General features: G+C 60.2%; 92 protein-coding genes, 1 tRNA gene and 1 pseudogene (1 of these 94 running past the window's edge). 45 read left to right on the top strand and 49 right to left on the bottom strand.

The window, feature by feature from the left end:
* The 9 genes from K8U03_04085 to corA form a co-directional block, all read left to right on the top strand.
* Positions 1-34: the end of a sigma-54 dependent transcriptional regulator gene (locus tag K8U03_04085; protein ID MCE9604063.1), read on the top strand. The gene continues 1,415 nt to the left of window position 1, outside the view; 34 of the gene's 1,449 nt are visible here — the last part of the coding sequence; its start codon lies off the left edge, out of view; the stop codon is at positions 32-34.
* A gap of 163 nt (positions 35-197) precedes the next feature.
* Complete coding sequence (gene mutL / locus K8U03_04080; GenBank protein MCE9604062.1) at positions 198-2,198, top strand: DNA mismatch repair endonuclease MutL; 2,001 nt, start codon at positions 198-200, stop codon at positions 2,196-2,198.
* A 16-nt stretch (positions 2,199-2,214) separates the two neighbouring features.
* Complete coding sequence (gene aroE, locus K8U03_04075) at positions 2,215-3,690, top strand: shikimate dehydrogenase (protein MCE9604061.1); 1,476 nt, start codon at positions 2,215-2,217, stop codon at positions 3,688-3,690.
* 22 nt (positions 3,691-3,712) lie between these two features.
* Positions 3,713-4,249, top strand: coding sequence for a shikimate kinase (locus K8U03_04070; GenBank protein MCE9604060.1), 537 nt, complete (start codon positions 3,713-3,715; stop codon positions 4,247-4,249).
* Entirely contained in the window at positions 4,246-5,535 is a 1,290-nt protein-coding gene (locus tag K8U03_04065) for an A24 family peptidase (GenBank protein ID MCE9604059.1), read from the top strand. Before K8U03_04070 ends, K8U03_04065 begins: the two co-directional genes overlap by 4 nt.
* A 78-nt stretch (positions 5,536-5,613) precedes the next feature.
* A complete protein-coding gene (locus tag K8U03_04060; protein ID MCE9604058.1) occupies positions 5,614-6,102 on the top strand; it encodes a hypothetical protein in 489 nt (162 codons plus the stop codon).
* A 34-nt stretch (positions 6,103-6,136) separates the two neighbouring features.
* Positions 6,137-8,002, top strand: coding sequence for a tetratricopeptide repeat protein (locus K8U03_04055; GenBank protein MCE9604057.1), 1,866 nt, complete (start codon positions 6,137-6,139; stop codon positions 8,000-8,002).
* A 209-nt stretch (positions 8,003-8,211) separates the two neighbouring features.
* Positions 8,212-11,733: a mechanosensitive ion channel gene (locus K8U03_04050; protein MCE9604056.1), complete on the top strand. Its 3,522-nt coding sequence runs from the start codon at positions 8,212-8,214 to the stop codon at positions 11,731-11,733.
* Positions 11,734-11,828: 95 nt separating this feature from the next.
* Complete coding sequence (gene corA, locus K8U03_04045) at positions 11,829-12,977, top strand: magnesium/cobalt transporter CorA (GenBank protein MCE9604055.1); 1,149 nt, start codon at positions 11,829-11,831, stop codon at positions 12,975-12,977.
* 18 nt (positions 12,978-12,995) lie between these two features.
* Here the strand turns inward: corA and K8U03_04040 are convergent, their stop codons facing one another.
* A complete protein-coding gene (locus K8U03_04040; protein ID MCE9604054.1) occupies positions 12,996-13,211 on the bottom strand; it encodes a winged helix-turn-helix domain-containing protein in 216 nt (71 codons plus the stop codon).
* Positions 13,212-13,419: 208 nt separating this feature from the next.
* Entirely contained in the window at positions 13,420-13,962 is a 543-nt protein-coding gene (locus K8U03_04035) for a hypothetical protein (protein MCE9604053.1), read from the bottom strand.
* 91 nt (positions 13,963-14,053) lie between these two features.
* On the opposite strand from K8U03_04035, the gene K8U03_04030 reads away from it, so the two are divergent.
* Positions 14,054-14,974: a tetratricopeptide repeat protein gene (locus tag K8U03_04030; GenBank protein MCE9604052.1), complete on the top strand. Its 921-nt coding sequence runs from the start codon at positions 14,054-14,056 to the stop codon at positions 14,972-14,974.
* A 251-nt stretch (positions 14,975-15,225) separates the two neighbouring features.
* Positions 15,226-15,459 carry a hypothetical protein gene (locus tag K8U03_04025; GenBank protein ID MCE9604051.1) on the top strand — a complete coding sequence of 78 codons (234 nt, stop codon included), beginning with the start codon at positions 15,226-15,228 and terminating at the stop codon, positions 15,457-15,459.
* A 61-nt stretch (positions 15,460-15,520) separates the two neighbouring features.
* On the opposite strand, the gene K8U03_04020 is transcribed toward K8U03_04025, so the two are convergent.
* The 3 genes from K8U03_04020 to pyk all read right to left on the bottom strand — a co-directional run bounded on the left by K8U03_04020 (position 15,521) and on the right by pyk (position 19,857).
* Positions 15,521-17,410 carry an ABC transporter permease subunit gene (locus tag K8U03_04020; protein ID MCE9604050.1) on the bottom strand — a complete coding sequence of 630 codons (1,890 nt, stop codon included), beginning with the start codon at positions 17,408-17,410 and terminating at the stop codon, positions 15,521-15,523.
* Positions 17,411-17,832: 422 nt separating this feature from the next.
* Entirely contained in the window at positions 17,833-18,192 is a 360-nt protein-coding gene (locus K8U03_04015) for a hypothetical protein (GenBank protein MCE9604049.1), read from the bottom strand.
* Positions 18,193-18,411: 219 nt separating this feature from the next.
* On the bottom strand, positions 18,412-19,857 hold the full coding sequence (gene pyk, locus K8U03_04010) for a pyruvate kinase (protein ID MCE9604048.1): 1,446 nt from the start codon (positions 19,855-19,857) through the stop codon (positions 18,412-18,414).
* 70 nt (positions 19,858-19,927) lie between these two features.
* Here pyk and K8U03_04005 point away from each other — a divergent pair, with 70 nt between their 5' ends.
* The 7 genes from K8U03_04005 to K8U03_03975 all read left to right on the top strand — a co-directional run bounded on the left by K8U03_04005 (position 19,928) and on the right by K8U03_03975 (position 28,083).
* A complete protein-coding gene (locus K8U03_04005) occupies positions 19,928-20,512 on the top strand; it encodes a DUF6174 domain-containing protein (GenBank protein ID MCE9604047.1) in 585 nt (194 codons plus the stop codon).
* A 37-nt stretch (positions 20,513-20,549) separates the two neighbouring features.
* On the top strand, positions 20,550-21,368 hold the full coding sequence (locus K8U03_04000) for an SDR family NAD(P)-dependent oxidoreductase (protein MCE9604046.1): 819 nt from the start codon (positions 20,550-20,552) through the stop codon (positions 21,366-21,368).
* A gap of 126 nt (positions 21,369-21,494) precedes the next feature.
* Positions 21,495-22,856 carry a hemolysin family protein gene (locus K8U03_03995; GenBank protein MCE9604045.1) on the top strand — a complete coding sequence of 454 codons (1,362 nt, stop codon included), beginning with the start codon at positions 21,495-21,497 and terminating at the stop codon, positions 22,854-22,856.
* A 117-nt stretch (positions 22,857-22,973) separates the two neighbouring features.
* Positions 22,974-25,955, top strand: coding sequence for a PQQ-dependent sugar dehydrogenase (locus K8U03_03990; protein MCE9604044.1), 2,982 nt, complete (start codon positions 22,974-22,976; stop codon positions 25,953-25,955).
* 120 nt (positions 25,956-26,075) lie between these two features.
* A complete protein-coding gene (gene xylA / locus K8U03_03985) occupies positions 26,076-27,386 on the top strand; it encodes a xylose isomerase (GenBank protein MCE9604043.1) in 1,311 nt (436 codons plus the stop codon).
* Positions 27,387-27,490: 104 nt separating this feature from the next.
* The gene (locus K8U03_03980; protein ID MCE9604042.1) at positions 27,491-27,733 is read left to right on the top strand and encodes a DUF433 domain-containing protein; all 243 of its coding nucleotides are present in this window, start codon (positions 27,491-27,493) and stop codon (positions 27,731-27,733) included.
* Complete coding sequence (locus K8U03_03975) at positions 27,730-28,083, top strand: DUF5615 family PIN-like protein (GenBank protein ID MCE9604041.1); 354 nt, start codon at positions 27,730-27,732, stop codon at positions 28,081-28,083. Before K8U03_03980 ends, K8U03_03975 begins: the two co-directional genes overlap by 4 nt.
* A gap of 1 nt (position 28,084) precedes the next feature.
* Here K8U03_03975 and K8U03_03970 read toward each other — a convergent pair whose 3' ends face one another.
* From K8U03_03970 to K8U03_03955, 4 genes and pseudogenes are all read right to left on the bottom strand, one after another.
* Positions 28,085-29,122 (bottom strand): saccharopine dehydrogenase NADP-binding domain-containing protein, encoded by a 1,038-nt coding sequence (locus K8U03_03970; GenBank protein ID MCE9604040.1) that lies wholly within the window; start codon positions 29,120-29,122, stop codon positions 28,085-28,087.
* Between the two features lie 28 nt (positions 29,123-29,150).
* A pseudogene (locus tag K8U03_03965) lies at positions 29,151-30,820 on the bottom strand (hypothetical protein).
* A 13-nt stretch (positions 30,821-30,833) separates the two neighbouring features.
* Positions 30,834-32,243 (bottom strand): magnesium chelatase, encoded by a 1,410-nt coding sequence (locus tag K8U03_03960; GenBank protein ID MCE9604039.1) that lies wholly within the window; start codon positions 32,241-32,243, stop codon positions 30,834-30,836.
* 56 nt (positions 32,244-32,299) lie between these two features.
* Positions 32,300-32,794 (bottom strand): DinB family protein, encoded by a 495-nt coding sequence (locus K8U03_03955; GenBank protein MCE9604038.1) that lies wholly within the window; start codon positions 32,792-32,794, stop codon positions 32,300-32,302.
* 181 nt (positions 32,795-32,975) lie between these two features.
* Between K8U03_03955 and K8U03_03950 the strand changes: the two genes are divergently transcribed.
* Together K8U03_03950 and K8U03_03945 are read left to right on the top strand one after the other, a co-directional pair.
* Positions 32,976-33,611: a DUF1080 domain-containing protein gene (locus K8U03_03950; GenBank protein MCE9604037.1), complete on the top strand. Its 636-nt coding sequence runs from the start codon at positions 32,976-32,978 to the stop codon at positions 33,609-33,611.
* Positions 33,612-33,651: 40 nt separating this feature from the next.
* Positions 33,652-34,281, top strand: coding sequence for an HAD family phosphatase (locus K8U03_03945; protein MCE9604036.1), 630 nt, complete (start codon positions 33,652-33,654; stop codon positions 34,279-34,281).
* Between the two features lie 56 nt (positions 34,282-34,337).
* On the opposite strand, the gene K8U03_03940 is transcribed toward K8U03_03945, so the two are convergent.
* Positions 34,338-34,568, bottom strand: coding sequence for a hypothetical protein (locus tag K8U03_03940; GenBank protein ID MCE9604035.1), 231 nt, complete (start codon positions 34,566-34,568; stop codon positions 34,338-34,340).
* A gap of 133 nt (positions 34,569-34,701) precedes the next feature.
* Between K8U03_03940 and K8U03_03935 the strand changes: the two genes are divergently transcribed.
* The 5 genes from K8U03_03935 (at position 34,702) to K8U03_03915 (ending at position 41,093) form a co-directional block, all read left to right on the top strand.
* Positions 34,702-37,146 carry a dienelactone hydrolase family protein gene (locus tag K8U03_03935; GenBank protein MCE9604034.1) on the top strand — a complete coding sequence of 815 codons (2,445 nt, stop codon included), beginning with the start codon at positions 34,702-34,704 and terminating at the stop codon, positions 37,144-37,146.
* Positions 37,147-37,150: 4 nt separating this feature from the next.
* Positions 37,151-37,864, top strand: a complete 714-nt coding sequence (locus K8U03_03930) for a hypothetical protein (protein ID MCE9604033.1) — start codon at positions 37,151-37,153, stop codon at positions 37,862-37,864.
* Between the two features lie 114 nt (positions 37,865-37,978).
* On the top strand, positions 37,979-39,406 hold the full coding sequence (locus K8U03_03925; protein MCE9604032.1) for a sulfatase: 1,428 nt from the start codon (positions 37,979-37,981) through the stop codon (positions 39,404-39,406).
* A gap of 76 nt (positions 39,407-39,482) precedes the next feature.
* Complete coding sequence (locus K8U03_03920) at positions 39,483-40,547, top strand: sugar kinase (GenBank protein MCE9604031.1); 1,065 nt, start codon at positions 39,483-39,485, stop codon at positions 40,545-40,547.
* Between the two features lie 3 nt (positions 40,548-40,550).
* Positions 40,551-41,093: a metallophosphoesterase gene (locus K8U03_03915; GenBank protein MCE9604030.1), complete on the top strand. Its 543-nt coding sequence runs from the start codon at positions 40,551-40,553 to the stop codon at positions 41,091-41,093.
* A 36-nt stretch (positions 41,094-41,129) separates the two neighbouring features.
* Here K8U03_03915 and K8U03_03910 read toward each other — a convergent pair whose 3' ends face one another.
* Positions 41,130-42,065 (bottom strand): ABC transporter ATP-binding protein, encoded by a 936-nt coding sequence (locus K8U03_03910; protein ID MCE9604029.1) that lies wholly within the window; start codon positions 42,063-42,065, stop codon positions 41,130-41,132.
* A 513-nt stretch (positions 42,066-42,578) separates the two neighbouring features.
* Positions 42,579-42,649, bottom strand: a tRNA-Gln gene (locus tag K8U03_03905).
* 314 nt (positions 42,650-42,963) lie between these two features.
* Between K8U03_03905 and K8U03_03900 the strand changes: the two genes are divergently transcribed.
* Positions 42,964-44,652, top strand: a complete 1,689-nt coding sequence (locus tag K8U03_03900; protein ID MCE9604028.1) for a SpoIIE family protein phosphatase — start codon at positions 42,964-42,966, stop codon at positions 44,650-44,652.
* Positions 44,653-44,695: 43 nt separating this feature from the next.
* Here the strand turns inward: K8U03_03900 and K8U03_03895 are convergent, their stop codons facing one another.
* Together K8U03_03895 and K8U03_03890 are read right to left on the bottom strand one after the other, a co-directional pair.
* Positions 44,696-46,189: a hypothetical protein gene (locus K8U03_03895; protein MCE9604027.1), complete on the bottom strand. Its 1,494-nt coding sequence runs from the start codon at positions 46,187-46,189 to the stop codon at positions 44,696-44,698.
* Between the two features lie 151 nt (positions 46,190-46,340).
* Positions 46,341-46,790 carry a DUF2892 domain-containing protein gene (locus K8U03_03890; GenBank protein ID MCE9604026.1) on the bottom strand — a complete coding sequence of 150 codons (450 nt, stop codon included), beginning with the start codon at positions 46,788-46,790 and terminating at the stop codon, positions 46,341-46,343.
* Positions 46,791-47,123: 333 nt separating this feature from the next.
* Between K8U03_03890 and K8U03_03885 the strand changes: the two genes are divergently transcribed.
* From K8U03_03885 to K8U03_03875, 3 genes are all read left to right on the top strand, one after another.
* Positions 47,124-48,026, top strand: coding sequence for a phosphoribosylaminoimidazolesuccinocarboxamide synthase (locus K8U03_03885; protein ID MCE9604025.1), 903 nt, complete (start codon positions 47,124-47,126; stop codon positions 48,024-48,026).
* A 152-nt stretch (positions 48,027-48,178) separates the two neighbouring features.
* On the top strand, positions 48,179-49,318 hold the full coding sequence (gene aroC, locus K8U03_03880; protein MCE9604024.1) for a chorismate synthase: 1,140 nt from the start codon (positions 48,179-48,181) through the stop codon (positions 49,316-49,318).
* Between the two features lie 84 nt (positions 49,319-49,402).
* Positions 49,403-50,722 carry a hypothetical protein gene (locus tag K8U03_03875; protein MCE9604023.1) on the top strand — a complete coding sequence of 440 codons (1,320 nt, stop codon included), beginning with the start codon at positions 49,403-49,405 and terminating at the stop codon, positions 50,720-50,722.
* Positions 50,723-50,758: 36 nt separating this feature from the next.
* Here the strand turns inward: K8U03_03875 and ccsA are convergent, their stop codons facing one another.
* From ccsA to K8U03_03850, 5 genes are all read right to left on the bottom strand, one after another.
* Complete coding sequence (gene ccsA, locus K8U03_03870; protein MCE9604022.1) at positions 50,759-53,194, bottom strand: cytochrome c biogenesis protein CcsA; 2,436 nt, start codon at positions 53,192-53,194, stop codon at positions 50,759-50,761.
* Between the two features lie 1,560 nt (positions 53,195-54,754).
* Positions 54,755-55,936: a hypothetical protein gene (locus K8U03_03865; protein ID MCE9604021.1), complete on the bottom strand. Its 1,182-nt coding sequence runs from the start codon at positions 55,934-55,936 to the stop codon at positions 54,755-54,757.
* A gap of 345 nt (positions 55,937-56,281) precedes the next feature.
* Positions 56,282-57,160, bottom strand: coding sequence for a hypothetical protein (locus K8U03_03860; GenBank protein MCE9604020.1), 879 nt, complete (start codon positions 57,158-57,160; stop codon positions 56,282-56,284).
* A 121-nt stretch (positions 57,161-57,281) separates the two neighbouring features.
* A complete protein-coding gene (locus K8U03_03855) occupies positions 57,282-58,442 on the bottom strand; it encodes a helix-turn-helix domain-containing protein (protein MCE9604019.1) in 1,161 nt (386 codons plus the stop codon).
* A gap of 83 nt (positions 58,443-58,525) precedes the next feature.
* Positions 58,526-58,873 (bottom strand): hypothetical protein, encoded by a 348-nt coding sequence (locus K8U03_03850; GenBank protein ID MCE9604018.1) that lies wholly within the window; start codon positions 58,871-58,873, stop codon positions 58,526-58,528.
* Between the two features lie 400 nt (positions 58,874-59,273).
* Between K8U03_03850 and K8U03_03845 the strand changes: the two genes are divergently transcribed.
* The 6 genes from K8U03_03845 to K8U03_03820 all read left to right on the top strand — a co-directional run bounded on the left by K8U03_03845 (position 59,274) and on the right by K8U03_03820 (position 66,310).
* Complete coding sequence (locus K8U03_03845) at positions 59,274-59,951, top strand: 7-cyano-7-deazaguanine synthase (protein MCE9604017.1); 678 nt, start codon at positions 59,274-59,276, stop codon at positions 59,949-59,951.
* 116 nt (positions 59,952-60,067) lie between these two features.
* Positions 60,068-60,475 (top strand): 6-carboxytetrahydropterin synthase, encoded by a 408-nt coding sequence (locus K8U03_03840; GenBank protein MCE9604016.1) that lies wholly within the window; start codon positions 60,068-60,070, stop codon positions 60,473-60,475.
* A gap of 303 nt (positions 60,476-60,778) precedes the next feature.
* Positions 60,779-61,102, top strand: a complete 324-nt coding sequence (locus K8U03_03835; GenBank protein ID MCE9604015.1) for a hypothetical protein — start codon at positions 60,779-60,781, stop codon at positions 61,100-61,102.
* Between the two features lie 529 nt (positions 61,103-61,631).
* Positions 61,632-62,945: a MotA/TolQ/ExbB proton channel family protein gene (locus K8U03_03830; protein MCE9604014.1), complete on the top strand. Its 1,314-nt coding sequence runs from the start codon at positions 61,632-61,634 to the stop codon at positions 62,943-62,945.
* A complete protein-coding gene (locus tag K8U03_03825) occupies positions 62,942-65,224 on the top strand; it encodes a hypothetical protein (protein ID MCE9604013.1) in 2,283 nt (760 codons plus the stop codon). The genes K8U03_03830 and K8U03_03825 overlap by 4 nt, the downstream gene beginning before the upstream one ends.
* Before the next feature lie 60 nt (positions 65,225-65,284).
* Entirely contained in the window at positions 65,285-66,310 is a 1,026-nt protein-coding gene (locus K8U03_03820; GenBank protein ID MCE9604012.1) for a hypothetical protein, read from the top strand.
* A 13-nt stretch (positions 66,311-66,323) separates the two neighbouring features.
* Here K8U03_03820 and K8U03_03815 read toward each other — a convergent pair whose 3' ends face one another.
* From K8U03_03815 to K8U03_03790, 6 genes are all read right to left on the bottom strand, one after another.
* Positions 66,324-66,992 carry an SGNH/GDSL hydrolase family protein gene (locus tag K8U03_03815; protein ID MCE9604011.1) on the bottom strand — a complete coding sequence of 223 codons (669 nt, stop codon included), beginning with the start codon at positions 66,990-66,992 and terminating at the stop codon, positions 66,324-66,326.
* Between the two features lie 216 nt (positions 66,993-67,208).
* Positions 67,209-68,588, bottom strand: coding sequence for an adenosylmethionine--8-amino-7-oxononanoate transaminase (gene bioA, locus K8U03_03810; GenBank protein MCE9604010.1), 1,380 nt, complete (start codon positions 68,586-68,588; stop codon positions 67,209-67,211).
* Positions 68,589-68,595: 7 nt separating this feature from the next.
* Complete coding sequence (locus tag K8U03_03805; GenBank protein MCE9604009.1) at positions 68,596-69,393, bottom strand: SAM-dependent chlorinase/fluorinase; 798 nt, start codon at positions 69,391-69,393, stop codon at positions 68,596-68,598.
* A 19-nt stretch (positions 69,394-69,412) separates the two neighbouring features.
* Positions 69,413-69,736: a type II toxin-antitoxin system RelE/ParE family toxin gene (locus tag K8U03_03800; protein MCE9604008.1), complete on the bottom strand. Its 324-nt coding sequence runs from the start codon at positions 69,734-69,736 to the stop codon at positions 69,413-69,415.
* Positions 69,733-69,987: a hypothetical protein gene (locus tag K8U03_03795; protein MCE9604007.1), complete on the bottom strand. Its 255-nt coding sequence runs from the start codon at positions 69,985-69,987 to the stop codon at positions 69,733-69,735. Before K8U03_03795 ends, K8U03_03800 begins: the two co-directional genes overlap by 4 nt.
* Before the next feature lie 145 nt (positions 69,988-70,132).
* A complete protein-coding gene (locus tag K8U03_03790) occupies positions 70,133-71,479 on the bottom strand; it encodes a sigma-70 family RNA polymerase sigma factor (protein MCE9604006.1) in 1,347 nt (448 codons plus the stop codon).
* Positions 71,480-72,638: 1,159 nt separating this feature from the next.
* Here K8U03_03790 and K8U03_03785 point away from each other — a divergent pair.
* A complete protein-coding gene (locus K8U03_03785; protein ID MCE9604005.1) occupies positions 72,639-73,109 on the top strand; it encodes a VOC family protein in 471 nt (156 codons plus the stop codon).
* A 73-nt stretch (positions 73,110-73,182) separates the two neighbouring features.
* Here the strand turns inward: K8U03_03785 and K8U03_03780 are convergent, their stop codons facing one another.
* Positions 73,183-74,370, bottom strand: a complete 1,188-nt coding sequence (locus K8U03_03780) for a protein-L-isoaspartate(D-aspartate) O-methyltransferase (GenBank protein ID MCE9604004.1) — start codon at positions 74,368-74,370, stop codon at positions 73,183-73,185.
* A gap of 259 nt (positions 74,371-74,629) precedes the next feature.
* On the opposite strand from K8U03_03780, the gene K8U03_03775 reads away from it, so the two are divergent.
* On the top strand, positions 74,630-76,462 hold the full coding sequence (locus K8U03_03775) for a TIGR03960 family B12-binding radical SAM protein (GenBank protein MCE9604003.1): 1,833 nt from the start codon (positions 74,630-74,632) through the stop codon (positions 76,460-76,462).
* A gap of 101 nt (positions 76,463-76,563) precedes the next feature.
* On the opposite strand, the gene K8U03_03770 is transcribed toward K8U03_03775, so the two are convergent.
* Positions 76,564-77,226 carry a hypothetical protein gene (locus K8U03_03770; protein MCE9604002.1) on the bottom strand — a complete coding sequence of 221 codons (663 nt, stop codon included), beginning with the start codon at positions 77,224-77,226 and terminating at the stop codon, positions 76,564-76,566.
* A gap of 279 nt (positions 77,227-77,505) precedes the next feature.
* Between K8U03_03770 and K8U03_03765 the strand changes: the two genes are divergently transcribed.
* The 5 genes from K8U03_03765 (at position 77,506) to K8U03_03745 (ending at position 84,921) form a co-directional block, all read left to right on the top strand.
* Complete coding sequence (locus tag K8U03_03765; GenBank protein MCE9604001.1) at positions 77,506-78,357, top strand: Cof-type HAD-IIB family hydrolase; 852 nt, start codon at positions 77,506-77,508, stop codon at positions 78,355-78,357.
* Between the two features lie 112 nt (positions 78,358-78,469).
* Entirely contained in the window at positions 78,470-81,367 is a 2,898-nt protein-coding gene (locus K8U03_03760) for a tetratricopeptide repeat protein (GenBank protein ID MCE9604000.1), read from the top strand.
* Between the two features lie 92 nt (positions 81,368-81,459).
* On the top strand, positions 81,460-81,723 hold the full coding sequence (locus K8U03_03755; GenBank protein MCE9603999.1) for a nucleotide pyrophosphohydrolase: 264 nt from the start codon (positions 81,460-81,462) through the stop codon (positions 81,721-81,723).
* Positions 81,723-83,960: a hypothetical protein gene (locus K8U03_03750; GenBank protein MCE9603998.1), complete on the top strand. Its 2,238-nt coding sequence runs from the start codon at positions 81,723-81,725 to the stop codon at positions 83,958-83,960. Before K8U03_03755 ends, K8U03_03750 begins: the two co-directional genes overlap by 1 nt.
* 31 nt (positions 83,961-83,991) lie before the next feature.
* Complete coding sequence (locus K8U03_03745) at positions 83,992-84,921, top strand: ABC transporter ATP-binding protein (GenBank protein ID MCE9603997.1); 930 nt, start codon at positions 83,992-83,994, stop codon at positions 84,919-84,921.
* Between the two features lie 98 nt (positions 84,922-85,019).
* Here the strand turns inward: K8U03_03745 and K8U03_03740 are convergent, their stop codons facing one another.
* A complete protein-coding gene (locus tag K8U03_03740; GenBank protein ID MCE9603996.1) occupies positions 85,020-85,817 on the bottom strand; it encodes a 2-dehydro-3-deoxyglucarate aldolase in 798 nt (265 codons plus the stop codon).
* 224 nt (positions 85,818-86,041) lie between these two features.
* Between K8U03_03740 and K8U03_03735 the strand changes: the two genes are divergently transcribed.
* Positions 86,042-86,371 carry a Rieske (2Fe-2S) protein gene (locus tag K8U03_03735; protein ID MCE9603995.1) on the top strand — a complete coding sequence of 110 codons (330 nt, stop codon included), beginning with the start codon at positions 86,042-86,044 and terminating at the stop codon, positions 86,369-86,371.
* 52 nt (positions 86,372-86,423) lie between these two features.
* On the opposite strand, the gene K8U03_03730 is transcribed toward K8U03_03735, so the two are convergent.
* A complete protein-coding gene (locus tag K8U03_03730; protein MCE9603994.1) occupies positions 86,424-87,620 on the bottom strand; it encodes a hypothetical protein in 1,197 nt (398 codons plus the stop codon).
* A gap of 250 nt (positions 87,621-87,870) precedes the next feature.
* Here K8U03_03730 and K8U03_03725 point away from each other — a divergent pair, with 250 nt between their 5' ends.
* Positions 87,871-89,076, top strand: a complete 1,206-nt coding sequence (locus tag K8U03_03725; GenBank protein MCE9603993.1) for a 2,3-bisphosphoglycerate-independent phosphoglycerate mutase — start codon at positions 87,871-87,873, stop codon at positions 89,074-89,076.
* A gap of 143 nt (positions 89,077-89,219) precedes the next feature.
* Here K8U03_03725 and K8U03_03720 read toward each other — a convergent pair whose 3' ends face one another.
* The 10 genes from K8U03_03720 to K8U03_03675 all read right to left on the bottom strand — a co-directional run bounded on the left by K8U03_03720 (position 89,220) and on the right by K8U03_03675 (position 106,002).
* Positions 89,220-90,479: an NPCBM/NEW2 domain-containing protein gene (locus tag K8U03_03720; GenBank protein MCE9603992.1), complete on the bottom strand. Its 1,260-nt coding sequence runs from the start codon at positions 90,477-90,479 to the stop codon at positions 89,220-89,222.
* 62 nt (positions 90,480-90,541) lie between these two features.
* The gene (locus K8U03_03715; GenBank protein MCE9603991.1) at positions 90,542-91,627 is read right to left on the bottom strand and encodes a terpene cyclase/mutase family protein; all 1,086 of its coding nucleotides are present in this window, start codon (positions 91,625-91,627) and stop codon (positions 90,542-90,544) included.
* 33 nt (positions 91,628-91,660) lie between these two features.
* Positions 91,661-92,626 carry a hypothetical protein gene (locus K8U03_03710; GenBank protein MCE9603990.1) on the bottom strand — a complete coding sequence of 322 codons (966 nt, stop codon included), beginning with the start codon at positions 92,624-92,626 and terminating at the stop codon, positions 91,661-91,663.
* Positions 92,623-96,414: a hypothetical protein gene (locus K8U03_03705; GenBank protein ID MCE9603989.1), complete on the bottom strand. Its 3,792-nt coding sequence runs from the start codon at positions 96,412-96,414 to the stop codon at positions 92,623-92,625. Before K8U03_03705 ends, K8U03_03710 begins: the two co-directional genes overlap by 4 nt.
* A 23-nt stretch (positions 96,415-96,437) precedes the next feature.
* Entirely contained in the window at positions 96,438-98,882 is a 2,445-nt protein-coding gene (locus K8U03_03700; protein ID MCE9603988.1) for a VWA domain-containing protein, read from the bottom strand.
* The gene (locus K8U03_03695) at positions 98,879-101,296 is read right to left on the bottom strand and encodes a BatA domain-containing protein (GenBank protein MCE9603987.1); all 2,418 of its coding nucleotides are present in this window, start codon (positions 101,294-101,296) and stop codon (positions 98,879-98,881) included. Before K8U03_03695 ends, K8U03_03700 begins: the two co-directional genes overlap by 4 nt.
* 13 nt (positions 101,297-101,309) lie before the next feature.
* Positions 101,310-102,212 (bottom strand): DUF58 domain-containing protein, encoded by a 903-nt coding sequence (locus K8U03_03690; protein MCE9603986.1) that lies wholly within the window; start codon positions 102,210-102,212, stop codon positions 101,310-101,312.
* Positions 102,169-103,227, bottom strand: coding sequence for a MoxR family ATPase (locus K8U03_03685; GenBank protein ID MCE9603985.1), 1,059 nt, complete (start codon positions 103,225-103,227; stop codon positions 102,169-102,171). Before K8U03_03685 ends, K8U03_03690 begins: the two co-directional genes overlap by 44 nt.
* Positions 103,224-105,593 carry a PQQ-like beta-propeller repeat protein gene (locus K8U03_03680; protein MCE9603984.1) on the bottom strand — a complete coding sequence of 790 codons (2,370 nt, stop codon included), beginning with the start codon at positions 105,591-105,593 and terminating at the stop codon, positions 103,224-103,226. Before K8U03_03680 ends, K8U03_03685 begins: the two co-directional genes overlap by 4 nt.
* Before the next feature lie 229 nt (positions 105,594-105,822).
* On the bottom strand, positions 105,823-106,002 hold the full coding sequence (locus K8U03_03675) for a hypothetical protein (GenBank protein ID MCE9603983.1): 180 nt from the start codon (positions 106,000-106,002) through the stop codon (positions 105,823-105,825).
* Between the two features lie 167 nt (positions 106,003-106,169).
* Here K8U03_03675 and K8U03_03670 point away from each other — a divergent pair, with 167 nt between their 5' ends.
* The gene (locus K8U03_03670) at positions 106,170-106,550 is read left to right on the top strand and encodes a DUF983 domain-containing protein (GenBank protein ID MCE9603982.1); all 381 of its coding nucleotides are present in this window, start codon (positions 106,170-106,172) and stop codon (positions 106,548-106,550) included.
* 29 nt (positions 106,551-106,579) lie between these two features.
* Here K8U03_03670 and K8U03_03665 read toward each other — a convergent pair whose 3' ends face one another.
* The 10 genes from K8U03_03665 to K8U03_03620 form a co-directional block, all read right to left on the bottom strand.
* Positions 106,580-106,900, bottom strand: a complete 321-nt coding sequence (locus tag K8U03_03665) for a hypothetical protein (protein MCE9603981.1) — start codon at positions 106,898-106,900, stop codon at positions 106,580-106,582.
* A gap of 82 nt (positions 106,901-106,982) precedes the next feature.
* Positions 106,983-107,447 carry a DUF420 domain-containing protein gene (locus K8U03_03660; protein ID MCE9603980.1) on the bottom strand — a complete coding sequence of 155 codons (465 nt, stop codon included), beginning with the start codon at positions 107,445-107,447 and terminating at the stop codon, positions 106,983-106,985.
* A 6-nt stretch (positions 107,448-107,453) separates the two neighbouring features.
* Positions 107,454-108,149, bottom strand: a complete 696-nt coding sequence (locus tag K8U03_03655) for an SCO family protein (GenBank protein ID MCE9603979.1) — start codon at positions 108,147-108,149, stop codon at positions 107,454-107,456.
* Entirely contained in the window at positions 108,146-109,015 is an 870-nt protein-coding gene (locus tag K8U03_03650; protein ID MCE9603978.1) for an ABC transporter permease, read from the bottom strand. Before K8U03_03650 ends, K8U03_03655 begins: the two co-directional genes overlap by 4 nt.
* Positions 109,012-110,004, bottom strand: a complete 993-nt coding sequence (locus tag K8U03_03645; protein ID MCE9603977.1) for an ABC transporter ATP-binding protein — start codon at positions 110,002-110,004, stop codon at positions 109,012-109,014. The genes K8U03_03650 and K8U03_03645 overlap by 4 nt, the downstream gene beginning before the upstream one ends.
* Before the next feature lie 27 nt (positions 110,005-110,031).
* Positions 110,032-110,544 carry a cytochrome C oxidase subunit IV family protein gene (locus K8U03_03640; protein ID MCE9603976.1) on the bottom strand — a complete coding sequence of 171 codons (513 nt, stop codon included), beginning with the start codon at positions 110,542-110,544 and terminating at the stop codon, positions 110,032-110,034.
* 76 nt (positions 110,545-110,620) lie between these two features.
* The gene (locus K8U03_03635) at positions 110,621-111,208 is read right to left on the bottom strand and encodes a cytochrome c oxidase subunit 3 (GenBank protein MCE9603975.1); all 588 of its coding nucleotides are present in this window, start codon (positions 111,206-111,208) and stop codon (positions 110,621-110,623) included.
* Between the two features lie 539 nt (positions 111,209-111,747).
* Positions 111,748-112,728: a heme o synthase gene (gene cyoE / locus K8U03_03630; protein ID MCE9603974.1), complete on the bottom strand. Its 981-nt coding sequence runs from the start codon at positions 112,726-112,728 to the stop codon at positions 111,748-111,750.
* On the bottom strand, positions 112,725-113,843 hold the full coding sequence (locus tag K8U03_03625; GenBank protein MCE9603973.1) for a COX15/CtaA family protein: 1,119 nt from the start codon (positions 113,841-113,843) through the stop codon (positions 112,725-112,727). Before K8U03_03625 ends, cyoE begins: the two co-directional genes overlap by 4 nt.
* Before the next feature lie 48 nt (positions 113,844-113,891).
* Positions 113,892-115,343, bottom strand: a 1,452-nt coding sequence (locus tag K8U03_03620; protein ID MCE9603972.1) for a cbb3-type cytochrome c oxidase subunit I, incomplete at its 5' end; no start/stop codon positions are given.

Genomic DNA, 115,343 nt, shown 5'->3' with positions numbered 1-115,343 from the left:
GCTGTATCGGAAGATCAAGGAATACGGGCTGTGACAGTGGTCGGTGGTCAGTGGTCGGTGGTCAGTTGAAAGACAGGAAACCAGAAGTCAGAAACCAGAAGAAAAGAAGCTAGTTCGCTCCTTCGTCATTAGAAATTCGACATTCGTCATTCCCTCTCTGACCCCCGATCTCCGACCCCCGACCCCTGCTCCGCCCTATGCCGATCCTCCGCCTCCCCACTTCCGTCGTCAATAAGATCGCTGCCGGCGAGGTGATCGAGCGGCCGGCGAGCGTCGTCAAGGAATTGGCGGAGAACTCGCTCGACGCCGGGGCGACGCGTGTCGAGATTTCGGTCGAGCAAGGGGGGATGGAACTGATTCGAGTCGCCGACGACGGCGGCGGGATTCCGCGCGAAGAACTGCCGCTCGCCGTAGCCAGCCATGCGACGAGCAAACTCGTCGATGCCGACGATCTGTTCCGCGTCCACACGTTCGGCTTTCGCGGCGAAGCGTTGGCGAGCGTCGCCGAGATCAGCCGGTTCCTGCTCAAGAGCCGGACGCCGACGAGCGACGAAGGTTGGGAACTCGAGGTCGTCGGCGGCGTGCATGGCGATCCGGCTCCGTGCGGCATGTCGCCCGGCACGACGATCGAGATTCGCAACCTGTTTTACAACACGCCGGTGCGGCGCAAATTCATGCGCTCCGCTCAGACCGAGATGGGGCATGTCACCGAAGCCTTCACCCGGCTCGCGCTCGCTTATCCGCAAGTTCGTTTCATGCTCCGGCACAACGAACGGGTCGTCTACGATCTCCCGTCAGGCCAAGACGTCGAATCGCGGATCGCGCTCTTCTTCGGCGACGATCTGGCGCGGGATCTTATTCAGGTCGACAACCGCGACGGCGACATTCGCTTGCACGGTCATGTCGCCCGACCAAGTCAGAGTCGTTCGCATCCGCGGATGCAATACTTGTTTCTCAACGGCCGCTTCATTCGCGATCGTTCGTTACAGCACGCGCTCACCGAATCGTATCGCGGCTTACTCCTGACGGGCAGATACCCGATCACGTTTCTCCGTTTCGAGATGCCGGCCGACGCCGTGGATGTGAACGTCCATCCGACGAAGCTGGAAGTCCGCTTTCAAGACGGCGGCCGGATCTACAGCCAATTGCTGAGCACGCTCCGCACGAAGTTCCTAGCGACCGATCTCACGCATCGACTCGAACCGGTTCCCGCGGCGAAATCGACGGCCGATGCTCTGCCGAGCCCTGCCGACGACGCGAACTCCGCGGCTCACGACCCGAGTCAAACGGCCCGCCTTCGGCAAGATTTCGTCCGTTGGGCGCAAGGGGGGCCCGCGACCGGCGATCGCCCGGCAGCGGGCATCGCCGCGAACGTCGCGCCGTGGGATCTCGACGACTCCGCTTCCGGTGCGACAGCCGGCGCGCTCCTCTCGGCCGCGCCGCCTGGGATGCCGCTCGGTTTGCACAAGGTCGCGCCGTTTCGACCGTATCCCGATTTCGGTAGTTCGACGATGGCCCGCAGCGCGACTCGTCCGGAAAGTCCGACGCAGACCGCGCCTGAGTCGAACGCCGCGAGCCGCGACGAATCGCTTGCCGTTGCGCAAGAGCCGGCCGCGCTTTATCGCGACCCGATGCGGGCCATTCAGGTTCACGATCGGTATCTATTGGCCGAGAGCGATGAAGGGGTGCTCGTGATCGATCAGCACGCCCTTCATGAACGGATTCTTTACGAACAACTGCGGGCGAAGATTAACGACGGCAAACTCGAAAGCCAAGCGTTGCTCGTCCCGGAGCCGGTCGATTTGCCGGCTTCCGAAGCGGCGATGGTGTTGGAGAAGAGTGACGTCTTGGCGCAACTCGGGATCAAGGTCGAACCGTTCGGCGGCGACACGATTCTCGTCTCCAGCTATCCGGCGATGCTCGCCAAGGTGCCGGCCGCGGAGATTTTGCGTTCCGTAGTCGATCAGCTCATCGTCGACGGCAAGGTGCCGCAACGCCGTGATTTGCTCGACGAGTTGTTGCACATGATCTCTTGCAAAGCGGCGATCAAAGCAGGCGACCCGTTGAAGCAGGAAGAGGTCGCGGCGCTGCTCGCGCAGCGGCACTTGGTGCGCGACACGCACCACTGTCCGCACGGCCGGCCGACCGCCTTGGTGTTTACCAAAGAAGAACTCGATAAGCAGTTCAAACGAACGTAGCTCTTAGCTCGAATCTATGTCGCTGATTTGCGTCACTTTGGCTTGCGACGATCCCGCGACCTTGCGGGCTCGCCATGCCGCGCTCGTTCACGAAGGCTGCGGGCTGGTCGAATACCGGCTCGATTTTCTGTCGCAACCGTTCGATGTCGCTCACATCGTCGCAGGCCGGCCCGGCCCGATCATCGTCACGGTTCGCCGGCCCGAGGATGGTGGACGCTGGACGGCTGCGGAAGAAACGCGGCGCGATATCTTGCGCGCAGCAGTCGCGGCCGGTGCCGAGTATGTCGACTTCGAGCCCGACGCCGCCCAGGCGATTCCGCGCTCGGGCACGACCCGCCGCATCGTGAGCATGCACGATTTCAAAACGATGCCGAGCGACCTCGCGGCGATCCATGCCAAGCTCGCCGCGTGCGATGCCGATGTCGTCAAACTCGCCGTGATGGCCGAGCGGGCGACCGACGTGTTTCGTGTGTTGCGCTTGATGCGCGACGTGAATGCGAACTCAAAGGCCGCTACCGTCGGGCTTTGCATGGGAGAACTCGGCCTGCCGTCGCGCGTGATGGGCGCAAGGTATGGCGCGCCGTTTTCTTATTCTGCGCCGTCGGCAGTGGAAGCGGTCGCACCGGGGCAGATCGGCTTCCTGCAAATGCGCGATCTCTATCGGTACGAATCGATCACGGCCGACACCCCGTTCTACGGCGTGATCGGCGACCCGATCGGCCATAGTCGTAGTCCGGCGATTCATAACGCAGCGTTGGCGGATGCCGACTTAGATGGCTGTTACGTGCCGTTTCGTGTTCCTCCGGCGGACCTCGCAGCGTTTCTCGCCGAAGCTCCGGAGTTCGGCGTGCGCGGCATCAGTGTGACGATTCCTCATAAGGAAGCAGCGCTTCGCCGCGCGACGAAGCTCGATCCGGCGACGGAAGCGATCGGCGCGGTGAACACGCTCGTGTTTGAGCCCGAGGGGGAAACGTTGGGCTATAACACCGACGAGCCGGGAGCGATGGAAAGCCTGGAAGCGGCAGCCGGCGCGGAGGGTTCGTTGGCCGGTAAGCGGGCGTTGGTTCTCGGTGCCGGAGGGGCTGCGAAAGGAATCGTGTACGGATTGTTGCGGCGCGGCGTCGTGACGACGGTGACCAATCGCAATCCCGAGCGTGCGGAAGAATTAGCGAAATCGCTCGGCTGCCGCACTGTCGACTGGGACGCACGGAGCGAAGTCGAGTACGACATCCTCGTGAACTGCACGCCGCTCGGGATGTATCCGAAGATCGACGATACGCCGCTCGCGAAAGATTATTTGCGGCCCGGCGCGATCGTGTTCGACACCGTCTATAATCCGGCCGAAACGCGACTTTTACGAGAGGCGAAAGAGCGCGGCTCGAAGATCGTCGTCGGAACCGAAATGTTTCTTCGACAAGCCGCGTGGCAGTTTCGCTACTTCACCGGAACGCACGCGCCGCTCGAAGTCATGCGCGCCGCTCTCAAAGATTAACGCCGGACTCTCGAAGCGAAATATGAATTTGCTGCTCATCGGATATCGAGGGACCGGAAAGACGACCGTCGCGCGGCATATCGCCGAGCGGCTCGGTTGGAGCTGGCTCGATGCCGATGTCGAGTTGGAGCGCCGCGCGGGGAAGACGATCGCCGCGATGTTCGCCGAAGACGGCGAAGAAGCGTTTCGGAACTTGGAATCGGAAGTCCTGGCCGATGTGCTGGAGCGGGAGCAGACCATCGTCGCACTCGGTGGCGGAGTCGTGGTACGCGAGCGGAATCGCGATCTGATCCGCGGACGCCCCGGCGTCGTGTGGCTGCAGGCAGGTCCGGAGACGTTGCATGCGCGGATCGAAGCCGATGCCGTGACCCTCGGGCGCCGGCCGAACCTCACGCTTCACGGCGGCTTGCCTGAGATCGCGATGTTGCTCGCGAAGCGCGAGCCTTGGTATCGCGAATGTGCGGCGCTCATCGTCGATACGGACGCCGCTCCTCCGGAAGTCGCCGCGGAAGAAATCATCGCTCGGTTGGGTCTTCGGCCCGTAAGGGAGCCGTCGTGAATTTGTTTCTCGGCTTTCTGTCGTTGCCGCTCGGCGTCCGATTGTCGCTCGCGGCCCTGGTCGGCATGTTGCTGGCTGCCGTCGTCAATTGGGCGACCTATTCGTTGGCCTACGAGCCCCGATTCCATAGCCCTTGGTCGCGCCGGCATCCGCGCGATACGGCGTTCGGGCCCTCGGATCGGCTGCCGATCTACGGCTGGTGGCGATTGCGGCGCATGGCGCCGACGCTGGGGCGAGGATTTTGGATTCGTCCCCTCTTGATCGAGATCGGCTGCGCGATCGGCATTCCTTGTTGGTATTGGTGGGAGACGGTGCAAGGAGGTTTGTTATCTCCGCCTGCCCAGCCGCCGGCGATCGCCGCGGACGTTGCTTTGAGTTTTATTTTGCACGTGCAATTCTTCGTGCATCTGGTGCTCGGCATGTTCATGCTCGCGGCTTCGCTGATCGACGCCGATGAACGCAACATTCCGGATGCGGTTACGGTACCAGGCACGCTGCTGGGGCTCGCGTTGTTGACGTTGCTTCCTTGGGGGCTGCTGCCGCACTTATTCGATCTGCGAACCGGACGCGTACTGCCGCTCGATGCCGCAGCTCCCGAGATTTGGCCTCAGGCGGTCTTCGGCGGCGGACGGACGATCGGGCTCATCGTCGGACTGGCGTGCTTTTGGCTCTGGTGTTGGGGCTTGATCTTCGGCGGACGCTTGCCGCCGCTCAAGTGGAACATCCTCCGAGTGCGTCGCACGGCGCGAGTGACGATGGCGCGCATCCGTCTCGATCCATCGATACCTTGGGTCGTCGGTACGGGCATCGTCGGCTCGGCGCTGATCGGCCTGGTTTGGAACTACGAAGCGCTTCGTTGGGGCTCGCTGTTGACTGCGCTGATCGGCTTAGCCGGCGGAGCGGCGATCGTCTGGATCGTGCGCATTCTCGGTGGATGGGCCTTTCAAAAGGAAGCGATGGGCTTCGGCGACGTCACGCTCATGGCGATGATCGGCGCGTATCTCGGTTGGCAGCCGGCCTTGATCGTGTTCTTCGCCGCTCCGATCGCCGCGCTCATCCTTTGTCTCCCGTCTTGGTTCTTCGGGACGCGCGAAATGCTCCCGTACGGCCCTTACCTCTGCTCCGCCGCAATGGCCGTAATCTTGGCTTGGAGCCCGGTGTGGGAATGGGCGTCGGACCGGTTCATGATGGCGTGGCTCGTGCCTGGGGTGCTCGTCGTCGGGTTTCTTCTCTTGGGTTGTAGTCTGGCATTATTGCGGGCGTTGCGCTCGTTCGGCAGCCGGTAGACGATTCGGCCGGCGTCGATATTCTCGGCTTATTTCGGAGCTAGACTTCACGGGAGAACTTCGGTCTCGAAGGCTCTCTTGCTGAATTTTCGCTGCCCGATCGAGCGTTTGCCGATGTTGCTCTACGAAACCATCACCGATCTTTCGTCGTCCGCCGAAGTCGTCGTGCGGCGGCGATACGGCGTGATCGAAACCATCGAGGGGCAACTGCTTCGCGTGACCTACCGCCCGTTTCCGAAGGTCTCGACGGAACTCGGCACACGATTCTTCGGACAACTGGCGCACCGTCTTCTCCGGGGCAACCGGTGTCGGCTATACTTCAATCAGCCCCGCAGCTGCCCGAAGTTCATTGCGTTGCAATACGTCGAAACGACGCGCGATGCCGACTACGCGACCTTCCGGCGCGCGCTGACGACGTTGGATGAAATCGCCCGCCTTAAGAATGCCGACGCCCTCGTATGCGACGCCTCGAATCTGAAACTTTCCGATCGCTTCCTGGCCCGGCTGGGTTGGGAGCCGCACGCTCCGATGCCGGGGCATCGCAACTTCATCAAGCGCTTCAGGTAGTAGAGCGAGCGACGCTTGCGCGCGAGGTCGCGGCATGAGCGTGAGCGGCGCCGCGGCGCCTAAGCAAGAGACGACGTCGTCACCGGACGCTTGCTTGTCGTCGCGCAGCGAGAGCTTTGCGCGGCGCTTCGGCTGGGTCGTGCTGATCCTCGCGCCTCTGATGGCGTACGGCAATTCGTTTCATGTTCCCTTCGTGTTCGATGGGTTCAACTACATCGTCGAGCAGGCGTGGATCGGAGATATCTGGAGCGGTGAGAAGTCGAAGGTCGAGCGATTTTTCATCGAGGCACGAACGCGACCGCTCGTTTACCTGTCGTTCGCTCTCGACTTTAAGACGTCGCAATTCGTGACGAAAACGTTCGGTATCGAGCCGACGTCGGGGCACTACTTGCCCGTGTGGCATGCTACGGGCATCGCGATTCATATCATCGCGGGTCTTGCGCTGTACGGCGTTGCGCGCCGCGGGTTCGCCGCCGCTTGTCTCGGAGGACGTTTTGCGAATTCGTCCGAGCGTGTCGCGTTGGTCGTGGCGCTCCTTTGGGTCGTTCATCCGTTGAACACGCAGAGCATTACTTATCTCTATCAGCGGCATGAATCGCTGATGGGGATGTTCTATTTGCTGACGCTCTACGCATTCACTCGCTTCGCCGACGGGAGCCGCTTACGGTGGGGCTGGGCGATTGCGTCGGTGTTCGCGTGTCTGTGCGGAATGGGCGCGAAAGAAGTGATGATCACTGCTCCGTTCGTCGTGCTCTGGTATGACCGGACGTTCGTCGCTTCCGCCTGGGGCGAGCTCCTGCGAAACCGCGGGCTTTATCATTTGGCGACTTTCGTTACGCTCGGGCTGTTGTTCTTCTTGATGGCCTTCACCTGGAAAGATTACCCCAATGCGGGAATTCTCGACACTTCGCGCGTGACGCCCCAGGAGTACGCGCTAACGCAATTGGGAGTCGTACGGCGCTACATGCAGCTTGCCGTCTTGCCGGTGGATCTGAACATCGACTACGCTTGGCGCATGCCGGTGACCTGGCCGGCGTCGGACCGGTTTCCGTATATCGCTCCGCGGCCGACCAAGTTCGAGTGGGAAAGAATCGTTTTTCCTGCGATCGTCGTCGGCGGATTCGGATTCTTGACGCTGATCGCGCTTTTTCGTTGTCCACCGCTCGGCTTCCTCGCCGGTTCTTTCTTCTTGATCTTAGCGCCTACGTCGAGCATCGCGCCGATCATCGATCTTTGCTTCGAACATCGAATGTACTTGCCGCTCGCGCCGATCGTTGCCTTGATCGTCGTCGTCGGAAATGCAGGCCTCAACGCGCTTGGCGGAAAGTTCGGCTTACGCGAGACGACCGGCTTGATCTTTAAGAGCGTCGTCGTCGCGCTTCTCGCGACGGCTTTGATTGGGTTGACGCTGCGCCGCAACTACGACTATCGGAGTCAGGTCGCGTTGTGGGAAGACGCGACACACAAGGCTCCCGGCAACGAGCGTGCGAAGTACAACTTCGGCGTGTACTTGCAAATCGAAGGTACGCCGGAGTCGATGGATCGAGCGATCGAGCAGTATTACTTAACATTGAAGATGGAACCGAACTACACCAGTGCCCATTTTAATCTTGCTAATATCTTTCTCTATCGCAGCAAGTGGGCCGATGCCGAGCGCCATTATTTGGAAGTTCTGCGGATCGAGCCTACCCATTCGGAGGCGCGATACTCGTTAGCGGACACCTACTATCGACAGCTGCGCTTAGACGAGGCACGCTATTATCTGGATCGACTCTTGATCGATGAACCGACCAACGCCAACGCGAGCGCGTTGTCGGCAAAGGTCATCGAACTGATCAATCGACCGGTTCCGACATCGACCCCTACCGGATCGCGTCCGCCGCCGCACCCGGCTCCCTGAGAGCACGGACTTTTCATGGTGCGGCTTACGACCGCCGGCACGCAGTTGAGACGATTCGCAACGTGAATGCCGGTAACGCCTTGCAACGCCGCTGATTGGCGTGGCCGACGTTCGTTGCGCGAGTTACAATCGCGACCCCTCACCGACCGGCATTTGCCGGCGGCGAGGAGTTATCAAAGTAGCTTGGGCCGCGAAAGGAATCGCAGGCAATGTCGCATCGAATCATGTCGCGGGTTTTCCGTTCGGCGGCGTCCGTCTACTTGCTGATGGTGAGCGGCGTTGGCATCGTCGCGGCACAATCGACGCCGGCTCCAACGACGCAGCCGACGGTCGATGTCTCGGCCGCGCAAATCGAAGCGGCGCTGCAGGCCGCCGAGCAAGATCCCGAATCGAACGGCGATGTGAAGAAAAGCATCGTCGAACTTTATCGGCAAGCACTCGACGAACTGCGCCAAGCGGATCAGTGGCGCGCGAAAGGAGCCGAGTTCGATGCTCAGCGCGGGCAAGCTCCCGCGGAAACAGAGAAGCTCAAGGCACTCGAAAGCGAAGCACCCGACGACGCGCCTCCGGAGAAGCCGAACTCCGAGAACCTCGATGAATTGAAACAACGGCTGGCGCTACTCGAAGCCGAACTGAAAACGTCGCGCGAAGGTCAAGTCGACTTGGAAGGTCAGCAGCGCCGTCGGACGACGCGCTTCGATGAAGTACGCACCCTCGACGAAGCCGCTCGTAAGCGGTTGGAAGAACTCTACCGGCAACTCGGCGCAGCGCCGGCAACCGGCGGCGAACGGAACGAGGCGGCGGAAAAAGCGCAGCGGGTCCTGCTCCTGACGCGTCGCGCGAACATCCTTGCCGAGCGAGCTTCTTATGCACAAGAGTTGCCGAGCTACGAAGCGACGCGAGAGTTGTTGCGTATGCGGTTAGACATCGCGATACGCACCACGAATGCTTTGGACAAACAAACGGCCGTGTGGAAGGAAGCGGTCGGGCGGCGGATGGAAGTCGTCGCGGAAGAGCAGGCCCGCGATGCGCGTTGGAAACTCATCACGACACGCCGCGAGTTGCTCCCTTGGGCGGAAGAAAACGAACGCTTGACGCAGCAGCGGAGCGCCGCCGACGGACCGGCCGCGAAATTGAAAGTCGTGCAGCGCAACGTCAAGGAAACGAAGCAACGGCTGGCGCGGCTCAAAAGCGAATTCTCCCACATGAGGCAAGTCGCCGATCTCACGGGTGATCTCGGGCAGTTGCTCGTGAAGCAACGCCGGCAGCTTCCCGATGTGCGCGTGCTCGGCGATTCCGTTCGTGATCGGCAGCAGGAAATCGCGAGCACGAAACTGCAACTCGTCGATCTCGAAGCACAGCGCTCGGAGCTTGCCGATATCGATGCGCAAACCCTTGCGGTGTTCGCTCCGTTGGAGGAAAAGCTCGACGATGAAGAGCGAAGAAAATTAGAGCCCGCTATTCGAGAATTGCTCACGGCGCGGCGCGGCTATCTCGATGCGTTGATCGCCGATTACAACGCCTACTTCAACGCGATGGTGCTGGAGCAAGATAAGACCGAACGCGAGCTGATGCAGACGGTGCGGCTCTATCAGACCTATATCGACGAACGAATTCTCTGGGTCGCGAGTTATCCGCCCCAAACAGGGCTCACGTCCGCCGACTTTACCGCTGCGACAAGTCAATTGGTGAGCCCGAGTAATTGGCTCGACGTCGGCTCGCGGCTCATCGCCGACGCTCGAGCGGCGCCGCTGGTCTGGTTCGTTGCGCTTGTCACGGCCGTGGCGTTCGTGCTGTGCCTGCATCGAAGTCGGTCCCGAATCGCGAAATTGGGGACCGACGCGGAGCAAGACGTCACGGTCGGCATTCGTCCGACGATTCAGGCTCTCGCTCTAACGATCGTCGTCGCCTCCCCTGCCCCGGCCGTGTTGTGGTTTCTCGGTTCGCGCCTGTCGGCGCAATCGAATGCCGATGGCTTCGTTCGCGCCTTGGCAACGGCCATGTTCGTGACGGCCCCGGTGTGGGCGACGATCGCCCTCGTACGGCAGTCGCTCCGCCGCAACGGTCTTGCCGTCGCGCATCTGAACATGCCGAGCGAGATCGCCGATCGAACGCGTCGACTGATGTGGCGTCTCGCCTCGATCGGCATTCCTGCTACGGCGATCGCGGCGGCGATGGAGTCTTTCGAAGTCGTCGCTTGGCAAGCTTCGCTCGGGCGGGCGGCGTTCGTCGTCGGCATGGCTTGCCTGTTGCGCGCCGCTCAATTTGCATTGCATCCGACCAAAGGAATTCTCGCTCGGCTTTCCGACGAAGATGTCGACGATTTCCGTCATCGTCTTCGGCGGTTGTGGTTCATCGGCGGTTGCCTGCCGCCGGCGGTTCTCATCGGGCTCTCGCTCGCGGGCTACCATTACGCTGCGTTGCAACTCGCTTATCGACTGCAAAGCACGCTGTGGTTGGTCCTCGGTTGCGTTCTGGTGCGCGGCTTGCTCCTCCGTTGGCTCTATGTCGCTCGCCGGAAATTGGCGCGGCAACAGATGGCGCAAACCTCGCCGACGCAACTCGAAACGACGACGGACGCCGCACGCTTCGCAAAACTAGGAACTAGTATTGCAGCGTCGATATCCACGACGAGCGGCATCGTTGCCCCACCGCGCCGTGCCGTGGCAGGGCTCAGTTTGAAAACGATCGATATCCAGAGTCGGCGAATTCTGAATAGTTTCGGGGCTTTGGTGCTCCTGATGGGCACCTGGTGGATCTGGACCGACATGCTTCCCGCCCTGCAATTCCTCGACCGGTGGCAGCTGTATTCTTATGCCGTCACGCAAGCCGAGTCGGTCGCGCGAACCGATGGTGCGGCGCAAGTCGTCGAGGTCGTCCGATTGCAATGGGTGACGGCTGCCGATGTCACCTGGGCCGCGATCATTCTCTTCATGACGATCGTCGCGGGTCGGAACCTGCCGGGCCTATTGGAAATCTCTTGCTTACGCTGGCTGCCGATCGATCAAGGAGTTCGCTACGCCGTGACGACGGCCGCACGTTACGTCATTCACATCGCAGGAGTCGTGGCGATGTGCAATGCGGTCGGCGTGCAATGGTCGAGCGTGCAATGGCTCGCCGCCGCGATGACCGTCGGGCTGGGTTTCGGCTTGCAGGAGATCTTCGCCAACTTCATCTCCGGACTCATCATTCTTTGCGAGCGCCCGATTCGCGTCGGCGATACCGTCACGATCGGCGACGTTACCGGCACGGTGAATCGAATCCGCGGCCGTGCGACCACGATCGTCGATTGGGATCGCAAGGAATTGATCGTTCCGAATAAGGAATTCATTACGGGAAAACTCGTCAACTGGACCCTCACCGACGATGTGCTACGAACCGTGATTCGCATCGGCGTCGGGCACGGTTCCGACGTTCGGTTGGTCGGAGAACTGTTGTTGCAGGCGGCCCGCGAGAATACTTTGGTGCTCGCCGATCCCTCGCCGAGCGTGGCGTTTACGCAGGTCGGCGAAGGACGTTTGGAGTTCGAGTTGCGCGTCTTTAGTTCCGGTTTGGAAGCGCTCACGCCGCTACGCCATCAACTCAACACGACGATTCTTCGCACGTTCGACGAAGCCGGCCTGGAGATCGCCTCCGGGCCGAAGGAAATGGTGCTTCGCACGACGCAGTCGTTGCTGGCCGGTTTGGAGGATCGAACGTCATTTCCTCTGACCGAGAAGAAGGTCGCCTAAATCGACGAGGGTCGACAGCGCCGGTTCGTTCGAGGATGATTCAACGTCGTTGCCGCAGGGCGTGTCGCGAAGTTTCCTCGCAAGGGGCGTAAGCCGTGAGCCGACAGAAGCCTGACAAACATCGTTTGCCGCATTTCCGGCGTCGCAAAGCGACGGCCGGCGCGCCGCCGGGTTCGATCATCATCGATCCGCAAGCGCCGTGTCCGGAGATGCATTTGATGGCTTACGACAAAGATAAGCTGATCGATCGCGACATCGCGGATGTCGCGGCGGTGAAGCCGTATCTGGCGACCGGACAGGTCGTATGGATCAATGTCGAAGGGCTCGGCAGCGAGAAGACGTTGCGCGACATCGCGGCGTTATTCCATCTTCATCCGTTGGCGATGGAAGACGTCGTCAACGTGCATCAACGGCCGAAGATCGATCGTTACGGCGAACTGCTGTTCATCACGATTCGCATGCACGCGCAGAAGGAGATCTTGCAGACGGAGCAAGTGAGCTTCTTCGTCGGGAAGCGGTTCGTCATCACGTTTTTAGAAGATCCGGGCGACTGCTTCGATGCGGTTCGCCGACGCTTGCGCGAAAGCGACGGTTTGATCCGGCAACGGGGTGCCGATTATCTGGCCTACGCCTTGCTGGACGGAGCGGTCGACGCCTTCTTTCCGTTGTTGGAAGAGTTCGGCGAACGGTTGGAAGAATTGGAAGACGAAGTGATTCTTACGCCGTCGCCTGCGGCAGCCGCGCGCATCCATGAAGCGAAATTCAATTTACGCGCGCTGCGGCGCGTCATCTGGCCGCTGCGCGAAGCGATGAACGAGTTGGCTCGAGATACTTCGTCGATCATCTGCGAGGAGACGCGTGTTTACCTGCGCGATCTCTACGATCACACGGTGCAGATCATCGACATCGTAGAAACCTATCGAGAAATGGGCTCCGATCTCACGGATCTCTACTTGTCGAGCCTGAGCAATCGGATGAACGAGATCATGCGCGTGCTGACCGTGATCGCGACGATCTTCATGCCGCTCAGCTTTATCGTCGGCGTCTACGGCATGAACTTCAACGCCGACTCACCTTGGAACATGCCGGAGTTGAACTGGAAGTATGGCTATCTGTTCGTCTGGATCATTATCTTGGCGACGGCGTGCGGGATGCTGGGGTTCTTCTACCGTCGCGGCTGGCTCGGCGCTCAGTCGAATTCCGCGTTGCTGAAGCGAGATCGAGAATCGAACGGAGCCGATTGATCCATCCGCGCCGGTCGGCTATTTCAAGCTGAATTTCTTCGTGCGGCCGTCTTCGACTTCGATCTTATCTTCGCGGGCCAGCCAGCCGAGCGCTTGCAGCACCGTGTCGCGCGGAGCTCCGGTCTCCTTAATCAGCTTCGTGAGCGAAGTGGGCCCCTGCACCGCAAGCGTCTTCCAGACGATGCCGGCAGTCTCGCCGATGCCGGTCGTGCCTGATGTCTCTAACGTCGCCATGAACCGATCCTCCGTGCGCTAAGATCTACTGAGGAAGCCCGTCGTCACGACTGCCTACGCACTCGCCCGAATGTTCTTGGCGGGTGATGGAAGCTACGACGAAGGCAACTAGGAGACTGAAATATAGCGATCCAAGCCGCGACGGCTCAAGCGCTTTGCCGCCGGCTTAACGCTCGGAAGTCGCTAGACAATCGACCGCGAGCGACTCTTACTTCGGGTTCGGTGCGGGCATGCCGGCAAGCAGGCTGATCGTCATCGCATGAAACACGGGACCAATCGCGTCGAAATCGCGATCGTCGGCTTGGCAGAATACGACGACGACGCAATTTGAAGATTCAAACACGCGAATCTGGGCGGTGTTGGTAAGGTCGAGGCAATAGAAATTGACATCCGCCCCGACGATCTCTCGCCCTTGGATCGATTCGTTGATCTCTTCTACGTCGAGGTCGCTGTAGGTTTCCTTTAGCGCCGCGATGGCCGATCGTATCAACGACTCCGCTTCCACATCTGCCGGGTGGAGCGACACACTCCAAAAGGATTCCGTCGGGCTGTAAACAGTGACCGATGCGGCCCCCTCTAAGGCCGAGGTCTCATCGACGGTCCAATTGTCGGGATAGGTAAACCGGATTCCCATCTTATTAAATACGGCAGGCATGGCTTTCGACGCGATAGAGGTAAATAGGGGGCAATGCTTTGCATTATAGGAAACGTTGCCGGCAAAAGAAGGCTCGCCGCCGCTCGATGCCGGCATCTCCGGACGTCTTGCTCCCGAGCGCGCGTTTCCACTACGATCTCGACCCACTGTTTCGTGCCGAAATTCCAGCCGAGCCCCCGACGTCGTGATGCTCTATCCGCGACCTATCGAGCGGTTATCTCTTCTCGCGCTGCTGTTGTTGCCGCTGCTGTTGCCTTGCGGTGGTTGCTGCCTCTGGCGAATGCAGAATCCGGTGAGCAAGTCGGTCGTCGAGAGTCGGCAATACGTGCAGCAAGGGGTTAACGCGCTGGAGCGTCGCGATCTCTCCGAAGCCGAGCGCTACTGCTCGCAAGCGATTCGGGCCTGCCCCGACGACCCGGAGGCGCGGCGGCATTACGCGGACGTGCTATGGGAACAAGGGCGTCCGAAAGAAGCGATCGCACAAATCGAAGCTGCGCTTAACCATGCAGCCGACGATACCGAGACACGCCTTCGCGCGGCGGAGATGCGCTTAATCACGCGCGACTACGAAGGCTCGCTCGCCGATGTACGCCGGGCCATCGACGTCGATCCGAAGTCGGCTGCGGCTTGGGCGATGAAAGGCCGGATCCTGCGCGAGCGGGGTGAGTTGCAACAAGCACTCGCCGACACTCAACGTTCGCTCACCTACGAGCCGCGAAACCGTGTAGTCTTGCGCCAATCGGCCGACCTCTACGCGGCGTTGCAGCAGCCGAACAAAGCGCTCTGCTCCTTGCAAGCTCTCGCCGATACCTATGGGCCCGGTGAAGAGCCGCAAGACTTATTCGTGGCCGAGGGGTTTGCCTACGCGGCCTTAGACCGGCGTTACGAAGCAGCGAAGTCGTTGCGGGCTGCGTGCGAGCGAGGTCCGGCGACGTCGGAGTTGTTGCTCGCGCTGGCGGAAGTAGAAACATCGGCAGGCCAGAGCTTGGAAGCGTACCGCACGGCACAACAAGCGATCGCGCTCGCTCCCGACGATCCCCGTTGTCGCGCGATGTTGCAGCAGACCGCAGCCGCGGCGACCGGGGCGCTCGGCAACTATCGCCGGTAGATGGTCGCGAGAACCGGCGACGACGGATAATCCGATCGTAACGCTTAGCGGAATTCTTCGGCGATGGATCTCATATCGCTGGTTGTGCGAAATGCCTTGTCTAGCGATGATTCCGCCTCGTCGGCTTCGGCTTCATTTGCTCCCCCGCTAAGGGCGATCTAAAGTTCCGCAGGACTGCTTTCGTTGCGCCCAGAAGATGCGGGATGCGTGGCCCGTTTCGCAACGTGGGGAGTCGTCGAGGAATACGATCGATGTCGCAAGAACTAGGCAGGACCGAGCCCAATTGGTCGGATCGTCGGCAACGCGAGGCCGCGAATCAACCGGCCGTCGAACGGCGTCAATTCGCCGATGCCCATTCGGAGCTCTCCGGCGAAGCGCGCGAGTTGGCGATGGCGATCGACAACTATAAGCGGATTCATCGTCGCCGCTTCATCACGCATGAAGAAATGATCAACGTGATCAAGTCGCTCGGATATCATCGCTAAACTAGAGAACAACGACGAGACGCAAGCGGTTCGCTGAGGCCCACCTTCGCCGACGCGGCTCTTAGGCTTCTTTCTCATCTACGGACGTCGTGCGCCCGGCGGCTACGTCGAACTCGAAGATCGCCGGCACCAGCAGCGCCGCCGACGCGAAGCAGTATGCGCCGACCACGGCTAAAAAGGTGGCGAGCAACGCATCGAGCAAGAAGCTCGTCATGGCATAGAAAGTCGCCAAGGGTAGCGCGAACGACGCCAATGTGATCGCGGGGGACGGGTTTCTACGCCCCAGCGCCACGTAGAGGCCGATGCCGCCGCCGACGATCGTGGCGAGAAACGGTTGCAGCTGCGCCTGAAACGAACCGCTGAACGCGGTCATGATGCGCATGCTCACGGCCGTTCCGACGATGAGAAAGAAAACGGTCGCTAGGCTCACCGCGGCTGCATTGCGCGAGTTCGAGTAGTGCATGCCGATATGCAATCCGACCACGGCGGCGAAGCCGGCAACCGCGAGCCAGCCGAACGCAAGATAACCGGCGGATTCTCCGTCGGTCACACCGAACCACCACAGCGCCAAGGCCATGACGAGCGGCGCGGCAAGCATCTCCTTGGTGTTGTAAAAGATGCCGCCGAGCTTGCCGAACACGAATTCCTTCGGCGTCAGATCGGTAACGAGCAAGAGATCGATCGCGCGAACATCACGCTCCGAGGTGACCGCGGTAACCGCTTGCATGTTGATGAGCAAAGCGCCGACGATGGCGGCCGGAACGACGAGCGTCGCCAATTGGACGAACGAGGTCGTCGATTCTTTCGCGGCGGCCGATAGTCCCCACATGCCGGCGACGATGAGTCCGACGTATGCAGCACGAACCGGCAACACTTTTCGACCGTAAGCCCAAGTTCGAATTTCGCGCCACAGGATCGGGTTGTCCCACACTGCGCGGCTCTTTCTCAGACCGCGACCGGCGACCGGCGACGAAGCATCGGGCCGTTGTTCGGCGGCCGAATTGGACGTTCGCGCCGCGGAAAGACTCCAGCGGTGCTCGATACCTTCAGGTCGCGCTGCGGAATTTCGTGACTTCGCTTCGGCCTCGAGAACCGGGCCGGGAGTCGAACTTGCGATCATCACCTCGCGCGAAGGATTCCACACGCGAACGCGCCAAATCGCCCAGAGGTTCAGCAAGCCGCTTAGCATCAGCGAGACGACGACGGTAAGACTCCACGACGAATAGGGAACGAATCGAGAGGCGATACCGACGGTCGAATCGTCGACCGTAAACGGCCGCACCACGACCAGAATCGCATGCCAAGGGCTCGCCACGGCTGCCCAAGTATCACAGGAAATTCCGCGACAATCGTTTCCCAGCGCCCCGCGCGCGACCGCTTCCCAGAAGCCGGTCCAAGCAATGATGACGAGGGTCGTCGTCGCCAACGTTTGAAAGGTCTTGTCGCGCCACAACGCGATGGTCGAGCCAAGGCTTCCGGCGACGATCATCGCTCCGACCGTGATCCAAAAAACCGCGATGATCTTACTGAACTCGATGCCTCCCATCAGGGCCGTGAGCGCTAAGAACGGCACTGCGGCGATGACGAGGTTGGCGACGGCCAGCAAGCTGCCCAACAGCTTGCCGAGGACGAGTTCGCTATTCGACAGATTCGTGAGTAAAAGCAGATCGAACGTGCGACGATCTTTCTCTTGGGCCACGGCCGCCGCCGTCGAAAGAGCCGCGAAGAAAACGGCGGCCGACAGATGCAACGGCGCGAGGAGTTGGAAAATAGTCGTGCCGAAGTGGGCGAAGTCGCCGACGTTGCGCACGACTTGCGAGCCTGCGAGCACTTGCCACGCGGTGATGATGAGCACCGCCGAGGCGCCGCCGTAAGTAGCGCGGGCAAAGAACAATCGACCGCGGCGCGGCAAGGTCGTCCATTCACGCGTGAAAAGAGGGCCGACGATCAACGACTAGCTCCGGACGAAGGATGCGTCGCGAACTCTCCGCCGGTCGCGAACGCGCTTGCCATGATAAACGAACGGCGACGGCGCGCGAACCGCCCCGGCGGCGATTGATCGCCGAGCGGCAAATGAATCCGACGAAGAAGTCGGACTGAGCGGCAGGCGACGGGACTTAGTCCAGGAGCCGCTCGATGAGCCGATAAAAAAAGGTCATGGCAATCCGTTCCGTCGGTTTGCCATGACCTCTATCCTGAAACGCTACGGCCGGCCGTAACGTCCTATCTACGTGTATCGGCAACTCGACCGGACTTCTTCATTTCTTTTCTCCACCCTACATCGACGATACATGAATCGCTCATCGAAAACTCATGGACCGCGGAGCGCGAGCAGGTGCCGAGAATGGATCGGAAAGGTGCAATCGACGACGACTAGTTGAACACGAGCGGCGCACGCCCGATCGTTCCCGTCCCCCCTTGGCATGCCGAGCAACCGGGCAACATCCGCAAGCCGAACGTCGAGCCGCAGGTGGGAGCGGGCGTGCAGGGTGCGCAGCCGCAATTGCCGCCGATCGGACGAGTGTTCGGCAGAGCACAGGCTTGCTTCCAACCTGTCCAGACCGAGAGCTTTTCGCAGCACCCAGGGGTCGGGCAGGCAACGGGGGCATGGTAGCCGGCGCTGAAGCCCAGACCGAGGCGGCGCAAACAATCGCCGGCGCGCGAGGTGCCGCAAAGTCCGACGACGACCAGCAGAATGGTAGCGGCGCGAAGTGCGAGGTAGCGAGCGAGCATGCGATGGTCTCCATGCCGGCGGATCGCGATGAGGATGGCATCGCTCCGCAACGGCTTTGATCGTTATCGGCGGAAGTGCGCGATGAGGCGGATCATGCCTCGAACGCGGCGAAACAATTCGAGCGAGTTATCGCAGCGCGCACGAAACGATCGGTACGATCGTTAATCTTTCGATAGGCGACCAGGTCGACCGATGCGGGCAAGCTGAACGCCGCCGGCTTAGACGGCTTGGCCGACGATATGGACGCGGACCATGTTGTGTCCCTTCGAGGCGAGGCCGATGCCGGCAACGAGTACGAGGTTGTCGCCGACCGCGAGGGTTCCGTTATCGATCCCCCACTTCTGCACATGCTGAATCAGCTCGAAGCTGTCAGTAGTCGGCGCCTCGGCCAAGGGAATGACCCCCCAATAAAGACACATTTGCCGCAGCGTCGATTCTCGATTGCTGACGCCGATCGTCGGGATGAGGCTCCGATGTTTCGAGACGGCCAGCGCCGTAACGCCGCTATGGCTGACCACGATCATGATCTTCGCATCGAGTTGCTTGGCGATCTGCGTGGCCCCGAGCACGACTCCGTGCGTAATCGGCTCGAGGCCTTCGGGGAGTCGATCGGGAGTTTGAAACGGCGGACGCGTTGCGAAAAGCGGTTCCGTCGCGACGGCTACCCGATCCATCATTTCCACCGCGGCGATCGGAAAGTCGCCGACGGCCGTTTCGCCCGAAAGCATGCAGGCATCGCAGCCGTCGAGAATCGCGTTGGCGATATCGGTTACTTCCGCGCGCGTCGGCCTTGGAGAGTGTTGCATGCTGTCGAGCATTTGCGTCGCTACGATGACCGGCTTTTGATACCGGTGGCACATCGCAATGATTTGCTTCTGCACGACCGGCATGCGGGCCACATCGATCTCGACGCCGAGATCGCCGCGCGCAACCATGATGCCGTCCGTAGCGTTGACGATCGCTTCCAAATGATCGAGCGCTTCTTGCTTTTCGATCTTGGCGATCACGCGGGCCGAAGAATGGTGGAAGTCGAGCAGCCACTTTAATTCGAGCACTTCCTTCGGCGAGCGGACGAAGCTCAGGCTCACGTAGTCGACGCCGTTCTTCGCCGCCCACACGGCGTGTTCTTTGTCTTCTTCGCTCATCGCCGGCAAGCTGACTTTCACCCCCGGCAGATTGATTCCTTGGCGGCTGCGGATCGGGCCGGCTTGCACGCAACGGCACTTCGCGCCGTTTTTGGTTTTCGATTCGACGAGCATGCTCACCGTGCCGTCGGCCAGCATCACGCGATCGCCGACCTGGAGTTCGTCGACTAAGCGATCGTAGGTGGAGCCAAGCTTGTGCGGGTCGGCAGATTGTTCTTCGCGAATGAATTCGAATTGTGCGTTGAGTTCGCATTTCACTTCGCCTCCCACGAGTTCGCCCAAGCGAATCTTCGGGCCTGCCAGATCGACCAGCACGGCGATGGGGTGCCGCTTCTCGGCGCTTAGCTTGCGAATGCGTGCGAGTACTTCTTCGTGTTGCGGAATCTCGCCGTGTGCCATGTTAAGACGAAAGACATCGACTCCGGCGTCGATCAGCGCAGAGAGTTGCGCCTCTTCGCGCGAAGCGGGCCCGACCGTGGCGATGATCTTTGTATTGGCGCGCGAGCGATTGACGTTCATGGCAACATCCCTGGTGCTGAAATGGAGTGACTGAGAGTATACTGTATCGGCTTCGATCGTATCGAGCGGCTTGCTTCGTTATCGCTACATCGTCATTCTTACGCGCGCTTGCCTCCCCTGTATGGACTGTCATCCGGAAATCTTGAGAGCGCGCCGCGGGATCGCACGTCGCACGATCGTCGTAGCGTTGATTCCGGTGCTTGTTGTGGCGGCGATGATCGGGATTCGCAAATGGATCGGGCCCGGCTTGCCGGAATGTAAGCCCGCCGATCTTGCTGCGGCGCGCGAACGCTGGGCCGCAGCCGGCCTTGCCGACTACGACATCACGATCGTGCTCAGCGGCCGACAGTCGGGCGAGATTAAGGTGAGCGTGCGCGATAGTCGACCGACGGCGATGACCCGCAACGGTATTCAGCCGAAACAAGAGCGAACTTGGGAGCCTTGGACGGTGCCGGGCATGTTCGATACCGTCGATACCGATTTGGAAAGCACGGAGCGGCCGAAAGAGAAATACGGCAACGATGTGGCCGGCGTCATGATTCGTTGTCGATTCGATGAGCGATTCGGCTATCCGAAAAAATACCTGCATCAGATCATGGGACGGCATCAAGACTTGGAATGGGAAGTTACGGAATTTAAGCCAATCACGGAATGAGCTTTCGCAGCCGTTGCCTTAGAGAATCCAATTCGTCATGTCTTACTGGTCGCAAAAAGTCGTCGTCGTCACCGGAGCTTCCGGCGGATTGGGGTATTCGATCGCCGAAGCATTCGTTCGCGCCGGAGCGAACGTCGTCTTATCGGCGCGTACTCCGGCGACTTTACAAGCCGCTGAAGAGCGGTTGCGCTTACTCAACGGCCAGTCGCGAGAAGTCGGCCTCCTCAGCGTGCCGACCGACGTGACGCGCGACGAAGACGTCGCCGCGCTGATTGCTCGGACGATCGAACGCTTCGGTCGGATCGATGCCTTGGTGAACAACGCCGGTCTTTCGATGCGCAAGGGGGTGCTCGAGACGACGGTCGAAGATTTCCGCGAGATGCTCGACTTGAACTTGTTGGCGGTCGTGCGTTGCACGCGTGCCGCGGCTCCGCACCTCATCGCGTCGAAAGGGCACTTGGTCAATATCGGCTCGCTTGCCGGTAAGGCCGCCTCGCGCTTTCTCGGGGCATACCCGGCGTCGAAGTTCGCCGTCACGGCTTACACGCAGCAGCTTCGTCTCGAGCTCGCCGTCGAAGGGTTGCATGTGTTGCTGGTCTGCCCCGGCCCGATTGCACGCGACGACGGTCGGGTGCGGAGCCCGGAAGAGTTGGCGAAGTTGCCCGAGAGCGCCCGAAAACCGGGCGGAGGTGTGAAGGTAAGTCGAATACAGCCCGAGGTTTTGGCGGCGAAAATCTTGACTGCGTGCGAGCGACGTCGGGGGGAGTTGATCGTGCCGTGGAAGGCTCGAATTCTGTTTACGCTGATGCAGACTTCCCCTGTTTTAGCCGACTGGTTAATCCGGAAGTTCACCTGAACTTGGTCGGAATCGGCTACACTATTTCGGCCGAGGACATTTGTTCGGTCGAGGCGCGGCGTTTGCAGCCGATGAGCGGTCGGGGTTCCGCTCTGCACGAGTTTCGGATGATCGAAAGCGACACTCATGGACTTTGTTTGGGGAACGCTCGCCGTCTTGGCCTTGGTCGCCGCGAATGGTTTTTTCGTCGCCGCGGAATTTGCGCTGGTGAAAGTGCGCAAGACGCGCATCGATCAGCTCGTCGCCGAAGGGAGACGAAGCGCGAAGATCGTCCAAGGGCAACTGGAACATCTCGACAACTATATCGCCGCCACGCAGTTGGGGATTACGCTCGCAAGCTTGGCCTTGGGTTGGGTCGGCGAGCCTGCATTGGCTCGGTTGTTCGATCCGGTGTTCGCGTCGATCGTCGGCGAAGGCTCGAAGGTTCTTTCGCACGCGCTGGCGTTCGGCGTGAGTTTCTTTCTGATCACGGCGCTGCATATCGTGATGGGGGAGTTGGTCCCTAAGTCGATTGCGCTGCAGCGAAGCGAAATGACCGCGATGTGGGTCGCGCGACCGCTGGCGATCTTCAATCGAATCTTTCGCCCGATCGTGCTGTTGATGAACGGCATCGGCAATCTCGTCGTCCGCTCATTCGGCTTATCGAGCACCGACGATCACGCGTCGATTCATTCCGTGGAAGAGTTGGAAATGCTCGTCGCGCAGAGCCGCGAGGCCGGCATCTTGAAACCGAGTGAAGAGCGTATGCTCCGCCGCGTGTTCGACTTCGGCGACAAGCGCGTGAGCCAAGTGATGATGCCGCGCACGGAAGTCGAGGGGATTCCGTCGAACGCGAAGTTTCCGCAGCTGATCGAACTGGCCGCCACGCGCCGCTTCACGCGCTTCCCGGTCTATGAAGAATCGCTCGACAATATCATCGGCGTATTGAACATCAAAGACTTGTTCGAAATGGTGTATCAAACGCAAGAAGGGCGCAAGCCGGCTTTCAGCTTGCGCAGTCTGATTCGCCCGGTGATCTCGGTGCCGGGCGTGTTGTCGATAGACGATCTCTTGTCGGAAATGCTCGCGAAACAGTGCCACATGGCGGTCGTGATCGACGAATACGGCGGCACGGCGGGCATCGTTACGTTCGAGGATATTCTTGAAGAGCTCGTCGGCGACGTGCGCGACGAGTTCGACACGAACGAAGAAGAGTCGCGGCATCCGGTTGAGGTACATGCCGACGGCTCCGCGTCGATTTCCGGCTTAATGACGGTCAGCGAATTCAACGAACAGTTCGGCACGGAACTGAGCGAGCAAGAAGGCTACGAGACGATCGCCGGCTATACCTTGACGCAACTCCGCCGCTCGGCCGAAGTGGGAGACGAAGTCGTCGTGGGGCAATACAAGCTCCATGTAGATGAAATGGCCGACATGCGGATCGCACGGTTGATCGTGCGACGCGCGGAAATCTCCGAGCCGCAGCCGGCTGCCGAACCGGCGGAATAACGCCCTTCCCGTTCGGTGTTTCCTGAGTTTCTCTCCGGTTGTTGAGCCGGAATCATATTCTGCGATACTATTCGCATTCGTACCCCACAGGCCCTCTCGGTGTGGAAGGATTTTGCAATGCTCGTTCGTCGCCTCTCGATTCGATCTTTGTTTGCCGTAGGTAGCCTCGGCGTGGCTGCGATCTGGCTCATGCTCACGACCGTTGACGCACAGACGGCCGGCGAACGGACGGCGGCGAGTTCCTCGAAGCGTCAGCCTTGGACGACCTCACGCATTCACGGTTCGCCGGAGAAGCCCGAGCCGTATCGCGTCGTGTCGGCGTTTCCGGAATTGCGATTCGAGAAGCCGACGAGCATTGAAGAGCTTCCCGGCTCGAAGCGACTTCTCATTACGGAGATGGCGGGCAAGGTTTTCAGCTTTCCGAAGGATTATGAAATCGCACAAGCCGACTTGCTCGTCGACTTGCAGTCGTTGTTGCCTGCCGGATCGACTCAGCAAAATATCTCGCTCTTCGACGCCGAATGCCATCCGAAGTTCGTCGAGAACGGTTATCTGTTTCTGTGCTACGTTCATCCCGAGGGGGGCGGCCTGACGCGTGTCTCGCGGTTCACGCTCGATCGTTCGCCGGCCGCCGGCAACGCCCCGCCGAAGCTTCTCGCGGATAGCGAACAGGTCGTCATCAAGTGGCCGTCGGGCGGCCACAACGGCGGCTGCCTGGAGTTCGGCACCGACGGTTATCTTTATATTTCCACCGGCGACGGCTCGGGCCCGAACCCGCCCGATGGGCTGACGACCGGGCAAACGGTCGACGACTTGCTCGGCGCGGTGCTGCGAATCGACGTCGACCGCGCAGCCGGCGAACGGACCTACACCGTGCCGAGCGGCAATCCGTTCGTCGCGCTTTCAGGCGCTCGGCCCGAAATCTATTCTTACGGCTTGCGCAACCCGTGGAAGTTCGGCATCGACCCACAGACCGGCGGTGTGTTCGTCGCCGACAACGGCTGGGAGACGTGGGAAGTAGTGCATCGCCTCGCGCCGGGCAGCAATTGCGGTTGGCCGGTGATGGAAGGACGCGCCGCGCTCCGGAGCGAAGTAAAGGTCGGGCCGACGCCGATCGTGCCGCCGATCAAAGATCACTCCCACACGGAAGCCAATTCGGTTATCGGCGGCCCTGTTTATCGGGGTAAGAAGCTGCCGGGGCTCAACGGCGCGTTCGTCTACGGCGACTACATCACCGGCACGATCTGGAGCGTGCAACCCGATGAAGACAACTCGTACGCCGGCACGACCCTCTGCGACACCGACTTACGCATCGTCGCCTTTACGGAAGCAAGCGCGGGCGAAATCTACGTGCTCGACTACGACGCGACCGGAAAGATTTACGAGTTGCTGCCGTCGGACAAGAAAGACAACTCGGCGACGTTCCCGCGAAAGCTGAGCGAGACGGGGCTCTTCGTTTCGGACCCGAAGACGAAGCTCAAGGAACTGAAGCCGGCCGCCGGTGTCGTGCCGTATTCGGTTGTCGCGCCGCGCTGGATGGACGGGGCTGAAGGCGCGCGGTTCGTCGCCGCACCCGGCACCGAGCCGATTCCGGTGTCGTACGCTTACGAATCGTTGACGTATCCGGAAGGGACCGTGTTTGCGAAGAATGTCACGTTGCCTAACAATCCCGGTGCGATTCGCTTAGAGACGCAAATTCTCCACTACGAAGACGGCACGTGGCGACCGTACAGCTACCTTTGGAACGATGAAGGAACGGATGCCGAACTGGTATCGTCGGTCGGCACAAGTAAGTCGTTGCGCCAGGAAGCCTCGGTCGCGGGGCCCGGTGCTCGAGAGCCGCTCGATCGGACCTGGCATGTCAATGCCGTGAATGAATGCAAACTCTGCCACAACGTCGGCCCGAAGTTCATTCTCGGATTCACGCCGCAACAACTCGATCTAAGTGGATCGCCCTCGTCGGGGCCGGCTGCTGCGATATCGAACTTGATGCAACTATCCGCTGCCGGAATCGTCGCCCCCTCCCCTTCGCCGGCTGGTGGAGCGAAGTGGAGCCTCGTCGATCCGCACGATCCCGCGAAACCGTTCGACGATCGGGCCCGCAGCTACCTGCACGCCAATTGCAGCGCCTGTCATCATCCCGGCGGTAACGCGATCGTGTCGTTTTTCTTGCGGCGCGACTTGCCGTTCGAGAAGCTGAACACGAACAAAGGGACCGGCATCGGGACGTTCGGTCTTTCGGATGCCAAGCTGATCGTACCGGGAGAACCGTCGCATAGCGTGTTGCTCTATCGCATGTCGAAGCTCGGATACGCACGGATGCCGTATATCGGCTCGCGCGTCGTCGATAGTCGAGGTGTGGCCTTGATCGACGAATGGATTCGTTCGCTGTCGCCGAACGCAGCGTCGTCTGTCGCTAACATGCCGGCCGAAGACGCCGTGAAAAATACAAGCGACGCTCTCGCGTTGGTCGCCAAGATGCACGGCGGTAAGCTGCCCGAAGCGGAATTTCAAGCCGCGGTCGCAGCCGGTGTGAAGACGTCGAAGAGCGATGTTCGCGGATTGTTCGAAACGTTTATCCCGGAGTCGCAACGCCGGGCCACGCTCGGGCCGACGATCGATCCGCTGGTGATTCTCGGCAAAACCGGCGATCACGATCGAGGCAAGCTCATCTATTTCAGCGACGGCGCACGCTGCCGCAATTGCCATGAACTTGACGACAAGCAGAAGTCGATCGGCCCCACGCTGCAGGAGATTACCAAGAAGTATCCGTCGCTTGGCGACATGGTGCAGCACGTGTTAAACCCATCGCTGAAGATCGACGACCCGTTCGCGGCCTACAGCGTCGTCACCGACGACGGCCGTACGTTGATCGGCTTGATCGTCGAGCAAAATGTACAAGAGGTCGTGCTCAAGACGCCCGAACGGTTGATCGTTCGGCTGCCGCGTAAGAGCATCGAGGAGTTGAAGAAGAGCGACAAGTCGTTGATGCCCGACCGCATCTTGAGCGATCTGACGAGCCAGGAAGCCGCCGATTTGTTCGAGTATGTCCGGTCGCAGAAAGCCCCGCCGAAAAGCCTAGAGAAAAGCCCGAAGTAGCCGCAAAAAAGCCACTCATCGACGGACGGCGAGGTCCTTGCGAAGGGGCTTTGCATCTGCAAAATAGCTGGTTCGATCTTCCACGTTGCCTTCATACACCGCCCACTCGAGGACGCCGTCATGGCCGCTTTCGCCGATATCTCTAAGATCAAATACGAAGGTCCGCAGTCGAAGAATCCGCTGGCGTTTCGACACTACGACGCTACAGCCAAGGTCGAAGGCAAAACGATGTTCGACCATCTGCGGTTCGGCGTCGCTTACTGGCACACGTTTCGCGGGACGGGTAGCGATCCGTTCGGTCCCGGCACGATGCTCCGTCCGTGGGAAGGTCCGGTCGACAACGTCGAGAACGCCTGCAATCGGGCTCGCGTCGCGTTTGAGTTTATGGAGAAGCTCGGTGCCGGTTTCTATTGCTTCCACGATCGGGACGTCGCACCCGAAGGAAAAACGCTCGCCGAGAGCAATAAGAATCTCGACGCCGTCGTGAAGACGTTGAAGGAAGAGCAAGGCCGGAGTGGCATCAAGCTGCTCTGGGGCACGGCCAACCTCTTCAGCAACCCACGCTATATGCACGGAGCGGCGACCAGCTCCAATGCCGATGCGTTTGCTTACGCCGCCGCGCAGGTGAAGAAGGCCATCGAGGTAACGAAGGAGCTCGGCGGCGAGAACTATGTGTTCTGGGGCGGTCGTGAAGGTTATCAGTGCATCTTCAACACCGACATGAAGCGCGAGATCGATCATCTCGCGAAGTTCATGCACATGGCGGTCGACTATGCGAAGCAGATCGGCTTCACCGGCCAGTTCCTCTTCGAGCCGAAGCCGAAGGAGCCGACCAAGCATCAATACGATTACGACGTTGCCGCTTGCGTGAACTTCCTCCGTGCCTACGGCTTGGAGAAGCACGTGAAGATGAATATCGAAACGAACCATGCCACGCTCGCCGGCCACTCGATGATGCACGAGCTCGAATACGCGGGCATGCAAGGAATGCTCGGTTCGATCGACGCCAACACCGGCGACTTGCTCCTCGGTTGGGATACCGACCAGTTCCCGACCGACGTCTACCTGACGACGCAGTGCATGCTCTCGATCTTGAAGTACGGCGGCATCTCCCCGGGCGGCGTGAACTTCGACGCTAAGGTGCGCCGCGAAAGCTTCGAGCCGGTTGATTTGTTCTATGCCCACATCGGCGGCATGGACGCTTTCGCGCACGGCCTGAAGATCGCCGCGGCGATTCGCGCCGACGGCAAGCTCGAGAAGATGTTACAAGAGCGTTACGCCACGTGGGACACCGGAGTCGGCGCCGAAATCGAAGGGGGCAAAGCCTCGTTCGCCTCACTCGAAAAATACATGCTCGACAAGGGCGAAATCACCGCCAACCGCAGCGGCCGACAAGAATTGATCGAGAATACGATCAATATGTATTTGTAGAGAACATCCATGGCATCACGGAATTCGCAATGATTTCCGAGCGTTGTATAATAGGCCTGGGCGATCCACCGATCGCTCAGGCCTTTTTTGTTAGGAGCTTTGCGATGTCGACCGCCTATCGGCAATGGATTACTTCCGAACCAAGTGTGATGTTCGGTAAACCGGTTGTCGTCGGAACACGTATTACCGTCGAACTAATCTTGGAGCGCATGGCCGCCGGCGAAACGATCGACCAAATCCTCGGCGCCTTCCCGAACGTCTCGCGAGAGGCCGTTTTAGCTGCCCTGGCCTTCGCGGCGGATTCGATGAAGTCCGAAGTCGTACATGCTACCTCAGTGGCGAAATGAAAATCGTTGCCGATGAAAGCGTCGACCGTCCGATCGTCGAGCATGCCCGCGCAATGGGGCACGAGATAATCTACATCTCGGAAGTGTCGCCTGGTGTCTCCGACGATGTGGTTCTTGAAAAAGCGGTTACGGAAAAGTCACCGCTGATGACTTCCGATAAGGATTTCGGCGAGTTGGTTTATCGTTTGAGACGTGTTCACTTCGGCATCATACTGCTGCGATTGAGCGGTCTGAGCGCCGCTTTGAAGTCAGCTTGCGTTACCGAGTCGCTACGATTGACCCATCTCGAATGGACCAAATCGTTCGTTACCATTTCGCCCGGTGGAACTCGAGTTCGATTGATCCAATAGACTATTCACCTAAGCGAACACCTGAAATCGCCAACACGAAATCTTTTCCGAACGCTCGGCTCGGCGTTTGAAAGCCGGTTGCGATATTGCCTTTTAGTATTCGCTCAACCGCCGCGAGGCTCGTGAGCACGGTGAGGCGGTAGCCGTTGGGAGTTGTGAGCGTGGCGGTGTGCGTTCGGCCGGCCTCGTTTGTGACTTCGCCCCAGATTTCGCTGCGGCCGTTCGCTAGTTCATCGGCACTTGGGCCTTTGATCATGCGGTCGATGAACCAGCGACCGAGTGCGAGCAGCGGCGGGAACTTCAAGAGCGGCGCGAGCAGGCGCATGCGCTTGCCGGCGTGTTTGCCGAGCACCGTGTAGGTTTCGATGTTGGGAATGCCGGTCGAATAGTAGGCGCTGGCAACGTCCCCCCAAGCGATCGTCGTCGCGCGTTTCGGGCCGCCGGGAAAGGGAATCGTGCGGGTCTTCCAACCGGCCGGAACTGCTTCGATCCGGCCGGCGATGCGTGCCCGGCCGCCGTGCGGCAGGCTTTCGAGCGCCGTCTTGGCGGTGCCCGGCGAGAGCGTGCCGCTGCCGGTAAAGGCGAGTGCGAGGTGCGTGGCGTCGGGCATTTCGGCTTTGAGCATCGCAGCCAAGCAATCGGTCGGCACGACGTCGAACCCGACCGAGGGAATGATCGAAACGCCGGCCGCACGGGCCGCGTCGCGGCATGTCGCCGCATGTTCGATCGCGTCGATCTCGCCCGTGATGTCGAGATAAGAAACCTTGGCCTTAATGCACGCGGCGATCAGGGGGGGCGAAGTGCGCACGAAGGGGCCGGCGCAATTAAGCACGACTTGAATGCCGCGCAGGTTCGTCGTGAGCGCCGCGGCATCGTCGAGGTTGAAGATGCGAGACTCGCAATCAAGCTCGCGGGCGAGCGCGTCGATCGTCCGCCGATTTCGGCCGGCGAGAATCGGCCGCATCCCACAGGCCTTCGCCTCGCGCGCGATCAGCTTTGCCGTGTAGCCGTTGGCACCGTATAGCAGCCAGTCGCTCATGCCGTTCCGATCGCGAAAGGAGAGTCGATCAAGAGATGATGCTGCGGCGTCGGTTCACGTAGTCCCAGACGACGTAACGATCCAAGTCTTTGCCGGCGGTGAAAAAGACGCGGCCTTGGGTCGACTCGGCGAGCTTGTGCGAGAATTGAATGTCTTCGCTCGATTGCGACCAACTCGGCAGCAGAAACAAATTAATGACGATCCCCTCTCGCTTGCAGGCCGCCCCTTCGCGCATCGTCGCCGCTTCCGTGCGCGGGTCGGGCGGATAGAGCATGTAGAGCATCTCGTCTTCAAAGTGGGCCGTCGGAAGGCCGTCGGTGATCAGGATGATCTGGCGGTTCGGGGTGTCCTGAGCCGTGAGAAAGCGGCGAGCCGTTTGCAGGCCGTGTTGAATGTTCGTGAAGTGCGGCGGGATGCGCGACTCTAAAACTTCAGGGTCGCTCATGTCGCACTTCAGACGCACCCAAGGATCGTAGATCGTGACGGGCTTCGGCATCAGCACGGCGATCTCGCTCGAATGCCGAGGCTTCGCGAACGTGTACATCTCGACGAATTGCAAGAAGTCGCCGGGGAACTCGCGACGGATCAAGCCTTCCAAAGCGAGCGCCATCCGCTTCACATGCACATACAGGCCGCTGCGCCCCATCGAGCCGCTCATGTCCATCACGACGACCGTCGCGCATTTCGGATTGTTGCGCGTACGATGGATCTCGATGTCGTCCGACTTCAAGCGAAAAGGCTTAGCGCCGGCCGAGCGAATGAGCGCGTTCGTGAACGTCGTGACGACGTCCATGTTCGCGACCGAATCGCCGAATTCATACGGCTTCGTCGAAGGGAGTTCGACGGCCCCTTCGCCGACGATCGGCCCTTGATGTCGTCCGGTTCGCGCGGCTTGTAGTTGGCTGAAAATTTGTTCGAGCAGCTTGCTCTGAAAGATGCGATAGGCTTTCGGCGTGAGCTGGTAGCCCTTCTTCGTCTTCTCCATGCCTTGCTGTTCGGCCATCTTACGAACCATCTCCTCAACTTGCTTTTGCAGGTTGTTGAGGTTTTCCATCTGTTCGGGATCGACGAATTGCGAAAGTTCCTCGACATCGATGATCGCGATCTGGGCTTGTCGATCGTCTCCAGTTCTTCCTTCACTTCAAGAGCTTGTTCGACGTTCATCGGCGTCCGACCCGTGAACGGATACTTAGCCGCGAACTGATCGATTTGGTACTTCTCGCTGAGCCGTTCGATGACCTTCATCAAATGGGCCGCGAACCGCGAACGCTCGCCGCCGGATTTGTACCACAGCCGTTCCAAGTCGCGGATCTGTTCTTCGCGAGTTGCTTTCGCATAAGCATCACGCAGCTCGCCGGGCGGAGTTAGTCGCTCGGCGGAAGTCCGATAGGTGTCGCCGGCTTCCTTAACGACGCGATCGGTCTCGTATGTTTCGAGAATCTTGCGCTTCCGTTCCAGCAGCATCTCGCGCAGCGCATCGAGGCTCGGGCCTAGGCCCGCAATCTGGCTCGGGTCGAGATGAACGGCCCGAGCGAGCTCTTCGTCGGTGAGTTCACGGAGGTTGCCGTGCGCCAGCAGGTGCTCGAACGCCGGCGACACGAGGTCCGATTGCGGCGCGGTCGGGCTCGGGAACGAGGCCGGATCGTATTTTTGATACGTGTGAACGATTCCGCCGAGATGGTCGCGATCGGATGGCATAGGTCGCTTTGCGTTAAGGAAGCTGATATTCCATCTTGCCGTGGCGTTGGGCTCGCGAGATCCGGTCGGTAGCGTACAAGCCGGCCAGTACGAACTCGACGCACGACGCACGCACCGCCTCGTCGCCCGAGGCGTTGACCTCGAACGCTTTGTCCCAGACCGGCGGCACCCGCTTGATCCGTTCGGCATACGCGGCCGAGGGGAGCATGTCGCCGACTTCGATCTTCACCCCCTGCGAGAAGATGTCCGAAATCTCTTTCAGCCCATGTTCTTCGACGTATTCCTGAAACACGGTCTTCAGCGCTTCGGCGACGATCGCGTCGAGCACTTGCGTTTCGGAAAGTTGATGACTGCTCATCAGATCGAGTTCGAGTTTGCCGAGCGACGAAGAATAGATATGGCCGAGGTCGCTGATGCGCGGCACGGCCGGCTTCTCACCTCGCACGATGGCTCGTTGCCGCGCCGCGGCGACCATCGTGCGGTAGTTCGCCAAGCTGAAACGTGCGCTGACGCCCGACTGGTGGTCGACGTACTTGCTGCGTCGCGCGGCAACCGTGATCTCTTCGATGATCTGCTTCATGAAATACGGCACGACGACGGGATAGTCGCTCCCCGTTTCGAGCGCCGCTTCTTGTTCGAGGATCTTGATGCCGAGATCGCGCTCGCGCGGATAGTGCGTATGAATGACCGAGCCGATCCGGTCTTTCAACTGCGGAATCACCTTCCCGCTCCGATTGAACGTCGACGGGTTGGCCGAGAATAAAATCATCACGTCCACGTCGAACTTGATCGGAAAGCCGCGGATTTGCACGTCGCGCTCTTCGAGAATGTTGAACAATCCGACCTGCACGAGCTCGTCGAGTTCCGGCAGTTCGTTCATCGCGAAGATGCCCCGATGCATGCGCGGGATCAGGCCGAAGCTGATCGCTTCCTCGGTCGACATACTCACGCCGCCGGCGAGCTTCGCCGGATCGATCTCGCCGATAATGTCGGCGAACTTCGTGCCTGGCGCGAGCCGCTCGACATAGCGCTCGGCTCGGGGCCACCACGCGATCGGAACTTTCTCCGGCGGCGTGGCTTTGAGGAACTTCTTGACCGCCCCCGAAATCGGCTTCAGCGGATCGTCGTGGATCGGAGCTTCGGGAATATCGACGTAAGGAATCGCCTCGTCGAGAAAGCGGACCAGCGAGCGCATCAGTCGGCTCTTGGCTTGTCCCTTCTCGCCGAGGAATAGCATGTCGTGCTGTGCGAGCAGGGCGATGTTGATCTCCGGCACGACCGTGTTCTCATAGCCGACGATGCCGGGAAACAGTTCTTCGCCGGAAGCGAGCAGGCGCACGAAGTTGTCGTGCAATTCACGTTTGACGGTTTTCGAAGTCCAGCCGCTGTCGATCAGTTCGCGAAGATTGGTCGGACGAGGCATAAGAGAGTGGTCGGTGGTCAGGGGGCGGTGGTCGGAAGGCGATTAAGGCAGCGGCGTTATTTGGCGTGGGCGGCTTTGTACATGTTGAGTGTGATGTGCGCTTGGCCGTGATGGTGCGGTTCGTGCCAGCCGAGGATGTAGATCACGTCTTCGACCGTCAAGTTGCGGGCCGCCAGCGCCGGCGGAACTTCGGCGAGCCGCGAGTCGGGATACTCTTGAAACGTCGCGAGCAAGTGTTTCCGGCTTTCCGTCAGCACGTGGCGAATCAAGTCGACCGGCGGAATGTCGTCGTCGGGCACGCTGCCGCCGCGAAAGCGAGGCAACAGATCCGTGAATGCGGCAGTCTTCCCGGGAGACAGGCGTTCGGTGGCGAATAGTTCTTCGGTGATCCCGACGTGCATGATCTGCCAAGCGATGTGAGCCCGACCGGGCTGCGGTCGCCAGCCGAGAATCTTTTCGCCATCCGGTTCCTTGAGAACTCTATCCAGCAGGTCAAGCGTGCGCGTACGGTTGAGGGCGTAGCTCTTGGTGAAGGTTTCGGCCAACGTCATGGATGTCTCCTTACGAACCTGTGGGGCATGAGCGAGGGGAGCGAGCGAAACGGGGCGACGAATCGCAAATCGCTCCTCGACAAGGCCGTTCACGCTAACGGCAGCGGCGACGATTTACAATCTGCGCGGCTCGGATATGCTGGCATTCGATTTGCGCCGCACTTTTTCGGAGCCCTTCGCCATGTTTTCGCGCCACACCTGCTTAGCCGCCACATTATTCGTGTTCACGTTGGTTTCGGCCGGCCCCGCCGCCGAGCGGGTTTCGCTCTTCGACGGCAAAACATTCGCCGGTTGGGAGGGAAACCTCAAGATGTTTCATATCCAAGACGGCGCGATCGTCGGCGGGACACTCCAAGAAAAGATCCCGCGCAACGAATTCCTCTGCACGACCAAAGAGTACGGCGACTTCGAGCTTCGCTTGAAGTTCAAGGTGCTCGGCGAAGGGGTGAACGCCGGCGTGCAATTCCGCACCAAGCGCATTCCGAACCATCATGAAGTCTCCGGCTACCAAGCCGATCTCGGTCAGAAGTATTGGGGGAGCCTGTACGACGAATCACGCCGCAAAAAGATCATCGCTCAGGCCGATCTCGAAGCGGTGATGAAAGTCATCAAGCCGAACGACTGGAACGAGTATGTGATTCGCGCCGAAGGAAAACATATCCAACTGTGGATCAACGGACTGCAGACGGTCGACTACACGGAGAAAGACGCCGATATCGACGAGAAGGGAGTTATCGCCGTGCAGATCCACGGCGGGCCGCCGAGCGAGGCTTGGTATAAGGATATCGAAATCACCGAGCTCGGCCCCGCGAAGTAACCACTTCTATTTTTGAAAACGACACCTCCGTGAGCACGGCATGAAGTACGCAAAGCCGAAGTTTCTATATTTCGACCTCGGCAATGTGTTGCTGTTTTTCGATCATCGTAAGGCCGCTCGACAGTTGGCTGCTCTGGCCGGCGTCGACGAACGGCAAATCTACGAGGGGGTCTTTCGCACCGACCTGAACTTTCGCTGCGATGCCGGTGAAGTCGGCAAAGCGGAATTCTGCCGGCTGTTTCGAGAGCGGTTCCCTTGCCAAGCCGCCGACGAAGCGCTGATCTGGGCGTCGAGCGATATCTTTCACGTCAACACGCCGATGAAGGCGATCACCGCGCAGTTGGAAGCGGCCGGCAATCGAATCGGCTTGCTCTCCAACACGTGCGACATGCACTACGATTTCTTTTCCGACGGTCGGTTCTCGACCATTACGGAATCGTTCGAAACCGTGGTGCTCAGCTACAGGCTGCGGCTCATGAAGCCCGACCGAGCGATCTATCTCGCGGCGGCGCGGCTGGCGGAAGTCGAGCCGAGCGAAGTCTTTTACGTCGACGATCTCCCGGCGAACGTCGAAGGAGCCAAGGCTGCGGGTTTCGACGCCGTCTTGTACACCACTCCCGCTGCCTACTTAGCCGAACTTCGAGCCCGCGATATTCGCCTCAATTATTAGAGGCTTCTTACCAGCCGGTCTGTCGCTGCGTGTCGACCCGATTCGAACTATCCGAGCTACTCGTCGCCCCGTTCGCCTACGAGTCTCGCGGCGACGGCTAAGAGCAGGCCTAGCAGGTCGAGAACCCAAGCCGTGCAGCCGAGCAGCACCAACCGCTCGACAAAACCGGCCGCAGCCGTATCGCCTAAGACAAAGAGGAGCCGGCCCATGCCTGCGAGCGTCAAAATTGCCGCCGGAAGCAGCAGGGCGACGAAAAACAATGATTTCAGCAGGCATTTTGGAACCACGGCAGCACTCCGCAAGGTCTTCCTGGAACGCCCAGTTTTACGGATTGCGATGGTTAGTGTCAATCAACGGGTTGCATCGCGCAAGGTGTTGCGGTTTCATTGACTTACGCTCATTGCGACTGACAATGGAATAGTGCCCGGCCCGTCTTTTCGACCCCTCGACGACATCGCGTATATGGTGCATCACCTCGATACTGCTCGACCTCGTCGGATCGGCCGGAAGTGGGCGACATCGATCGGCCTCGCGGCGGCACTGGGCTTCCTTGGGGCTCCTTTCGCCGAAGCTGCGCGCACGGTGATGAAAGACGGCCGGGTCTTCACGGGGCGGCAGGCGCCGATTACGTCGGTCATCGAAAATCCCGCCACGGCGAGCGCCGCCAAGACCATCGTGTTGATCGACGATGGTTTGCGCCGGATCTACGTGCCGCAAGTGCAGATCCAAGAAGTCAACATGCTCGATGCCGGCGATCCCGTAGAGACGTTCGAGATACCGCAGCAAATAACGGAAAACGGCAGTCGTGTTGCGGCGGTCGGCTCGATCTTCAATATCACGCCGTTCGACGAGTTCGGCCGGCGCGTGATTTCGATGGAGACGAATCTCGGGCCGCAACGCGTGATTCAAGGGATCACCGAGGTCACCTCCGACTGGACGAAGCTCGAATGCGTCGATGCCGAGAACATGCATTTCATTTGGGACATGCGAATCGCGACGAATTCCATTCCGCGTGAAATGCTGGGCCGGATTCTCGAAAAGCATATCGATCCTAAGAATCTTGATCAGCGTTTGAAGATCGTTCGGTTGTATATGCAAAGCGAACGCTTCAAAGATGCGGAATCGGAACTCGCGGCGATCATCAAGGACTTCGCATCGCTACCGGCGAACCAGAAGCAAGTGTTCGAGCAGACCCGAGTGCGGCTACGTCAGGCCGGCGCACGTCGAATTCTGGAAGAGATCGAAACGCGCAAGAAAGCCGGCCAGAATCGGTTTTCATATTCGTTGTTGGAAGAGTTTCCCGCCGAGAATGTCGCGGGTGAAACTTTGCAAGCGGTCCGAGGACTCGTGAAGGAATACCAGCAGATCGATGAACGGGGCAAAACCGCACTGCGACGATTCGATGAAGTGATGAGCCAAATCAAAGACTCGGCACTCCGTGCGAGACTCGCCGAAGCACGCGATGAAATCAAGGCGGAACTCGGTATCAACACGCTCGATCGGATGGCGGCGTTTATGCAGTTCGAGGCCGATGCCGAGATGCCGGCCGAAGAGAAGATCGCGCTGGCCGTCAGCGGTTGGTTGGGAGGAAGCGATTTCGCGGTGCGCAATCTCCCGACGGCACTCTCGATGTTCGATGTCCGCGGTTTGATTCGCACTTACTTAGCGGAGACCTCGCGTAGAAACGGCGATGCCCCGCTCCTCGAATTGCTCGCTTCGATGCGAAAACAAGAAGGTTTTACGCCGGAGCTAACGGCCCGCTTGTTGTCGCTGCTGAAGCCGCCGCTGCCGTTGCCGGAGCCCTCGAAGAAAGTGGTCGGGCTCTATGAGCTGCAAGTCGACGATTTGGCGAACCAAGTGCCGATCGATTATCTCGTGCAACTGCCGCGTGAATACGACCCGCATCGTCGCTACCCGACGATCGTTACGCTGCATGCCGCGGGGACGTCTCCCGCGAAGCAGATCGACTGGTGGGCAGGGCCGGCAACCGACGAAGGGATTCGCTTCGGTCAGGCGGATCGCCACGGCTATATCGTCATCGCACCGGCTTGGGCCGCCGAGCAGCAAACGTCGTGCAACTATTCGGAGCAAGAGCACGGAGCGGTGCTCTATGCCTTGCGCGATGCGCTGCGTCGCTTCTCGATCGATACCGACCGCATCTTCATTACCGGCCACTCGATGGGGGGCGATGCCGCTTGGGACATTGCCCTGGCCCATCCCGATCTTTGGGCCGGGTATATCGGAATGACGCCGATTGCCGATAAGACGATCTCGCTCTACCAAGACAACGCCAAGTATGTGCCGATGTATTTGGTCTTCGGCGAGATGGATGGCGCCGTTTGGGTGAAAGATGCGACGAACTTAGATCACTACCTGACTCGCGGAACCAACACGACCGTCGTGCAATTCAAAGGCCGGGGGCATGAGCATTTTTCCGATGAGTTGCTCCGGCTGTTCGATTGGATGGGCCGGCAGAAACGAGACTTCACGCCGAAAAATTTTACGTGCCGCAGCCTGCGCTTGTGGGACGGTTCGTTTTGGTGGGTCGAAACGCATGATCCCCCGGAACGGGCACTCGTCGATCCCGACACTTGGCCGCATAAGGTCTCGGGAGCGATCCACACGACCGCGAAAGTCAATTTCGTCAACGGCATCGACGTGGTTACGGCTGCCGCTTCGGCGACCGTTTGGCTTACGCCGGAGTTGATCGACTTCAAGCGACCGTGCGAAGTGACGATCAAGAACAAACGAATCAAAAAGCCGAGCGCCTATATCGAACCGGATTCGGCCGTGATGCTGGAAGATGCCCGCACGCGCAGCGATCGGCAGCATCCGTTTTGGGCGAAGGTGGAGAGCGCGAAGTAGCCCGATGTTCGAACTTGCCACCAAGCTCAAGCCCGACGAAGAGGCGCCGTTTCGAATCGCCGTGGAGTCAGGCTACCGCTGCGCCGAGCTTTGGACGGGCCCGAGCGTGTTGGAAGATGTCCGGCACACGGCGGACTTGGCTCAGCGTTTCGACTTGCGGTACTCCCTGCACTTTCCGAATCGCCGCGATCTTACGCCGCGGCAGCTCCGGGCGGTGGTCGATCTTTATCGAGCACTCGATTGCCGGAGCATGACGATCCATCAATTGGAGTTCGACCGGTACGCGCCCGAGATTGCGAAGCTCGACGCTGGGGTTTGCCTCACGGTTGAAAACGGCTCGCTCGCGCTGGCGGAGTTTCAGCGTTGGGCGGAAGAAAATGCTTTTCTTACGCTGGATGCCGAGCACCTTTGGATGTTCACGCATCCCGGCGCTTCGTGTGCCGAGGCGGCGGAAGCCGTCGGCAGGCTGTTGGCCGCGCAGGGCGCGAAGCTCCGGCATGTGCATCTCCCCGGAAGCCGTGGCGGGCCGGAAGAGCATCGGCCGATGTACAACAGCCGCGAATATGTGTTCGCCGTTTTGGATCGTTTGGCCGAGGTCGGTTACGAAGGGTTCGTCGTCAGCGAAGTCGACCTGGAATACCAAACGAAAAACGATCTGACGATGGATCGGCTGCTCTTCGATACGTGGCTGCAAACACGGCGAATCTCGCGGAGTTAAGTCGTTTCTCGCCGCCTGATGCGAGCGCCCGTTTTCGCTTGCTCGCCGCTGCGCGGCGCTCGATACTACGTCGCTCACACTCGGCCCACACGGCACGTTCGCGAGACCACGCCCATGCATCGCTCACTGCTTTGCGCTTTATTTTTATTATCGGCGACGCATGCGATTTCCCTTTCGGCAGCCGAGCCTGCGCCGCGGAAGATGAATGTCCTTTACGTCGTCTCCGACGATCTTTGCAATCGCCTCGCTTGCTACGGCGACCCATTGGCGAAGTCTCCCAACATCGACAGGCTCGCGGCCAAGGGAGTGCGGTTCGACTTGGCCTATTGTCAGTATCCGCTCTGCAACCCGAGTCGGGCGTCGTTTCTTACCGGACTTCGGCCCGACCACACGAAGATCTACGAGAACGAAACGCAGACTCGAACCCATGTCCCGGATGTGCAGACGCTGCCGCAGACGTTTCGCAAAGGGGGCTACTACGTGGCCCGCGTCGGCAAGCTTTATCACTACGGCGTGCCGGGCGGAATCGGCACGAGCGGGCTCGACGATCCCCCTTCGTGGCAACACGTCGTCAATCCGCGCGGTCGCGACAAAGACGTGGAAGCGGACATCTTCACGCTCACGCCGCGCCAGTTCGGCGGCACGTTGAGTTGGCTCGCCGTCGACGGCAGCGACGACGACCAGACCGACGGCATTGGTGCTACCGAGACGATCAAGCTGCTCGAAGCTAACCAAGATAAGCCGTTTTTCATCGCTTGCGGATTCTATCGTCCGCACACGCCCTATGTGGCGACGAAGAAGTTCTTCGAGCTATATCCGCTCGATCAATGTGCGCCGACGGAAGTCGGATCGGATCATAAAACCGGTGTCCCTGCGGCTGCTTTCGGCAGTGAGAAAGCGGAGCAAAACAAACTCACCGATGCACTTCGCCGCGAGGCGATTCAAGCCTATTTGGCAAGTATGTCGCTCATGGATGCGCAGCTTGGAAAGCTCCTCGATGCCCTCGAACGGCTCGGGCTCGCCGATAAAACGATCGTCGTGTTCCATAGCGACCACGGCTACCATTTGAGCGAGCATGGTCTCTGGCAGAAGCTCAGCGTTTGGGAAGAGTCGGCGCGAGTTCCCCTCATCATCTACGACCCGCGCGCGAAGGGGAACGGCAAGCCGTGCCGCCGCACGGTCGAACTCATCGACCTGCATCCCACGCTCGCCGCGCTATGTGATCTTCCCGCCCCGACGCCGCTCGACGGCGCAAGCCTGAAGCCGCTGCTTGAGGACCCTCAAGCCGCTTGGACGAAGCCTGCGTTTTCGCAAGTGGCACGTAACAACAAGCAGGCTCCCGCGGGCAGCAGCAAGAGCTTCATGGGGCGCAGCATCCGCACGGAGCGCTATCGCTACACGGAATGGGACGAAGGCCGGCAAGGAGTTCAACTCTACGATCATGAGCATGACCCGAAAGAGTTGAAGAATTTGGCCGAAGATCGAACCCTCGGTGAGACGCTCGCGGACCTTCGCAAACGGCTTCACGCAAGTTATAAGTAGTCGATTCCGCGAACGGCGGCGGTAGCTTCTTCCTCTTACTCGGCTTTTGCAAATGTTCCTCGGCTTCGGCGAAATCATGATGCGTGTCGCTCCTTCCGGCCATCGCCGGTTGGCGCAAGTTCTTCCCGGTTCGGTCGATGTTACGTTCGCGGGCGCGGAAGCGAATGTTTGCGTGTCGCTCGCGCTGCTCGGGGCGAAGGCGCGCTATCTCACGATGCTGCCGCAAAACATGCTGGCCGACGCCGTGACGACGAACCTGCGCGGCTTAGGGGTGGACGTCGGCACGCTTCGCCGGCGCAGCGAAGGGCGGCTCGGCATCTACTACGTCGAAGCCGGCGCCAACCAGCGCGGCTCGAGCGTGACTTACGATCGCGACTTCAGCGCTATCTCGCTGGCCGCGCCGGAGGAATACGATTTCGCCGCGGCACTCGAAGGGGTCCGTTGGGTGCATGCGACCGGCATCACGCCGTCGCTCAGCGAACGAGCCTATCAAGCGACGCTGGCTCTCGTGCGGATGGCGAAAGAGCGCGGGGCGACCGTGTCTTGCGATTTGAACTTCCGCAAGAAGCTTTGGCGTTGGCGACCCGGCACGGCGCCGAATCTGCTGGCGCGCGAGTGCATGAGCGAGATGTTGAAGTCGGTCGATCTTCTGATCGCCAACGAAGAAGATGCGGCCGATGTGCTTGATATCCATGCCGAGGGAACGAACGTCGAGCAAGGAAAATTGAATATCGCCGGCTATGAACAAGTGGCGCGCGAGATCGTGCGGCGGTTTCCCAATATCGGCCGGGTGGCGGTAACCTTGCGCGAAAGCCTTTCGGCCGATCACAACAATTGGGGCGGCATGCTCTACGAGGCGGGCGAAAAGCGAGCCTATTACGCTCCGCTCGACGCCGGCGGCAATTACAAGCCTTATGAAATTCGCGACATCGTCGACCGTGTCGGCGGCGGCGACTCGTTCGGGGCCGGGCTGCTCTTCGCTTTGAATACTCCCGAGTATTCCGCTCCCGGCAGAGCCTTGCACTTCGCCGTCGCGGCAAGCTGCTTGAAGCATTCGATCCTCGGCGACTTCAATTTCACCTCGCGCGACGAGATCGAGGCGCTGGTCGGCGGTTCCGGTGCCGGGCGCGTGCGCCGGTAGCGTATGCGCATCGGTATCTTCGCCGACATCCACGATCATCTCGATAATGCCCGCGCGGCGGTGGCCGAGTTTAATGCGCGCCGGTGCGAACTGGTCGTCTTCGCCGGCGATTTCGTTTCGACGTTCGTCGTGCCGGTGTTGCGCGATCTGAACTGCAAGCTGATCGGCTGCTTCGGGGACAATGAAGGAAACAAGGTTGGGCTGTTGGGCGGATTGCGCATCGTCGGCTCGGTCGGCGACCCGCCCCTCGGGTTTCGCGCCTCAGATGGAACTCGCATCCTCGTAACCCATCAATTCGAGCTTCTGCGCGGCGACATCGAAGGGGCCGACGTGATCGTCTACGGTCATACGCACAAGCCGAGCGTAGAACGAGATGCCGGCGGGCGGCTCTTCGTGAACCCAGGAGAAACGAGCGGCTGGACTTATCGTAAGCCGTCGATCGCGATCTTGGAAACGAGTCCTTTGGCCGCGGACATCGTTTGGCTGCCGCCCCTTGCTCCGCTACCGCCGCGGGCGATCAATCGCTCGAAGCGCAGCCGCGATTAGCAAAGCTAAAATCCGAGCCAAGTAAAACGGTGACGACTACGGATGATGCATGAGCATCATCGTGCTCGCTTTATCCAGCATGTGCGGAGCCGCCAGATTTTCGCTCGCTGCGGGCTCCGTTGCCGCCGTCTCCGCATGGAAGACCGCATGCGGAGGGGCGGGGCGAATCTCGGCCGGGCACAGAGGTCGCAGGATTTTTTCTTCGCGCTGCGTGAGGAGATGGGTCTCGATCGTATCGCACAAAGCATGGAACCGCGCGGTCTGCGCTAGCTTGCGGTCGCGGGAGCGCGGCGGTAGGTCGATGGTAAATTCACTGCTGACGGTCGAGCGCGGTCCGGGCGTGAGCGCGATGACGCGATCTGCGAGCAACACCGCCTCTTCGACGTCGTCCGTCATCCACAGGCAAGTCTTGCGCTCGATCGCGGCGATCCGACCGATCAACGCTTGCATTTCGTGTCGTGAAGAACTGACCAGCCCCCCGAGCGGCTCGTCGAAAAGCATGACGTCGGGATTCATCGCGAGCGTGCGGGCAAGCGATACGCGTTGCCGCATTCCGTCGGAAAGCTCGCGCGGCTTCTTGTGCATATTCGACGACAGGCCGACCATCTCGACGTACTTCTCGGCATGGCGACGTCGTTGCATCAGCGTCGACGAAGGGAGCACCGTCTCGACCGCCACGGCGATGTTGTCGATGATGCTGAGCCAAGGGAGCAAAGTTTGCGAGTGGGCCAAGATGCCGCGATCGGGCCCGGGACCGACGACCGGCTTGCCGCTGAGCGTGATCGAGCCGAAGTCCGGCATGATGAGCCCGGCGACGAGCGAGACGAGCGTCGTCTTGCCGCTTCCGGGCGCGCCGACGAAGGCGACGAATTCGCCGGCCTTGACCGAAAAGTTCACCTGATCGAGCGCTTCCACCTTGCCCGGCCCGCAACCGAATGATTTTCTGAGATTCTTGATTTCCAGGTAAGCCATGACCGACTCCGTGATCCGTAACTCAACCGCTGGGAATGGAAATTGTTTTGCAGTGGGGCGCGAGCGAGACTGTCAGTGAAAAAACGAAGAATTCACGCGGGCGTGGTCGCGCGAACGAGCGAAAGAGGTGCGGCGGTTGATAAGCAACAATGGTGCCGCTAAGAAAAAAGATTTCGACTCGCAGGTCGCCGCAAGTCGCGAATCGCTCGACAGACGGCAATTACGCGTGAGCCGCCAATTCGCTACGCCGAAACGGCGCGCCGACATGTGCGTCAGGCTTATGCACGCCTTGCACACGGGCTAGGCGAACACGATTCTCACGGAGAACTAAGCTTCGGTCGGAAATTGTGTGTTAACCCGGACGACCGCTCCGGCCAGCGACGGTTGCGGATCGAGGCAAGTCTCGCAGCTCGCCGAGCACGATGACGCACTCATTCATTAAAGCGCAATTGGTTGCGGCCCATCGATGGCGCATAAAAAAGCCCCGCTTCCACAAGGAAACGAGGCTTCTAGCTCCGGGACAGGGACTCGAACCCCGACTAACTGGTTCAGAGCCAGTCGTGCTACCATTACACCATCCCGGAAAGGTGCCGAAATCGTCGACGAGGTCCGTCGCGACCGGCCACGAGAGGCGTCGAAGAGATGCGAACGAATCGACGCAACCTCCGTAAGGTAGAACGGTTAGCTTTAAGCGTCAAGTGCTGCGACGGGCGATTGACTCCGACTGCGCGCGACCCCTAAAATCGGTCGTCTTCGATGCAAACCTGTTCGGCGATGGCTTTCCGGCATCCCGTAAGCGTGCGCAGCCTGTCGAAGATCGGTTCGTGCGGCGTGATTTCGATCGCGCTTCGGAAGCCGCGAATAGCGAAACACTTCGAGCATTCTTTCCGTTGCATCTATGGCCGTACTGCAAGTTCTCAAGGGAATGACCGCCGGTCAAATCTTTCAATTGAGCGGCGAGAGAATGATTCTCGGCCGTCATCCGGAATGCGACATCGTCTTGGATGTCGGCGCCGTGAGCCGGCAACATGCCGTCGTGGTGCGTCAGAACAACGAGTTCTTCGTCGAAGATTTGAAGAGCCGCAACGGGACGTTCGTGAACGGCGAGGTCGTCAGCGGTCGTCAGCGGTTGCAAGAGAACGACCGCGTGAAGGTTTGCGACATCATCTTCGCCTTTCATCAAGGGACTCCGGTCGGCGGCAAAGAACTCGCGCCGCCGATCATCCCGCTCGACGATAGCTCGCGTGCGACGTTCGTCGACGACACCAGCGAAAAGACCGCCGGAACGATCATGTCGTCGTTCGACGTACAGTCGAACAAGTCGGGCTTTCAGATCTCGGTCAATCCCGAGTTGAAGCTGCAAGCTCTGCTCGAGATCACGCGCAACCTCGCGACTTCGATCGATCTGAACATCGTGCTCGGCAAAGTGATCGACAGTCTGTTTAAGATTTTTATTCAAGCCGACCGCGGCTTCGTCGTGCTGCGCGACCCGGCGACGGGGACCTTGGTTCCGCGCGCCGTGAAGTATCGACGGGGCGACGATGCGGAATCGATTCGGATCAGTCGCACGATCGTGAATCAGGTGATGACGTCGTGCGAAGCGATTCTTTCGGCCGATGCGGCCGGCGATACCCGCTTCGACGGCAGCCAGAGCATCGCCGATTTTCGGATTCGCTCGATGATGTGTGCGCCGCTGATCGATACCTCGGGTAAGGCGCTCGGGGTTATCCAGATCGACACGCTCGACCAGCGAAGCCGATTCCAGTCGGGCGATCTCGACGTCTTGGCGGGGGTCGCCTATCAAGCCGCGTTTGCGATCGAGAACGCGCAGCTCCATACCGACGCCTTACGGCAACAAGCTTTCGAGCGCGATCTTGATCTCGCTCACAAGGTGCAGCAAGGCTTCTTGCCTGCCACGCCGCCGCAGATTTCGTCGTATGAGTTTTTCGATTTCTATGAAGCGGCCAATCAGATCGGCGGCGACTACTTCGATTATGTTCCGCTCCAAGGGGGGCGCATCGCGGTCGTAATCGGCGACGTGGCGGGGAAAGGGATGCCCGCGGCATTGCTCATGGCGAAGCTCTCGGCCGACGTGCGCTATTCGTTGGCGAGCAGCACCTCGCCGGCCGATGCCGTGAATCGACTCAACGCCGGATTCGCACGGAGCGATTGGCAAGATCGATTCGTGACTTTCGTTTCCGTTACGCTTGATCCCGTCCGACACGAAGTCACGGTTGTCAATGCCGGGCACATGTCTCCGTATTTGCGACACGCCGACGGCCGAGTCGAAATGATCGGCGAGAACGAGAAAGGCTTGCCGCTCGGCGTCGTTCCGGATGCCGAGTTCGAAGCGGCGACGGTTCCTCTCTTGCCGGGAGACGTGCTCACGCTTTACACCGACGGCATCAATGAAGCGATGAACTCCGACAATCTGCTTTACGGCTTCGAGCGCTTGGAAGTGCAACTCAACAAGGCAGGCCGTGGTTCCGCCGTGCTCGGCAAGGCGATTCTCGAAGATGTGAATCTCTTCGTCGGCAAGCGTGCGCAGAGCGACGATCGTTGCCTTATCTGCTTCGGCCGCGTTTAAGCATTCGTCGGCATGAAGACGGTGAGCGCGCGTCAGCGCTCGATTAAATCAAATGCTGTTTGCGAAGATAAGCCAGCGCCGTGAGTGCGGGCTTCGGCATCCCTTCGAAGTCGAACAGTCCGCCGTGCGGAAGGTCGTGCGGTTCGTCGTCGCGCAATTGTTGCCAAGCGATCCCTTGCACGGACGGCTTCGCCAGAAGTATCGGCACGCACTTGCGTACCCAATCCGCTTGCGCTGCCGGTGACCAGCCCCCCGCGTAGGCACCCGCGATCGGCGACGATCTTCCTTCCGCGAGCGGATCGGGGCTTTCGCCGCTCGGCACCGTGAGAAACACATACAACGGCATGCCGAGCATGGACCAAGCATCGATGAGCTTGCCGAGCTCTAGGGGGTCGCGAAGATACGAACCGTCAGGATGGTAGCCGACCTCGAGTTCCAGCCCCAACGCGGCAATGGGGAGGCCCGAGCGGACGAGATGATCGGCGATATGAATCGGCGGATAGGCCAACGGAAGTTTCCGAAGATACTCCCCCCACGGTTGATCGAAGCTGACGATCAACGGCGTGTCGGCATCGAAGCGGCGGACCGTATCGATGGCCCGAGCGATGATCCGTAGTTTGTCTTCGTCTTTGAGGCCGAGCGATTGCGCTCGATAAGAAAACGTCGCGCAATTCCAGAACGACACGCGTCCTCGAAACTGCTGCACGGTCTTCGCAACGTACTCGGCGGAGAATGCGGTGATGGCATCCACATCGCCTTGCCAAGCGGTAAGCCAATCCGGAAAGCCGCGCTCATCGAGACGCAACAGGGGGCCGGCGGCGATGTTCATTCCTTGGCTGCGGCACCATTGGATCTGCTGGTTGTAGGAATCCCAAAGATATTCATCTTCAGCCGGCGAGGTGTTTCGCCAAATCAACGGGACGACGGCCGTGTTGCAAAGCGAAGCGGTCGGCAACGAGACCGGCGATTCGGCGACGCCCCGCCCGAGCGAAGTTCCGAAAGCGATCGGCAGCTTCGCCATCGTTTGGTGGCGAAAGACCAGCGCCTGCTCGGAGTAGAGATCGGCGACGATCAGTGCAGCCTCGAAAGCCTCGACGAGCGCCTCTTGGGCATACTTCGCCGCCGTATCGGGTTCGTGTTGCCGAACCGCTGCTTCCGTGAAAAGCCGTACGGCGCTCGAGAGTTTTTCCTTGAGCGCCGGCGTTTGAGCGAGACCGGCCAGTTGCCATTCCGCAAACTGATTGCGAACCTGATTGATCTTTCCCCGAGCTAATTCCAACGGGAGTAGATACGGACGCTCCCGTTGCATCAGCGTTGCGGAGCCGATGAGAATTTCCCCGAAGCCGTCGACGCGCCAAGGAATGTTCAGCTTTACCGAATCGAACCCTTCGCGTTCGACCGTAAGCTCTCCCTCACTAAGTCGCGTGCGGCAATAGTTCGGAATCGGCTCGAAGCCGGTAAGGTACGCTTGCTGCGCCGAGCGATCCGAAATACGGCTCATGTCGGGAACGATGAAGCGTAGTTGTCCGACCGGCATAGGGGACCAGCTAAGGCGATATTAGCGACCATTCGAGGGTGCGAAATAGACGCGCGAGTCTACCTCAGACATGCCGGCCGTACAAGCATCTCCCCACCCACTCGAAGTTCATCGCCGAGCAGATTTCCTCTTCGATTTCCGTGCGATCGGCCTAGCGTTCCGCAGCGACTAAGGCCCGATCCGGAGATTGATTCTCAGGAATGTCTTGGAAGTCGCCTCGCAGTGCTTTTAGAGCATAGCGTTCATAGTCGATTTCGTTCGCCGTACGGAAACCTAGGCGACGAAGAACCGGCATCGGCGGGCACCAGCCATCGACGGCATGTTGCAGCAAGAAACCAGCGATCACGGCCGGCATGATGAACCAGGCACGATGTTTCAGTGCCCCGAGCGACAAACCGACGAGCGATGCCGTCGCGGCGTTCGCTTCGAGAAATCGTTCGATATCCCACTCGCGATCCAGTTCCGCAAGCCGGAAGGAAATCGCAGCGTCGCCGGCCGCCATATAATGGGCGATGCTCATCTGGGTTTGTTCTCGAATCCGCGCGTTGACGCAGGCATTCGTATGTTTCGGAACACGTTCGCGAGTAGAAGCAATCATGATTCGTTCTCCTAAAGGAGGAGGGGCGAGGGTAGACGGTCGCAACTTGCCCGTTGTCTAAGTCTGAAGTGAATGAGTAAGCACGCGGCGTGCCGACCCTGCACGTGGGCTGAAATGTCCGTTGGGAATGGCTGCCCGAAGCTGGAAAACGAGTGAACATCGATCAGCGGGCACGATTCTTGATCGGCCGATGCACGCGTCCGCAGCGTTGCGGAACCATGCGACCGTGTTTGGCTTGGACGTCGTCTGCTATACTTTCTCACTACGTTGGATTGCCGCGATTTCCGACCCGTGCCCCACTTCCCTGATCCGCCGGCCGATTTCTTGAGCGCATCGATGACATCTTCCGTGACCTCTTCCGTGGTTTTAGAGTCGCACATTCCTTCGATCCCCGTTCGTCGCGGCAAGGTCCGCGATGTTTATGATCTGGGGGAACGATTGCTGCTCGTCGCCAGCGACCGAATCAGTGCGTTCGATTGGGTCTTGCCGACCGGCATTCCCGACAAAGGACGCGTGCTGACTCAGATCAGTGCCTTCTGGTTCGAGCTGCTCTCGGGTCCGAATCATGTTCTTTCGCTGGACGTCGATGCAGCCCCATTGCCTAAGGGTGTCGATCGTGAGGTGCTCCGCGGGCGCACGATGCTCGTGCGCAAAACCGATGTGGTGCCGATCGAATGCGTCGTGCGCGGCTATCTCTCGGGTTCCGGTTGGAAAGAGTATGGCCGAAGCGGGACCGTGTGCGGAATCAAACTTCCTGCCGGATTGCGCGAGAGCGATCGCTTGCCGGAGCCGATCTTCACTCCGGCGACGAAGGCCGAGAGCGGGCACGATGAAAATATTTCCTTCGACGAGATGTGCCGTGCAGTAGGAACTGAAACTGCCGAAGAACTCCGGACGCGAAGTCTCGACGTTTATCGCCGCGGTGCCGAGTATGCGTTGACGCGGGGGATCATCATCGCCGACACGAAATTCGAGTGGGGCCGGACTTCGGAGGGGATCATTTTGATCGACGAAGTCATGACGCCCGACAGCTCACGATTTTGGCCCGTCGATCGCTATGAGCCGGGACGAGCACCCCCCTCGTTCGATAAGCAGTTCGTGCGTGACTGGCTGGAGACGTCGGGCTGGGACAAAAACAGTCCGCCGCCGCCGCTGCCCGAGGAGGTCGTCGTGCGGACCCGCGCTAAGTATATCGAAGCCTACGAACAGCTTACGGGCCGGGCATTCGCTTGGAAGTAAGCGGCTGATTCTCGGCTTCAGCGCATCGCCGCACGTTGCCGGCGGGCCTTGCCGGCAGCGAATCCGACCTACCGTCGTTTCGGCGGTCGAAGTAGAATAGAAAGTCTATCAACTTCGATCTTTATGCCGTTCGTGAGTCTGTTGGTCGCCATATGTTGCGTTATTGGACCGCCGGAGAAAGCCACGGAAAAGCGCTCGTCGCCCTCGTCGACGGGTTTCCGGCCGGCGTCGATCTGCGCACCGAAGAAATCGATTCCGAATTGCTACGACGCCAAGGGGGCTACGGCCGGGGCGGCAGGCAGCGTATCGAGACCGATAAGGTCGATATTCTCAGCGGCATTTGGCAAGGAAAGTCGATCGGCAGTCCGATCGCGCTCCAGGTCGTCAACAAAGATTACAAGCTCGAACGACTCGGCGACTTAGAACGCCCCCGGCCCGGCCACGGCGACCTCACCGGTGCGGTTAAGTTTTTGGGATCGATTCGAGGCGTGCTTGAACGCGCCAGCGCGCGTGAGACCACCGTGCGCGTCGCGGCCGGCGCGCTCGCGAAGCAGCTGTTGCGCGAGTTCGGCATTACGGTTTTCGGCTATACGCTCGAACTCGGCGGTGTTCGCCTGGAACCGCAGCCCGGCACGCTCGAAGAACAACGTGCGATGCGCGATAAGAGCGAGATCTATTCGCTCAACATCGCGCAAGACGAAGAGATCAAAAGCCTGATCGATACGGTCGGCAAAGAAGGAGACACGCTCGGCGGCGTGCTGGAAGTGCGCGTCGAAGGCTTGCCGTTCGGTTTAGGAACGCACGCTCAATGGGACCGCAAGCTCGACGGCCGAATCGCGCAAGCGGTCATGGCCGTGCAGGCGATCAAAGGAGTCGAGATCGGGCTCGGCTTCGAGGCCGCGCGCCGTCGCGGCTCGCAAGTACACGACGCCATTCATTACGATGCCGCGAAGCGCGAAACGCCGACGCTCGGCTACGAACGCCCGACGAACAACGCCGGTGGTTTGGAAGCGGGCATGACCAACGGACAGCCGCTGGTCGTACGGGCGGCGAAGAAGCCGATCAGCACGCTCCGTAAAGCGCTCGACTCCGTGAATCTTGCCACGAAAGAAACCGAAGCGGCGAACTACGAGCGGAGCGATGTGTGCGCGGTGCCGGCGGCGGGCGTGATCGTCGAGAACGTCGTGGCGTTCGAGGTGGCCGCGGCTCTCTGCGAGAAATTCGGCAACGATAGTTTGATGGAAATGCAGGCACGCTACCGATTGTTTTCGGAGATGGCTCGCGAACGATAGCAGTTCATCGAATACGCCGGTAGAGATCGCATCAGGATGGTGCGGTCGGTGTCGGGGCCGCAAGGAAGCGGAGGTTTTCTTTTCATGCACGAATCGCAACGCCGCTCGCTCTTGCGAGTTCTCTTCGTGCTGTTCTGCGTCTTGCCGACCGCGGCGACGTTGCTCTACGGCTATGCAGGCCGAAGTAAGTCGACCCGCGAAGCCTGGCAGGTCCGGCTTGGAGCTGCCTCCGGGATGCGCGTCGAACTCGACGGTATCGGTTATCCTCGGCCCGGAAGTGCGCTGTTGGAAGGGCTTCGGTGCTACGATCCCGAGACCGGCGCGTTGGTGCTTCATTGTCGATCGGTCGAGACTATATCCGATAGCGAAGGGTTGAGCCTGCGGGCTGCCGGTGCGGAGATCTTCGCCGATCGTGGCGCGAGGCTTTTCGCCGCCTTAGAGCGGCACTTGCGGCGTGAGATTCCCGACATCGAAACTCGAATCGGGATCAAAGCCGATGAGCTGACATGGCACGTCGGTAAGGAATCGCAAACCTTGGTCGACTTCGAGGGGCTTCTCGGCCCGGAAGAAAACGTGCAGCAGTTGTTGGTCAGTTTTCGATTGCCTGGTTCCGACGAAGCGCATCCGGCCGCGTTGCGTGTGACGCGCGATACGACGAGCTCGCCGCCGGAAACCGTCGTCGAGCTCAGCAGCGGCGCGGTGCTGCTTCCGTGCGCGATGATCGTGCCGTTGGTCGATATGGCCGATTCGCTCGGCAAGCAAGCTCGCTGGAACGGACGACTGAAAGTCCGACGAACGGCGCGCGGCTGGGAAGGAATGACGAGCAGCGATGCAACCGAAGTCGATTTTCGGCAGCTGGTCGGCAGGCATGCCGTCGAACAACTTTGGGGCACCGGCGAGATCCGCTTTCATTGGGCGGAGTTCGCCGCGGGGCGCATCGCGCGGCTGCGGGGAACGATCGTCGCAGGGCCCGGGCAGATCAGCCGCGATCTTTTGCGCGCCGGAATCGTGCATCTCGGCTTGGGCGACGTGAAGACGATGGTCGCCGAAGGCCCGCCGCTGTTGTTCGATCGGTTGGAGTTCGATTTCTCGATCGACTCCGAGGGGCTGACGATCAAATCCCGTTCGGCCGAACAGCACGACGCTTTGCTATGGCGCGACGACATCGTCTACTGGCAAGTTCCGCAAAGCGGGCCGCAGCCGGTCGCGAACCTGTTGCGAGCCCTCGCGCCGGAGCGCGAGGCGCTCGTGCCGCTGGCAGCGCCGACGAACGCTTTGTTGGGTCTTTTGCCGCTGCCGAATTCCGGCTTGCGCAAGCCGACCGAAACGGCCGAAAAGCCGACGCTCGGGCAGCCGCGTTTGCGTCTCCGGCAGCCCGCCGCCGACGATGTTCAACTACGCTGACGAGAGCGAACTCAGGCCGAGATGCTCCGGACGAAGCTACTCGGCTCCGCGCAGCTTGCTGCCGCTCCACCAAGCGTCTTTCGGCAGCATTCCCAGGCACGCTACGCAAAGCGACGAGATCACGAATCCGGTCATGACGTCCATCAGTTGTTGATTGAAGCCGTAGTTGTGGAGGCCGACTCCCAATTGATTGACGCCGAAATAAGACCAACTGGTCGTGATGTTGCCGAAGACCGCCAAGACCGCTAGACCCCGGTCTTTGACGAGCCCATCCCAACGAGCATGCAGCACCAACGCGTTCCAGAGCACGATGATGAGCGCTCCGTTTTCTTTGGGATCCCAACCCCAGAAACGTCCCCAAGAGTCGTCGGCCCAAAGACCGCCGAGCACGGTGCCGACGAAGCTGAAGAAGATCGCGAAGCAGAGGGTGCAGTAGGTCATGCGCGCGAGTTCCTTCCCCTCGCCTTGCGTCAGCGAGGGAGTCGCGACGCCTCGAATGACGTACACCATTCCCAATAGGCCGGCGATGTAGGTCGTCGCGTAGCCGAGCGTGATGCAAGTTACGTGGGTCGCGAGCCAGAACGTGGTGTCGAGCACCGCTTCCAGCGACTCGATCGTATCTCCTTGACGCGAGAGAAGCCACGCGATCAAGAGAGATCCCAAACCGGCAAGCGACGACACGACGTTGCCGAAGCCGTTCTTGTAAACGGCTTCGAGAATCAAACCGAGCAACACCGCGGCCCATCCGATGAAGACGGCCGAAGAGTAAAGATTGGTAACCGGCGGCCGCTCGGTGACGTAGATCCGCAAGATCAACGCGGCGGTATGCACGACGAACGTCGCGGCGACGATCCAAAACGAGATTCGGTTCAGCGGCTTGCGATAGCCGAGCCAAGCCGCGGCGGCGAAGCAGAACGCGATGAGATACATCGCCGTGTTCCAGAAAAACGGCTCGCTCCGCAGCAGGAAGGCCTCCCAGTCGCGGCGTTTCAGATCGTATTCATTCGGTGGATTTTGTTGGATCAGTTCTCGATAGGCGGCGACGTCGGCGTTGAATGCCGGGGCATCACCTTTCCGATAGGCATCGAGAATATCCAGGAACTTTTCCCCCGCCGGGCCGAGTTGCTTCTGAGGATCGTTGCGCAGCGCAAAGAGCTTCGCCAGCTTGCCCGTCGCCGTTTGCATGCTCCGAATTTGTCGTCGCTTCGATTCGATCTCGGCGAGTTCGGCGGTGTTGCCCCGAGCTTGTCGGGTCTGAAGATCGAGATCGTTCAAAAGGAGTTTCCAGCGATCCGGCATGGCGCCGAGTTGCCGTTCCACGGCGGCGATATCGGTTGCGTGATCCGAAGTGTTGAAGTAACGAAGCAGCGAGGCATCTACGACCGTGATCCACGAGCCGTCTTTCAACGGAACGGCCATCGGCGGCTGCTTGGCCGTCTGTTCCAATTCCGCCGACTTCTTCGTGACCTGCAAGAGCTCCAACAGCAGCGACGACCAAGCGATGCTTGGGTCTTCTCCCGCCGGATCTTTCTTGTTTTGAATTCGACTTCCGGCGTCGTCGAACGCGGCCTCGATCGCCTTATACAACATCATCCGCTGGTACAACTTCACGACTTCGCGCTCGGAGGCATCGAGCTTCTTGTTGGCGTCCGCTTTTTCCCGCGCCTGCCCGGCCTGAACCAACAGTTCAGGAAGCTCTTCGCCGGTCGGAGAACTCGCGGCTGGGCGTGTTTTCTCCAAGATTTGTTTCCACGAATAGCTCATGTTCGGCACCGGCGTAAGCCCTAGCGCCTTCACGAGGTCTTCATTGTCGATACGGAAAACTTGGTAGTCTTCGGTTTCCCTTTTTCCTACGGCGACGTCGAGCAACCAGCGGACTGCCGAGTTCGATTTCGCCTTGCGATCCGCGTAGTCGAACTTAAACGATTGCTTATTCAGCAGGTCGACCAGAGAGTTGCGCGCTAAGGCATCGAGCGGCTTTACTCGCGATTCGTAGCCGACCGGCAAGCGACCGAAGGCCGCGAGGTCCATCCCTCGGTCGTCCGGCTTCGGTGGCCGGATCAGGTTGGCTTCGAACAACGAGACCAGCAGCAACACGGCGATGGCGATGCCGTAGCGGCTGCGGAACGAGGACTTCTCTTCGTGGGCCATCGGCGGCGGCGCGGAAAAAGCGGCTTTGCCTTTCTGCTTGCGGGTCGCCGGTTCTTCTCGTTCCGATTTCGGCGCCGCGATCTTCGAGCGAGCATCAGCGGGAGCCTTGAGTTCGTCGCCCGGCTTTTGTTGTCGCGAGAGAAAGCGGAGCAGCACGATGCCGAACTGCGCCAACATGCCGACGGCGACGATCATGCACGAAACATACGGCAACATCCAGCCGGAGTTTTCCACGACCGACAACGTCGTCAGTTTACGACCCGCTTCGCTATAGCCGCTCTGGTAGAACGTCTCGCCGGCGAACCGCATCGGGCTGTTCATGCGGATCAACTCGCCCCGATCGATGTCCCGTTCTTTGTCGATGACATGCACGAGCGATGAATAACTCTTCGTCTTTTCACCGCCGAGATAGCGGTCTTGCTTGACTTCTTTGGCCTCGATGACGTACGGCTTATAGGTGCGCTGGTGGCGAAGCTCGATGAGGTAGTTCTTGCCGTCGACCTCGACGGTTTGCGGCGGGAGGACGCCGAGTTGCCAATCGACGAGCCAAAACTCGATGCCCACTAAGTAGGTGCCGAGAGATTTATGGTCGGCCGATTTGGAGATGAACTCCACGAAGATCGCCGGAAGGTTGGTCTCTTTTCCGGCATCCGTCCCGGTCACGATCGGGCGCTCGTCGATCGTCATCTCGGTGCCGAGCCCGGCCGTGGCGAGCGTCTTCTCGAACGGCCCCTTCGTGCGAAACTTCGAGTTCTTGAAGTATTCGACGATCCGAATCTCGAACGGCAATTCCTTGAGGCGCTCGCTCGTCACGGTTCCCTTTTGCTCGAGCAAACGTTGCGGAACGACGGTGACTTTGTCGTCCGTCGGGCCCTCTTCGATCAGAGCGAGCTCAACCGTGCGGATGTCTTGCACCCAATTGCTGCGTGTTCCTTCGAAGATGGGCATTTGCCCTTCTTTGTGCCACATGCCGACGACGAACTCGTGGAGGAACATCAAGCCGATGCCGCCGTGAAGCAGCACGATGCCCGCACGCTTCTTGAAAACCATCCAACAACCCGCGAGCAGAATCAACCCGGCACCGGTGGCCTTGATGAGTTGCCAAAGAATCCGCATCGCATCGGGATAGATCAGCATCTCACCCTGAACGAGCGCATAGGCGAGCACGCCGCCGCAAACGACGGCTGTCGTCGCTGCAGCCCAGCGTTCGACCGTTCGATGTCGTTGCAGAAGAAAGAAGGCGGCTCCTGCGGCGAACGTGGTCGCCGTGAGCGCGAGCAGCATCAGCTTCCAAAGCGTTTCCCACTCGATGACGGCTCCTTCGAGAATGCCGTCGTCGCTGGATCCGCTTTCGATCGCGAGCCAAGTCGCAAAGCAGCCGAGCGCGATCACGCCGAGGCCGGCGAACAAGCGGGTTCCCTTGGCTTGAATCGAGAAGCGCACGGTGTGCGCCGCCAACAAGTTGACGAACATCAGCATGCCGATGAACCAGCCCCGAGGAAACCAGAGGCCTAAGTTGGTTTGCGGCGGGTTATCTCCCCAGAACATATCGATGCAGAAGATGTCGAGCGGAATGCGCACGAACAATTCGCGGGGATTGATCCAAGGGAACGCGTCGGTGAAGAGATAGCGCGGATCGACCCGAAACCAATGATGAATCACCTGCCAAACGTCTTCTTTGGTCTGCGCGAGCGTTCCGGTGAACACCAGAAAGATCGAGAGCGCAAACAGCACGATCGTGAACTTAATCGAGGCGAGCGGCATGAGCACCGCGCGGACCGTCGACCACGGGCCGGTCGACGCTCGAGTGCGCACGCGCTCGGCCGTGTCGGTCGCAGGTTGCTTGTAAGAAAGATCCAGGGCCATCGCACGCACTCCGCGTTATCGATCGAATCGGATGGAAGCGACAAACTTCATGAACCGCTCTCGTTCGCGTTGTGCGAGCGGCGCGTCTCCCATGAGCTTGATGAAATAAGAACTCGTCGGCGACTTCTTAGCGATCACGCCGAAAATAGCCCGTTGCGGGCCGTTGCCGGCCGGAGCGATCAACTCGACGACGTCGGCATCGAGACCGGAGACCTTCATCTTCGTCGTCGCGGTCTTGAGTTGTTCTTCGTCGAGCGGCGGCAATTGGAGTTGGTCGACACGCCAACGATTCACGTTCGAGAGTAGGTCGCCCTGCGCTTCGCTCACCGTGATGCGAAGCTTCTCGGCACCCTCGACGACGCTGAAGGCCGCGATATTGAAGTTGCTCGGCGGCGACGGGGTCCAGCCCGTCGGGAGTTCGTACTTCACCGGGCCCTCGGCACCGGCGGCCGCCGGGCCTCCGGCTGGCTTGGGCATGTTCGCGGCGGGATCGACCGGCGGGTGTCCGGCGGGAAGCGTGCCGTTGCCTGGATCGATAGGGCCGGCGACTTTGCCTCCGCCGGCAAACGGCGGCATCCCGGAGGAAGCGGAGAGTATGCCGGTGAGTTCGACCCATAGGGCAGGACCGGCCGCGGTCGTCAGAGGAATGGCCGCTTTGCGTGCTTCTTCCGCACCGAGGGGCGGAAGCTTGAGTTGGCCGCGCCAGCGATTCACGTTGTCGGCCAAATCTTGCTCGCCCGGAAATTCCGAAACGACGAGCTTGATGGTGGGGAGAGCGGCGTCGACCACGAACGTCGCGTACGACATCGCGTTGCCCGGCTGTTCCGACCATTCTTTCGGAGCCGACCAAACAGGCTTGTTCCCCTCGAACTTCACCGCCGCGACGAACGCCTTCACTTGTTCGACGTGACGCTTCACCGCTTCATCGGGGCCGAGCATCTTGAAGAACCACATCTGACCATCGTGCGGCAGAAGCACACCGATCAGTCGGCCCGGCTCTGCAGGGGTCGGGGCGGTCGACTCATGCTTCGTTCCCTGAGGGAATACGAGTTGGCGTCGTTCCTGTTCGAACTCGCGCGTAACGGTATAGGTCTCGACATCGTCTGCTTTGTTACATCCGACGAAGCAGGATGCGCAGAGAAGCCCGACGGCCAGCGGCCTGGAATAGCGATGGTACGGTACGACGAGAAAATTCACACGCGGCTCCTAAGCCGGTCGATGGGGCGGCGACCTAAATACGGCGATCGTTCGGTGGGCAAGCGGAAGGCGGGAGGGATTCTCGCTACGAAAAGCCGTCGGTGTTTCAAGCGAAAAGGGGGTCGGCGACGGCGTCGTAAGAGATGGCGTTAGCGGACCATGAAACTTCGGTTTCTCCGAACGATTTCGATCGGGAAAACGACATCAGCCGCTAGGCTTTCGTGCCCGTCATTATAGAGCGCCGTACTCGGGTTCGTACAGCGGCTAACGGCCGGAAGATGCCGAAGCGTGGCGGCCGTCGAAGGGGTGGGCCGGCGATGGCCGGGATGCGCGCAAGCGGTTCGGCTAGCGGCGATCGACGCCGAGAGATTCGTCCCAGCCGACGATCGGCGTCTTTTTACCCATGACGAATATTTCGACCCGTTGCGAAGAACCCTTGCCGGACACTGCGGAACCGGACGAGTCGACGGTGCTGCGCAATCCGCTCACGCCGATCTGATCCGGACGGAGCCCCACCTTGCGAAGGAAATCTGCCACGGCCAAAGCTCGCTCGGCGCTTAAGCGATGACCATCGACTGCGGCGGAACTGCCGGCAGGCACGGAAGCGGTTTGAGGGGCGGCGCTGCTCGAACGGCCGACGATCATGATCCGCAAATCGCGGGCTTCGGGCTGCGTGCAAAGCTGTGCGAACTCGGTGAGCAGCTTTTCCGATTCACCGGCGATTCGCGACGCAGGTCCGTCGAACATGAGATCGGCGTCGAGCTTGTAGGCGCCGGTCGGGGCGTCGAAGCGTAGGAGTGGGAAACGCTTGGCGAGACGCTCGACGTCGTCGTCGCGGACCGGAACGATGCCCGTCAGTTTCGCGCCGCGCACCAGACCGTCGACTTGTTCCTGCACCTTTTCGCGTTCGACCTGAAAGTTCGTTACGCGTTTGCGATCGGAGTCGGAGCGAACTTGTGAGGCCGCAAGCTCTTTCTCGGTTTGAAGAAGTTGATCTTCCAGCTTCCGATTGTGGGTCTTGAGATTGGAGATTTCAGCGAGTTGCGCCTTCGATTGTTCGTTAAGAATGCGAGCTTGCGTTTCGCAGGCGTTGTACTGCGTCTTAGGAACGTACGCGCAGCCGCAAACGCAAAGCGCAGAGATGATCGCCGTCGGAAGCAAGCGCCGCGGGCCGAATGCGACGCGCTCGTAGATCGGTTTCGAAAGTAACGGCAAGTTCTTCATCGTTCGATTCCTTTCGAACTACGAGCCCGATCGTCCTTGATCGGAGCCCCTTCAACCGGCGCCGTTTTCACGCCGCAGGTTCATCCTTGTTCTCACCGCGCCATTCTCATCGTGCCGTAGATCAGCGTCGTCCTAAAATCATGTCCATCAGCGTGCTGTCGACGGGGAGCGGCTTATCGAAACTCCACATGTTGCGAATGATGTCGTACATCATGATGCCGGTGAGCGTCATGACGATCGAGCAAAGGCCTAGCGTCGCCACGGAGCCGATGCCGAAGCGCGTGTCGGGCACCGAGCCGAAGCTTGGCCCGGCCATAGCTGCATTTCCGGCGCGAGAGAATCCTCCTCCGCCGAATCCTTCGCCTTCGAGAACGGCGCTCAAGCCGGGAACTTCACCCGCGAGCAACGTGGCGGTTGCGTCGTCGCCGAAGTCGCCGTCGAGCGCGATGACTTGCGAACCGCTATCGGTCGTGTCGTCGGTTTGTTCGGAAAGCGGGGTCAACAGGAAGTCGTCGTCCCCTTTTAGCTCGGTGTCGCCGCCGATGCGGGAGATGCCGCTCGCACCCGACAGGTCGAGATCGTCGAGCAGCATGCCGCTGTCTTTAGGGTCGAGCAGGTTGATGCCGCTGCCGCCGAGATTACGAGTCACATCGCTACCGGGATCGCCGAACACGCTTTCGGTATCACGGAGCGTGAGCTTGATGGAGGAGTCGAGCGGCTTGTCGACTAATTCGGCGGTCAACATCGTGCGACCGGCGGCCGGCCCAACGTCCGAGGAACCGGAAAGGACGTTCGAGCTATTCGGGTCGGCCAAGCGTACATCGCTCGCGAGAAGATCTAAGCCGCTGCCCGATCCGAACACGCTGGCGTCGTCCGCTTCGGGAGCCTTCGGCTTCGGTGCGGGCTTCATAGCCATGGGAACGATCGGTCCGGAATCGTTAAGATTCAGGCCGGAGTCGACGATGTCGAGATCGCTGTTCGGTTTCTTCGACGAACCGATCACGGTGCTCGAACCGGGACCGGAGTCGCCGAGCTCGAACTCGCTCAAAACGATCTGGCTGCCTGGGCCGTCCAGGTCGAGATCGACCGGAAGATCGATGCCCGAGGCCGCTGTGCCGGCGGCACGCTCTTCAATTAAGCGTTCGACGTCTTCTTGCTTAAACTTCCAGGCACCGCCGTCGCGGACGCCGTAAAGTTGCTGCTGCTGCCGCATATCGCTGACGTCGGCCGAGGAGACCCCGAGCAATTGCGCCGCTTCTTCTTGCGTAATGAGCTTGGCCATAGACGAAAATAAACTCCGTAGCCTGCAATCCTTCGCACGGCACCGCTGTTGGGCTCCGAGCGCGGATCAACCGCCTCTCGGAGCTATCTGTGTTGTTCGACCAAGGAGCGAATCTCTCTTGGTAGAGGACTCGTTCCGTTGAATTCCGCTAACTGCAAATCCCACTGGAAAGCGCGAACGCTCTTCAATGATACCTCGCCCGTCGTGCCATCGATTAAATAGACGGCGAGCACACGCGTCTTCGGATCGATGACCGTTACGAGTTGACGATTCTCCGCCACGGTCGCCATCGACGTGACGAGATCCGATGCCGATCCCGGATGCCAGCCCGCGCTGTTTTCAGCACGAACCGGCGTCCCAACCGGCATAACCCCTACGACCACTACCGTAAGAACGGTGCCAAGCAACGCCCCAATTACCGCAGCTTTCATATTGTAACCTAAAAGCTGTGACGATAAGGGGAATTGGAGCCCTTACGCTTGTTCATTCTAAAAGCCCTCTTACCCAATTCAAGATAATTCGACCGTTTAAGTGTTTTCGGCAGACGGTTTTAGCGTCTAACGGGTACAGCCCCTACAGGCTACCCGTGCGACCTCGAAAACCGCTGTTAACCGTCGACTATCCAGAGGGGCGGCTACTCTAGTTTTGGCCCCCTTTTCCGGCAAGGCCAGCTTGCGAGCCAAGTTAAGAGGCCGATGTCGCTTGGAAGTGTGAGAACGAGAGAGCTACTACTCATCTTCGGTTCGGCATCTACAATCGAGTAAACCCGAAGGATCGGCTGCTTGCTCCGCCCCCTCTCCGGTTCCACTTACGCTTGCTCCGGGTGTCTGCATGATTTCTCGCTCTCGATCGCCGGTTGTTGGGCTGCTCGTAAGCGGCGGTCTTGATAGCGCTATCTTGCTCGGCGACCTGTTGGAGAAGGGGCGTGAGGTACAGCCGTTCTACATCCGGGCCGGGCTCTTTTGGGAACGGCACGAGCTTGCCGCTCTCACGCGGCTGCTGGCACATTTCGCCGGCGAAAAGCTGCGGCCGCTCGTCGTGCTGGAGATGCCTCTAACGGACGTCTATCACGACCATTGGAGCGTGACGGGGCGTGGGGTGCCCGACGGCTCGACCTCGGACGACGCCGTGTATCTACCTGGTCGCAACGCCTTGCTGCTCATCAAGGCCGCGCTCTGGTGCAGCCTCAACGGTGTCGACGAGCTCGCGATGGCACCGCTGGGGTCGAATCCGTTCAGCGATGCGACGCCGGAATTCTTCGAGGGATTTCAAGCGGTATTAAACGTCGCAACCGCAGGAAATTTGCTGCTTTCGCGCCCTTTCGCTCCGCTGCATAAAAGCGAAGTCATGCAACTCGGCCGGTCGTTTCCGTTGGATCTGACCTTCTCTTGCATCGCGCCGGTCGGTGAATTCCATTGCGGCGGCTGTAATAAGTGTGCCGAACGACGCCAAGCTTTCGCTTCGGTCGGGATCGACGATCCGACGACTTACGCCGCGACCGCTCGTTAGCGGAAGCACGGCCGCTTTCGATTCGGTCGGCATGCATTCTCGCAACGCCGCGATCGTCGCGTGGTTTTGCTACAATTCGGGTTCATCGTCTCGCCCACTCTCGGAGTTCCGGTCGTATGTTTCGCGTTACTCGCCAAATCGATTTCTGCTACGGCCACCGGTTGATGAACTACGACGGCAAGTGCAAGTATCTGCACGGCCACAACGGCCGAGCCATCATCGCGATCGAAGCCGAATCGCTCGACAACCGGGGGATGGTGCTCGATTTCTCCGACATCAAGAAGGTCGTGAGCAACTGGATCGATGTGAATCTCGATCATCGGATGTTGCTGCATCGCGACGATCCCGCGGTCGAAACGCTGCGCGCGATCGGTGAGCCGATCTATCTGCTCGACAGTAACCCGACGGCCGAAAACATCGCGAAGCTCATTTTCGACTTCACGAAGAGCCAAGGCTTCCCGATCGTGGAGTCGATTCTGTGGGAAACGCCGAATTGCTTCGCCACGTATGCGCCTTCGAAGTGACGACAACTGACGCGATCTCGCGACTGTGATTCATGCGGATCTCATCGCCGCGTTTGATCGATCGATAATCTCTAATCGATCGTAAGCTCAATCTGCAAAATCGGTTGTGGCTTCATGCCGGCCCGTGCCGCTCTCTTTCGGCACGCACTCTGCATTTGCTCTTTCGGGCCAACGCTAAGCCCTTTTCAGGTCCGTAAGATACGGCCGAACAAGAAAAAACAGCACGCGTGTGTTAGGGAGTTGGACTCGCACGCTGGCCGGCCGCGGCGCCGAAGTCGTCGCGAAAAGCTTAGGAGAGATGCAATGTCCCGTTTATTGAAAATGTTGGTAGTGCCTGCGGTGTTGATCGGAGCTTGTTTAGTTGCGGCTCCGCAATCCGCGAACGCTCAAGGATTCGGAATCAGTTTGTATAGCGGAAGCCCCGGCTACTACGGTTCGCCGTATGGCGGCTACGGTGGTTACGGTGGTGGTTATGGAGGCGGCGGCTATGGTGGTGGCTACGGCAGCTATTACCGTAGCAGCAGTTTCTACGGTAGCCCGTACGGATTCGGCGGCGGCGGCGTTCCCTACGGTAGCTACTACCGCGGCGGCGGCTACGGTCACCACCACCATCACCATTGCCGCTAGGCGGTAATTAAGATCGATCACCGGCGTCGAGCAGTGTTAAGCTGCTAGGCGGCACCAAGAAATGCGAAGCAGCCGGCGCAAAGAACGCCGGCTGCTTTCGTTGATGGAGCGCAAAAAAAACAGTCCGGGGCCTCGCGGCGCACCGGACTGCTTTTCCCCTCCCAGGGCATTCTCAAACGTTGTGCATGCGTGCCACGCTCGCACCTCGATGATGAATCGGTTGCGCAGGTTCACTGACAAGCTCTATCGGCTTAGTAACGTACGGAACTTTCGCAGTGGTTGAACGATCACGTGCTCTTTTCCGTATGCGGCGAGGTTGCCGAACGCTGGGCTTGCCGGCACGACATCAAGCTCGACCCAAATCCTCAATTTGTCGTAAGCCGCAAACTTCGCTTCATAAACGCTGCGGGTCGTGCCGATTCTAACGACGTCGCCGCGAAGCTTCGTTTGCGCGGTCGTTTTGCGCGTTTAAGTCCGCATCTTGCCGGCAGCGATGACTGCCGGCGGAAGTGTGTCAGGAGGAATTGCCGTGAGCCGAATCAATCGTTTTGCCCTCGCCGTCGTTCGTTCGTCGATCCTGTGGGGCTCGCTCGCCTCGCTCGGGTTTTTCACGCTCATCCATACGGGCGTGCTAAGCGATGTTTTCTTCAGTCGCTACTTCGCCGGTCACTGGGTCGAATACTGCGAAACGATCATGTTCTTCATCGGGCTCGCGCAGCTCATCTTGCGAGCCGGCGATATCGCAGAGCAGCGTGCGAACATCGGCAAGGTCAAGTTCGAGGAAACGGTTCCGGTCGGCGATTGCGAAGTCGAAGCACGCACTTTGCTGACGCAACTCGAGGCCCTTCCCGCCTCGACGCGCGAATCGTATCTCCCTCGACGCTTACGCGAAACGCTCGATGCGATCTGTCGCAAAAGCTCGGCCGACGATCTGCAAGACGATCTTCGATTTTATTCCGACGTCGATGCCGGCCGCGCGCATTCGTCGTATGCGATGGTTCGCATCATCATCTGGGCCATTCCGATTCTCGGCTTCCTCGGCACGGTCATCGGGATCACGATCGCGATCGCCGGCCTCGACCCGAAGCTGCTGGAAAACTCGCTTCCCATCGTCACGTCGGGCCTCGGTGTCGCATTCGATACGACGGCCCTCGCGCTGGCGCTTTCGATGGTGCTGATGTTCGGGCAGTTCTTTATCGACAAACAAGAAGCTCGCTTATTGTCCGACGTCGATAACCGCGCCAACGATATGCTCACGCCCCGCTTCCCACCGGCCGGCAGCGAGCAAGATCCGCAGCTCAACGGCGTTCGCCGCATGGCCGAGGCGGTCATCAGTTCCGTCGAGCGCACGGTCGAACGTCAGGCCGAAATTTGGAACCACACGATCAGCGTATCTAACGAGCGTTGGGAATCGGTCACTTCCGCCGGGCGCGAGCAATTGGAAGAAGCCTTCGGCAAGGCGCTTGCCCGGAGCATGGAAACGCATCGCAAGCACATGACGGCGATCGAAGACGGCTCTGCCGAGCAGAACCGAAAGCATTGGCTTCAGGTGCAGCATGCCCTCGAGGCGTGCGCTGCGAGCAACGCCTCGCAACAATTGGAGCTTCGTCGCCAAGCCGATTCGCTGTTGCAAATCGTGAACGGTGCCGGACAGGTTCGTCAATTGGAAGATGCTCTCTCGCGCAACCTGACGACCCTCTCTGCGTCGCAGCACTTGCAAGAGACGCTCATGAACCTGACGGGCGCGGTCAATCTTTTGAATGCCCGGCTCGAACGGATCAGCACGCCTGCCGGTTCGTATTCTCTGCCCGTAAACTCCTCGAGCGTGAGTAAGGCTGCATGAGACGCCCTCCGAGCGCCAACACCGGAGTCTCGCTCTTCCCCTTTCTCGCCGTATTGCTGTGCACGATGGGCGCGCTCGTCCTCTTGCTGATGCTTATTGCGAGTCAGTCGAAGGCTCAAGCCGAAGCGGCCATGGCCGAAGCGGCGAAGCCGAAGGTCGACCTCGAAGCGATTCGTCGCCGCGAGGAAGACCTGCAGTGGAAGATCGATCAATTGACGAAGTCGCGCGAGAAAACGCTCGCCGACGTCGCCGGCGACCGCGCGCAACTCAGCCATCTGGAAGAGCACGCTTCGCGCTTGAAGAAGCAACTCGCCGATCTCGAGGCCGCGGAAGACCTGTTGAAAACGCAGGCCTCGGGCGATGCCGCCGGCCGTGGTAGCGTCGCGGCCGATCTGGCAGAACTGCGCCGCAAGATCGCCGAAGCCGAACGGAAGCTGGCCGCCGAGAAAGCGGTCGGCCGGAAGCCGCAAGCGTTTGCCGTGGTTCCCTACGACGGTGAAAACGGTACCCGCCGCCGTCCCATTTATATCGAGTGTCGCGGCGATGCCATCGTGTTGCAGCCGGAAGGAATCAAATTCTCGGAAGCCGATTTCGGCGGTTCGCTCGGCCCCTCGAATCCTCTCGCCGTCGCGGTCCGCTTGGTAAGCGAGTATCTCACGCGCGGCGAAAGCTATCGCGAAGGAGAGCAGCCTTATCCTTTGCTGCTGGTTCGGCCGAGCGGCATCGGATCGTACTACGCGGCCCGCGCCGGCATGAGCAGTTGGGAAGGGGAGTTCGGCTACGAATTGATCGATGAGAATTGGCCGCTTGAATTTCCCCCATCCGATCCGCTCTTGTCGCAAATGCTGACCAAAGCGGTCGAAGAAGCTCGGCTACGTCAGGTTATGCTCGCTCGCGCGGCGCCGAGCCTACGTGGCAAAAATCCTAAGGCCACGTTTCGGGTCTCCCCTTCCGGCGGCGGTGTCGTTCAAGTCGATGGTGGCGACGGCGGCGAACGCTACGGGACTCGAGGCGGCGGACGCTATTCGGCCGATCGTGGTCCGCGGGCAGGTGGCGGTGGCGGCAACGGTTTAAGCGGCGGATACTCCGCCAATCAACCCGGTGGCGCACCCTTCGCTTCGATTAACGGAAACGATGGCCGTGGCACCGGCGTCGGAGGAAACAGCAGTTCCGGTACTCCTAGCGTTCCTCCGGGAATCGGCCAAGGTCTCGACGGCACGGGTCCCGGAAACTCGGCGGGCGGTCTCGTTGCGGCATCGCCGACCCTCACCGGCGGCGCATCGGACAATCGTTATGGAAACGGCGGAATCGGAAACGGAGTTCCTGCGACGGAAGTATTACCCACCGGTGCGACGAATTCAGGCGGCCCGAATCTCGGCGGCCCCGGGCTCGGTTCTCCAGGTGGTAACAGTCAGCCAGGTAATGGTCAGCCCGGCAGCGCGGGAGCATCGCAATACGTCGGCGGCCCTCAAGGAACCGGCGACGGCATGACCTCCGGAGCGCCCTCGAATCAGTTTGGCGCAACAGGGAATACTTCGGCTGCCGCCGCTCCGTCGAACGGTTACTCCAGTACGCGCTCGACCGGCGACTCGCAATCGGGCAACGGAGCCGGCGGCTCTCCCGATGGATCGGTCGCCGGCGGTGGCGACTCCGGACCAAGCGGCGCTGCCGGAGCATCGGGCTCGGGATCGAATGCGTCGAGCGGTGTTGCCGGAACCAGCGCGGGCCAACCAGGCGATGGAGCTTCGTCGAACGCCGGGGGAGGAAGCCCTGGAACACCGGGGCAAGCAGGCGGTAGCGGAAGCGGTGCGATGGGAGATCCTTCAGCGCCTCAGAACGTATCGGTGAACATGTCGCCGCCGCAACAGCAGACCGGGCCCGGCGAGTATGTGGAAAGCATGGCTCGCAAACGAGGCAAAGATTGGGGTCTGCCGGAAGAAGCACGCCGCTCGACTCCACTCACGCGCCCGATCCAGATTTATTGCTCGGGTAATCAACTGACGCTCTTCTCCGACAAGGGGATTCCCGACAAGCAAATCTTGATGGAAGGTCCGACTGAGGACTCCATCGATACGCTCGTCTCCACGGTTTGGGATCAAGTGACGACCTGGGGCATCGCCGGACGCGGGATGTATTGGAAGCCGAAGCTGGTCGTTCACGTCGCCCCCGACGGTGCGGCGCGCTTCAACGAATTAAAGCAATTGCTCGACGGCAGCGGATTGGAAGTCTCGGGGAAGCAAATCTCCGTGGCGCAACCGGTTTCCACGGGACGTCGGTAGTCGGACGTTTAGTCGAGAACTCGGCTTCGATCCGTAGCAGGTATCAAGAGGGTAACAGCGATGTCGAAAAGACCACCTCCCGTCGATGCGACCGAATCCTTCGGCAGCGATTCGTTTCTCGACGTCATCGCCAACATGGTCGGCATTCTCATTATCTTGGTGATGGTCGTCGGCTTGCGGGTGAAGAATGCCGTCGAAGCCCCTGCCCCGGTCGTCGACGACACCCAAGCAACTGCCCAAGCCGAAGCTCTTACCCTGCAAGCCGCGCAGCTAGAACGAGATTCGCTCGAGCTCGTCGAGAACGCCAAGCAACTCAACGCCTTGGCATCGCAGCGCTACGATGAGCGGGCCGCTTTGGCCTTTGCCGTGAAGTCGAAAGAAACCGCTCTCGATGAAGAGAAAGCGAAGCTCGCCTCGGAAACGCGAGAAACTTTCGAAGTGCAACAAGCGGTGTTGATCGATCAATCTCGGCTGGCGCAACTGGAAGCGGAAATCAACGCGCTGGTCTACGCACCGACGAAAGACGTCATCAAGATCCGCACGTATCCGACGCCGATCAGTCGCACCGTGTACGGACGCGAAGCGCACTTCCAAATCAAAGGGGGACGCATCACGTTGGTTCCGCTCGATCAATTGATCGATGAGCTCAAGCGGGAAATGCAAAGCAAACTCAGCAAGTTACGCGATCAGACGGAGATCACCGAATCGGTCGGGCCGATCGGTGGGTTCCGGATGCGCTATACGCTGGAGCGCGTCGATGTCGCCGGGCAAGTAAACGGCAACAGCATGACGCCCGGCGGCTCGATCGTGCGGACGACCGAGTTCGCGCTTCTGCCCGTCGGCAACGACATGGGAGAGACCCTGGCCGACGCGATGCGGAAGAATTCCGATTTCCAGAACGCGCTCGCCGATCTCGATCCGCGCCGCTACACGATCACGCTCTGGGCGTATCCCGACAGCTTCGAGAATTATCGCCTCGTACGCGAGCATCTTTATCGGCGAGGCTTCACCGTCGCGGGCCGACCGCTGCCGGAAGGGCAACTCATTAGCGGCTCGCCGCATGGTTCGAAGAGCGCCGCGCAGTAAGAGACTCGCGACGTTAGTTACGGCGAGGGTCGCGCGAATAGCTCGCGTCGAAAGGTCGCTGAGAAGCGACCGCGGATTGCGACATCGGAGCACCGAGCAACGACAATAGCTCTTCGGTCGTGAGATCGGCCATCAACTCATGCCCCCGAGCGTCGGGATGCACGCCGTCGGGAATCATCGTCATGCCGTCGGGCTCGTGCATGAAGGCATGATGCAGATCGACGATCGGCAGCATCAGCGCTTCGGCGATGCTTCGCACGACCGCGGCATACGATTGCATTAGGTCTTCGGCCGCGGACTTCGGAGCTCCGCCGTCCCAGCGTGGATTCGGAACGACAAGCACCGGCCGCGCACCTATCGAAAGAATCCGGTCGATGAGTTCGAGCAGGTTGCCGGCGAAATCAGCGGGTTCGCAAGGAGTGCGGCTTTGCGGCGGGCGAGCATCGTTCAGCCCGATCGCAAGCACGACCCAATCGGGATCGTGCCCCGTGACCATCCGATCGAAGCGGCGAAGCAAGTAGCGGCTATCGGCACCATCTAAACCGTCGGTGCAAGTCTCCACCAGCAGGCCGCGCTCGGTGAGGCGGTCCGTCGTCAATTGGACGAACGAAGCGGCACCGGCCAGGCCGTAGCCCGCCGTAACCGAGTCACCGACGAATAAGATTCGCGTCCGTCGCGCCATCGCTCCCCACTCCCGCACTCACCGCATGAAAACCGACTCCATTTGCGATTGCTCGCATTCTACGGTACGCACCGCAGCCGGCCCAGGTTCGATTTTCCGAAACTCGCGGGGATTTTCCGCGGGCTGCTTGCACTGTCAAGCATCGATCTGAGAGGCGGAATCGTATCGCAGCTTCGGCCGATGGACACAAGGTCGTTCGGGAACCTAACCAATTGCTCATGCGGTCGCGACGGCGATTCCTTGCTCGATCGCGATCATGAGTCGATCTATCTCTCCCAGCTTCATCGCCAGAGGGGGCATGACGACGATGACATCTCCCAACGGTCGGAGTAGCACGCCATGCCGTCGAGCTTCCAGGCAGGCCGCCATGCCGCGTCGTTCTTCCCATGCATAGGGCTCCTGCGTCGTCCGATCGCGAACTAATTCGATCGCACCGATCATGCCGCGTTGGCGCACATTGCCGACGTGAGGGCTTTGGCCGATCCGTTCCAGATGCAATCCGATGCGGGAGATCTTTTCCGGCAACTGCTCGAATACGCGCTCTTCGATAAACAAATCGAGCGAGGCGAGAGCGACGGCCGCTCCGAGCGGGTTGCCGCAATAAGTATGGCCGTGATAAAACTGGCGCGAGTCTTGCGATTTACCCAGAAACGCTTCCCAAATCTCATCGGTAGCCATCGTCGCGGCCAGCGGCAGGTAACCGCCGGTCAGACCTTTGGCGAGGCACAATAAGTCGGGCACGACCGCTTCATGTTCGCAGGCGAACATCTTTCCGGTGCGCCCGCAGCCCACGGCCACTTCATCGGCGATCAGCAATACGTCGAAGCGACGGGTAAGGTCTCGCAGCCCGCGTAGAAAGCCGGCCGGATGCATAAGCATCCCGGCGGCACACTGTACCAGCGGCTCGACGATCAGCGCCGCCGTGCGATGGTGTTCACGCTCGAGCAACTCTTCGACCTGCGCCAGATAATGGTCGCACGCCTCTTCCGGCTTGATTCCCTCGGGCAGCCGATAGGTGCGTGGAGCCGGCAGCCGAAGCGTCTCGAACAAGAGCGGCTCGAACATCGCATGAAATCGGGCTACGCCGCCGACGCTGACGCTCCCCAGCGTGTCGCCATGGTAAGCATCGGTAAACGCGATGAAGCAGGTTTTCTCCGGCTTGGGATCGCGTCGTTGACGCCAGTATTGAAACGCCATCTTCAAAGCCGCCTCGACGGCCGTCGCCCCGGCATCGGAAAAAAAGACATGCCGCAAGCCCGCCGGAGCAAGATCGACGAGCCGCTTGGCGAGCAGGATGCCCGGAACATGGGAAGCTCCGAGAGCCGTCGTATGGGCGACTTGGTCGAGCTGTGTTCGAATCGCGGCATCGAGTTTCGGGTGACGATGGCCGTGGACGTTGCACCAGAGGCTGCTCACGCCGTCGAGATAGGCGCGGCCGTCGAGATCGTAAAGCGTGCAGCCTTCGGCACGCTCGATCACCAACGGCTCGTATTCGGCCATCTGCGTGAACGGATGCCAAAAGTGTTCGCGATCCCAACGGAGCAGATCGTCGCGCGAGGGCTTCCGCGTCGGGTCCGAAGAGAGGCCTTCTAGCATGGCCCGATTACCATTCGACGCTGATCGGCGCCCCGGCACGGACGCCGAGCATGATGGCCGCGCTATCGCCGACGATCGCCAGTTCGAGGTAGCCGCTCGAACCGATCACGGCCACGAGCGTCATCGGAGGTTGATCGGCATATGTCTTGAACAGGCCTTGCGTCTCATGCTCGTCGCAACGGATGCGCACGCGGTCGGGCTCGGTCGGCACGTCGGTGAGCTTGTCGGCGGCGACGTCGGTAATGAGGTTGCCGAACGAGTCGATCGAGCGGACGGTCCCTTTGATCTTACCCGGCATGAAGCTGACCTCGGCCCAAGGGATTTCCATCAAGCGGTCGAGCGTCGGGCCGAGGCGATGCGGATCGAGCCCAAGACTCAGATGCGCAGCGGCAGGTGCCAGAATATCGCGACCGTGAAACGTATTCGAAACAGGTGAAAGCCGGAACTGCCGGCTTTCCAACGCGATGATTGTAGAGGGGGGCCGCGCCATCGCCAAGCGACTGAGTAACCCATTGTCGGGGGCAAGGTACCACGCCTCGCCGATCGCCGCGCAAACGAGCTCGCGATCGGTTCCCACGCCGGGGTCGACGACGGCGATGTGGATCGTGCCCGGCGGCCAAAACGGGGCAACTTCCGCAAGCGTCCACGCTCCCTGGCGAATATCTTGCGGCGGAACGGAGTGCGTAACGTCGACGATCCTCGCCGCAGGGTTGAGCGACAAAATGACGCCCTTCATCTGTGCCACGTAAGGGCTATCGGCACCGAAATCGGTGGTGAGCGTGATGACGGGCGGGAGCGGCGTCATGGCTTAGGCATCACCGGGTTTAGATGTCGCCGGCGCGCAGGGTGTCTTGTGCAAAGTGGCGTACCGCGAGCACGATCACTGTCTGTTTCACGATCGTGAAGACCGCACGATGCGTCGGCCGCGATCCGAGGCCGTAATACAATTCTCGCAATGCATAACGGAAGTCGACATGCTCTGCCGCCAAGGGACAACGCTCAGGCATCTCCGTCAGCATGGAAACGGCAGAACGTATGCCGGCGTACCAGCGTTCAGCCTGTTCGACGGAGCGCTCACGTGCCCACCACGTCGCGGCATCCTCCATCTCGCGAGCGGCCTGCTCGGTGACGACGACGGTGTACGTCATGCCGTTTGCGACCGACGAAGCTTCGACTGAATGCGGGCGTCGAGTTCCTCAAGTGTGAGAACCCGGCCCGCTTCCATGTCCGAAATCCCTTGCCGGATCGCCTCGCGATCGGCATCTTGCCGCAGCGTATCAAGCGTCGCTTTGTCGATCAGAAAATACAACTGATGCGTCTGGTCGTCTTCGACCGGCACCGGGTAGCCACCGTCTTGTTTGAGGGCTTCGCGTTGTTCGCTCGTGATCTTAGGAGTCATGCCATCATTGTAGCATCGGCATGTGGTTGTCACCTACGGCTGTTTCGTTCGAGCAAGTGGGCTTCAAAGCTCCGAAACAAAGCGGGCCGCGGAGCATTCGCTCCGCGGCCCGCTTGAGTCTTCGTTATTACGAGCTTTGCTATGCTTAGTCGAGGAAGCCCGAAAGCTCCGCGGCTCGGCTCGGTTGTTGCAACTTACGCACGGCCTTCGCTTCGATCTGGCGAATGCGTTCGCGGGTCACTTTGAAGATGTGGCCGACTTCTTCAAGCGTGTAGCTGTAGCCGTCGCCGAGACCGTAGCGGAGCTTAATGATTTCGCGTTCGCGGTAGCTCAGCGACTTCAGCACCTTGTTGATCCGCGTGCGGAGCATTTCCTGCGCGGCGCCGATGGCCGGGCTTTCGACCGTGCCGTCGGGGAGCAAGTCGCCGAAGTGGCTGTCTTCGCTGTTGCCTACCGGACGATCGAGCGAGATCGGGAAGCGGCTCATCGCCAATACGCGGCGAGCTTCTTCCGTCGGCACACCGGCCGCACGAGCCGTTTCTTCGATCGTCGGCTCGCGACCGAGCTCTTGCAGCAACTTCCGCGAGACGTTGCGCACCTTCGACATCGTCTCGACCATGTGAACCGGAATACGAATCGTCCGGCTTTGGTCGGCGACGGCTCGCGTGATCGCTTGGCGAATCCACCACGTAGCGTACGTGCAGAATTTGAATCCGCGGCGATACTCGAACTTGTCGACGGCCCGCATCAAACCGGCGTTTCCTTCTTGGATCAGATCCAAGAAGCTCAAACCGCGGTTGCGATACTTTTTGGCGATCGAGACGACGAGCCGCAAGTTGCCTTCCGAAAGACCTCGCTTGGCGCGTTGGTATTCCGTGTAGGTCGCCTTGAGATACGCGACGCGCTTTCGCAAGCTCGTCGGAGTTTCTTGGCAGGCGACGAGAATCTTACGAAAGTCGGAGACGAGCTTATGGCGTTCGTCGACCGAGCCCTTCGCAGCCTTGTTGGCGAGAATCTTCGCTTTGAGCTCATCGACTCGACGGCTGAACTCTTCCAATGTGCGGATCTTTTGTTCGATCCGTTGCGTGCGCAAGCCAAGCTCTTCGACTAAGCGCACCGCACGGCGACGCTGACGCCCGAGGCGGCACCAAGCGGCGCGGCGCTCCGAAGACTTCGAGCTTTTTGCGGCGGCCGTTTGGTAGTCTTTGCGATTCCGCTTGAGCAACACTTGGAGCGTCCGCAGGTTGTGCGGGAAGCGCCCCATGATCTGCTCTTTTTCCAAGTGATCGGTCACCGAGACTTGCACGGTCCGATCGAACGGCAACTCGCCGTTGTGGACCCGTTGCAGAATGCGAACCGCGTCTTGAATCACGAAATCGCACTCAAGCAACTTCCGACGGAAGCGGGCCCGCGTGATTTCGATCTGCTTCGCCAACGCGATTTCTTGCTGACGCGTGAGCAACGGGATTTCACCCATTTGCGTCAGATACATCCGAACCGGGTCGTCGGACCACGATTCGTTGTCGTCGGTCGCCAGAAGGGCATCGTCCGACTTTAAATCAGGCTCGGTTTCGAGTTCTTCGGAAGGAAGATCTTCCTCCTCCGTAAGCTCGTCTACCGCCTCGTCCTTGTCGACTAATTCCGCCGCTTCATCCGCGCTCGGCGTTTCTTCGTCATCCAAGTCGTCTAACAGTGCGTCGTACAAAGCCTACTCCTCAAAAATTCAGTTTGTCGGCAAAAAAAGGCCCGCGGTAATTGTGACCGCGAGCTACGAACCGGAACACGCGCAAGACACGAAGCCGCGACGCCGGACCGGCCGGACAGGTTAGTGATTCAAATCGGGGTTAGTTCACTCGGTGAGGCGTCCGCTAGCGGAGCGCCGTAACAGGAAACATCTAACTGTGAGAACCGCTCTAAAACTTGCAAACTGCCGAACTCAACGGTCCGCAAACTCAATGGGCCCGATCAAACAGGCCGAACTTAAAAGTCGTCGAACCGATCGAAGGACGGAATCTGGGGGCCGACATGTTGCAAGGCGCGTGTAGCAGAGGCATAAGCTTTGTTAAGGCCTCCTGCAGTGAGCCACGGCATCGCGGTTCATCATCCCCGTAAGCCATCGAATTATCTCCATCGAGGCGGGGAAAATCCAACGAATTCTAACATGATTTTCGCACCTCTCTTTGCCAACTACCTAGATTGGCAAGAAATGACTGCTGCGGAACTTACGACATTGAAATCGAACCAAAAATCTCCTCGTGTAGATTGCCTATGTTGCCAGGTCCGGCATCTTCTTCAAGGCTTTGAAGTCGTTCTTCGATTCAGCCCTCTTCGTTAGCGCACCCCCCACCATGCCGGACACTTTGGCGAAATGAACTTTGGACCGCTCCAACTCTTTGAGACTACGGGTGCGATTCGTCGTTCGTTCTCGGAAACTAACAGTAGGCGAGAAATTGTTTTTTCGGTGCCGGCAAGCAATGCGTTGCCGGCACCGCGACCATCGACCGAAGTGAATCGACTTTCATTGACGCCGGCATGCACCAATCATTACTTTGACCGGTCGAACCGGTCGTGCTCGCAGCGCGAGGCCCTGGTCGACGAATGGAGAGCGATGCCGTCGCTTCCAGGCAACTTCCGCTTAAGGAATTGAAGTTATGAAAGCTCTTCCGGTGCCCGCAGGCTTTCGCGGCGTCACTCCTTACCTAATCGTTCGTGAGGCGGGAAAGGCGATCGAGTTTTACAAGCGTGCTTTCGGTGCGCAGGAAATAATGCGGATCGCCGGCCCCGGCGAGATGATCGGTCATGCCGAATTGAAGATCGGCGAGGGGGTAATCATGCTCGCCGATGAGTTTCCCGATATGGGCTTTCGCGGTCCCGAATCGCTCGGAGGGACGCCGGTCTCAATGATGTTCTACGTCGAGAACGTCGACGCTCAGGTCGAGGCGGCGATCGCTGCCGGAGCGAAAATCAAAAAACCTTTGCAGAACCAATTCTACGGCGACCGATCGGCTACGCTCACCGATCCGTTCGGCCATGTCTGGACGATCGCCACGCACATCGAAGAGGTGCCTGCCGAGGAGATGCAAAAGCGGGCCGCGGCGTTTATTGAGAAAGAGTGTAAGTAAGGGGGGCTCGCGAAACCGCAAGCGTGCCACGGCGCGGCGGTTTCTAAATCTCGCCGCCTGACGTCGTTCCCGCTTACTTTTTCTTCTTTCCTTCGACGGCGCGTACCTGCACCCCGTCGAAGGCGATCTCGCCGAGCGCACCTAGTAGCCCGATGCGGACGATCGCCGTCTTCGCGCGCAGCGGCACGTCGAGCTCCGTCGTTTCTTGTTGCCATTTGAACGACCCGCGCCACGGGCCGACCGCTCGTTCGCCGACTGTGTCTTGGCGTTCATCGTAAAACGTCACCGTCGCCAGAGGCATTTCATCGCGGCGCGTGCCGGGACGCAAGTCGGTTCCGCGAACTTGAAAGCTCAGTTCGATCGTGTGAACCTGCTTGCCGTCGACTGCGAAACCTTGCAGTGCTTGCGAACCTCGGCCCGGCTCCGCATTCTTGAAGACGATGAATTGCTTCCCTTGCGGGGCCTCTTTTTCATCGGCCACGAGGGTCGCTTGTCGAACATAGTGCCAATTCTGCGGCACTTCTTTTTCGTTTTCCAAATACGAAGTCTCGAAGCTGCCGTTGACCAACGTCGGGTGCAGCGCATCGGGCTTCACTTCGCGCTGCGCCTCGGCTTTGCCGGTCATCGGCACGAACAGCGTCGGCCGCAACGCTTCGCTGACGAGTTTGCCGTCTTTCTTGACGAACAGATAAAACATCTGCTGATAGCGTTGACCGAGCGGCACGATGATTCGCCCTCCCTCACGCAGTTGATCCACGATCGGTTGCGGTACTTTTTCGGGAGAGCAAGTGATGATGATCTTGTCGAACGGAGCTTTTTCGGGCCAGCCTTGAAAGCCGTCGCCGATCTTCGTGAACACGTTCTTGTATTGCAACTTCTGCAGCACGCGTGCCGCTTGCCGCCCTAGCGGCTCCACGATTTCGATCGTGTAGACTTCTTTTACCAGCGGACTAAGCACCGCCGCTTGGTAGCCGCTGCCGGTGCCGATCTCGAGCACCTTATCTGTCGGTTGCGGATCGAGTTGCTCGGTCATGTAGGCCACGATGAACGGCGGCGAGATCGTTTGCCCTTCGCCGATCGGCAGCGCCATGTCGTAGTAAGCCATCGCCCGATCGCGGAAGTTGACGAACTCGTGCCGTTGCGTACTGCGAATCGCATCGAGTACCCGTTCGTTCTTGACTCCGGCACCGGCTACTTCGTCGCGCACCATCCGATCGCGCTGAATCTTAAAGTCCGACGTGCTTGTTTGCGCGTGCAGCATCGTATGGCTGCCGAGGCTTGAACAAGCCGAAAGTAGTGCGAGAAATCTCAAGATCCATACTGAGGAGGAACACATGAACGCCGCTCCGTGCTATGCGTCGATTGGGCTATGCGTGAAACCGAACGAGCCACGGCAGCATAGCATATCGCCTCGCGGCAGCCGACAATTCCTCTACTGCCGCCGACGACGTTTTGCGATACTTATGCCTTGTAACTACGCCTTGGGTTTTCGATAGGTCCGCCGGCCGAAAGCAGATGGGATGTTCAACCACGCGCTCAAAGAACTCGTCGATCGTCGCGTTTTGACTCGGGTTCAGAACCCGATCGCTTACGCCGGCGGCGAACTCAACAGCGTGGCGAAAGATCATCGCACGGTACGCGGCAAGCTTTGCCTAGCATTCCCGGATTTATACACGATCGGGATGAGCAACCAAGGGATGCAGGTGCTCTACACGCTGATGAACCAGCGCGACGATTGGGCCTGCGAACGGAGCTATGCTCCGATGCTCGACATGGAGGAACGGCTGCGCGCCGAAGGGCTGCCTCTTTACTCGCTCGAAACATTCACGCCGCTGGCCGAGTTCGACGTCGTCGGCTTTTCGCTTCAGTACGAGATCAGCTACGCCGGAATTCTGACGATGCTCGACCTCGGCGGCATCCCGCTCCGTGGCGAATCGCGAACCCTCGCACATCCGCTCGTCATCGCCGGCGGCCCTTGCACGCAAAATCCCGAGCCGCTGGCTCCGTTCATCGATCTCTTCATCACCGGTGACGGCGAGCCTTCACTGCCGATGGCGTGCGACGCTTGGCTTGATGCTTGCGATGAGGTTCTCGGCGGTGCCCCTCCTGCATCCGGTTCGCTCGGTCAGTTGCAGCGCGAAGAAGCGTTGGCCTTGGTAGCCGCCCGTTTGCCGTTCGCATACGTTCCTCGATTTTACGAAGCTCGCTATGCCGACGACGGCACGTTTCAATCTCTGCGCCCGACGCGCGGCGAAGCCCGAGCGACGATCGAGCCATCCGTGATCGGCGATTTGGAAAACGCCGTGTTGCCCCTGGCGCCGATCGTGCCGTATGCCGAGTGCGTGCATGATCGGATTGCGGTGGAAATCATGCGCGGTTGCCCCTGGCAATGCCGTTTCTGCCAGAGCACGGTCATCAAACGGCCGCTGCGAATTCGCAGCGTCGAGAATATCGTCGAATCGGCCCTGACGATGTACCGCAACACGGGCATCGATCAGGTCTCGCTCCTTTCGCTTTCCAGTAGCGACTATCCCTACTTCGAGCAACTCGTTCGTCGAATGCATGAGACGTTCGTGCCGCTCGGAGTTCGCATCGCGCTGCCGAGCTTACGCGTGAACGAGCAACTGAAGGCGCTCACGACCTTGATCGAAGGAGACAATCGCGGGCTTACGCTTGCTCCCGAGGTAGCTCGCGACGACATGCGCGAACAGATTCGCAAGAAGATCAAGAACGAAGACCTATTCGAAGGTTGTCGTTCGGCATTCGCCAACGGTTACACGCATGTAAAACTTTACTTCTTGATCGGGCTGCCCGGGGAAAGGCAGATCGATCTCGACGGCATCATCGACATGGGGGAGACGATCTCCAGGATCGGCCGCGAGGTAAACGGCCGCAACGCGCCGGTCACGGTGAGCGTGTCGAATTTCGTTCCCAAGGCGCACACCCCTTATCAATGGAACGGCATGCAGACGCGCGAATACTTCGCCTGGGCGCACAAGTATTTGCGGCAACGGCAAAACGTGAAAGCCGTGAAGTTGAAATGCACCGACGTCGAAGTGAGCATGCTCGAAGGAGTGCTCAGCCGCGGCGATCGGCGCATCGGCGATGTGATCGAGCGAGCTTGGCGCAGCGGGGCCCGGCTCGAGAGTTGGTACGAGCATTTCGACGCCGAGCGCTGGTGGACGGCGATGCGCGAACTCGGCCTCGATCCGAACGTGACGCTGCACCGCCCTTACCCGTTGATGGATCGCCTACCGTGGGACCATATCAACGTGAAGAAGGGGCGAACGTTCTTAGAGAAAGAACAGCAGCGCGCCACCCTGCAACTCAAAGAGATGGCGACCGCCGTTTAGGGTCGCGGATACTCGCTCGCAAGCGATCGTCGCGCCGACCGGCATCGTCTATCGCCTGCGATTTCGCAGTTCCTGCTGCTTCGTCTCTCGCGCAAGGGGTCTTATTTTTCGCTCAATTGCCGCAAGATCGAAGCGATCGCACGGTGGTTCGTATAGGTTTGTGTAATCACGAGCGCCTTCTTGGCGGAGATTCTCGCGATCGTGCCGACCCCTCCTCCCGCCTCGCGCCACGAATCGGGATCGACCGAACCGGTGATCATCGTCGTCAACTCATCGTAGTCGACCGTATCTTCGGATCCGGCTAAGTCGGCGACGGAGTAAACCGTCGTGATGAGGTGCTTTTCTTCGCCCGCCGGAGAAGTGATGAGAATTCCTTCATCGACGACGGCCCACGACAATCCATGCGGCTTGAGCAAGCGATTCAAGACCGACGTCAGCGAAACGTCTTGCACGCGAAGAGTTGCTCCGGTGTCGGGCCCCTTTCCTTCGGAAGAGAGCGCCTCGGCATCGATCGCGATGCTGAGGTTGTGGCGTTTTTCCAAGTCTTGGACGATGTCGCTGAGCTGTGTGTCTATGTAAGCTGCCTCGGTCTTCGAGGCCAATTGTTCTTCGATATGCGCGGCCATGTCTTCGATCGCCACGCGAACGTTCTTCGGCGGTTCTTTCGGCGTTTCCGTTTTCGTATCCGCGGCGACGGCAAAGCCGCCGATAGCGAGTGCGGCGGCGCAGGCGAACGCCCAACGGTTCATAAAGTGCTTCTGCATGATGAGTCTCCCCAATAAGCGGTTGCTGCAACGATTGCGAGGCAGCGGGTCACGAACGTGAATCGATCGCGATGGATCTCGGCGGCTGCGAAGAAGTGAAAATGAGCCACCTAAGGGGTATTCTAGAAGTCGTGCAAACCGAAAAGCAATCAAATTTCGTCTCTTTACCGTCGACCGATCCTCGTTGCGGTTGTGGCCCGACCGGCGACGAGGAAGAATGGAAGCTACGGCGACCATGGATCGCCTCGATGAGCCGTATTCCCCATTCGTTTTGCTTTCATGGCCCGACCGCTACGCTACCGTCTGCTCGCCGTCGATATCGATGGAACGCTCGTCAACAGCCGAGATGAGCTGACGCCGGTCGTTCGCGCCGCTCTGCAAGAAGCCGCCGCGGCGGGGGTGAAAATCGTACTGGCGACGGGCCGCCGCTATAGCCGTGCCCTCCCCTTCGCCGCTCCGCTGGGGATTCGCGCGCCGATCGTCACCGCTTCCGGCGCGCTGATCAAAGACCCACTCGATCATCGAACTTTGTTTCGCGCGCATCTGGAACGCTCGGATCTGCTCGACGTGCTGGCGACCACGTCCGAGCGCGGATTCGATGCCGTGCTCTATGCCGACACCTATGCCGAAGGGTTCGACTATTATTGCCCGAAGGTCGTGGGGGTTGGGCCGGCGCTAGCGGAGTATTATGCCGTCAATGCAGGAAGCGAGCGTGAGCAACACGACCTCATGGCGAACCCACCGGACGGGATCTTCGCCGGCTTCGCGATGGGGACGCGCAGCGAAATGTTTGCGCTCGACGCCGAGTTGCAGCGCAAGCTTCCCGACAAGTTGTATACGCACGTCATTCGGAGTCCGCGCTACCAAGGCTTTATGTGCGAGATCGCGCCGGCCGGAGCGACCAAATGGAGCGGCGTGCGACACGTGGCCGACGATTGGGACATCGCCGACGATGAGATCTGCGCCGTCGGCGACGACGTCAACGATCTGCCGATGCTCGTCGGCTCGGGACTCGGCGTGGCGATGGGCAACGCCGTCGACGAGTTAAAGGCCGCCGCAGATCGAATTGCTCCGCATCACGATGAAGACGGCCTCGCCGAAGTGGTGCGCTGGATTCTCGACGAGCATTAACGGTGCCGGAAAACGATCGCGAAAAGCAGGTTTTGCTTGTGCCTTCTCGGAGCTTCCGATAGCGTTAACATTGGGCTTGGCAACGGCATTTTTTCCGGGATCGAAACGCACTATGCCTTTCCGTCGACATCGCAAGCCTTTCGCTCTACTCCTGTCGACGCTGATGCTGGCGAGCGTCCTCGGCGTTCCGTATGTTCTCGAAGCCGCGGACCCTGCCGCTCCCGCAGCCGAAGCGAAGCAGGAGGGCCCGAGGAAGGCTTTGGTCGAAGCTCGCCGATTGTTTCTCTCGGGCAAGTACGCCGAGTCGAGCGAGGCATACGAAGCGACAAAAGAAAAATCACCGTTCGAGTCGGCTCTGGGGTTGGCCCGCTGTTTCGCAGCCGAAGGAAAGCAGGCTGAGGCGGGCGACTTGCTTCGGCAAGCTCTGGCGAAGCTCCCGCCGAAGCAATTTGCAGCCCAGGCACAACTGGAAGCCGAACTCGCTCGCATCGCTTTCGACTCCGGCAAGTATGACGATGCCGAGAAGCATCTGAAAAGCGCGCTCACCGCCGACGACAAGAACCGGCTCGCGCGGTGGATTCAAGCCGAGCTCCATCGCACTGCTGGCCGGCTCACCGAGACCGGAGTCGCCTACCAGCAGTTCATCGATGACTACAACGCCACGGAAACCTTTACCGATCCCGACGATCTGCGTCTGATCGGCCTGGGAGCTGCGCAGTATGCCCGTTGGAATCGACTGAGCGATCAGTTCACGTTCTTAGTCAACGAGCTTTTTCCATCGGCCGTGGAACTCGATAAAGGCTATTGGCCCGCTCATTACGAGGCTGGCTTACTGTTCTTAGAGAAGTACAACGAAGCCGAGGCAAGCAAAGAGTTCAAGGCGGCGCTCGCGCTGAATCCGAAGGCCGCGGAGATTTATGCGGCGCAAGCAAAGTTGGCGCTGCAGAACTTCGATCTCGCGACGGCGAAGCGGGCCGTCGAGCGTGCGCTGGCGATCAACCCTCGTTTGCTCGCCGCCCATTGGGCCGCCGCCGATATTCACATGGCGAACTACGAAGCGGCCGAGGCTGCGCAGCTATTGGAAGGTGCGCTCAAGCTCAATCCGCGTGCGGAAGAAACGCTCGGCCGGCTCGCCGCCGCCTATGCCGTCGTCGATGGTTGGAGCGATGCGGCGCAGAAGTCGGATCGTTTTAAGAAGATCGTCGCGGAAGTCGAAGCTCTTAATCCGCATGCCGGTGAGTTTTACTTCGCTCTCGCGCAAGGGCTCGATGCGCTCCGCCGCTATCCGGCCGCCGCCGAATACTTCCGCACCGCGGTCGCGAAGTTGCCGCAACTTACGACGGCCCGCGGCGAGTTAGGGCTGATGTGCATGCGGCTCGGCGAGGAAGTCGAAGCGAAGCGTCTGCTCGACGAATCGTTCGCAATCGACCCGTTCAACGTACGGGTGAAGAATATGCGGAAGGTGCTCGAAGTGCTGGATGAATATACTGTCATCGAGACGAAGCATTTCGTCATCAAGTTCGATCGTGGACACGACGAGATGCTGGCGAAGTACGCGTCGAAGTATCTTGAAGAGCAGGTGTATCCCGAGCTTTGCAAGAAATACGGCTTCGAGCCGGAAGGAAAGTCGCTGTTCGAGATATTCAATCGATCGCGCAATACCGGCGGCCACGGCTGGTTCAGCGCGCGTATGGTCGGACTGCCGTTCGTCGGCACGGTCGGCGCGTGCGCCGGGAAGATGGTGGCGCTCGCTTCACCCAACGACATGCCCGAGAAGTTCAACTGGGCTCGGGTCTTGAAGCACGAGTTCGTCCATGTGCTCAACCTGCAGCAGAGCCGATTCAACATTCCGCATTGGTATACGGAAGCGCTGGCGGTCGAGAGTGAAGGATATCCTCGTTCGGAAGTGTGGAACAAACTTTTGGCGGAGCGCGTTCCGCAAGGCGACCTCTTCAATCTCGACACGATCAACATCGGCTTCGTGCGCCCGAAGAGTAGTCTCGATTGGCAAATGGCCTATTGTCAGGCACAGCTTTATGCCCAGTACATGCTCAAGACCTACGGTGACGATGCGTTGGCGAAAATGCTCGCGGCCTATCGCGACAACCTCGACACACGGGCTGCTTTGAAGCGCTCGTTCGACGTCGACCAAGCGAAATTCGAAGCGGGATATTTGGATTACATTAGAAATATCGCGAAGGGGTTGTCGAGTTCCGCTCCGCAGGATGAGATGAAGTTTTCGGAGTTGGTCAAAGCCCATCAAAATCGGCCGGACGACAACGAAGCGGCCTCGAAGCTGGCCGCTGCCTACTTCGCACGGGAAGAATTCGCAAAGGCTCGTAAGTTGGCGGAAACGGTATTAGAAAAAGAGCCGAAGAACCAGCGGGCGGCATTCGTGGCCGCGCGGGTGCGGCTGGTCGTCGGCGATGAAGAAGAGGCCGAGAAGTTGCTCGCCGACGCACTCGATCGGGCCGCGCCGAACCCGGAGTTGTTGTCGCTCTTAGCGTCGTTGGCGTTTAAGGCGGGCCGGCACGACGAAGCGGAAAACCTTTACGCTTTGGGTGCCGAAAAATTTGCTTATGAAGCGAAATGGAAGAAAGCTCTCGCCAAGACATATTTAGTAACTAAGAACGAGGCGAAGCTCGCGCCGGCTTTAGAGCAACTGGCGCTCGCCGATGCCGACGACGGGACGATCCGCAAGAAGCTCGCCCAGCTTGCACTCGCACGCTCGGACTACGCCGCCGCGCGACGTTGGAGCGAAGAAGCGTTGCATTGCGACGTGCTCGACGTCGTCGCGCACCGTCTGGCCGCCGAATCGCTTGTCGGGCTGAAAGACGATGCGGCGGCGATTGTTGAATACGATGCAGCCGTTACACTGGAGGCCGACAACATCGAGCTGTGGGCCGGCATGCTCGCAGCCGCCAAGCGGAGCGGCAAAGCCGATATCGTTGCTCGCGCCGCGAAGACGCTGAAACAACTCGATCCGGAACATGCGGAACTCAAACCGTGAACGATAGTCCGAAGAATGCCGACTCCCCTCCTCCGAGTTCGCCCTCGACGAGCGGTATTTCGTTCCGTGAATTCCAGCAATTGATTCGCGAGATGTACTTCGAGAAGGACCGGGCCCGCGGCATCGACGGCACGTTTATGTGGCTGATGGAAGAGATCGGCGAACTTGCGAGTTGCCTACGCAACGGCACGCACGAAGAACGGCTCGGCGAATTCGCCGACGTCATCGCGTGGCTCACCACGATCGCCAACGTCGCAGGCGTCGATCTCAACGAGGCGGTTATGCTCAAATACGGCTCGGGCTGTCCCGGCTGCCGGCTTTTCATCTGCACCTGCGACAACGCGGAGAAGCCGTGATGTCGAGTTCGGCCCTTTCGTCGAAGATGCCGGCGGCGATTGCGATCATCGCGGCCCTGGCGTGCTTCTCGTCCGGCATTCCGGCTCGCGCGCAAACGCTCGACTCGAAGCCCCGTATCGTCGACCTGCATGTCGGATACGACAAACTTTATAAACTCGGTTGCTGGACGCCCGTTCGCGTTGCGTTGCAAGGGGGGCTCGCCGCAGGGACCGCTCCCTCGACGGCCGTGCTGCAATTGGAAACCTCGGACGGCGACGACGTGCCGAGCATCTATGCTTCGGCTCCTTTGCAATTGTCGGCAGGCAAGCCGACAGCCGTGACGATGTACGTGCGCTTCGGCAACAGCATGCCGACGATGACTCTTACGCTGCTCGTCGAAGGGCGATCCGTGCTGCGTGAAGAGGTGAATAGCCAAGAAGATCTGCGGCCCGGGTTCCAACCCCCGTTGCCCCCCGGCGAGCGCCTAGCGATCTGCGTCGGTCGTTCTTCGGCGTTCGATGAAGTGGCCGGACGCTTCGGCGTTTCGGACCTTGCGTCGGCTCATTTCAACGACGTCGCCGAGCTTCCCGGAAAGTCTTACGGCTACGACGGCGTCGATGTCGTGCTGCTCGCTGCCGACGATGTGCAACGCTACGCTTCGCTCACGCCGGACGGCGCGCAGATCGGGGCGTTGCGCGAATGGTTGGAGTTCGGCGGTAAGGTGACGATCGTCGCCGGCAACGACGCGCGGCTCCTATTCGGATCGCCTGCTTGGCAAAAGCTGGCGTCCGTTCAAGTGTCGGAAGCGGTCCCCTTGCCACGCACTGCGGCGCTGGAAGAATACGCCGGCGGCAACAAGCCGGTCGCTTCGATTCCCTCGCAAGACAAGCTTCGTGTGTTGCGTTCGGTCGGCCGCGACGAGGTCGTCGAGCTGACGGAAGGCGATTTGCCGCTCATCGTTCGCCGCGCCGTCGGGTTCGGTGTGCTGACCGTCTCGTTCGTCGATCTCGAACATCCGCAATTGAAAGATTGGTCGGGCCGTGCGGCCCTTTTGGCGCGCGCGATGCGCCTGGGGCCGATAGGGAACGAGAACACCGATCAAGGCAGTGCGCAACAGCATCGCTCCTACGGCTATAACGATTTGTCCGGCCAGTTGCGCAGCGCGCTCGACCAATACGAAGGGGTCGCGGTAATTTCGTTTTTCGCGCTGGCGGTCATGATCTTGGGATATATCGCGCTGATCGGCCCGATCGACTACCTCATCGTGCGCAAGGTCTTTCGTCGTACGGAAATGACTTGGTTTACGTTTCCGGCGATCGTCGTCGCTACGTCGGCCGCCGCCTATTTTGCCGCCATCTGGATGAAAGGAAGCGAGCTTCGCGTCAGCCAAGTCGATATAGTCGACTGCGATGTCGCCTCCGGTTCGATTCGCGGAACCACGTTTGCCGGCGTCTTCAGCCCAAAGAGCGATACCTACGATCTTCGCGTTGCGCCCCCCGCCAAGCTTCTCTCGGGCGGGCTCGTGCCCGGCCGCTCGATGACTTCGTGGCTCGGCCTCTCCGGCAACGGGCTCGGCGGCATGCACGGACAAGGAGGCGGAACTTCATGGTTCACTTCCGCCTATCTGGTCTCTCCCGATCTAGAAAGCCTCACCCAAGTTCCGATTCAAGTCTGGTCGAGCAAGATGTTTCTCGGGCGATGGCAGGGCCGTGGCGCGGTGTCGCTCGGGGGAGCATTGCGTGAGGAGCTCGATGGCTCTCTTAACGGGACGTTGAAGAGCCCGCTGATGGTCCCCTTGCGAAGTGCGCTGTTGTGCTACGGAAGCAAAGCCTATCAAGTCGGAGAACTTGCCGTCGGCGATCCGTGCGAGATAGCGAAGCTGAATGCCCGCGATTTATCGACGGTGTTGCATCAGGCCGAGGTCGTGCCCGCCGCCAAGACGACGATGAACCCCGGCGTGCGCACGCGGCCGCATGACCCCGGCTCGCAAGAGGTCGATCAGATCTTGCGCAAGATGATGTTCTACGATGCCGCCGGCGGTCGCGACCACGCCAACCTCGATCACAACTACCACGGTTTTCTCGATCTCAGCGATCTTTTGAAGTTGAAGCGCGCCGTCTTGGTCGGCTTCGTCGATTCGTCGCCCGACGACGGTGCGATTCTTGAACTGACGACCGACGCCTCCCCGGCCGTGCGCCGCGACGATCGTCGTTGGGTGTTCGTGCGGCTGGTCGTTCCGGTTGAGAAAGCTCCGTAATTCGCCCCCTCTTATAACGCTGTTGCAAGCCATGATCGAAACGCGCGACCTGACGAAAAAATACGGCGAGCTTCATGCCGTAAAATCTCTCAACCTTAAGTTGGACAAGGGAGATGTTTTCGGCTTCATCGGTCCCAACGGCGCCGGCAAGACGACGACGATGCGCATCCTCGCCACGTTGCTCAACCCGACCTGGGGCGAAGCGTATGTTTGCGGTTATTCGATCTACGTCAATCCGAAGGAAATCCGGCGCGCGATCGGCTACATGCCCGACTTTTTCGGCGTGTACGACGACATGAAGGTGATCGAGTATCTGGAATTCTTCGCCGCCGCTTATCGCATCAAAGGGCCTGCGCGCCGCAAGGTGTGCGACGATGTGCTCGAGCTCGTCGACCTCGGCTATAAACGGGACGCGTTCGTGACGAGTCTTTCGCGCGGTATGACGCAGCGTCTCGGCCTTGCTCGCGTCTTGTTGCACGACCCGCAAGTGCTATTGCTCGACGAACCGGCTAGCGGTCTCGACCCGCGGGCCCGCATCGAGATTCGCGGGCTCTTGAAGGAGCTGCGCGGCATGGGAAAAACCATCATGGTTTCCAGCCATATCCTGCCGGAATTGGCCGACATCTGCAACAAAGTCGGGATCATCGAGCGCGGTGAATTGCTGGTGAATTCCGACGTCACCGATGTGATGCGTCAAGTCCGCAGCAGCATCGTGCTCAAGATCCAAGTCGCCGCGGAAACAGATCGAGCCTGCAAGCTATTGAGCGAGTATCCCGCCGTCGATAAGGTCGACGTAGGGCCGGACGGCGAGATCACGGCGGTGCTCAAAGCCGAGGTAGTCGACTATTCCGAGTTGCCGACCGTGCTGGTTGGCGCAGGTTTCAGGCTCAAGCTCTTCAAGCCGGAAGAGATCAACCTCGAAACGGCCTTCATGGAACTCACGAAGGGGATCACGTCCTAGTCCGCGCGCACGGACACCGCCCTGCTCCACAGGCCGTTACCCCGCTTGCGATTTCGCGATCGCTCGACATCCCAGTCCGACATCACCCGCCGATCGACCTAGTACTTCGCCAATTCCTTCTGCGACTGCTCGGGATTGAGCGCCTTAAGCGTCGCCTGTGCCTGCTGCGTCATGAAGCGCAGGTCGCTTCCGACGGCGATGAACTGCATGCCTTGCGCCGAGCGCTTGAGGGCAGATTGCGGGTCCATCGTGTGCATGCCGGTCGGGCAGCCGACCTTTTTTCCGACCCGCACGACCTCGTCGAGCAGCGCTTCGAATTCCGCCTCGGTCGGGTCCGGCTCGCCCATCTTCTTCATCTGCCAACGGAGGTCGTTCGGCCCGACGAAGATCGCATCGACCCCTTCGAGCGAGTAGATCGCTTCGGCGTTCTTCACGCCGGTCGGGCTCTCTGTTTGAAGAATGACGAGGACTTCGTCGTTCCACTTCTTGTAATACTCGTCGGCCGTCGTGTTGAAGTTCATCGAGTGCATGCCGCCGCCGATGCTCCGGTTGCCGAACGGCGGGTAATGCGCCGCGCGGATCGCGATCTGTGCCTGCTCGACCGTATCGACCATCGGCACGACGATACCCCACGCTCCGGCGTCGAGCACGCGCTTGATATAGTCGTGGCTCCCTTGCGGCACGCGCGCCAGCGGAATACCCCCGGCGTCGGCGACCGCCGCGAAGATCATCGCCGCTTGCGACCAATCGATCGCGGCATGTTCGATGTCGAGCGTTAGCCAATCGTACCCAGCGCGCGCGAGGACGCGAGTCGCGACGAGATCGCCGAGGGAAAGCCAAGTGCCGAAAGAAGGTTTCCCTTCGCGAAGTTTACGTTTGACGGTATTGATGCGCATGGGTAGAGGAAGGGGTCAGGGGTCGGGGATCAGGGGCCGGAGTAGAGCCGCATTGTCGCAAACCGCCGATTCGTCGCAACCCCTTCACCGCCGTGTGTCGGCGAAGTAAATTGCGTGTCGTGAAATAGCGGCGGATCCGCGAAATCGCAAGCGGCGACGGTTATTTCGACTTTGCGCTTCTGCAACTGACCACCGACCACTGACAACCGGCCACTGTCCCGCCCATGTCCGATTTCACTACCGTTGCCCAGGTCGGCGGAATTCCGGAAGGTCGCGGCATCACCGTGGTCGTCAACGGCCGGTTGATCGCCGTGTTTCAAGACCAGGGAAAGTACTTCGCCATCGACGATCTCTGCCCGCACATGGGGGCTTCGCTCGGAGCCGGCGAAGTCTACGAAGGGGCCGTGAGTTGCCCGTGGCATGCGTGGCGCTTCGGCTTGTGCGATGGCGCCTGGGTCGACAACCCGAAACTGCGGGTCGACCGCTTCGAGACCCGCGTCGTCGGCGAGGAGATTCAAGTGAACGTGCCTACCAAAAAAGCCGGCGATGAATAGCCGCCTTCATTGGCGGCCCGACGATCGACTGCCGTAGCGACCGTTCCTATGCCTAGGGGGCGTTCTTATTCGCGAGCTTTAAGAGCAATTTAGCCGCTGAAAACCATTGGCACAATTCGCCGATCGCGATGTCGTTGAGCCGGCTGATTCGAATTTCCGCTGCGGGCGTCCAGCGCGCGTACGCCGCTCGTAAAGCGTCGGCGACGAACGCCGGTTCGGCGTCGTCGGTCGATTGCCGAGTCAAATGATCGCGACTCAAAGGGTCGCGGCGAATCGCATCGCTCCAGACGTGCAACGTCGGAGTCTCCGGCTCGTCGTTCAGTTGTCGACGGGCCGCATGAAGATAAGTCGGCGAAACCTGCACCTCATTTCCGTCCGCCAAGCTCCGACAAAGCCGTTCGACCGCCTGATGCCAAGCCGCGATGCGGCAACTCGGCTGCGAAAGATATTCAGCCAGCGCTACGACGTTGCTTTCGTGCGAAAGTTTGCACTTGGCCGCTTCCCAAAACCAAACGGCCCCTTTGAGTTGTGAGATCGAATCGGCTCCGACAAGCGCCGAAAGAAACAACGCCGGACCATCGAGCAACGAGGTGCGTTGTTCCAGCGTCAACGTATGAAACGCAACTCCCGCCGGTACTAATTCGCTCGCTTGTTCCGGACCCACATCGAGCACGACCAGGCGGCCCGAGAGCTCGTTCGTTCCCCCGACGGAGACGCGCAGCACCTCGATGAGCGGTGCCGCTCCTTGCCGCAAGTCGTTTCGATCTGCTTGGTCTTCTCCGTCGGCCGGAGCGATGACCACGACGGCCCAACGCTCGTGCAAATCATGCCCTTCGCCGACGCGGCGTACGAGATCGATGGCCCCTTGGAGCGAATCGGTATCGAGGCCCGGCTCGATGAACACGACTCTCGGCCGTCCGCCTCGTTGGTTGTCGGCCAGTAAGTTGTGCGCCGGATGGGCCGCCGCGGCGATGAGCGCTTCGCAGCTCGCGATCTCCTCACGCTGGGCAACGACGAACACGGTGTCGCACGTCTCGCCGAGTCGGTTCGCCAGCGAAACGGAATCTCCCAGCGAGCTGCGCTTCCGTTGTCGAAAGTAGTCGCTCAGCAACCGGCCGGGATGATCGAGCGCGAGCCGTAGCACATCGTCGCGCACCAACGATTCCCAGGCTGCGGCAAGCTGCGGTCGCGCAGCCGTAGCCGGCAACTTTCCTGCGACGAACGATTGTGAAGCAAGACGACGTGGCATAAACCTGGAGAAACAAGTCTCTCGACGAATAACGGAAATCGATACCCCAACTCTAGTCGACAACAGCGGTTCGCTTGCGGTTTCGCGAACCGGCGTCCGTCCCGTTGAAAAGCCGAAAACGAGCTTAAAACGTCGCCGGCTTCCGGCCGCGCCCCTTGTCGTTTCGCGCCGTTTTGTTAACACAATAGAACTCCGACCGAGATTCGGAACAACCCAGCCAGCCGCTCCGCCGCACGGAAAGAAATTCGCCATGGACATGCACGATCTCACTCGCAGCTTGCACGTAAAAAACGACTCGAAGATCGTGATGCTCGTCGGCGACGGGCTCGGCGGCTTGCCGCAAATGCCGGGCGGCCTGACCGAGCTCGAAACGGCGAAGACCCCGAACCTCGACGCGCTCGCGGCTCGCGGAGTTCAGGGGGGAAGCATTCCAGTGAAGCCGGGCATCGCGCCGGGAAGCGGCCCAGGCCATCTCGGTCTCTTCGGCTACGATCCGCTCTCGTATGTCATCGGGCGCGGCGCACTGGAGGCGACCGGAATCGGCTTCGAACTCGGCCCCAACGACGTCGCGATCCGCGGCAACTTCTGCACGCTCGGGCCCGACGGTAAGATCACCGATCGCCGCGCCGGCCGAATCAGCAGCGAAGAGAGCGCACCGTTGGCGATCAAGTTGCGCGAAGTAAAGATCCCGGGCATCGAGGTCTTCGTCGAGCCGGTGAAAGAGCATCGCTTCGTCGTCGTCTTGCGTGGGCCGGGCCTCGGCGGCGACGTCCACGATACCGATCCGCAAGTAACCGGCGTTCCACCGTTGGCGCCGAAGGCCGCGAACGCCGCGAGCGAAAAGACGGCCCAAGCCGCGGCCGAGTTCGTCGCGCAGGCCAATAAGCTGCTTGCCGGCCAACCGAAGGCGAACGGCCTCACGCTGCGCGGCTTCTCACCGAAGCCTGCCCTGCCGTCGTTCGAGGAAGTGTACGGACTCAAGGCCGCCGCGATCGCCGTCTATCCGATGTACAAAGGGCTCGCACGGCTCGTCGGCATGGACATTATCGGTAAGGCCCAGACTTTAGAAGATCAGATGAAAGTTCTGGAAGAGAACTGGAGCAAGTACGACTTCTTCTTCATCCACTTCAAATACACCGACAGCACCGGCGAAGACGGCAACTTCGCGGCGAAGGTGAAGAAGACCGAAGAACTCGATTCGGCCGTGCCGCGCATCACGGCTCTCAAGCCGACCGTGTTCATCGCCACCGGCGACCATAGCACGCCGGCTTTCCTCAAGAGTCATAGCTGGCATCCGGTGCCGACGCTCTTGGTGAGCGATTGCTGCCGGTTCGACAACGCGACCGAGTTCAGCGAGCGGGCCTCGCGCATCGGCGGACTCGGTCAGTTCGAGGCGAAGTATTTGATGTTGCTCGCACTGTCGAACGCCGGCCGCATGGGCAAGTACGGCGCATAGTTGCCCAAAGCGAAGTGTTCGGTTGCCGCTAGACCTATCAGCCGGAACGCGTTAGCGTCCGGTCGAACGTGACGCAGCGCAATCGATTTCACTCTCGAACCGGGGGCTAACGCCCTGCGGCTGATGGAGCGTATTTTGTCGTACTACGGCAACAATCGGGCATCGAGCCAATCGGCGTGGTCTTGCTCGTCGGCGAAGTCGGCGAAATCGACGACGAGGCTCAGTTGCTTGCCGCCTGCGATCGGCACTTCGATCGGCAGCGGTCGGTTGCCGCCGCGTACGATCGGGCTCCGATATTTTTCTTCGCCGTCGACGAAGACTCGAAACGTGACGCTTCCCCGGCCATCGGTTTCGTCGTCGATCGCGACGGCGGCGGCGAAGCGGTTCGACTTACCGTCGAGTGCGTAGCTGATGCGCGAGGCGGAATGCATGCCGAGCCCTTGCAGGTAGCGACGTTCGGCGACTCGAAGATTTCCGCCGGTCGCGCTCCGATCCACGCGATAGGGCCACGAACGACTGAGATAAGGGACGTGTCGATAGCCGACGGGCTCCAGCGTCGAAAGGTAGAGCGCCTTGCCGCCGAGCGTTTGCAAGTAGATGATCTCCGAACGCGATACGTTCCACGTGGTGTCGCCGGCGATCGACGTCGGTTGCAAGCGTATACGACCGTCGGGCCCTTTTCGCACCGGTTCCGATACGACCCACGAGCCGGACTTCAAGCCGACTAGCATCCGCAAGTGTTCTTTAGGAACCGGTGCCGCCAGCGCCGGGTTGAAGGTCAAGTACGCGACTTTCGTCGTGTCGACGACCGCGGGTCCGAGCGCCGTCTCCAGCGTCACCCCTTGGTAACCGATCGATTTCACGGTGCCCGTCGTTTCGTCGCCGGTGAGCATGAAGACGCGGTCGCGGTCTCCTTTGCGCGGCGCGACGACGGCATCGAACAGCCGATCGCGCATCGCCTGAGAGCCCGACGATTGAAACACGATGCCGCGCACTTGCGTGAGTGGGATGGTACGATCGAGAGAAAATATCTTGGCTTGTAGATTCTCGGAATCGCACGCAACCGTTTCGACGGCGAGAAACGTACCGTCGATGAGCACGATGTAGAGCCCGCTGGTGAGCTCCGGCGGCGTGCCCCATGAAATGAAATCTTCCGGTGCGACGATCGTATCGGCAGCGACAACCGGCGCAGTGGAAGAGTTCGATTTTCCTAGGTTCTCGGTCCGGAAATCCAATCGGCCGGAATCATCGACGCCGAGCCATTCGGCGGGGACGGCCGTGCGGTCGAGCGTGGTCAGCGGGTATGTCGGCGCCGGTGGATTCCTCACGCTCGCTTGCGCGAATATCGGTGTCGCTTCGATCGCGACGACGCCGCTGGCAACGACGGCGATCAGAGCGGCCATGCTCTTAAACGATGCTCGGCCTGCTGGTGCTTGGCCGGATGATGTTCGCTGGTGACTCGCGTTCATCGTTGAAAGATCGGCAGGTAGTTGTTGGGGATTTGCATGATGATGCAGGCCATCGCCGTGCCGTATTCTTGACAGATCGAATCCATCCACGAGCCGTCTTTGCGTTGACGTTGAATGAGCTCGTCGCGAACGGCGGGGAACCATCGCTTCCAATGGTCTCCTCCTTTGATCCACATCGCTTGCACGGCGTAGTAGTGGCCGTAGAAGTAGTGGCTCTCGCGATTGAAGCCCGCACCGTGCGGCATGTAGTCCATGATGTAGGACAAGCCCCGCTCGACCTCGGGCCCTTCGTAGATTCCCGCGCTGTACAACGCCACGACTCCCGCCGCCGAGCGCGGAAACGCACTCTGCCCGCCGGAGATCATATACATGAACCCGCCGTCCGCGTTTTGACTCTTCTTGACGTAGTCGATGCACTTGTCGATCACGTCGGCGGGGACGTACATGCCGGCGTTCTTCGCGGCTCGCAAGGCCATGATCTGGCAAATCGTCACCGAGATGTCGGCTTCTTTGCGGATCGGCTGGTAGCGCCAACCGCCGTCCGTGTTCTGCGTGTTGCAAATGAGATTGACAGCGCGCGAGAGCTTGTCGCGAATCTCGGAGTTGCGCGTCATGCCGTAGGTTTCGGCGAGAAACAAAGTGGCGAAGCCGTGGCCGTACATCGGGCCGTGGCTCCCGGAGCCCGGCACGTTGATGTAACCGGAGTCTTGCGTGTTTTCGATCAGATAGCGAATCGAACGCTCGACGCATTCGCCGTAAGGACCGCGACTCGGCGTGCTGCCGGCCGCCATGAAGGCCATGCCCGCCAACGCCGATACGGCGACGTCGCGACTATAGCCTCCCGCTCCGAACGCCCCGTCGGTCTGTTGCCGTGAGGCGAGAAACGCTAGGCCGGCGTCGATGGCGCGCTGCGCCTCGGTCGTCATCATCGCTTCGGCCGAAAGTTCCGGGTTCTCATCCGCGGCCCGCACCGCCGGCGGCGCAATTCCGGCACAAGCGGCGCCGGCCGCCGCCGAGAGCGTTTGCAAAAAGCGGCGTCTATCGAACGCCGGAATGGTTCGTGGATCGATCGGTGGCATCATGTCTTGGCTTCAAAGGTCCGCGAAATCAAGAGTTCAATCTTTGCGTTGCAGCAGCGTCTTAAAATATTGCTCGATCGAATACTGATACTTCGTGGGAAAATCATCGAACGAAGATTGCATCACGTCTTGGCGTTCCCGCTCGGGGAGTTGCCCCCAGATTTTCTCCAGCATCTCCTTGAGCTTTCCGGCTTCGGGGCGCTCGGCTTTCTTGGCCGTGAGCTCGTCGCTGCTATCGCTCGGGTTCGAGGAGGGCTTATCTCCCGGTTTGTCCCCCGGCTTGGGCGGGCCGGGCTTCTTCGGGCCCGGCTTTTGGCCGCTCGGCGGACCTTTCGACTTCGAACTCGATTGCTGCGACTTTTGTTGCTCGATCCGTGCGATCAGCTTTTCCAAGTCCTCGACGATGCCGCGCTGAAGCTCTTGCGTTTGGTCGCCGGAATCGGTGCGACGCAAGCGCTGCTCGGCATCCCGAACGCGACGACTCAAACGAACGAGCGGATCGTCCGACTCTTTTTCTTCCGCGTTGCCGCCGGTTGCCGGCTTACCGCTCGGTTGTCCGTGGGCTTCGTCGTTCGGCTTGCGCTGCGGCTTCGTCTCCGCATCTCCGCCGAGATCTTTTAGTAGTTCTTCATCCAGCGGGTTTAGCGATTTTTCAGGGGGCGTCTTCGCTCCCCCTTGCGTCTTCGATTCCGGCTGCGGCTTTTCTTCCGTTTGCGGTTTTGCCGCGGCCGGGCGCTGCGGCGCCGGCGACTTGTCGGCCTCTTTCTCTTTTTTCGGAGACGCGGGCTTCTTCTCCGCTGCAGGTACTCCCTCGTTCAAGTCTTTGAATAGTTCATCATCGAGCGCCGACGACGAGGTTTTCCCCGTAGCCGGCTTCGCGCCGGCGGAATCTTCCGCCGCTACGACGACGCCGGCATAGGTGCCGGTCGTCGCGAGAACGAGCAAGATCAACGTTCGTAAAATCCACGTTCTTAAGATTGCGATGCTGCGATTGGTTTTCATTCCGTTTCTCCTAGCGCAGCATCCGTGCGTCGCGCCGGCTTTTTCATCGGCTCTTTCATATCAGGCTTCTTGGTATCGAGATCTTTCAAGTCGCCCTCCTTCAAATCGCTGTCTTTCAAGTCGACGTCGGATTCATCGGCCTGCGGTTTTGGCTCCCCCACTAAGTCCAACAATAATTCCGCCAGCTTTCCCTGCTCTTCGCCGAGTCGTTTGAATTCTTGCGACTCTTCCGGCGTCAACGTTCCGCGCTTGCGGACTTGATCGAGTTCCTTCGTTCGCGCGTTGACGTCTTCTTGCAACAACTTGATGAGCACGATTTCGGCAAGCGACGTCGGCGCTTCTTCTCCGCCGCCTCCTTGCTCGCCTTCTCCTTGGCCCCCGCCTCCTCCTTCGCCTCCCTGCTTCTTCTGACTTCGGGGTTTGATGGCATCGAGCAATTGCTGCAAACGCCGGATCGCGTTTTGCGATGCTCGTTGCGTTGCGGCATCGGTGCGGCGTTCGCGCACCATCTCGGCCGTTCGGGCCATTTCGCCGGCGGAGCTTTCAAGTCCGAGCTTGAATGCCGCGGCAGAACGCATCCGCTCGGCTGCGGCGCGTGTGTCCCGTTCGAGCGTTTCTTGCTCTTCCGCTAGGTCAAGCAAGCCGATTTGCGCGCCGCGCGTGAGCCCTCCCGCTTGACGCATCGTTTCGTAGCGCACGATCTCTTCGACGATTCTGCGCTGTCGCGCGATCGAAGCTTTGACGTCGTCTTCCATCTTCGCGGCGACTTCTTGCGCGAGATCGGCCTCGGCCTTGCGGCGCTCTTGAGCAAGCTCGCGTTGCGCGTTTTCCAAGTCGCGCTCGGCCGACGCCGATTGTTCTTCCGCTTGAGCGGCGTCTCCTTGCTCGGCCCCTTGGCCGGCACCTTCCATCTTTCGGCCTCCTTGATCGAGGCGGGCGGCCGAGCGCTCGGCTCGTAATCGCTTGAGTTCTTCGGCCAGCTTCGCGTTCTTCTCTTGGAGTTCGCGCTGCTTTTTGGCGAGTCGCTCAAGTTCCTGCTTCCGTTCGGTTTCGTTCGCGACCTGCTGCGCATCGCGAAACTTGCTCTTCAGTCCTTTCTGTTCCTGCGCGACCGAAGCGAGATCGGTTTCCGCTTTCTTAAGCTTCGAGACGAGCCGATTCAGTTCGTCGATCTTTTGCGCCGACAAAGCCTGCATCACCTTGCCGAGCTTCGCGAGCGCTTCCTGTTGTCGCGCCGGAGCTTTGCCCGATTGATCGTCGCGGAGCATTTGGCCGGCATCGCGCATCGCTCCGGAAGGGTTGGCCTGCTCCGCCGCTTCGACGGCACGATCGAGCGATTCGTTCTTTTGCGATGCGCCGCTCTCGGCGTTGCGTTTCATGTTCTGTTGCAGTTGCTCGAATCGTCGCGAGAGCGCCCCTTGCCGGCCGGCGAGTTCGTCTCGTTTGCGGTTCGCGGTTTCCTTGCGTTGCTGCGCCGTTTCGCCCGGCTTCCCGTCGTTCTTCAACTGCTTCTGGAGATGCTCGAGCGTTTCGGCGGCGAGTTGCTCTTGGTCTCGCTTGATCCGCGAAAGCTCTTCGTGGAACTTGCCGTAGTCGTCCCATTGCGCGAGATTGCGCAGCATGGCGTCGAGTCCGTCGAGAAGCCCTTGCTGGCGCAGGCCGGCGGCGCCGAGCGCTTCGGCCGCTTCTTTACGTTGTCCGGCGTTCGTTCGATCGGTCTTCAAGGCCTCGGCCAACTTGTCGGCGATCTCTTGCGGCTTCGTCTCTTTGTCCACCGTCGCGAGTTGGCCGGCTATATCCGACAGGCGAGACTCGACCTCGCGGTTGTCGATGCGGTTGTCCTTCAAGTCTTGAAGCATCGCGGCCACACGACCGCGCACCCCTTCGCTGCGCTCCGGTCCCTTCCGCTCGGGCGGTTCGTTGGGCGAGGTGGTCGTTCGATCGAGGCCGAGCGCGGCGGCGACCTCGCGCTGAAGATCGAGCGCTTGCGTCAGATTTCGGCGTGCCGCTTCTTCGACCTTGGGATCGCCGGTCGGCTTCTCCAGGCTCTGTCGCGCGACTTCGGTCGTGTGTGCGTGCGCCGCGTCTTGTTTTGCCCGCAGACGATTCAACTCGGCATGCAACGCCCGCTGACGCTCGTTCATGCGCTCCAGGAATTCATCCGGCGCCACGACGCGCAGCCGACGCGAATCGGAGATGCGTTCTTGCGGTCGATAGTCGCTCGCGGCCGCGAAGAGCGTGACGAATGTACCCGGCTTAAGATCCAACGGCTTCAGATCCCATTGGTAGTCGATCGTCCGAACTTCTTCTTCCTTCAAGTGGGTCGGGGCATCGCTCTCGGGCGGCGTAAAAACGGTTGGGCCGGCATAGAGGGAAATCGTTTGATCTCCCTCGGCCGAGCGATCGGAGCGCGAGTAGCGCAACACTATGTCGCGCAGCGCAATTTGCGGGCGAACCGCGAAGGCGTCGCCGGCCTGCACGCCGACGCCGACCTGCGCCGCCGGCGTAATGTAGATATCGCCTCGAGGATCTTCGGGGCTTCCTTGCGGCTTCGTCAGCTTGATCCACGGTGCCGGGTCGGGCTCGACGACGAGATCTTGCCGTGCGTCTTCGCCGCCGGGAAAACCGTCGTCGCCGCTGAGCTCGAATCGCAACGATTCGCTCTTCACGGCGCTCCAAGCGGTGCCTGCCGCAAGCGTCAGGGAGAAGCCGAGGCGGTCGTCGTCCATCGTTCCTTTAAGGGTTGTCCCCCCGTCGGAGCGAATCGTAGCCGAGGCGAGCGGCTTGTTGCAACGAGCCCAGAGTTCGAGCGTCGAGCCGGCGGGAATCGGATTCGTCAGCGAAGGACGCTCGGCGGCAAGTGCGCCGGTGTCGAGAGATTTCCAATGAGCATAGGCGGGATAGTGCACCTTCCAACGGACCTCGCGCACGGTCGGCGGCTCGACGACTTGCACGTCGATCCACGGCATCGAGCGATCGTCTCCGCCGATGGCACGATAAGAGAAATCCTGAGTCACCTTCTCGCGCTCGGCCGACCAGGTGCCCGCCTCGAAGCGCATGACGGCTTTCTCCGGCACCGAGTTCTCGGGGCCGCGACGATAAAAAATCGTTACGTCGCCGTCGACTTCGGCTCCGTCGGCATCGATGGCTTCGGCCCGGAAGCGATGTCCGTAGGCTACGCGCTGCGTCGGGTTGACGAACTTCAAATGGTTCGTTTGCGGCCACGCCTCGCCACCCCACGGCATCAGCAATCGGTTCCAGGCGATGCTCGCCGTGTGCGGGCGTATGGCCACGATGCCGATCGCCGCAGCGCAAACGACGCACGCGGCGAATGTCGCCGCGACGATAGGTCGGATGCGCACCACTTCACCGAGCGGCAAGCGCATCGCATCTTGCGTGGTTTCGTGGATCATCGTGCGACGCAACTCGGCGCTTCCGGCGCTCGGGTCGTCGTCGCTCGAGCGCAAGAATGCGACGGACCCGGCCAGGCGCTCACGGAGGATCGGAAACTTCCGTTCGACTTGTCGAGCGAGAAAGACGTCGCTTAGTTCGGCCTGATATGCCGGGAGCAAGAATCGCCGGATCGCCCAAATGATCACCGCGACGACGGCGCCGGTCGAGGCGAAGCGGATGCCGGGCTCTTCGTATCGGAGTAGATAGTCGCCTGCTGCGGCCAGCCCGACGACGCCGACCGCCACGGCCGCGGCGCAGCTCAAGCCGTGCAACAGCAGCAAGCTGCGCGCCTTGCGGCGTAGCGCTCCGATTTTAACGTCGAGCGGATGAGGCATGGCCCGTCACTCCTTGACCCCGATTATATCATTCCCTGACGTTTGCGCAGCAGCCATTCGCCCACCGCGAGGGCGACGAACAGCAGCAGAGCGAACCACTTATTCCAGAGCGCTACCGGCGGCAGCGGTTCCGTCGGTAGCAACCTTCCGCGCGGTAAGCGATCGAAGAGCCTGTCGGCATCGTCGTAACGGAAAAACGCCCCTTTGCCCGCCGCCGCACCGGCGATTAGGTATGCGTGATCGGCTTCGATCGGCATCGTCTCGGCACGCAACGAGGCCACGGTGAAATCGTCCGTCGGAACCGGCGGCGACGTCGATCGGGCATCAAGGCCGGCGGCGGTATTGAGCGCGCCTGAGAAGCGAGCGCGATACTTTCCTTCCGCCATGCCCGTCACGCTAGCTTCGAACAGGTTGCGCAGGTTGCGGCGTTGCGTGAGCTTCACGGTTTGGTCAGGCCGGCCTTCGCTCTCGATGACGACGTTCACGTTGCCGTCGCTCGGCACGAGGCGTTCGTCTTGGAAGCGGATCTCCAACGCCACCGGCTTGCCGACTTCGTATTCATCTTTGCCGACACGGAGCGTCGCGAGCCGACCGCTCCCTTTCGCCAGGGCTAATTGACGCAGCGCTTGCACCCAATAACGGGCGAAGTAAAGATCGCCGACGCGCCAGCGCCACCGCCAGGTTTCATCGGTCGTGTGAAACAACACCATGCCCCGGCCTGCACGTTGGAAAAGAACGAGCGGCAGCGGATTGCCGTCGCGCGATTTTCCTTCGGTCGCTTCGAGCATCGTTTGAGCCGATTTCCGTTTCTCGGTTTCGAGCATCCAATAGATGGGTGCAAGGGTCGTCCAGACGCTCTTGGACCGCTCGCTCGTATCGTCGAGTTGGAAGATCGGCTCTTCGTATGCCTCGGGCGTGAGCCGAGCGAGCGTCCCTTTCTTGCTGAGCGATTCCGGTGTCGGGAGAGAGGTCTTATTCCAATCGATCGGCAATAGATCGGCCAATACCGTGCCGCGATACGACATCGGCATGTAGCGCGGTCCGGCGGCGAAGATCACGCCCCGGCCTTTCTCCAAAACGAAATCACGCAAGTGAGCCAGAGCCGATGCGCCGAGAAATTCGGGATCGACGTCGCCGAACACGACGACATCGTACTTCAGCAACTCGTCGAGCGTGACTGGAAAGATCGTCGTCACGTTCGCGTCGATTCGTGGGTAGTCTTGATCGGCCTCTTGCAGTACCGACGTCAGATGCACGGTCTCGTCGCGGCCGAGCATGTGTTTCAAATACCGGTACTCGAAGTTCGGATACGACTGCACGAGCAATACTTCGACCTTGTCGGTGCGGACTTCGATCGTCGCTTCCAGACGGTTGTCATCGGCCGAAGCTTCTCCTTCGAGCGGCTTCGCTTCGACGATAAAGCGAAACGTGCCGGTCTTCGTCGGACGATGCGTCAGTCGCACTGCTTGGCCGACGTCGTCTTCGCCGAGTCGAACCGTCTTGGTCGTGAGCGTCGTCGGGTCGCCTGCTTCGCGCAAGGTCACGTCGACCGATTTTCCTGAGCTACCTCGGCCGGTGAGCGTGAAATCGAAGCTGACGAGATCGTTGACCATCACGTATTCGCGAGTCTTTAAGTCGGCGAGTTCGACGTCGACCGATTTCTTCGTCTCGCCGAGCCCGACCGTGAGAAGAGCGACGTTTCGTTCGGCGGCGGTTGCAGCCGTTTCGGCGAGGTCGGCTCCGGCCGTGTTCACACCGTCGGAAAAGAGCACGACTGCCGCGATCGGTTGGCCTCGCAACTCTTCGAGCGCCGTGCGAAGCCCGTCGCCGAGTCGCGTGGTCTTGCCGCCGGCTTGCATTTCTTCGAGCGCTTTTCGGAGTGCGCCGGCATCGAGCGGCAGTTGATGAGCCGCATCGGAAACGGCGAACACGCGCAAATGGTAATTGCGATCCGCGAGTCGCTGCAAGAACGACGCCTCGTTTTCCAAGAGCAACGCGCGAACGGCATCGAGGCGCGACGAGCCGCCGAGCGCTGCGCCGGCAGATGCCGCAGAGGGACTCGATGGGCGACTTTCGCGGTAGCGCGCGATGCGACCGGCCAGCTTCTTTGCGAAAGCCTCGTCGGCGTAGCGGTCGACAATGTTCATGCTTTCGGAATCGTCGACCAGCACGACGACGCTCGGCAGTCCGGCCCGCTTGAGCGTGATGCTGAGCTCGCCGATCATTGCGATCAGGATCGCCACGATCGACAACCGCAGCGCGGCGAGCAAAATACGATACGGGCGCGATGCTTCCTTCGCTTGGAAATAGCAATAAAACACGACCGCCGCCGCCCCGGCGGCGATCAGCAGCGTGAACGTCGACCCGAGCGGGCGAAGCAATTCCAATCGTGCTAATACGGATTCGTTTCCCGCGCCTGACGAGATTCCGACGAGTTGCTGCAACCAGAGCGGGCACTCGAAGTTCATATTCGGCGCCTCCCCATCCGACCGGCGAGCCATGTTTCGGCAATCGCCGCGGCCAGCGCCGTCATGAGCAACCAGCGATGAATCGGATTCTCGTCGACCGAGGCGACGAATGTTTGCGTCGGCTCGGCGAAGTCTTGCAACTCGGTGTCGTACGAGAAGCGGATGCCCGACCAAGGTTGATCGGTCAAGCGATTGGGGGCCATCTTCGCCGGATCGCTTTCGCGCGCGTCGACGTTGACCGCATAGCGTTCGACCGAGTCCGTCGAACCGCTGATGCGAACCGTGTAGATGCCGCTCTGCGAAGTATCGGCAAACGTCCAGCGGAAGAACTCACCTTGCGAAACGATTTCGGCGGCGATGCCGTTCGAAGAAGGGCGTCGCGCGGCGGTCGAAATGGTGCGATCTCTTTCGCCGTCGGCGGTAGCGGTGGGCTTCGCGTTCGCCTTATCGGCAGTTGCCGTCGCCGTCGGAGTTGGCGCGGCGGCCGGTTTCGTCTCCGGCAAGCGTGCCGCGTCGCTCGATAGGTCCTCATCGGCGGCCGGCGGCAAGACCGTGACTTTCGCCGAAGCGGTCGTGCGACGGAGCGACCCGGTAAGCGGTTCGCCGACGGTGCGCAACGTGCGCGAAGTCCGTCCGCTGCACGCATACGCCAACAACTCTTGCACGATCGGCACGAAGCCGGGACTCAGCGGCATCGTCGTCCAAGACGCGACAGGCGCCACGGCGACCATCAACGATCGCCCTGCGCCGATCGGTTCGCTCACAATCAGCGGGTCTTTCGCATTGTTGAGGAATTCCAAGGCACGGAGCGTCAACGGATTGCCGGCGTCGTCGAGACGATAGTATTTATAGACCGGCGTGTTCAGCAAGTTGCCTTGGTCTTGGCCGCGAAATTCGGCCATCAGCGGATGCGCGTACTTGAGTGGATTGAGTTTATATTGCGGCTCGGCGACGATCGGCCCGAGCTTGGCAGGTAAGATGCGCTCCGGGCCCGATGCAAGGAGATCGTTGTAACTCTTAGCATCGGCACGAGGGCCGAGCCAAGTGACGAGCCCGCCCCCTTCGCGCACGTAGGAGTAAAGGATTCTTGCGCTAGCCGGGGCGAGCCGCTTCAAGTCGACGAGGAAAACGCAATCGTATTCGCCGATTTCTCGGCGCTGGAGAATGTCGTCGGTTTCGACATCGACACGCACGGGAGATGCGGCGACGGATTCCGCCCCCGGCTTCAATCGCAGGGCCGTCTCTAAGTTTTCGAGTCCATACGTTTCTTCGTCCGACACGACGGGTTCGTGCAACAGAAGCACGCGTAGTTGCGGCTTGGTTTCCAAGACGAGCCGGCGATGGTTGTCGATCTCCAGCCGGTCGGAAGAGATCTCGACTTCGTAGACTCGGCTGCCGGGTTCACGCGCGGGATTAGAAGCCGGGAAGTCGAAGACCACGGTCGTCTCGCCGCCGGCTTCGACATTGAGCAGTTTCTCTTCCACCTTACGGCCGTCTAGATGCAGCATGGCCGTGATCCCTTGCCGCGGAGAACGGCCGAAATTCTTCACGACCGCACGCAGCGTCGACGGCAGGCCGACCACGGCATACGGCTCGTCGCTCGTGAAGTCGACGATCGCGGCATTTTCGGCATCGTTGAGGCCGACGTCGATCACGGCCGCCGCGGTTTCCGCCCCCCAGCGCTCGCAACGCGTGCGAAACTCCGCGATGGCATCGGTCGATCGCTCGTTGCCCGCCGGATCCCACGTTTGCTTGCCGAGGTCGGTGATGAAGTAAACTTCGCGGCGCTTGATCTGCGGGTGCGACTCACGCCCCTTGGCGAGTAGTCGATCGAGCTCGTTGAGGCATTGCGTTAGGTTGCCGGCGCCGTCTGGTTGCACGATGTCGGAGATGATCGCGCGAACGTCTTCCTTGCGGAATAGAGGGGTAGCGACGACGGTGCGCGACGGCGTGCCGAGCACCACGAGACTGTAGCCGTCTCCTTCACGCCCGCGGTCGACGATCCGCTCGGCGAGTTGCTTTGCTTGCTCGAAATAGCTGCGCTCACCGGTCGGCTTGTAGTTCATCGAGAACGAGCCGTCGACGACGATCACGCGATGCACGCGCTCGCCGGACGAGACCAACATGCCCGCACTGCGAAAGCCCGGTTCGGCTGCCGCGACGACGACGAGCAGAATCAGCAACGTTCGCACGGCCAGCAGCAGCCATTGCTCGAGTTGCAGCCGGCGCGAATTCTTCTTGATCGCCGCCATCAAGTATTGCATGGCTGCCCAAGGGGCTTCGCGATACTTCCGCTTATTCAATAGATGGATGATCAACGGCGCGCTGGCAGCCGCCAACCAACCCAGCATCAGCGGGTTGGCGACGAAGGCCAAGAGCGGTGTGATTCCCGAGGAGAATAAGTCCGTGATCATAAAGCGAAGGCGATTACTTGATTCGATTCATGCGGTTGGCGAGGTACTTACTGAGCGCGAGATCGAGCGGTTGGTCGGTTCGAAGTTGAAGATAGTCGATGTTGCGCGCGTGGCAGCCGTTGCGAACGGCTTTCGTAAAAGCATCGAATTCGGCGAGGTATGCTTTGCGCAAGCTCAGCGGGTCGACGAGGAGTTCCGGCAAGCCTTCGAGCCCTTTGAACATCGTCATATTGCGAAACGGGAAGTCGAGCTCGGCCGGATCGAGAACGTGCATCAAAATCACTTCGTGCCGACGATGGCGAAAGTGCTTGAGTCCCGCGAGCAACGAATTGACGTCGTCGAACAGGTCGCTCAACACGACGACGACGCCGCGCTTCTTGTAACGCTCGGCAAGCTCGTGAAAGATCGGGCCCAGCGTCGTCTTATGAGTCGACGGCGCGATCTCCATCGCGTGCAGCATTTGCTTGAGATGCGTCGGATGGCTGCTCGGCCGGATCAGCGCACGCACTTCGCGATCGAACGTCGTGAGCCCGACGCCGTCTTGTTGCTGCAAGACGAGATACGTCAACGACGCCGCAACGCACCGGGCATAGTCGAGCTTCGACATCGGCGCGTCGTCGCTCTTATAAGTCATGCTCTCGCTGACATCGAGCAAGAGATAGCAAACGAGATTCGTTTCTTCTTCGTACTGCTTGAGATAAATGCGGTCGGTCTTGCCGAACGCCTTCCAATCGACATAGCGCAGGTCGTCGCCCGGAACGTATTCGCGATGTTCCGCGAATTCGACGGAGAAGCCGTGGTACGGGCTGCGATGCACGCCCGTCACGTAGCCTTCCACGATCGAACGGGCCCGCAACTCCAAGCCTTGCAGCTTAGCGAGCGTCCGAGGATCCAAATATTTGCGGTAGTTTTCCACGAGTAAACGCGCCGTCGTCGGTCGAAGGAATGACGTCGATAAGTCGCTGCACGATGTCGTCCGGGCGGAGTCCTTCCGCTTCGGCGTTGAAGTTGGTCATGATGCGATGCCGCAACACGGGAAGGGCAACGGCGCGAACGTCGTCGCAAGTCGCGGCATAGCGGCCATGCAAAGCGGCGCGGGCTTTGGCGCCGAGCACGAGATACTGGCTCGCACGCGGGCCGGCGCCCCAACTCACGTAGTCGCGCACGAATTGCGGGACTTCTCCTTTTTCTTTGCGCGTGAGCCGCGTGAACTGCATCGCGTAGCGCATCACATGCTCGGGAGCAGGAACGCGGCGCACGATCTGCTGCAGCGCCAAGATTTCTTCTCCGTCGAGCGTCGGCGTGAGCTCCACACGCGTATCGGTCGTCGTGCGCTTGATGATTTCGAGCTCTTCGTCTTCTTCCGGATAGTCGACGTAGGTGTTGAACATGAACCGATCGAGCTGCGCTTCCGGAAGCGGATACGTCCCTTCTTGCTCGATCGGGTTCTGCGTCGCGAGGACGAAGAACGGCGGATCGAGCTTGTAGCGTCGGCCGCCGACCGTCACTTGATGTTCTTGCATCGCTTCGAGAAGCGCAGCTTGGGTCTTCGGCGGCGTCCGGTTGATTTCGTCGGCGAGAATCACGTTGCCGAAGATCGGTCCGGGAAGAAACTTAAACTCGCGCGTGCCGGAAAGTTTGTCTTCTTGAATCACTTCGGTGCCGGTAATGTCGGCGGGCATCAAGTCGGGAGTGAATTGCACGCGGCTGAACTTCAGCGTGAGCGTGTCGGCGAGAGTGCGAATGAGAAGCGTTTTCGCCAAGCCGGGAACTCCGACCAGCAAGCAATGGCCGCGCGCGAACATCGCGATCAGCAACTCTTCGATTACTTGGTGCTGGCCGACGATCACTTTCTGCAGCTGATCCGAAATCCGGCGATACGCCTGGTTCAGTTTGTGAATCGCCTGCACGTCGTCTTCGGGGAGCGTCATTCGATGACTCGCTTGAAAGTCGCGGGAGGTCGGGTATCGGGATCGCCTAAGACCGGCTCGGGAACGAAACTTCCGGCATCGTCCGACTTCGTTCGGACGCCGCCGTGTCGATCGAAGGCAACCAGTTCGGTTGCGCCGGCGATGAGTAGGTAGTCGCCGGCGGGCACGAGATTGCCGCCGGTTGCATCGCGCGTCGAGAGTTCGATCTCGCGCAGAGGTTCCATCGCTTTCAACGAAAAGACTTCGAGCTTCGTGCGCGTCGGCCAGATCGCTTGGTCGTGTATGAGTGCTCCCCGGCCGTAGCCCTTGGGAGAAACCTCGGGCCATTCATGCGCCACTTTTCCCGACAAGATATTGATGCGCCACATGTGGTCGCCGGTGGCGAAGAGATAGTCGCCGCCGGTGCCGAGCATGTGTACCACGTCGCCGGCGAGAGTCGTCTCCCAAAGCAACAAGCCGGAGGTCGCGTCGATCGCTAAGATATGCCGACTATCCGAAGGAGCGACGAACAGCGTCCCTCGATCGTAGACGCACGGGGTAAGATCGCGATGGAAATGCGTGGTACTGCGATTCGGATCGTTGTCGACGGCGCGAGGATAAAGCGTGACCCAGCGGACTTCGCCGTTGTGTTTCGACAGCGCCGCCACCGCGCCGAGATTCGTGTTGTAGTAAACATGATCGCCGACGAGCGTCAGAAGATTGTGCGTGATTTCATCTCGTTGCCCCTGCGCAGGGGTTTCGGCCGAGCAGATCAATCTGCGCCACAACATCGCGCCGGTCGCGGCATCGAGACACGCGACATGAGCTTGCGGCCGGACGCCCCCCTTGCGCATCGCGACGTACACATGCTCGTCGTCGGCCAGAGGCGTCCCTTCGAAAGACCAGCGCTCTTCCGCATACTGCGGGGTGCCCCAGAGTTGCTTTCCCTCTCCGTTCAAGTCGAGGCAAATTAGATAGCCTCCGCCGGATCGGCCTGGGTTCTCCGTCGAAGACGACGTGACGGTGTTGCCCATCCGCGCGAAGAGGCGATTGCGATGTGCGGTGAGCGTGAAACGGGGCGTACCGATCGTCGAGCGGGAAGTGAAGCCGCCGTCCATCGTCGTGTTTTCACTGCGATAAACCGCGTAGTCGGTCCCCCAAGCCGGCTGGCCGGTGGGAAGATCGTAGCCGAGAATTTGCCACGGCGTGCCGATGAATACTTTCCCGCCGACGACGATCGGATGGTAACTCAACGCCGAGCGCCGATCTTCCGCTACGCGTCGCGTTGGTTCGTCGGTGTCGGCGATGACGATCGGCGTCAGCGGCGCGCGCCACTTCACCCGACCGATGTCGAGCGCCGTAGATGCCATGCGGTTACGGGCCGGGTTGCCGCCGAAGGTGCGCCAATCGGTCGAGCGATCGTCGCGCGGCCATTCGCGACTCTCCGCCGCGAGCGCAGTCAGAGCCTCCGCGAAATTCACCTCGCGCCCGCCGATGCGCCCCCGCGCGTCGGGGTAGACCGTTGCGAAGTCGCGCAGGCCCGCGTCGGCCCAATCGCTGGAGCCTTCGAGAATCGAAGTAAGAATGAGTCGCGCGAAGACCTCGGCCGGCGACTGCTTCGCCGACGGGAATGCCAGCCGGGGGCCGACGATTCCGCGTACGCGCAACAGCCCGGCCAAGCGAATCAGATCCGGATCGACCACGCGGCGGGCATGCAGCTCGTACTGCTTTAAGCTTTCGCGCCGCCGATAGTAGCGATCGATGAGCGCGAGATCTTCTTTCGAGAGCGACCGATCTTTACGCAGCTCTTGAAACGAACCGTCGACGATGACGGCCGGCGGCGTTTCGATAAGCTGCTCCCAATAGCCGCGGGCCGCTCCGTAGTCGCCGCGCTCCAACGCCATTTCGCCGAGCAGCCAGAGGGCCTCGTCGCCGTAGCTGCTGCAATAAAATTGATCGACGATCCGCCGCAAGGCCGCTTCGTCGCGGCGTTCGGCTCCGTCTTCGAACCACTGCTTCGCCTGGCCGTCTACTTGGCCTCGATAAATCGCCAGCGCTTCGGCCGGCATCGAAGCGAAGCGGCGATGACAGAAGTCGCGAATCCGAACGTAGAAGCCCGGCGTAACGGCGATGACTTTGTCGCCCCGTTGATCGGAAACTTGTCGCAAGGTTTCGATCGTTTCGTCCCATTGCCGATCGGCGATGAGCCGCTTGACTCGTTCGAGATGGCCGCGGACGACGGCATCGGCTTCGTCGAGCGCGACGTCGGCCGAGAGCTCGAAGCGGGGTTGTTGGGCCGTGGCCCAGCGGGTCGAAAGTTCGGTAACCGCACCCCAGACCGCAATAATTGCGGCGAGCCGGAGCAAGATGCGGCCGAAGTCGACCATACGCGGACACCTGCCGTCGAAAAGAGCGAACCGACGCACATGCCGATCGCTGCCTCTTGAAGGCTGAGTCTCGCGAGTCGTGCCGCCTTGCCGCCGGCGTAAGTATATGCAAAGTCGGACTTTAATGGAAGAAAACAACCTGACTAACGGTTGATTCCGTCTGACATGCTCAACCCGGCATGTGGTAAACGCGCCGGGTTCGCTCATTGGTTGAGGGCATCGCCGGCTGTCAGGCACCGCGCGTATAACCTTCGATCAGTCTCCCGATGTAGAACAAGCAGAGCGCTCCCACCATTAAGAGCAACATCGGGCTCAGACTGGAGCCCATCCAGCCGAAGAGTTGCAACGGGAAAGATAACGGCAGCAAGGCTAATGCGGCGACTTGCAGGAATCGGCCGAGGGTGCGCATGGCGATCAACGTCGAAGGTGCGAACGAGGGATCTAACAGCGATTGTAGCCGATGAAAACCGAAAGGAAATCCGTGAACCGTCGTTGACGGACGACCGTCTTTAAGTCATAGGTGAACCCGCTCACGATGAGGCATCGGCGACTTACACAACTCAGCGAACGACCACTATGCCACCGACAACTCAGGAACGCCTCGGTCTCGTCGGACGCATCTTGCGAGCTTTGCGGCTGCGATGTCCTCGTTGCGGCGAGGGGAAGCTCTTCGCCGGTTGGTTTAAGATGAACGACCGCTGCGCGAAGTGCGACACCGATTTTCGCCGCGAGCCCGGCTTCTATCTCGGCTCGATCTACTTCAACTACGGGCTGACGGCGATCATCGTCACGGCGACGTATGTCGGAGCGATGATTCTCGGCTACGGCCAGAGCAACACGCTGTTCTGGTCGACCGCGGCCTTCTGCGTCGCGTTTCCGCTGTGGTATTTCCGCTACGCACGCAGTCTGTGGCTGGCGATGGACCACTACATGGATCCGCCGCCGGAGCCGAAGTAAGCGACTCTCAAGTAAGCCGACTTTGCTTACTAAGCCTGTCCAACGGAGACTTGTCCGACGGCAACAGCACCGTCGCTCGCTTGCGGTTTCGCGGCCGCTTCGGCCTCGGCCGCCAATCGCGTGCGGCGCACATGCAGATACACATAGCCGCCGAACGACCCGAAGATGATGAACGGCATCGAGAGCATGAAGATGATGCTCAGCATATAGCCGCGCACGATGTTGCCCCGCTCGGGCCCCTGCCCCGCTTGGCCGTCGGCGCAGCCCGGACACGCTTCCGCCGCGGCATACCAAGCCATCGTCGAGACCAGCACCAGCGCGACGATCAGCAGTCGATTGCGGTTCATCATAAGATTCGCTTCACGAAACGAACTAAAATCGCGACCGTTCATTCAGCCGCGGTGAGGGCACCGCGGGCTCTAGAATTATAGGTCAACCGCTCGCAACCGGATAGATGTGATAAAGCACCGCGTAAACCAACACGCCGGTCACGGAGACGTAAATCCAAATCGGAAACGTCCAGCGGGCGATACGCCGATGCTTTACCCGCTCGTCGCGAAATCCGCGATAAATCGTGATTAGGGCGAGCACCGGCACCGCAGCGGCGAGCACGACGTGCGAGACCAGCATGACGAGATAGGGAAGCCGTAAGTGTTCCGGGCCTGCAAACGCTCGACCGCGAATTCCCTCGCGTGCATAGAGCAATTGGTGATACGAAAGGTAGCACCCTAAGAACACGACGCTCACGCCGAACGCCGAAACCATCACCCACTTATGGGCCGTCTCGCATCTCCGCTTGATCAGCACGTAGCCGACCAAGAGCAATATGCCGGCTAGCGCATTGAGCGCCGCATTAACGGTCGGTAGATCACGATAAGTAAACTCCGCAAACAGCATCGACGCTTACGTTCCTTTCGGGCCGGCGGTCGCCGAAGGAGTCGCCGTCGCCGAGGCCTCTCCGTTCGTCGCGCCTCCCGGCTTCCAACCGACAGGCTGTTCTACGAGTAGGTCGCGCAGCTTTTGCTTGCAATTACTAAGCTTCACCGGATTCTGAAAGTCGTAGGCTCCGCGCACGATGCCCGCTCGATCGACGACGACGAGCGCATCGGTATGGGTCGTCGGAGCGACGTTCACCTTCAGCGCCGTCCCGAGGTCTTGCGTCTCGGAGAGCGGAGCGTTGAGAAACCACCATTTGTCGGCCGGGGCATTCAGATTGTCGGCATATTGCTTAAGCCGTTCCGGAGTGTCCACGGTCGGCTCGACCGTGATGCTGACGAACTGAATGTCCGTGTCCTTAAATTCTCGCTGGATCGCCGCCACGGCTTGGTTGAGCCGCAGGCACGACATCGGACAGTTGGCCCAAAAGAAGTTGACGACGAAAATCTTTCCTTCGAGCTCATTGAGTTGAATCTTCTTGCCGCTCCGCTCGACGAAGCGAAAGTCGGCTAGCGGGCGAGCCGGCTTGATGTGTAAGTCGTTCGTCGGCGAGTTGCGCGATTCATCGATCGTGCGCCAATTCCGTACGACGAAGATTCCGGCGTAAACGCTCGACGCCAACAGCAAGACCGAAAGCCAAATCTTCACGGCTAGATGGTTCATAGCAAGTCTCCGGTCGTGCGCGAGCGAGCCATGCGCGTCGCCAAGGCGAACAACACGCAAGCCAGCGCCGTGGTCACGATCCAACAAGTCGAGAGCGAGGGCAAATGCGGCGGCAACAGCGATGCGCTGTCCGGGACGTTCCAATACATCAGATGCCTAAGGCCCGCGGTCATGTACGTCATCGGGTTCACTGCCATCACATAGCCTAACACCCCTTCGCCCGGAAAAAATGCCCCGGACAGGAGCCACATCGGCATGAGGAAGACACTCATCACGGCATGAAAGCCTTGGGTCGAATCCATGCGCCAGGCGATCAAGAAGCCGAGCGCCGTCAGCGTGAATGCGGAGAGAAAACCGAACGCCGCGACGGCCAGCACCATCGTCGGCGAGTAGTGCAGCCGGAGCGTCAGCCCGAGCAAGAAGAAGACCATCGCTTGCGCGAGTGCGATCAACGTCCCACCGAGCAACTTGCCGAGCACCATGCTCCAGCGACTAATGGGCGCAACGAGCACCGATTGAAGGAATCCTTCGCGCCGATCTTCGATGATCGAGATCGTCGTGAAGATCGCTGTGAAGAGAAGAATGAGCGAGAGCGTGCCCGGAAAAAAGTATTCGCGGTAGCTGACGGCCGAGCCGTCGGTTCCCGGCATTCGGAATGAAGGTCCGAGCCCTGCCCCGAATAAGATCCAAAACAAGATCGGTTGTCCGACCGCTCCGATCACTCGGTTGCGCTGCCGAAAGAAACGCGTCAACTCCCGGCGGCAAAGCGTGCCGACGACCAGCGCATGATCGCTCCACGAAGCTGACGTCGGCGTGTTGCGCGATCGAGCGGCCGACTCGCGCGCGGCGGGGTGCGAAAGGCTCATCGTCGCACCTGCTTTTTCTTGCCCGACCGAGCGTCGTTCACGGCCGAAGAAGCGAGCAAGTCTTCGCTCAAGAAGCGATGGCCGGTTCGGTTGATGAACACATCTTCCAGCGTCGGCTTGCCGAGCGTGACCGATTTCACTGCGCCGGGAAACGCTTCGACCACCTGCGCGACCCAGCGGTGTCCGTCGGCTTGTTCGATCCGGACCGTGTCGTCGATCCTCCGCGCCGCGAAACCGAACCGCTCTTGAAGGCCCGCGATCAAGCGCTCGGGCTCGTCCGTCTCGATCGTCAGCGAGTCGCCGCCGACGGTCGCGCGCAACTTGTCCGGAGTGTCGAGAGCCACGAGTTTGCCGCGGTCCAGAATCGCCAACCGATCGGCCTTATCCGCTTCCTCAAGGAGGTGCGTCGTGAGGACGACGGTCGTTCCCTGTTCGTTGCGTACGAGGCGAAGATATTCCCAAAGATCGGCTCGCGCTCCGGGATCGAGGCCCGTGCTCGGCTCGTCGAGAATCAAGACGCGCGGCTCATGGAGCATTCCTTTGGCAAGTTCCACGCGACGTCTCAGACCGCCCGACAGAGTCTCGACTAAGTCGTGGCGTCGATCTTCTAAACGCAAGCGTGCGAGCATCGCATCGATGCGAGCATCCAGCATGGTCCCGCGGAGCGCGTAGAGATGACCTTGATGGCGCAGGTTCTCGAAGACGGTCAGTTTCTTATCGAGGCTCGGTGCTTGAAACACGATGCCGATTGTGCGCCGCACGGCATCGGTGGTGCTAGCAACGTCGTCGCCAAGCACGCGAATCGCGCCGGCTTGCAGCGGAATCAACGTCGAAAGCAAGCGGAAAAGGGTCGTCTTACCGCCGCCGTTGGGCCCGAGCAAAGCGAAGATCTCACCGCTCCGAACGTCGAAGCTCACCGCGTCGAGCGCTTGCCGCAGGCCGTAACGGTGCGACACCTCGGCGATTTCCACTGCCGCCGTTTCGTTCATGATAAAACCGCGCTCATGGCGTCACGTCTAGTGACCGCCGGCGTGTGCGGGAGCCGCCGAATGGCCGGACTCCGGATGCAAAGCCTTTTGCGCCTTGATGCTGGCTTGCACGAGCTCATCTACGTCGTGCGGCGTCGCCACGTATTCCAGCCGCTCATTCGAATACGGATAAAAGCCGTTGACGCGACGTCCGATGTCGGGAACCAAAGCCAAGACGAGGAACACGGACATCACCGAAGCCGGAATCGTGAGGACGTATTTCCAGTCGGCTTCCCATTTCAAGTGCATGAAGAACAGCATGACCAACAGCGCCTTCGTGCACGACACCGCCATCATGAAGGCCCAGCCGACGCTCGGATAGGCGTGGAACGGCCAGTAGTCGGAGTAGGTGAAGAACGAAGCGCCGGTAAGGACGCAGAGGATCACGAAGACCTGGATGTATTTTGCGATTCCGCCGTGATCGTCGTGCGCGTCGTGGCCTGCGCCGTGAGCGACCGATGGGCTCGTGTGATCGTGAGCGGAGTGACCGTGATCCGACATGGTATGACCGAAAGGTTAGCGTGAGGCGCGACGAACTCTGCGGCGTGCGCCGAACGGGCTTGAAAACGAAATCGAGTTAGAACAAATACAGCACGGGAAACAGGAAGATCCAAACCAAGTCGACGAAGTGCCAATACAGGCCGACGTTTTCGATCAGCCCGGCATTCTCCGCCGTGAACTTCATCGGCATCATTACGATGAAGCAAATCAGGCCGACGATGACGTGGATCGCATGAAAGCCGGTGAGGGTAAAGTAGGTGCTGGCCCACATGTTGCCGCCGGGGATGACGATCGGCATCTTGAGCCACGAGTGCTCGTCGTTGAGTCCGTGCAGGTGCGATTTATCGTGTGCTCCAGCCATCGGCATGATCTTCGCGGCGAGTGCGTAGAGCACTGCCGGCTCGTCCGACTTGCTCTCCGATAAGAGAGGCTGGACGATCTTTTCCTTTGCCTGCCAACCCTCTTCGAGCTTTTTCGCTTCTTCGTTGAGTTGCGTTTGGAGCCCGGCTTTCGCATCTTCGGCCGTCGCCGCGAGTTTCGCTTCGTTCGCTTTTACAAGCGCGTTGCGTTCTTGCGTGATGCCGTCGAGGATCGCTTCGGAGCGAGCCTTCACCGCACCGCCGAAATAGAGATCGGCCTTTTCGTAGATCGGGCTGCGCGGCATCGCGGGATAGATGTTGTGCGCGAACTTCGCGGAGTATTCGTAGCCCTTAATGCCGAGGAAGATCGAGCCCAGGCCGAGCGTGAGCGCAAGCCAGAGCTTGGCGGCATCCGAGCGATTCGACTTCGCCGCTTCGAGCGCAAGCACGATCGAAACCGACGAGCAGATCAGCACGAACGTGTTGAACGCCCCGATCGGCTCGCTGAGATGCACGGCATGCGGCACAGGCCACACCTTCGCACCGAAGCGCAGCACGATATACATGCCGATCAACGCGGCGAAGAACATGATTTCGGTCGACAAGAACAGCCACAGAAAGAGCTTGCCGTTGCGCAGCGGCAGAGCCGGCTGGTAGACAAGCTTCAAATGAGCGGCATGTGCGGCGGCTTCGTGAGACATGGGGAGGAAGGGGTCAGGGGTCGGTGGTCAGGGGTCAGCGAGGAAACGATGAGTCGATGTCGCGTCTCCGGCTTCCTTCAATAGCCCGGGGTGCATACCCCGGGTTCTCTGCGTATCTCGATCTGCGTATCTCTAAATCTCGATTACGAAAACGGTCCTAAAATTAGCATCAGCAACAACGAAGGGAGATAAATCAACGACGCTCGCAACAGCACGCGCGCCGAGCGTTCGTCGAGACATAACATGAACCAAACGGCGCAACCTAACTGTGCGAGGCCTAAGGCCAAGGCCCAAGCGAAATAGAGCGATCCGGCCGAGTCGATCACCGCAGGCAACAAACTTACGGGAATCAAGATCAGCGCCGTCACGACGGCCTGCGCCCCGCAACGCCGGCCTGAGGGGTCGACGACGGAGAGCATCTGTAGCCCTGCGCGAGCGTATTGATCTTTGTAGATCCAACTGATCGCCATGAAGTGCGGGAACTGCCAGAGGAAGACGATCATCGCGAGGGCCGCGACCGAGAGCGTGAATCGCCCTTCGTTGGCCGCGCAACCCATCAACACCGGCATCGCTCCGGCAACGGCGCCCACGACGGTGTTGAGCGGAGTCGACCGCTTCATCGGCGTGTAAACGACGACGTAGAGAAACCAAGTGAGGAAGCCGAAGAGCGCCGTCTGCGCGTTTACCGCGACGGCCAATAAGCCGACTCCGCCGATGCTCGTCCAGGTGCCGAACCAGGCGACTTGCCGCGGCGATAGCCGGCCGGCGACGAGCGGACGATCGGCAGTGCGGTGCATGCGAGCGTCGGTCGCGATCTCAAGCCATTGATTCCATGCACCCGCTCCGGCCGCAGTCAGCGCGGTGCCGATGAGGAGATAGGCGAGCGTTGCGGTGTCGGGAAATACCCAACGAGAAACGTAAGCCGAGAGGGCGACGGTAACGAGCTCGAGCACTGCGATGCGCGGCTTCGTGAGTTCGATGTAGTCGGCACACCGGCTGGCGAAGGTGGTGCTGACGACGGCGCGATCCGCGGTCGCGATGCAAGCCGCGGGACTGCCCGAAGCGACGTCGCACGAAGCTGCGCCGCCGGATGTCCGCTCGCCGATCAATACGCCCGAACTCATAGCGCCCCCTCGCGCATTAATAGGCCGCCGGAGAGGAGTGCGAGGGAAGTGCGGATGTTCGATGCTGCCCGAGCGACCGCCGCCGGCGAGGCCGATAAACGTCGCGCGACCGCGTCGTGAGCCCTGAGCGACAGGGCCGTAGAAATAGCCAAGATCAGCGATCCCACGGCGACATGCGCCGTGGTGATGACAAGTTGCGCGAAGCTTTGCGTGCGGACGACGAATTCGGGCACGATCGATGACTGGGCGGCCCATTCGGGAAAGCCGTAGTTGACGACCCACGTCGCCGCGCCGAGCAATAACTGCACGACGATGCTGCCTGTCAACCACGACGCCGGACCACGCAGACCGACCGCGCCGAACTTGGCCGCCGCTGAGTAGGAACGAATCGCCAGTTGCACGATATGCACGGTCAGCACCGCGGCCATGAACAGATGAAACAGCACGGCGGCTCGGAAAAACGACGGTGTGACGAAAGTCGCCATGTGGGGCGAATGCCGGACGAGTGCTCCAAGCACAAGCTGCACGTAAGCCAGAAGCGTCGTGACGATCGCTAAGCGGGAGAGCCGACTCAGGCTTCTGATTGCAAGTGGATCGGGATCACGATTCGTCGTCGGTTCCGCAGACGCAAAGTCGATGGCTCGCGGGGTAAGGTAATGCCGTAGTGCAACGCAGTAGGCGAAGAACAGCGGGCCGACGCACGCATGCAGCATCGCCAAGGTTTGCTTATCGAGCACGACGCGCAGCCCGCCGAGCACTCCTTGCAGAATCACGAGCGGCACGGCGAAGTAAGCGAGGCGAACCACCCAAGGGCGAGCGTCGTAGCGGCGAACGACGATCGCGAGTGCGATCGTCAGCATGCCGATTCCGGCGGCGAGGAGCCGATGCCCATGCTCGACGAAGATGTCCCAAGGACCGAAGAACCAGGTCTGCCACGGATACAAAAACAGATTATAGCCGTACGTGTTCGGCCAGTCGGGCACTGCCATTCCGGCATCCGACGACGTGACCAACCCGCCGACCCAAATCAACGGAAACACCGCGCACACGAGCACCGTCGCTAACCGATAAGGCAAGCGCGATTCAGCGGTGTTATTGAGCGGGTAAGTCGTCATCGAGATAGGGGTTCGTCGCGTGAGCAAGTCGTACTAATTAGCAGATTCTTAGTGCTGCTCCGGAGTCTTCTCGCCCGGCAGCGGCGGCTGGTTCTGCGGATAGAAATCAGAGTCGTGGCCCGGGAAGTTGTATTCGTAAGGACCGCGATAAACGACCGGTTGCGTATCGAAGTTGCCGTGTCCAGGCGGGCTGGGGGCGATCCATTCCAAGCTGTTCGCGTGCCAAGGATTGCGTCCAGCTTTCGGGCCGAAGAACAAGCTGTAGGCCATGTTGCCGAACAGTAAAAGTTGCGACAGGCCCATGCAGATCGCGCAGATCGTCATGAACTGATTCATCGGCTGTAGGTGGCGGAACGTCTCGTAGTGGTACGGGTCGGCCAAGCGGCGCGGGAAGCCGCCGGCGCCGAGAATGTGCATCGGATAGAACGTGCCGTTGAGGAAGATGAACGTGAGGAAGAAGTGCAGCTTCCCGACGTTGTCGTTCATCATCCGGCCGAACATCTTGGGAAACCAATAGTAGATGCCGCCGAACACCCCCATCGCGGTTCCGGCGAAGAGCACGTAGTGGAAGTGGGCCACGATGAAGTAGGTATCGTGGATGAAGATGTCGACCGGCGTGGCGGCCATGAAAATGCCCGAGAGCCCGCCGATGATGAACATCGCGACGAACGAAAGGGCGAAGAGCATCGGCGTCGTGAATTCGATCTTGCCGCCCCAAACGGTGCCGAGCCAGTTGAACACTTTCACGGCGCTCGGCAGGGCGATCATCATGGTCGAGACCATGAACGTCGTTCCGAGGGCCGGGTTCATGCCGGACATGAACATATGATGCCCCCAGACGATGAAGCCCAGGCCGGCGATGCCGGAGATCGAATACACCATCGGCTTGTAGCCGAAGAGGGGCTTGCGCGCGAACGTGGTGATGATGTCGGAAACCATGCCCATCGCGGGCAAGATCATGATGTACACGGCCGGGTGCGAGTAGAACCAGAACAAGTGCTGCCAGAGGAGCGGCTGTCCGCCGCCCGCGCCGGCCGGGATGCCGTTGACGATCAAACCTTCGGGGATGAAGAAGCCGGTGCCGATCGTGCGATCGAGCACTTGCATGAACAGCGCGGCGGTAAGCACCGGCAGTGCGAAGGCTTGCAACACGGCGGTGATGAACATGCCCCAGATGGTCATCGGCATGCGGAACATCGTCATGCCCGGAGCGCGCATTTGGATGATCGTGGTCATGTAGTTGACCGAACCCATCATCGACGACACCCCGACGAACAACACGGCTTGCAGCCAGAGAGTTTGCCCAAGGTGGCTACCAGGTGCCGCGGAGACGACGCCTGACAAAGGTGGATACGAAGTCCAACCTGCGGCCGACGCCCCACCCTCGACGAAGAAGCTGGCGATCATGAGGATGAACGAGGGCCACATGAACCAGTAGCTCAACATGTTGAGCACCGGCACGGCCATGTCGTCGGCCCCGATCATGAGCGGAATCAAGAA

Source organism: Planctomycetia bacterium (assembly GCA_021413845.1).
Lineage (GTDB): Bacteria > Planctomycetota > Planctomycetia > Pirellulales > PNKZ01 > PNKZ01.
This window is presented reverse-complemented; position numbering and strand designations above follow the sequence as displayed.

Coding starts and splice junctions, on each gene's coding strand:
- mutL (MCE9604062.1), top strand. CDS start 198: ATGCCGATCCTCCGCCTCCCCACTTCCGTCGTCAATAAGATCGCTGCC.
- aroE (MCE9604061.1), top strand. CDS start 2,215: ATGTCGCTGATTTGCGTCACTTTGGCTTGCGACGATCCCGCGACCTTG.
- K8U03_04070 (MCE9604060.1), top strand. CDS start 3,713: ATGAATTTGCTGCTCATCGGATATCGAGGGACCGGAAAGACGACCGTC.
- K8U03_04055 (MCE9604057.1), top strand. CDS start 6,137: ATGAGCGTGAGCGGCGCCGCGGCGCCTAAGCAAGAGACGACGTCGTCA.
- K8U03_04050 (MCE9604056.1), top strand. CDS start 8,212: ATGTCGCATCGAATCATGTCGCGGGTTTTCCGTTCGGCGGCGTCCGTC.
- K8U03_04040 (MCE9604054.1), bottom strand. CDS start 13,211: ATGGCGACGTTAGAGACATCAGGCACGACCGGCATCGGCGAGACTGCC.
- K8U03_04035 (MCE9604053.1), bottom strand. CDS start 13,962: ATGCCGGCATCGAGCGGCGGCGAGCCTTCTTTTGCCGGCAACGTTTCC.
- K8U03_04030 (MCE9604052.1), top strand. CDS start 14,054: ATGCTCTATCCGCGACCTATCGAGCGGTTATCTCTTCTCGCGCTGCTG.
- K8U03_04025 (MCE9604051.1), top strand. CDS start 15,226: ATGTCGCAAGAACTAGGCAGGACCGAGCCCAATTGGTCGGATCGTCGG.
- K8U03_04015 (MCE9604049.1), bottom strand. CDS start 18,192: ATGCTCGCTCGCTACCTCGCACTTCGCGCCGCTACCATTCTGCTGGTC.
- pyk (MCE9604048.1), bottom strand. CDS start 19,857: ATGAACGTCAATCGCTCGCGCGCCAATACAAAGATCATCGCCACGGTC.
- K8U03_04000 (MCE9604046.1), top strand. CDS start 20,550: ATGTCTTACTGGTCGCAAAAAGTCGTCGTCGTCACCGGAGCTTCCGGC.
- K8U03_03995 (MCE9604045.1), top strand. CDS start 21,495: ATGGACTTTGTTTGGGGAACGCTCGCCGTCTTGGCCTTGGTCGCCGCG.
- K8U03_03990 (MCE9604044.1), top strand. CDS start 22,974: ATGCTCGTTCGTCGCCTCTCGATTCGATCTTTGTTTGCCGTAGGTAGC.
- xylA (MCE9604043.1), top strand. CDS start 26,076: ATGGCCGCTTTCGCCGATATCTCTAAGATCAAATACGAAGGTCCGCAG.
- K8U03_03980 (MCE9604042.1), top strand. CDS start 27,491: ATGTCGACCGCCTATCGGCAATGGATTACTTCCGAACCAAGTGTGATG.
- K8U03_03975 (MCE9604041.1), top strand. CDS start 27,730: ATGAAAATCGTTGCCGATGAAAGCGTCGACCGTCCGATCGTCGAGCAT.
- K8U03_03970 (MCE9604040.1), bottom strand. CDS start 29,122: ATGAGCGACTGGCTGCTATACGGTGCCAACGGCTACACGGCAAAGCTG.
- K8U03_03960 (MCE9604039.1), bottom strand. CDS start 32,243: ATGCCTCGTCCGACCAATCTTCGCGAACTGATCGACAGCGGCTGGACT.
- K8U03_03955 (MCE9604038.1), bottom strand. CDS start 32,794: ATGACGTTGGCCGAAACCTTCACCAAGAGCTACGCCCTCAACCGTACG.
- K8U03_03950 (MCE9604037.1), top strand. CDS start 32,976: ATGTTTTCGCGCCACACCTGCTTAGCCGCCACATTATTCGTGTTCACG.
- K8U03_03945 (MCE9604036.1), top strand. CDS start 33,652: ATGAAGTACGCAAAGCCGAAGTTTCTATATTTCGACCTCGGCAATGTG.
- K8U03_03930 (MCE9604033.1), top strand. CDS start 37,151: ATGTTCGAACTTGCCACCAAGCTCAAGCCCGACGAAGAGGCGCCGTTT.
- K8U03_03925 (MCE9604032.1), top strand. CDS start 37,979: ATGCATCGCTCACTGCTTTGCGCTTTATTTTTATTATCGGCGACGCAT.
- K8U03_03920 (MCE9604031.1), top strand. CDS start 39,483: ATGATGCGTGTCGCTCCTTCCGGCCATCGCCGGTTGGCGCAAGTTCTT.
- K8U03_03915 (MCE9604030.1), top strand. CDS start 40,551: ATGCGCATCGGTATCTTCGCCGACATCCACGATCATCTCGATAATGCC.
- K8U03_03910 (MCE9604029.1), bottom strand. CDS start 42,065: ATGGCTTACCTGGAAATCAAGAATCTCAGAAAATCATTCGGTTGCGGG.
- K8U03_03900 (MCE9604028.1), top strand. CDS start 42,964: ATGGCCGTACTGCAAGTTCTCAAGGGAATGACCGCCGGTCAAATCTTT.
- K8U03_03895 (MCE9604027.1), bottom strand. CDS start 46,189: ATGCCGGTCGGACAACTACGCTTCATCGTTCCCGACATGAGCCGTATT.
- K8U03_03885 (MCE9604025.1), top strand. CDS start 47,124: ATGACATCTTCCGTGACCTCTTCCGTGGTTTTAGAGTCGCACATTCCT.
- aroC (MCE9604024.1), top strand. CDS start 48,179: ATGTTGCGTTATTGGACCGCCGGAGAAAGCCACGGAAAAGCGCTCGTC.
- K8U03_03875 (MCE9604023.1), top strand. CDS start 49,403: ATGCACGAATCGCAACGCCGCTCGCTCTTGCGAGTTCTCTTCGTGCTG.
- ccsA (MCE9604022.1), bottom strand. CDS start 53,194: ATGAACAGCCCGATGCGGTTCGCCGGCGAGACGTTCTACCAGAGCGGC.
- K8U03_03860 (MCE9604020.1), bottom strand. CDS start 57,160: ATGAAGAACTTGCCGTTACTTTCGAAACCGATCTACGAGCGCGTCGCA.
- K8U03_03855 (MCE9604019.1), bottom strand. CDS start 58,442: ATGGCCAAGCTCATTACGCAAGAAGAAGCGGCGCAATTGCTCGGGGTC.
- K8U03_03850 (MCE9604018.1), bottom strand. CDS start 58,873: ATGAAAGCTGCGGTAATTGGGGCGTTGCTTGGCACCGTTCTTACGGTA.
- K8U03_03845 (MCE9604017.1), top strand. CDS start 59,274: ATGATTTCTCGCTCTCGATCGCCGGTTGTTGGGCTGCTCGTAAGCGGC.
- K8U03_03840 (MCE9604016.1), top strand. CDS start 60,068: ATGTTTCGCGTTACTCGCCAAATCGATTTCTGCTACGGCCACCGGTTG.
- K8U03_03835 (MCE9604015.1), top strand. CDS start 60,779: ATGTCCCGTTTATTGAAAATGTTGGTAGTGCCTGCGGTGTTGATCGGA.
- K8U03_03825 (MCE9604013.1), top strand. CDS start 62,942: ATGAGACGCCCTCCGAGCGCCAACACCGGAGTCTCGCTCTTCCCCTTT.
- K8U03_03820 (MCE9604012.1), top strand. CDS start 65,285: ATGTCGAAAAGACCACCTCCCGTCGATGCGACCGAATCCTTCGGCAGC.
- K8U03_03815 (MCE9604011.1), bottom strand. CDS start 66,992: ATGGCGCGACGGACGCGAATCTTATTCGTCGGTGACTCGGTTACGGCG.
- bioA (MCE9604010.1), bottom strand. CDS start 68,588: ATGCTAGAAGGCCTCTCTTCGGACCCGACGCGGAAGCCCTCGCGCGAC.
- K8U03_03805 (MCE9604009.1), bottom strand. CDS start 69,393: ATGACGCCGCTCCCGCCCGTCATCACGCTCACCACCGATTTCGGTGCC.
- K8U03_03800 (MCE9604008.1), bottom strand. CDS start 69,736: ATGACGTACACCGTCGTCGTCACCGAGCAGGCCGCTCGCGAGATGGAG.
- K8U03_03795 (MCE9604007.1), bottom strand. CDS start 69,987: ATGACTCCTAAGATCACGAGCGAACAACGCGAAGCCCTCAAACAAGAC.
- K8U03_03790 (MCE9604006.1), bottom strand. CDS start 71,479: ATGTATCTGACGCAAATGGGTGAAATCCCGTTGCTCACGCGTCAGCAA.
- K8U03_03785 (MCE9604005.1), top strand. CDS start 72,639: ATGAAAGCTCTTCCGGTGCCCGCAGGCTTTCGCGGCGTCACTCCTTAC.
- K8U03_03780 (MCE9604004.1), bottom strand. CDS start 74,370: ATGCTGCACGCGCAAACAAGCACGTCGGACTTTAAGATTCAGCGCGAT.
- K8U03_03775 (MCE9604003.1), top strand. CDS start 74,630: ATGTTCAACCACGCGCTCAAAGAACTCGTCGATCGTCGCGTTTTGACT.
- K8U03_03770 (MCE9604002.1), bottom strand. CDS start 77,226: ATGCAGAAGCACTTTATGAACCGTTGGGCGTTCGCCTGCGCCGCCGCA.
- K8U03_03765 (MCE9604001.1), top strand. CDS start 77,506: ATGGCCCGACCGCTACGCTACCGTCTGCTCGCCGTCGATATCGATGGA.
- K8U03_03760 (MCE9604000.1), top strand. CDS start 78,470: ATGCCTTTCCGTCGACATCGCAAGCCTTTCGCTCTACTCCTGTCGACG.
- K8U03_03755 (MCE9603999.1), top strand. CDS start 81,460: ATGTACTTCGAGAAGGACCGGGCCCGCGGCATCGACGGCACGTTTATG.
- K8U03_03750 (MCE9603998.1), top strand. CDS start 81,723: ATGTCGAGTTCGGCCCTTTCGTCGAAGATGCCGGCGGCGATTGCGATC.
- K8U03_03745 (MCE9603997.1), top strand. CDS start 83,992: ATGATCGAAACGCGCGACCTGACGAAAAAATACGGCGAGCTTCATGCC.
- K8U03_03740 (MCE9603996.1), bottom strand. CDS start 85,817: ATGCGCATCAATACCGTCAAACGTAAACTTCGCGAAGGGAAACCTTCT.
- K8U03_03735 (MCE9603995.1), top strand. CDS start 86,042: ATGTCCGATTTCACTACCGTTGCCCAGGTCGGCGGAATTCCGGAAGGT.
- K8U03_03730 (MCE9603994.1), bottom strand. CDS start 87,620: ATGCCACGTCGTCTTGCTTCACAATCGTTCGTCGCAGGAAAGTTGCCG.
- K8U03_03725 (MCE9603993.1), top strand. CDS start 87,871: ATGGACATGCACGATCTCACTCGCAGCTTGCACGTAAAAAACGACTCG.
- K8U03_03720 (MCE9603992.1), bottom strand. CDS start 90,479: ATGGCCGCTCTGATCGCCGTCGTTGCCAGCGGCGTCGTCGCGATCGAA.
- K8U03_03715 (MCE9603991.1), bottom strand. CDS start 91,627: ATGATGCCACCGATCGATCCACGAACCATTCCGGCGTTCGATAGACGC.
- K8U03_03710 (MCE9603990.1), bottom strand. CDS start 92,626: ATGAAAACCAATCGCAGCATCGCAATCTTAAGAACGTGGATTTTACGA.
- K8U03_03705 (MCE9603989.1), bottom strand. CDS start 96,414: ATGCCTCATCCGCTCGACGTTAAAATCGGAGCGCTACGCCGCAAGGCG.
- K8U03_03700 (MCE9603988.1), bottom strand. CDS start 98,882: ATGAACTTCGAGTGCCCGCTCTGGTTGCAGCAACTCGTCGGAATCTCG.
- K8U03_03695 (MCE9603987.1), bottom strand. CDS start 101,296: ATGATCACGGACTTATTCTCCTCGGGAATCACACCGCTCTTGGCCTTC.
- K8U03_03685 (MCE9603985.1), bottom strand. CDS start 103,227: ATGACGCTCCCCGAAGACGACGTGCAGGCGATTCACAAACTGAACCAG.
- K8U03_03680 (MCE9603984.1), bottom strand. CDS start 105,593: ATGGTCGACTTCGGCCGCATCTTGCTCCGGCTCGCCGCAATTATTGCG.
- K8U03_03675 (MCE9603983.1), bottom strand. CDS start 106,002: ATGCGCACCCTCGGCCGATTCCTGCAAGTCGCCGCATTAGCCTTGCTG.
- K8U03_03670 (MCE9603982.1), top strand. CDS start 106,170: ATGCCACCGACAACTCAGGAACGCCTCGGTCTCGTCGGACGCATCTTG.
- K8U03_03665 (MCE9603981.1), bottom strand. CDS start 106,900: ATGATGAACCGCAATCGACTGCTGATCGTCGCGCTGGTGCTGGTCTCG.
- K8U03_03660 (MCE9603980.1), bottom strand. CDS start 107,447: ATGCTGTTTGCGGAGTTTACTTATCGTGATCTACCGACCGTTAATGCG.
- K8U03_03655 (MCE9603979.1), bottom strand. CDS start 108,149: ATGAACCATCTAGCCGTGAAGATTTGGCTTTCGGTCTTGCTGTTGGCG.
- K8U03_03650 (MCE9603978.1), bottom strand. CDS start 109,015: ATGAGCCTTTCGCACCCCGCCGCGCGCGAGTCGGCCGCTCGATCGCGC.
- K8U03_03645 (MCE9603977.1), bottom strand. CDS start 110,004: ATGAACGAAACGGCGGCAGTGGAAATCGCCGAGGTGTCGCACCGTTAC.
- K8U03_03640 (MCE9603976.1), bottom strand. CDS start 110,544: ATGTCGGATCACGGTCACTCCGCTCACGATCACACGAGCCCATCGGTC.
- K8U03_03635 (MCE9603975.1), bottom strand. CDS start 111,208: ATGCCGCGCAGCCCGATCTACGAAAAGGCCGATCTCTATTTCGGCGGT.
- cyoE (MCE9603974.1), bottom strand. CDS start 112,728: ATGAGTTCGGGCGTATTGATCGGCGAGCGGACATCCGGCGGCGCAGCT.
- K8U03_03625 (MCE9603973.1), bottom strand. CDS start 113,843: ATGACGACTTACCCGCTCAATAACACCGCTGAATCGCGCTTGCCTTAT.